We start from the raw sequence: 94,231 nt of genomic DNA on the forward strand, positions 1-94,231 counted from the left end.
GTGAATGACAATCAGATTTCTGTTCACTGGTCAGATCTACCGAAAGATGAGCTAACCCGTTTCTGGCAGGATGTCGATGCCGGCACTCAGGGTAATTTCCTCATTGCACCGGTAAAAAAACTGACCCGCCGCAAACGCGGTGAGCATTCTACAAAAGCCAAATGTGAGAACCCGGCCTGGTATCGCCCGGAGCATTATAAAAAGCTCTCCGGACAGCTCGGTCATGCATACAATCGCCTGGTGAAAAAAGACAAAGAAACCGGGCAGGTCAGCCTGCGCATGCATGTTTCTCGTCACCCTCTCTATGTCGCCGGCCGCCGTAAGGCAGGACGTAAATATGGCTTCCGTCCGGAACGTCAGCGCCTGCTAGATGCGCTCTGGCCAGTGCTCATCAGCTTCTGTGATGCCGGCAAGCATACCGTCGGCATGTGTATCTCCCGTCTTGCAAAAGAGCTGAGTGCAAAGGACGCCAAAGGCAATGTCATTCCGGAAACGGAGGTGACGGTGTCACGCCTTTCACGGCTTATTGAGGAACAGGTACGGTTTGGCGTTCTTGGCCTTGTGGAAGAACGCACCTGGGATCGTGAATCCCGCTCCTGGCTGCCAACGTATGTCTATATCACCCCCGTGGGATTTCAGATGCTGGGCGTCGATATGGGCAAGCTGTTTAAAGAGCAGGAGAAGAAGCTCCGCCAGAGCGCCGAGCGTGAGCAGCTGATCCGGGAAGGGGTAATGAGCGAACATGATGATGTTCAACCCCATTGCGCGCGGAAATGCTGGTCCGGCCGTAAGCGCCGGGAGGCACTCGTTTACCGCCGCAAAAAAGGCGCGGAGCGTAAACGTGCCAACAATCTGATTAAGCTGCCGGCAGATGAACGACTCCATGCAATATCTGAATGGATTTACCGCACCCTGCCGCCTGACGAAGCGTACTGGTGCACATCTGAGCGCCTGAAGGCTCTGGCCATCCAGCATCTTTACCAGCTGGATCTGGCGCTTTCTCCACCTGACTAGTCACAGACGAAACAACAGTTTTCTGTTTACAGGCCCCTCTCCGGGGCTTTTCGTGCTGGTTTTTTTCGGCCATTCTGCTCATTTTTCATCCTTTACTCCTTTCTCCTTCCGGTCACTATGACGTTCTGCCGGTCGTTATGGTTCGCAATGGCCATCGTCTCTTTTTTTTACACAGAAATCCGCAAACAAATAAGTGAAGTAACGCGGAAATGAATAAAAGAGATTCCGCAAAACAATCTTACTTCAGCTTTTTTATCTCTCTGTTCATTACATTCCAGAGTAGATCTTTGTCTTCGGCAACTCTGTGGATAACGTAAAATGCCTTCGCATGCAGCGGCCTCACGGCCGCGCGCTCAGAAGGAAATCAAAAGTACCTCCCGTCGCAAGCGCCGGGCACCGTTCTCGCCAGAACCAGGCACCGCATACATACCTGACCCCTGCTAAACCGACGCCGCCCCGGCCCGAAGGGCCGGAACACCCTCGCTTTAAGAGAGATGTTGTAACTAGAAGTAAGAGCTGCTGCAGTTAGCGTCGCGGCAAGCCCGCTATACACGCTCGTAAGCGCCTCACGGCGCTAACGCGGAGATACAGCCCGTCAGCGGCCTCTGGCCTCGACGGGCTCACTCCGACCGCGCACGTCACCATCAGGCGTGGCGGTTACAGGATATGGCTTTGCAGGGTAAGGGATGGGATAGGCAGAATCTTTCAAACCGCAGCGGCTTACGCCGGTCACGGCGCCCATCGGCATTCTCTCCCTGTCTAGCCTCAGCTGGCGCCTCCATGCCGCGATGCGGCATCAGTGAGTTCTGCAGGACAGCGTGCCCATTTTTTGTTGTCAAAATCGTTTCGGGAATATGCTTTCAGAAACAGATAAGCGAGACGATAAAATGGACACGTTGCTTTTACCCGGCCAGAATCCCCGTGCCTGGGCGGAAACCATGATCAACCTGGAGGCCAGGAAACTGGTTAACACGGCAAACACGGTGGCGGCTATGCATCTCCAGGATGGTTTTATCCGGATTCAGTTTGTGGATGAGATCAGGGCATTCATCATGGCCCAGTTTGAGGCCGCACGCCGGGCAAAAACGGATGATGACTGTATGGCCTGTCTGCGTGCCTTACGGGCTGAAAATACCAGCCTGCTGGAGCAGTCCCGATCGCTCAGAACCGGCTATGCAAAACTTTATGCTGAGGTGAAGGTTGTCCGGGACGATAACAAAATTGTGGGCTACATCATTTCAGCGGTCGACGTCGTGGTGGCCGGTGCGGCCATCTTTGGTGGGACGTCATGATGTCCTCAATGACGCCGGTGGGCGTGGTGGCCGGCGCGGTGATTGTCGTAAATGGCTTTAACACGATTTCACGGGAAGCCGCGCACAACCTCCTCGGTGATAAGCAGACGGAGGGAATATTCGCTGACGGCTCGATGGAGATCGCTGAATTTCTTGGCTTCAGCCGGCAGCAGGGGCTGGGGACGTATAAGGCTGTCACACTATTCAGCGAAGTCTACGGCGCGTATGGCCTGAGACTGAAACCCGAAGCACAACGGCTGTGGTACTGGACCAGGCCCGATTTCTTCAGGAAAGTATCCGGAACGCCACGTCCCGCAATGGCGCTTAAAATTGCGGGATGGGGAGTTAAAGCCAAAGTGGCGCTTGATTTACTGACTATTGAACCTTCCGGGAAATAGTCTTCTGCAGGCGGAATGCTTTCCAGCCCAGTACAGGTGGGAAGGTCACCCAGGCAATGATCAGGACAACAAGGGAACTCATGCTCCCGGAAAGAATGTGTGTCCTGCTGCCGGGAATGAGGGTGACCAGCATAACCAGAACCAGCGCGACAGTGATCCATACCGACACCCGGAAGCGCCGTGAGAGCGCATCGATGAGATGCTGCATGGTGCCTCCGCCTGCTGCAAGCCGGCCCTGTAAATTGTCCACTTCGCTTTTGCTGAAACCTGCCTCAAGCAGCTCTTTCTCACTGATAGCCATCACGTCCTCCCTAATCAGGCGAAAGTATACTGTACCATACCAATAATCCCTAGGTGACCGGCGTAAGCATAATAAAAGAAATTACGCGGCATGAAACGTCTGCGGCCCTCCGGACAGATTTGCCTGCAGAATGAAACCCCTGCCAGGGGGAATGCCAGAGTAGGCAGCGTGGCCAGTAATAATGTTTCTGCGGGCATATCCAGGAGATGTGATAACCCGTTTAAACAAATCAGTGACAGCACGGCAGTGATGGCTGCCAGCCGCTGCACTCCGGGTGTATCGCTGCCAGAAACCGTTGCCATACTGATGGCCAGCGTTATTCCTGCCAGCCCGTAACTTGCCGGCTGCAGGGGCCAAATCATAAGGGCCAGGAGCAGATACCCGGCAAGCATTCCTTTCCGGCCGTGCCGGTACTGCAGGGCAAGCAGCTGCGTGACGCCTGCAAACACGAACAGAATGTTCAGGGCCCACCAGGGCTGTTGATTTTGGAAGGCCAGGCTGAACACCGGCTGCGTTATGACTGCCCAGATCCACAGACGATAGGCTCTCTTCTGCAGTCGTTCCGGGGTACGCTGTACGTTCATAGCCCATATAAGCGTGAACAGGGGGAAGGCCATCCGGCCAAGCGCATACATCACCGGCAAGGCTGACGACAGAAACACCGTATTGGTGTGGTCGATAATCATGGCCAGAAGTGCGAGAAGTTTGACCATATCGAGTGCAGCGGGACTGAGCTGGCTGGCGTTCCGGATAGCGGGAAGAACGTCGGGTAATGAATGATTCATGCTGTATATTCCCCTGGCGACACGCGGTTAACAGCCAGCCCTGAACATAATGCCAGAATGCCCTGCCGGTTTGCGTTGTGACCCTGACCCTGAGTTTCTCCAGAATCTTGCGCACCGCAAATTCTGATTTATCACGCAGCACGCGCATTGCACCTGCCACATCCTTATTCTGAATACAGATATTTAAAATATGAAAATCGTTCATGACACTCCCTTCCTTACTATATATATCGGCAAAGATATTGATATATTTAAATTAAGGAGTGTAATTGTTTATTATTTTACCATAGTTTGTAGGAGCAGCTTTTTATAATTATAAAACATGCTGCTGCAAAATAACTTCATATACATCTCAACCTAAACCTAAACCTAAACCTAAACCTAAACCGATTATTCCTGGCTGATATCCGAAGAGGGAGCAGGATGAAGCTTTGCATAATCTTCTCGAAGCGATTTTGCCGCGGGTTTCCAGGCTTTAGCCCACTCATCATCCATTCTTCCTACACCAACAAACTTCAGTGCGACAGCATAGGGAGTGCGCCCTTGCTGTTTTGAAAGCCACAGGATGTGATCATCAATTCTGTCATCAGGTATATCGTCGATAATGGAATGGATAACATCGAGGTCCTCTGCCAGCCACGGCTTTCCAGTTCGGGGAAACACCAGGTCCGGTTCGCGCGGTTTCTTTACCTTCTCGTTTTTGGCGATCTGTCTGGCTTCTTTCTCCGCAGAAATGAGTCGTAGTCGCTCCTTAAGCCCACCCAGTGTGGCAACCGTTTTAGTTAAATTTTCTCGCTGTTCGCGAGTAATACTTTGCTCATCACAGATCAGGTCGTTCAGGGTATCGATGAGTGCATCCACCCGATTTTCTGTTAATTTCATTTCCAGTTCTCGCTTAAGGCTACAACTCAGCATTCTATTAGATATCTATCTGATTTCGCATCCGTGTTGATCTCATAAATGCAGCCCATAGTCTCGATCACTGAGCATGGAAGCCTGATGCTAAAATGATATACTGATGTAAGAACAAATCTTACATAATGAAACGGAGGGGTTATGGCCCGTACAATGACGGTGGACGTGGGTGATGAGCTGCGTGAATTTATCGATTCCCTGGTTAAGGCCGGTGATTACCGTACCCAGAGCGAGGTCATGCGTGACGCGCTGCGTCTGCTGCGCGAGAAGCAGGCCGAATCGCGCCTTCAGGAACTGCGCGATCTGCTGGCCGAAGGGATCAGCAGCGGCGAGCCGAAACCATGGAACAAGGATGCCTTCCTGAATAATGTCAGGGCCAGGGTGGCAAATGAAAGAGATTGAGCTGACACCGAAAGCTGAAGAAGATCTGGAAGCAATCTGGGACTACAGCTTCCGACAGTTCGGGATTGTTCAGGCGGATGCGTATATCGGGCGTATAGCCGCAGTGTTAGATGTGCTGGCCATGCATGATATCGGCACGCATCGCGCAGAGCTGGGAGAGGATATCTGCTCGCTGCCGGTGGAACAGCACATGATCTATTTTGTGTCATCACATTCGATGGTTACGATCATACGTATTCTCAGCCAGTCTCAGGATACGGCGCGGCATGAACCCTGGAGATAACTGAATAGATAGAATGGCAATTAAATCAAATACTTAGTTCGTGTAATCTATCTTATGTTAAATATCAATAAGTTGAATCATTCATATATCATGAGATGATGTGTTTGTCGTTCAGTTAAATAAAATCAGCGACACCTGGGCGGACCTGTGGGTGTCACTGCACTGACTCCGGGCAGAAGCAAAAGTCATTAACCAGCTACGCCATGCAGACATTACCGGTGACCATATCATCATACACCAGGGTACCGGTGCAATAGAAAAGACAGGCATGATTTTCATCCCTCCGGCTGCCATGGAAATTTTCCGCAGGCGCTAGACGTTATATCCCGGCGACATATATATTCCAGAGCCATTCCAACAGAGTGAAGTCCCGGATAAAACCAATGACCCTCATAGCGTTTAACAGGGCGCTGAAACTAGCCTCGGAGGGCATTACCCGGGTCAACGTCACCCGTAAGAGTGCGAGAAAAGTCCATTTAGCGATGCATCCGGATCCCACTATCCATGACTGGAGAGTGTTCACGGGTTACCCCTAGCCATCAGTGGATCACGCATATGCACGACCGTGCGCATCTGCGTTTAATTTAACGGGCACTCCCTTCCTTATAACAATATCCCCGACAGTGTTTTTAAACAGTCACTAAACCAGAAGCAATTATTTAAGTCACTCCCGAAACAGATAGCTGGTTATTTATTTTTCAGAAAGTGCGCTGAGATTTAACAACAAACGAGAAAGCCATCTTAACATATTGTTTATGATTGATTTTATACGTATCCACCTCATTATAAGGAAGGTGATATTTCACGACCACTGACATTGCCCTGATGCTCAATCAATAGAATAACGCTGTTATCGTAAGATAATCTATCCCTTGTCATAACTTTTTCTCTTAGGGGTAATTTAGTGACAGAGATGACTAAATCTTCATTTGCTCACCCTCAGGCTGACATTAAATATGTTAAACAAATCACACCGTTCAGAATATATTTTCTGGCAACATTGACGAGTGAGAATCCAGCTATACCCCCCCTATTTGAAGATACAATTTATTAAATATATAACCAGTACAATTCTTTTTACATTAAACATAAATCAGGCATCAAACATCATAGTTAACGCCCCTCCAGACACTCACTAAAGAGTTTAATTAGATATATTATTTTCGCTAGCAACTCAGTTGCCATGACAATTAACCTTAAAAATCACACTAATTAATGCACTACACACATCGAAAACTTAGATATACGAGCCGTAAAGACACATTACAAAAATAATGAAATAACATTATAATGCCTGCATGCATCTTCATTTATTCTAATGCAAACCACCAGTAAATCCACACATGCCAAAACATGAAACTATTAAGGCATGTTTATAAAGACGAAACCATTTGGCTTACAATGACAAAGTCTTTCTGAAAAATTCATACTCTCAACTTTCTTTCAGGGACTAACTTAGAAAACACAGCCGGTTAACACAAGCCTTAACAAACAGACTCCTGCTTAGAACACAATGGATAACTTCTTAATTCGCCACAGGGAATAAGCAAAATCTTTTCCAGGCACGATTGCACCCGCAATTCAAAAAACATAAAAAACCATAATAATACCCTGAAAAACCACCTTCTTCAACATACAAATAAAGGTTTGTAAAGAAAATGTAAATAAATGAATTACATTTGTAATGCATACAAAAAAAATCTATATACCACTTTATGATTACACAACTAAAAGATAAAAAATCCGGACTAAAAATTACTAACCTCCCGACATTACCGAACCATCAATCATGGCATACACGAGAAGTCCACACACTCAATACAGTGGCATGCTTTAACAATAGTCTGCTTTATCTAACGGAGATTCAATGAAGCGTCGTTACTTAACCCATCATGAAGTTTTATTGATTATGAAAGCTACTTCTTTTTGTCAGCACGAAATCAGAGACAGATGTATGGTTCTGATGTGCTATATACACGGACTACGCGTTAGTGAATTAACAGGTTTAAAAATCTCAGACATTGACTTAATTACAGGTGCCATTTACATGCGTCGTTTGAAAAAAGGTTTAAACACAATGCATCCTCTACAAGCCACTGAAATAACTCTGCTGAAAGAATGGTTAAGTATTCGCAATAAATACAGAAAAAACAGCAACCCTGACTGGTTATTCCTTTCTGCTTCCGGAACCCGGTTAACAAGACAATCCTTTTATAAAATGTTGCGAAAATATGCGATTCTGGCAGGCCTGCCGGTTCCCGCTAACCCTCACATGCTCCGCCATGCGTGCGGTTTCTCTTTAGCGGACCAGGGTATGGATACCAGGCTAATCCAGGATTATCTTGGTCATCGTAACATCCGTCATACTGTACATTATACTTCAACTAATGCAGCCAGATTTTCAAGAGCATGGGAAAAAACCCAACTCTATGAATGCTAAATGGTTGCCCACTGAAAAACATATTAAGACATTGACATATTAAGCTGACTTCAAGTTCACTGTAATAGACATTCCTGAAATAAATATCTTACGCCCGTTACCCCGGACAAGGCTGAGAGCCTGTCCGGGCTGGAGTGATTTAATTTACGATCAAACACGCATTCTTCATAGGTTCACAATATTTTTATTTACCAATATATGTCTGTTTCACTGATTTTTATGATAAATAAATGCAGCATGAGTTCCTCCACCTCCTGCTACTGCAATATGAATATTGAGATGCGCCATTGCCTCCAGGTATCTCGCTGTAAAGAGAGCGCCGGTATCGAGTGGCTCAAAGCCTATATCCGAGGCAAGAGTAATGACTTTTTGGCGGGCTTCAGTATCATCACCAGCCACAAAAGCGGTAATTTTTAAGCCTGAACGCAGCTGACGCTCCGGCACCATCACATCCGCAAAGACAGTATTGAAGGCTTTCACCAGCCTGGCGTCAGGGAGAAGCCCTGCCAGCACTTCACCAGCCGATCTATTTTCACCGGGTACCAGTGGAGACCAGTCCGGGTTCAGCGGGTTAGTACAGTCGATTACCAGCTTACCCGCGGTCAGTGGCGCAATACTTTTCATGATGTCGACAGCAACAGTATAAGGCAGGGCAATCAGTATCGCCTCCGCTCCTGAGGCACCTTCAGCGAAAGTATGTCTGTTTTCATCAGCAGTACGACGACCACACAGCATAGTTTCATATCCGGCGCCGGTCAGCAGATTGTTCATATGAATCCCGACATTGCCTGTACCAAAAATTGCAACTTTCATGCATACCTCAGCCTTATTTAGATAGTTTTCTTTTGACAGAGCGAACAAATTATTACGTTAAAGATCATCTTCGCTCCACAAGGAGCACTGTTTGTAGACATATCTGAAGATGTCATTGAACTTTTTGGCACGTTCATAAAGCTGACTGATATCATTTGGCTGCAGATATCCCTTGTCGTTGTTCTCCCGTACTGCAGCCGGATGCAGGAGAAAACGGGCAGCCGGGAAGGTCAGCCTTTCCCCGGCGGCACAGTACAGAAGCGTGGCAGCAGACCCCGTCATGTACAGATTGATGGTGGTGACCGCCGTGCGGGAACTGCGTATCGCTTCATACGCCATATATCCACTGTCCATATCGCCCCCGGCTGTTGTTATAAATCCAGATACGCTTCAGATCGGTCCATGTAGCGTTGATTTCTTCCAGAGAAGAAATCAGCTCCGTAATGCCCTTTTCCGTGACATCCCCGATGTAGTAAATCTTAACGGAACTGATATCTTTTTTTCTCCGGACCGTCGGTGCCTGTAACGGTTACCGAGGCCTGCAGACAGACCGGAAAAGCCAGTGTCAATATCATCAAAATTATGGTTTTCATTTCAGCATTCCGGTGTCGGCATGGTCTCAGGAGAGGCGTAACCTCCACAATTTTTCCGGATTGACTTAAATTAAGCTTGTCCGATATTTTTTTAAAATTACCCGTAAGGAGCCAACCCCGAGTGGCTTTGCTGACCGAGGTCAGTTCATACGGGCCCTCCGTCTCCTGCCGCACATTGACCGTTCATACACAGACGCTATAACCTGTGGGCAACACATCCGATAACACGTTTTTAAATCCCCACTCCTCACGACAGGCTCCTGTCAGCATGATCATGGTTTTATCCACCTTTCGACAGCGTTCCTGCGCATCCCTGATCCCGGCCCACATCATTAGCCCGGCCGGACTGAATCCCGAAGCACCGGGATGGTGTCCGCCATTAGCTACATCAAAATAGATGTTTCGGTCACTTTCACCGCACAACACCAGATCCAGTGTACAGGGTGCACCTGCGTGAAATAGCACATTGCCGGTGAGCATTTCCGGTACAGAACCTAGCAGTGCTGCGGTACGCCGCCGGTGAGTAAGACGGTCAGCCCATCCGCTATGCAAGCGGCTTAGCATCGCATACAGCTCGGCTATCTCTGAAGGAGAGATATCGGCCAGCCTGTAACAAACACCGCCCATAGCCAGAAGCTTTCGCCATTCATTACTCTGGACCGCATTAATTTCCGTGCTGAAACAAGCTTTTGCATGACACATACGTCGGTTCGCCGGGGATTTAAAAATTGCGTTCCTGATATTGTGTCGCAGGACCGGAGAGAGCCGGCCGCCCCTCTGCGGCAGCCAGACTTTCTGCCCGGGGGCAACCGGGAATATCACCTAATCCGACGACACCGGGTAAAGGTGACTGATATTGAGTCCCGTGCCGCCGCCATTAACCTGAAACAACGCAGCTGTCACACATCCCTGATGCCGGTACTGCCAGAACGTAAATTGCGCCCCGACTCCCGCATAAAAAAAAGAACGATTTCGGGGTGCATGTTGATGCTGCCGCCATACTTCCTGTAGGCCTGCGCATACGTATCAAAGCTGCACGCGGACCAGCCGGCGAGACGATGTCTCATTACTTTGTTTCTCACGGTTTAAGGGGGTATGTCGCGGCGCGACGGTTTTCTACAGACTCCACTTCAGGCCCGGAGCGTCTGCTCCGGGCCTGAACGTCACCGTACGGCGAATATAATCCACGTGGTACTGTGTCACCCCAAGTCGCCAGAGCTCTTCCAGAAACTCGCTGAACGATACCGTCCCCTCATACTGCCGGTTGACTGCCTGGCAAAGCAGGGTTTCACGAACTGGCAATCTGCCGGAGCTCCCGCTCAGGGGAACACCGTCAAGCGACATATGTCCTTTCCGCGTCAGGTACAGGCACTCACAGGATGGGAGACTCCAGGTCGCGCTGACGATCCCTGCGCCATACAGAATATCGGCAAAAAATGGGGCCCCCTGCTCCTTTACCCGAAACGTCAGCGCTTTACCGGATATTTTTTCCATTGTTCCTCCTGCTGATATATCCGGCATTTACTTCGTGGTGTAGCCGCCATTGACCAGCAGGGTCTGTCCGGTCATCCACCACCCTTCGCTGACCAGGAAGCGGATCCACGGTACGATATCGGCAATGTCGGTAAGCCCGGTCTGACTGAATGAAGAGAGGGCTGCTGCTGAACGGTGATAAGCCTGCGCTTCAGGGGTTTCCTGACCGTAAAAGAATGGCGTGTCCATCGGCCCCGGACCCAGAGCCGTTACAGAAATCCCCCGCTCTCCGGCCTCCTTCGCTGCCGCGCGCGTGAAATGCTCCACAGGCGCCTTAAGACCAGCATAGCTTGCGTAGTACGGCGTAAAGGCACCAAGCAGAGAAGTCACCAGGGTGCAGATTTTGCCATGATCATTGAGATGGCGCAGGGATGCCTGCAGGAAAAAGAATGCTGACTTTGCATTCACTGCACTCATGTCGTCGTATTCAGCTTCGGTTACCTCAACTATCGGTTTCTTTAGCACTTTCCCCACTGTGTTGATGGCAATGTCCGGTTTACCCACCGCAGAAATAGCCTCGCGAAACAGGTACTCAACGCCTGCAGCCGTGCGCAGGTCTGCCTGGATAGCGACAGCCTGAGCACCGGTAGCCCTGATAAAGGCAACCGTCACGTCCGCGTCCGCCATTGTGGCCGCACTGTTATAATGCACCACCACCGCCCGGGCCCCCTGACGGGCCATATCCCGGGCAATCAGCCCGCCGAGGTTTTTAGCTCCTCCTGCGATGAGGACGGTTTTTCCTTTAATACTGTGAAGATTATCTGAGACTGACATACTGACTTCCTGTTTGTAATTATCATGCTGTGCTGCGTACAGAAGAGCCTGTACGGCGATATCGATATCGACGCTTTCAGGCCGAAAACTGGCCTGCTGTCACATCCGGGTAATTCTCCTCCCAGATATCCCCGTTAAGACCGTAATAAGTCACCGTGCGGCTGACAAAATCCACCCTGTAGCTAACCACACCGGCCTGCCAGATGCGCATCAGAAACTCCCGGAAAGTCGTATTTCCGGCCTGATCTTCGCAGATAGCGGTCATAAGTTTTTTATCACTAAACGGAGGCACGTCCACCGGACTGTTCAGCAAAGGCTCCCCCGGGATAACCACGCAGCCCTCCTGCGTTTCATAAATCGACTGGCAGCCGGGTAATGTCCATGTATTGCTGAGAATACCTGTCCGGTGAAGCAGATTTGCCAGATGAGGAAAATGCCCCTCCCTGACCGGCAATTGTCTGGCCGCATCGAGCGCAGCCAGTATGCGCTTAACGTTGTTGCTCATTTGTTCTCCTTTCAAATATGATCCACCTGTACACCTATCCGTAATACCGTCCATTATTCCTGCACTCCACACGCAGGCTCATTTCCCGCTACTGCTGTCCTGAAAACCCGCCACACCACAACCCAGCAATCCCTGGAGAGAAGCTGCCCGGGCGTTACCGCAGACCACAGTGAGGCGGCCGCGCGCAGCCAGAAATGCAGTCTGAGCACGCAAAAGACTCACGCCTTCAGGCAGCAACTGCACCTCCTGTTGCAGAGCAGGAGAGAGCACCACGCCGCTAAACGGCGCAGCCAGGGCGGTCAGCAGTCCGGCATCTCCAGTGCCATACTGACCGAGCCAGACCGGGCAGACGCAGCTCAACTGGCTGACGGCAGGGTAACCGGCCTCACCCAGTGGCCCTGTGGTCTCCAGCGCAAGTACACCAGCCCCCTTCTGCAGGCAGGCCATCAGCTCTGAAGTGTGCAGACACAGCAGCATCGCCGGCAAACTAACCTGCACCCGTATACCCAGCGGTAGCGCACCGTATTTACTTCCACACTCCAGCGCGCCCGCAAATTGCCACTGCATCAGTCGAACGAGATCCGTTCGACTGGAGGTGGTGAGCAGCCCCGTCTGTGTCAGCTGAAAATGCCTACCATGACAGTCGGGCAATACCTGACAGGCGAATCCCTGCAACGTGCCATCCTCATCCAGAGTCCGCTGCCACACCACCGACAGCTGATGCCGAATACCATACAGCCGGACGTGTAACTGCTCAGGCCAGCGAAAGCTCATCTGTTCTCCTTTCCCGTCTGACGATCCGAAGGGCACGAAGCCTCTTCATTCAATGAGGACCACCGCACTCATCCCGCGCACGATGTAGCGCAGAACAGATATCAGCACGGGCATATGAACATCCAGCAGACACAACACCCAGCAGACACAACACCCTGCCATAACCAAGACGCTCAGCAACCAGAGCAGCATTCGTAGCATCCGTGCGACACCTTCTCACTCCTCGTCCTCTATGCCGGAGAAGCTCGCAGGTCCACCGAGTCGAAGCACAGCCTCTTCCAGTTCCCCGCCGATGACGGGTGGAGAAATATAAAACCCCTGAAAACTGCCCATCCCCATCTCTGCTAGGGCATTAAATTTTTCGCGGCTGTCCACTCCCTCAGCAATACACTGGCTACCCGTCAGCTGGCAGTAATAAATCAGTCCACGAATGAGGTTTTCGTCATGATGGTTATCCATAAAAGTGTCAATCAGCGACATATCCAGCTTGTATCCGCTGAACTGCACCTGCCTCACCGGAAACATCACACTTGCCTGTGAAAAGCAGTCATCAAGAAAAATCCGGTAACCCGCATCTCGCATTTCACGCACCGTATCAAGCGTTCCGGCATCCCGGTTAAGGTCGATAGTTTCAGCAAACTCCAGCACCAGGCGATCTGCCCACACCGGATCCCGCAGACGGCTGCGGGCCGTTTCTGCCATACGGAAAAGCGACCCGCTGTCGGCCACGCACGGGGGAACGTTAACGGCAAAATACAGTCGGCCGTCAAACTGATTAATTCGCTGAACCGCGGCATTAATGACAAAGGCAGTCAGCAGCATCCAGGTGTGCCGTGTACGTATCAGCGGCAGAAAATCTGCCGGCATCAGCACACGACCATCCCGTAGCCATCGTGTCAGCACCTCAAATCCCTGCACACGCATGGTTCTGTCCACTACCGGCTGATATACCGGAAAGACCTGTCCATCACGGATGGCCTGTCCGAAAATGAGCTCCTCTGCTGACGGAGCGAGAAGACTGGCTGCCTTCGCCCGTTGAACAGGCTGACGCAGCTTAATGGGGAGCCGCTCAGCCGCAGAAGGCAGTTGTGACATTAGTTTGGACAGACCCGAGCGACGCTGGGCATAAAGCGTCTTAAACGACATCACGGATGGATTTCTGATTTTGTTCCCGCTCATGTATTCCAGGGCAGCGTTCAGTTCACGGCCAGTCAGGGCCTCTGCCCGCCTGCCGGCTTGCTTTTCTTCGGCGACAGCCATCTGGCGCAGGGACTGGGCTGGATGCTTACCGCTGAGCAGATCTGCCAGCCTGCTGCATGGCATACTCGCTCTCCCGGCCATCAGGCTATGAGGCAGAACGGTACGTCCGGATAACCGCTGCAGCGTACGATACAGCCACGGTGCGCTAAAGTGACTCAGAATACTGATATGAGCGAAGGGAGCAGCCCGGCTGAGCAGATGTGCCAGCAGCTTCAGCATCAACAGCGCAGATACGGGCTCCCGGGGTATGAAGATCAGCACCTGACGATCTGCGGGGATTGTATCCAACAGAGCAATATCCTCTTCAGGTCGTTCTCCGCCCGGCACTATCACCTCAGCACGGCGACTGCGCCCCTGCGACTTCAGCAGAGCAGCCAGGCCGCGGGCAGCCATACGGCAGGGGGAAAGAATGCAGACTACGGAAGATACAGCCGGGCCGGCGGACTCTGCTTCACTGTGTGCTGTTACCATGCTATCAGTCATCACTGAACTCCATCTGAATCGTCACAGGCTGTTGTCCTGACCAGCCTTTTGATACCCGGCTATCAGGGGCTATCGACACCCTGAATGCGCAGGTTGTAAACCATTGTTGCGCCCGGAGGAATATCCGGCGGGTAACCCTTGTCGCCGTAGGCCAGCTCAGGGGGGACTACAAGGGTGATACTGCCATGATTTTTTAGCAGCCTTAGTGCCTTCTGAAACAGCCCAGGATAGGCATTCAGGGGCTGAGAGACATATGAACCTCGGGTATCCATATCATTAATCACCTGACCGCTTGTCAGGGACTCCTTCACTGAAACGGTGATAAAGTCGGTGTCCCTGAACGCCGTATCTCCGGCGTAGTCAACAAGGTACAGGAATCCGTCCGGATGTTTTTTCACGCCTTTACGACGGGCAAAATCCTGCCGGTAGGCCTCACCGACTTTCCGGGTATCCGCTACCAGCTTGCCCTGACGGGTTGCCACTGCCTTATCCTCTGCCAGTAACGTTTTCTTCAGTATGTCTTCAGGGAGTTGTAGTTGCCCTGTGAGGGTGTCCCGGATCCCGACCAGTGCCATCTCCCGATCAACATGAATACCTTCAGCTTCACGTGCTTTCAGCAGGGCGAGTATGTCGTCACCCAGTGAGGTACCAATCGCGTAGTCCCTGACGGCCGCAGGGCCTTCCGGCTTATGCCGCTTCGGGGCTTTGCGTGCCTCAGCCAGAGCCGTCTGTATCTTACTCAGCTCGTCCGTAAGAGAAGTCAGGGCCGCTGATTTCTCCTTAAGCTGCTCCGTCAGCGACTGCTGTTGTGCCATGCTTTCACGCTTATTATTGTCAAGACTACTGCGCAGCTGCGTGATTTCCTGCTCCTTTGCAGTAACCAAAGCCCCCTGTTTCTCAAGGGAAGCCTTTTCATCCTGAAGAGCTGTATTCTGGCTCTGTGCTTCCCGGAGCGTAGTGGTCAGGGACTGTACTTTATGACCGGCAACCTCTGCCACCGCCTTCTGTGCAGCCAGACTTTGTTCAAGCTCCTGCACTTTCCTGCGCAGCATCTCTGCCTGTCGAAGGTTCTCGTCCCGTTCATGGGTTAAAGCCGTCAGCGTTTCTGGCGCGACGGCGGCGGCCTGACGCGACAACTGCTCATTAAGCGTCACAATGGTCCGTCCGAGTTCGTCAATCCGCTTCCTCTGAACCTGGAGCTGACGCTGCAGACGCTGCAGATCGGGGCGGGCCGGGGATGAAGAGTTGGTGACCGGTATTTCGTCAGCCGGCACTTCTGCAGCCATCCCCAGCAAAGCCGGTATACCGTTATCCGCACCTGCCCGCGCTCCCGCCGGCATCAGGGAAGACAGCAGAAGGCAAACCATTACGGACACTCTTAACCGATTTTTTTTTGTTATTACCATGTGACTCACTGACCCCAGACCGCAGCATCCAGAGATACCACATAGGTATCTGCCGCTACGGACTGATTCCCCGCAGCGGTCAGAACGCTGATGTCAAGACGACCGGCACCGTTATCCGCCACAAACCAGCCCGGATAACCGGCAGAGAGGGTGGCTGGTGCCACAGAACTCACCTGCAGACGGTTATCAGAAAAACTCTTACCGGTCAGGGTACGTTGATTGCCACTCCCGTCCCGGGCCTCACTGCCTGACGGAGACCAGCGATAAGCTACAGGTCCTCCTGTCGCAATGGCTACAGCCGTGGCTATGACGCGCGAATTATGTATACCTGCCTGGAGGGCACTGACAGGTGTAACCGTGACAGCGGCTGTCCCCGTTTCCCGGAACACGACATCCGCAGTTCCGGTCACAATCGAAGAGATCGGGACGGCCTGCAGTGAAAATGCTGGCAGACACAGGGCTGCTGCAAGAACGGTTTTATTCATGATAATTATCCTTTTGTCCGGGAGCCGGCCAGGCTTTCTGCTCGCGTCATCAGCCCTTCAGCGACGTCCTGCGAGATGCGAAGGCACAACTGCTTTGTGCGGTACTGGTACAGCGGATCAAGCGTTTCACGGGTGGCCTGATCCACACTCCCGCGAACCCGTGCATAGACGGCTGCGTTACGCAGAAGTGCATCAAATTCACTTCGCCGCTTTGCATAAGCTGTACTGCTGATAAGGCTGAGTGCCGACAGCCCGGCTTTACAGGCCTCAAGCTCCGGGTCGGTTGCAGCATTTCCCGCCGGTATAATGGCTTTCTTATCCACGGCCCGTTTTTCATTCACACTATATTTTTGCGGGGCTGCCGCTGATACACCCGGTAACTCTCTGACAGGCTTCTGGTTTACATTACAGCCAGTCAATAGTCCTATAAATATTACCAAATGCACCGGAGCACAGCGAAAAATACAAACCATGGAGACAATCCTTTTTATTTGTAAAAATTGCCGAAACCCTGAACCCCGAACAATCAAATAAGCCCGAAGACTTACCCCAAATAGAATACCGGCATCTACAGCATCAATAATAGCCAACCCTTCAATATTTTAAACTTGCCCCCCTCATTCCTTCTCAAATTAAAAACAAAAAATAAAATAAAAAACCAGAGAAGATACTGATTGAGACAGCATCGATTTAAATCATTATTTCTGAACGACGTGCCTGTGCTTTTAAAATACCAGACAGACACGTCAAATAATTGCTTCAGAACTGCCAGACAGCAGCATCTACAGACAATGGATAAGTCCCCACCGCTATAGTTTGGTTGTTTATGGTATTTATCGTTCCCCTTAAGGTTGATTGTCCCTGAGGACAAACAGCCCAGCCCGAATCAACAGTTGTATTACTCCAGTTACATTTTTCACTTAAGTATAAGAAAATAGTCAAAGAGATAGTGTTGTTACTGTTAGTGGTACTTGTTGCTACACCTGTTCCAACATTACCATTTGTTTTCATAATCGTCGGGTTTAGTCGAAACGCGACAGTACCAGCAGTCGCCGAAGCATCCCAGTCAGCCACTTTAGTTCCAGACTGATAAGTTGAAGCCAAAAGAGTGGTGACGGGCGTGAGGCTCAGGGTGACCTGCCCTGTGGTATTCACCACAATATTTTCCTGAGCAGTGGCAACAGTACTGGCCTCAGCAGCGATAGCTGCCGAGAACGGAAGCATAATCACCGCCATGCCTGAGGCCAGATATTTCGTTAATTTGTTCATAATTCGTACCTCTTATGCGTCGGTATATGTCAGAATGTCCAGGCTACAGCATCAATCGCCACCGGATAGGTTCCCCCGATAAGGGTCTGTAATTTACCGGTTGCTGTAACTATTGTCCCGGACACAGCCTCACTACCTTCAGGGCAAACCCGCCACTGCCCCGACAGCGGAGCGGCGTTACTTGTGATTGTTCCCTGGTTGATACACGAAGATATAAGTAAAATTTCTATTCGTTGCGTAGCATTTGCATTGTTTTTTATGTATCCACCTGAATAGCTTGGTGTTGGAAACATCTGCACAATGGTCGGGTTGAGTCTGTACGCAATTGTGCCGCCAGTAGTTTTGGCGCTCCAGACAGCCATTTGCTGATTGCCAGTATAGTTACCGGCCAGAATGTTACCGGCCGGAGTAATGCTCACGGAGGCTTCTGCCGTCCCGGCTACAATCAGATTACGGGTCACCGTCTGCTGCGTGCCCGTCAATATTCCCGCTGCCGTAGCCGACAGAGAGGCCGTCAGCAGGGTCATTATCATTAGTGACTGCTGTAATTTATTCATAAAAACCTCATTATCTTCTCAAAATGCCCAGACAACACTGTCCACCGCCATCCGGTATGCACCACTTTGTATCACCTGTGAGCGGGTCAGCCCAACGGTACCACTGATACTGCTCACGCCCTGCGGACAGACCAGCCAGTTATCCGTGAGTGTGTATGCGGTACAGTCTGCCGCGCTCAGGGTAACCTCCACCTGCCGGGTGGCGTTACGGGTATTCTTTAGGAAGCCCGAATGCAGCACTGGCGTCGGATACTGCCCGACCAGATCCGGGTTAAGCCGCCAAGCCACTGTGCCCGCCGTCACCGACGCGCTCCAGCTACCTATCACATACCCCATGCCGTAGCGGCCTGCCGGGAGCTCACTTACCGGCACCACGGACAGACTGGCCGTCCCGCTCGCATTTACGTTCAGATTACGGGTTGCCGTGACGCTGCTGCCCGTAAGGACTGCAGCCGTGCACGGTGCCGTCAGTACCGGCATCAGCAATGCCAGCAGAATTAATCCGGTTTTCATTACTTCACTCCCGACAGACTACCATTCAGGGGGTCCATGCCACCGCATCCATTGCAATCGGATAGGTGCCACCCCGAAGATTCTGTGTCAGACCGCTTTTGGTCCTTATATACCCGCTCACGCTACTTTTGCCTGCAGGGCAAACCCTCCATGTCCCAGTCAGGGTCGTGCTGCCACAGTCATGATCCACGTAGATCTCTATCTGGGCTATCGGGGAAGGAGACATCTGGATATAACCGTCAAGATACGTGGGCGTTGTATACTGCTTCACGACTGTAGGGTTCAGGCGAAACGCAATGCTCCCCACAGTGGCATTCGCCTGCCATGAGGCAAGAATCAGCCCGCCGGTTGCCAGACCTTCCAGAATGTTTGTCCGGGGCGTCAGGGTAATGGTCGCCTTACCTGTCGCCGCCAGCAGAATGACCCCGTTGTCACTCGCTGGTGCACTCTCTGTTGCTGCCTGCACGCCGGAAACCGTACACAGCCACAGCGAAACCATCATGAGGACCCTGTTTATCGCTGTCCCGCAGTTTCGTATTTTCACTGGCCAGTCCTCCTCTGCAGAAAAGTCACATTCCCCTCCCTTACGGGAGGGGACAGGACATTATTCAGCCCAGACCGCTGCATCCAGCGATACCACATAGGTATCCGCCGCCACTGCCTGCTGCACAGGAGTGGTACGGATGGTGATATCCAGGGTGCTTGCGTTGCTGTTCGCTGCGTACCATTCCGGATAGGAAGGAGACACTGTCGCAGCCGCAGTGGAAACCACATTCAGCTTATTGGCAGCACTTGCTTTACCTGAAATGGTGCGCTGGGTATTGTCAGTACCGATAACCACGCTGGCAGCAGGCGTCCAGCGGTATGCAATCTGACCACCGGTAGCGGTTGCTGTTGCACGAGCCACCAGGGTGCTGTTGTGCAGACCGGCCGTCAGGTTGGCTTCCGGGGTCACAATGATGGTGGCTGTACCGGTTTCACGGAACACCACATCACCGGTACCGGTCACAACGGATGATACCGGTGCTGCATGCGCCACACCCGCCGTACCTGCAACCAGCAGAGCAATGACAGACACGCGTTTAATGTTTTTAATAATTTCCATTTTTATAACTCCAGTTAATTTTGTTGATATTACGTTGGTGGTTTGCCGTCCTGCTGGAATAATCCCGGCGTCATCAGGACCAACAAATTACTGCCCCTCCCGAAAACTAACGGGAGAAATATAACCGGCATATTGTTATGACAACTGCCTGCTACCGGCCCCCTTAATGACGAAGGGGAAATTCTTATTACTGCTGCCGGCATAACCCGGTCATATTTATAAAACTGTTTTCCCTGGTGCTCAGTTCCTTAGCGGAAAATGCACACCTGCAAATACACACCTGAAGCTCAGAGGGTTTTACTTACACAATCCAAAATATTGACAGTTATATTCTGTCTTTCATTGCAAACTATTATTTAGGTTAGTGACAAGATAGTCGTTAGCATTAATCGCACCTGCCCTTCCCCTCCACTGAGGTGAAAAAGAGTGTCGTCAGACCTGGCGTCCGGCTGACGACAAGAGCCTTGCTATTCACGTCCCACTGTATTTTGTCTTCCCTGTGCTACTTGCCTTCCTCACAACACTGTATATCCCTTCAGGGCAGCAGAACCACCGCACGTAGCTGCAGCGGCCAGCCGTCCACCGGCAAGTCCTGCGCCCCATCCAGCTCCACGCTAAAGGTGGCACTCTGTCGGTCAGTATGAAGCACAATTCCGCGCCCCTTCTCCACGTCCGGCTGCCAGTCCTTCCCGGTAAGCCTGACGTTCATTTTGTGCGTGCTGTCCCGACGCCCCGTCAGCGTCACCTGCTGAGGTGCGCCATTCACACCACCTTCACTCCAGACACGAAAACCTGTATGTGGACCGTTGTAGACAACAGCCCCGGTGGCCAGCAGGCGCCCGTCAGGCAAACGTCCTGCTGTTTGTCCTTCCCGCATCTGCACCATCAGTTGCGGTTCATCCGCAAGACAGATTCGGCTCACCAGCAGGAGGACCAGTATCACCGCCAGGCCAGGCCAGCGTTTGCTGACAAAGGATTGCCCGTTACCCGGACCTGCGACCTCATCGACATTCGTTACGCATTTCATATATTCCGGCCTCTCCTTTCTTCGCTGGCAGCGTATAGTTCACCCGACACTGATTACCTGACCAGCGCACCGTCATTTGCCCCTGTTCAGGCAGCCCTGTCAGATACACCTGACCATCTTCCCCCACCACGCCGGCACCAACACCCTGCCCTTCAAGGGTTGCCAACGCACCATAAGGAACGACGGAGCCATCAGCACGGGTCAGACTCATCATTGCCCTGCCGCCGATACGGGTAGCAAACTTCGCCGGAATAACAGCCCCCTGTGTGGGCACCACTTTGGTGTCCGTTTGCGTAATTTCCGCATCCGGCGGTAATTCTGCCGGGTTAAGGCTGATGCTGTTTTCCTGGTAAGGACTCAGGTAAGACAGCGTGGTGTATCCCCGCCAGTCCGTTCTGACTCCCGGCCACCCACCAACAGCCACTCCGGATGCTCCGGGCGCTTCAATCAGGGCTACTGTGTCACCCAGCGGCTGACCAAAGGTCACCCCATGTTCGTGCACAACTATACCGCCTGCCGCATCCACACCCATCTGCTTCGCATTGCGGCTTTGGCTATAGTTTGCCCCTGCCTGACCGTAAGCACCGTTCCACGCCAGGCGCAGTGTGCTGTTCGTGGTATCGTTATTTGCCGCCTCCGGGCGATAACGCTGACGAACATCCCAGTACATCCGGCGATCGAAGGCTCGCCCGCTTAACCCCACCTCGTGAGTATCTCCTCCCTCGGATGGCGTGGTGTAGCGATAAGATGCAGTGGTACCACTACCCAGCAGACTGTCCAGCGGCACGCTGAACCAGAGGCTCGCCACGCGGTCCTTGCGCTGATTTCCGTCACTGTCGACGTTTTTGTTCTCCGTCCAGTTAAGGGATACTGTCGTATCCTTTATGTTGAACGAGTATCCTGCGTTCAGGGAGTCGTTATGCCCCGGACGGTTCCAGTACGTCTCCCGGGACCCGGTCAGGGTCAGGTAACCCCAGTCATTCAGTGCCTGGCTCACCGTCAGCGCAGTACGCGTCCGGCGACGGTCATTACTGCCCGTCCATGGCCTTTCAGGATTATCACGCCAAGTTTCCAGCACATCTGAAAGAGTGCTGTACCCAGTGGATGCATACTGGTAACTTGCCAGGGTAAACGTCGTGTTTGTGGACACTACCTGCTTACTGTAGCGTGCACGCCAGGTGCGGCCATTTTCCGTCTCTTCTTCGCGACGCTGTCCACGTGTCTCGGTTGCATCCACCGAGAACGCCCCCCAGTCCCCAAACGCTATCCCAAGCCCCAGCGTGCCGGCCTGATAATGCTCAGATACCTGAGCCCCCGTATAGGCCGTAAGGTTCCACGGCAAGCCGTACATGGCAGTCGCCTGGTACACCATCGGGTTATTGACCGACTTGTCTGACGGTCTGTACAGCCCGACCATCACGCTGTACTGCAGATAACCTTCACGCAGTGCAATAGCCGGCGTCTGGTAGGGCACGGTAAAGACCTGGTTACGGCCATCTGTTTCACGCACGATGACCTCAAGGTCACCGCCGGAGCCGGTCGGCGTCAGGTCACTCAGGGCAAACGGCCCTGGTGCTACCATACCGCTGTACAACAGGTAGCCGGCCTGACGCACCTCAATTCGTGCCTGAGTGCGGGCCACGCCCCGCACCACCGGGCCGTAAGAATACTGCCCCGCCGGCAGCATGCCTTCATCAGAGTTAAGCATCACCCCGCGAAACGGTACGCTGTCAAAAATCTCTGCCGGCGTGCTGCGCTCACCAAGAGTAATGCGGCTTTTAATACCGTTCAGTCCGCGCTCAGCATAGGTATATGCAGACTGCCAGCTTCCTTTACCATCCGACTTTTGCCAGGTACTGGCGTTTCTCAGTCGCCACGCGCCGGCGTTAATACCAGGCTGTAACTGCACAAAAGTTGTGTCTGTTTTTTCGTTCTGCCCGTCACCGGACAACTCCGAGCGGCTAGTGTTTGCCTGCCAGTTCAGCAGCAGGGCCGGCACCCCGTCATTCCACAGCGATTCAGCAGCAATCCCCTGAAGGCGGGGGCGTAGGGAAACCTGTGGAATCAGCAGATTCAGCTCCTGACTATTAAAGTCATAGTCCGTGCGGGCTTGCGGAATAACAGAGATATCCGCGCAGGCTACCGCCTTCCCCTCACCTGACAGGGAGGGGAATGATTCCGTTTTTACGCCATAGCGCGACAATTGCTCAGGAGTCAGGCAGGGCACCAGTACGGGCTTGCCTGACGCATCTTTCCCCTGGGTGAATACCACATCCCGCGTATCCACTCGTTCACCGTTCAGCTTAATGTCCACCGGGTAGGTGCCCGGCAACTGCCCGCCTTTCTCAAAAAGCGAAACATCAGCATTTGCTGCCGCAGCCCCCTCCAGCAGCGAAGCATCAAAACTGTACTCACGCGCGACGGACTGCCCCGCCAGACACGCAAGACTTACAGCCAGCGCCGGACGTGAAATCTTCATTCCCTGCTCCTCAGGTTTACCTTCCGTTCACTGGCTGCTGACTACTGCAGCGTCGCCTGAAAATCGCGGCTGTCACCGCCGTAATCAGTGATAACCTTCCACTGCACCAGACCGGATGCTCCGGCAGGTAGCGAGAAATTTTTCTCCCCGCGCGGCGCGATGTAATCGAGATTCTCAACCTTGCGCCCACCTACCTTCACATCCTTCAGGTTCATGTAGTAAGGTGTCGGGTTAATAACCTTCAAGTGTCCCCCATCCCGCTTCCATGTCAGCTTGTCTGCCGAATCTGATACATCCCCCTTAATGGAAGACGGACGCAGGAACAGTTTGATGCAGCTGTTAATACGAAGCTGAACCTCAAGTGTCGCTTCTTTAGGTGCCTGAGTTTTACCGTCCTTATCCTGCCCCCACACGTCTTCCGGTTTAGGAGGCACGCCGGTAATGCATACCCAGGAAAGGCTTTCGCGATCCTGCGGGAAGCCCCCTCCGGTCCGCACAACGCGAACGCGGCTCTGCTGATTTCCGTCCAGTCGGAATAGTGGTGGCGTAACCATGTACGGCGCCTTGCTTTGCTTGTCTTCACCGTAAACCTGCGTCTGCACCAGGATTGGGTAATCCTGAGGGTTGATGACGGGCAGCGTGGCACCAGACGAATCTGGGTTGTAAACGATACGTGTGGCGCCGAGCTTTACGGAAAATGACTTCGTATTCGTATTAATTTTTTGCTCTTCAGCCAGAGAAGTACCGGAGAGCAGCATAAGCGTCACGGTCAGTCCGGTAAGGGTTGCGCGCCTGGAAGATTTCACATTCACCTCTCGTCTCTTAACATCGCTGAGTGTCATTACTGGTTACCAAACTTTACATTTAGGACCATTTTGACAACCTTGGTAAAATGCTGGAATAATAAAAATAAAAAACAATATTTAGTAATTAACTCTAAATATTTGCATTTATTTAGTGGAATGTTCCAGTTGGTGAGGATTGAAGGATTCTGTAGCAAAGAGGAGATGTGATTTCGGAAGGTAATAATAACGAACTGTAAGAGTATTCCTATGAGGTGCAAATAATAAAATTTAGAATTATCAATAATATAAAGCGTTGTGTTTTATGTTTGTTGAAGTTTTATTGAGCAAAGATGACATGTTCACTATGATAGTTGTCAGTTTGGTCCTAAATGTAACCCTTACTGTTTGTTTTTTTTGCCCAAACATATCTGAATCGTGCAGGATTACTGGCCGTATAACGTACTGTGTGGCGGATGTTTTTGTGCCCAAGGTAATCCTGAATCAGCCTAGTATCAATTCCTCTGTCTGCTAGGGCAAACCCGCAGGCATGCCTGAGCATATGCGGATGCGACGGTACTTCCACCCGAGCTCTCTCGCCCAGCATCCTAATTATCTGATAGATCCGCTGGCGGGTGAGGGGTTTTCCCTGTCGGGACAGGAACAGCCAGTCGCTGTCAGCACCTCGCATGGAGCGACGGACATCCAGCCAGAGCCGGATAGCCTCTTTTTCCTCCTCCAGAAGGGGATGAATGGTGCAGAATCCTTGTTTCAGACGGTTGATCCGCAAGCTTCCCTCTTTCAGGCTCAGGTCTGAAAGCTGCAGATTTCGCAACTCTGTGACTCGAAAACCGTGAATAAAACTCATGTAAAGGAGACAGTAATTACGTTCAGGGCTGCTGTTGTTTTTTGCCGCAGCAAGCATGTCTTCGACTTCGGCAGCAGTGAGATATTTTCGTTTAGGTGGCATGAATCGTTCTCCTGTTAAATAGTGATGTCCCTTATCATAAGGACTTCGCAAACGGAGTATTATGCAGGGAGGTGGAAAGGGATCAACCTGAAAGGCAAATCAATGATGAAATCATGATTTCAGAATGAATAAATATTCATAGATAATTCCTATCTGACTGACTAAGAATTCGGGATGTCAGCCACTATAAAAACGTGGCTTTGTTGAATAAATCAGATTTCGGGTAAATATCTCCGTAGCGGGTTGTGTTTTCAGACAATACGCACGCTTTCAGGCATACCTGCTTTCGTTATTTTGTTCAACGCTCGCACCATGGCCATAGCCTCCGCAACCTGACCATCGTAGTCACGCAGTGTCAGTGAACCGCCGAACAACTGTTTTACCCGGTACATCGCCGTTTCCGCTATCGAGCGACGGTTATAATCTGTTGTCCATTTCCACCGCGCATTACTCCCGGTCAGTCGTTGATTAGCCACTGCACGGTTACGGTCTGCGTATTCACCAGGCCAGTAACCCGCGCCTTTTCGGGGCGGGATAAGCGCGCTGATTTTCTTACGCCTCAGTTCATCGTGACAGAGCCGGGTGTCGTAGGCCCCATCTGCCGCTGCTGCCCTGATTTTCCTGTGAGTCTGTCGGATAAGACCCGGGAAGGCTTCTGAGTCCGTGACGTTGTTCAGCGACAGGTCTGCGCAGATGATTTCATGTGTGTTGCTATCAACAGCCAGATGCAGCTTTCGCCAGATACGACGGCGCTCTTTGCCGTGTTTTTTGACTTTCCATTCACCTTCACCAAAAACTTTCACCCCGGTGGAATCAATCACCAGATGCGCGATTTCACCCCGGGTGGGAGTTTTGAAACTGACATTGACCGATTTCGCCCGCTTGCTGACACTGCTGTAATCCGGGCAGCGCAGCTGAACATTCATCAGGGCAAAAACGGAATCTATAAAACCCTGCGCGGCTCGCAGGGTGAGCCGGAATACGCGTTTAATCACCAGAACGGTGGTGATGGCCAGGTCAGAATAACGCTGAGGTCTTCCCCGGGATGAAGGCGTTGCCGACTCATACCAGGAATGAATCGCTTCATTGTCCAGCCAGAAAGTGAGGGAGCCACGGTTGATAAGGGCTTTGTTGTAGATGGACCAGTTGGTGATTTTGAACTTTTGCTTCGCTACGGAACGGTCTGCGTTGTCGGGAGGATGTGTGATCTGATCCTTCAACTCAGCAAAAGTTCGAATTATTCAACAAAGCCCCTCTGCCCTGCTCCGTTATCTGGCGCGAAGGGGCAAATATTGCCGCGTTGCTTATTCCCTCACCGTGGTATACTTCCGGAAAGTTGTTATACGCCAGAAATTCGGCTCACAACCAAACGGGCATCCGGTAATTTAACGGCGTGGCTATATTCTGGGTTATTATCACATGAGAAATGATTACAGCAGGGTAATGCAACGACAATCATCATCAGGGATGTCACAAAAATAATAATCATAAGTGACTGTTGCACATGAACACATCTTCCCATGAAAGCGAGCGCGTTCCGGTTTCACTTGAAACCGTCTGGCGGGCACTGACCGCCCTCGGTCATCAGCGGCTCTGGCTCCGCCCTCCGGATGAGCGAAGTGTGAACACCTGGCTGGTTGTCACCTGGGGCGGCCTGACGGTGGCAGAACGTATCCGGGCCTCCGGCTCCTGGTGGCTGACCGGGGATGCGAATGCCATCTACACCAATCCGGAACGGATCGTCCCGGACGGGCTGGAAGAGCTCACCTGGCTGTCGGTGCAGCGGCGAATGAAGGACGGATTCTGAAGCCTATCGGGGACAAGCGGCAGGGAGGGATTTCTCAGCTAAGGAATAATCATGGGTAATGTCATAACGGATACAGAACAGATGAAAACAGTTGTGCTGGGTGTTTCGGCCTGAATGCCAGTGATCTCAACCCTTTCCGGAGGTGTGCTGGCTGGCGGTGTTGCATTACTGGTGAGCTGGGTAAATCACCGTTACGCACGTGAACGTGAAGCCACTGCAGCAGCGGAACGTCTGCGACATGAGCAGAAACTCACTGAGGACAAACGCCAGGAGGAGCTTCTCTACATCACCACTGAGCTGGTTTTTACCCTTGAAATATTTGCTGAAGAATGTGCCAGAGTGGCAGATGACATCTGGTGAGCCAGATGAAAGGGGGGGGGGAATATCGACCCACAACAAAGACACCAGAACTGGAGATTTCAGATATCAAGGGTGACTGGCGAACGCTTCCTGCACTGATAATGTATCGGATCCGCGAGCTGCCGGTCCTGATGAATGAAGCGCTCCGGAATATTTCAGCAGCAGCGGAAAATGACTGGGCCCCTGATTATACGGAGAGTTTTCAGGAGAGGCAGTACCAGTATGCACGTCTGGGGCTGAAAGCCCTGACCCTCGCCCGACGCCTGCGTCAGCTGGCTTGTTTGCCGGGGACCCGCCTTGATGCCACTGAGTGGTCTGCACAGCCTGTACTCTGGCGGAGATGGCGCCTGGAGCGTAATCGTCGTTACCAGCAGCGTATTCTGCGTGAGCGCGAACTGGCCACTTTTCAAATCGCAAATAACCAACATAACCAGAATCACGGACAGCATGATAAACCTGCAGGTCCGGATCACGGTGACACCCCATGATGCCGTTTGTTCCCGCCCAGAGCGTTTCGTTTTCCGCAGCTCAGCTGCCGGTGGCCATCGATTATCCGGCCGCGCTGGCACTGCGCCAGATGGCGCTCGTTCAGGACGAACTGCCGAAATACCTGCTGTCGCCGGAAGTGAGCGCCCTGCTCCACTACGTGCCCGATCTTCACCGTAAGATGCTGCTGGCCACCCTGTGGAACACCGGCGCCCGTATTAACGAAGCACTGGCACCGCCCTACCCGTTCTTGCAGCTGGCCACGCTCAAACAGCGCGCAGAAAAAGCAGCCAGAACGGCCGGACCTGCTCCAGCCGGTAGACAGCCTCATCGTATCGTTCCGCTTTCCGACCCGCAGTATGTCAGCCAGCAGGAAATGATGGTGGCCACCTTGAAAATTCCGCTGGAGCGACGTAAAAAACGCACCGGCAGAACCGAGAAGGCACGGATCTGGGAAATCACAGAAAGGACGGTCAGGACCTAGATAAATGAAGCAGTTGATGCGGCTGCCGCCGACGGGGTGACCTTCTCAGTGCCGGTGACGCCACACACGTTCCGCCACTCCTACGCCATGCACATGCTGTATGCTCGCATTCCACTCAAGGTGCTGCAGAGCTTAATGGGACACAAATCGAGCAGCTCGACGGAAGTTTATACGAGGGTATTTGCACTCAATGTTGCTGCCAGACACAGGGTACAGTTTTCAATGGCAGAGGCTGATGCTGTTGCAATGATGAAAACCAGATAACTTAAATTTTCAGTATTTACAGATAGTTGTAACGAAACCAACTTATTCTATAATAAATTAATCTTGCGTTACGTGAAAACCGACAGGGTTCCAGGGGATCACAGGCCGGAATTCACGTAGAGCACTTTACCTCTTCTTCGTTTCTTACCTTTTTGTTCCGATCCTGTTCATACGGGCATTACCCCATTTCACCAGAACGCATTTCACTGTTGCCGATAGCCCATGGGGTCGACTTTGCAACCGCGGTCGCACTCATAAGGATGGCCACCTTAACCGGCCCCCCCCTGGCTTACCTCCTCGCCTCTGAAGTGAAAGCCCTGCTCTTCCATATGCCGGATCTGCGCCATTACATGCTGTTCTCCACTGTCTGGAAAACCGTTGTGCAGCTCGGTGAATCCGGTATGCTGACCCCGGAATCCTTTGATCTCGACGGGTTAAGACCCTTTGTGAAAATACCGGGCTCAGGACATCCGGTCTGATGCACAATATTGACTGAGTGATGAAGGGACACATATCGCAGTGAAGATGTTCAGCAGACTGCCCGCTCTTCCACGCATCGCAGTCAATATCAATACCCCAGTAGCCATATTCGCATATTGCAGTCAAGGCAAGCAAAACCTAAAAGGGATGATGAATCTGTATAAATTGACTGTGGTATGCAGATCGCATACCACAGTCAACAAATCCTAAAACAGCATACCTCAGTCATTTTCCGGTTTCACGCTGCCGAGCGCTTTTGCCAGTTTCTGAGGATCAATACCTGCAGCCTTCAGGGCTTTAATCACTTCGTCATAGTTCTGCTCAGGTACTTCCTCTTCCGGCTCACGGGGAACAACGACCTTGCTACTGATGAGTTTCGGATTACGGTAATGTACGCTGAAGTAGGTGGCCCGGCCGCGTTTGAATTCGGTGTAATCCAGATAGCCGATATCCTTCAGCTGCGCCATAGCTTTGCGCACCGTGTGGTTCTGCGTGTAGATGTTAGACGTCAGGTTGAGTCTGTCTCGCATACGCTTCATGGAGATTGGGGCCGGATTCTGCGGCAGGCTTTCGATGTAGGTATAGAGTGCCTGTGCGGACTCCTTGCGCTGCAGGGCATCGATAGCCTTCAAACGCAATAGGACCCGCCTGTCCATCTGATAAAGCTCAAAGAGCTTGGGCTCCGCCCTGATCTCCACGACATCGGCAGTGATGTCGTAATAGGCAGACTGAACTAGGTGCGTAGTCCACCCTTTCGTTTCACTCTGAAACTTGAGGGTTACGGATGCCAGCTTGAACAGGGAGTTGCTTATCCTGTCGCGCATTTTCTTGTTAGAGCGCCGGGAGTCAAAGCCACACATTTTAACGAACTCAACAAAAGACAGCTTGAGAGTGTCATCCTTGACGCCAAAATCATACATTGAACGGATGATTCCAAGCCAGACTTTGAAGTCCGTATCCATATCGAGGCGCGATCCGGTGATCATGACATCGGTATACCCTTCACTGCGAGCAATGGACAACTGTACGAGCTCCTCAGTCGCATCCGTGACGTTTTTGCGGTTCGTCTTACTCCTGGAGGTCGATTTCAGTGTAGGAACGAACAGACCAAGCCTCATGAGTGCAACAGGCTGAACAGTACTGGCGCTGTTGACATCCAGCTTAACAACTTCGCCCGTTGTCTTGTTGACCTCCTGAAGATTCAGGGGTAACTCATTATTTTCCATAGCCATTTTATTAACCCGCGGTTATCCACAAAGGAAAGTATATACGCATATCACAGTCAACGGAAATACATACCCCAGTTAATACAATTGCATACCGCAATAGGTGATCCCGCACACAACAGTCAACATACTACACACCACAGTTAATGAAGATAGTCTCCGAGCCCAGGCGCAACGGTGCGCTGCACGATCCGGGGATCTCTTTTTGATCTCACTATGATCTCCTTGAGGATCAATTATTGGATCGAAATATGGAATAACTACCAGCATCCCGTACATATGGACTACTGACATGACACAATACGAATCCTGGTACAACCACCCGGTAATACAATACCCGGAAAGGCAATAATCTTGACTGTGATATGCAGAAAAATGTATTCCATTGCCCTTCCCTGTTCCTGTTCCTGTTCCTGTTCTGCTTCATGCCGCAGTCAATAATCTACATACTGTAGTCAATTTCTCACCATTCAGAACCATCCGCTGGATCTTCGCTAGCTTCAGAGCGTCAGCCACACCTTGTAAGTACGCAGTAATTCCTCTTCCTCGACGCATGCGCCTGCGTGCACATGTTTTCTGCGGCGAGCGGATAATATTGACTGAAGTATGCGGCAGACTTTCAGGTGGATGCTGAACTGAGCACGGCTACATTTTGATCAGCTTTGCAATTTTTAAGCTGGTTTGCAATTTTAATGTTGCTTTGCGTTTTTCATCAAGATTTAATATATTAATGCAAAGTTGATGACAAGGAACAGAGAATGGGACTGATGGAAACGCTTGACCAGTGTATTAAGGTCGGTCATGAAATGACGAAAGCTATCGCGATTGCACAGTTTAACGATGATAGTCCGGAAGCTAGGAAAATTACCCGTCGCTGGCGGGTGGGTGAGGCCGCCGATCTGATTGGCGTTTCTTCTCAGGCAATCCGTGATGCAGAAAAAGCAGGACGCCTTCCACATCCTGATATGGAAATGCGTGGACGGGTGGAGCAGCGGGTGGGCTACACCATTGAACAAATCAACCATATGCGGGATGTATTTGGCACCCGTCTGCGCCGTCCTGATGACAGCGTTCCGCCTGTTATTGCGGTGGCAGCACATAAAGGGGGTGTCTATAAGACATCGGTATCTGTCCACCTGGCACAGGATCTGGCGCTGAAAGGGCTGAGGGTACTGCTTGTCGAAGGGAATGATCCTCAAGGCACAGCATCCATGTACCACGGCTGGGTCCCTGATTTGCATATCCATGCCGAAGACACACTGTTGCCTTTTTATCTCGGTGAGCGCGATGATGCAGCCTATGCCGTCAAACCCACCTGCTGGCCAGGTCTCGACATCATTCCGTCATGCCTGGCTTTACACCGCATTGAAACAGAGCTCATGGGAAGGTTTGACGACGGAAAACTCCCGACAGAACCCCACATGATGCTTCGTCTGGCCATCGAAACGGTGGCTCATGACTATGATGTCATTGTTATCGACAGTGCACCGAACCTCGGTATTGGTACCATCAATGTTGTCTGTGCTGCGGATGTACTCATCGTGCCAACGCCAGCAGAGCTATTCGATTACACCTCTGCCCTTCAGTTTTTTGACATGCTGCGCGATCTGTTAAAAAACGTGGATCTGCAGGGTTTTGAACCTGACGTCAGAATTCTTCTAACCAAGTACAGTAATAACAATGGCTCACAGTCACCTTGGATGGAAGAACAAATCCGCGATGCGTGGGGAAGCATGGTACTAAAAAACGTTGTACGCGAGACCGATGAAGTCGGTAAAGGTCAGATCCGTATGAGAACTGTGTTTGAGCAGGCTATCGATCAACGCTCGTCTACAGGAGCATGGCGAAATGCGCTGGCTATCTGGGAGCCTGTCTGTAATGAAATTTTTGATCGCCTGATTAAACCTCGCTGGGAGATCAGATAATGAAACGTGCTCCAGTTATTCCAAAACATACAGTAAAAGATATTCACACCGAAACTGAGCCGTCAGCGGCACCCGCAGCTCCGATGGTTGATTCATTAATTGCGCGGGTGGGAGCCATGGCCCGCGGGAATGCCATTCTGCTTCCAGTTTGCGGCCGGGAAGTGAAATTTATTCTGGAAGCCATCCCAGGCGAGAGTGTTGAAACGGCATCGAGAGTCTGGTCAGGTAATGAACGTGACCAGGAACTACTGACCGAAGACGCGCTTGATGATCTGATCCCCTCTTTCATACTGAGTGGTCAGCAGACACCTGCGTTCGGACGACGGGTAGAAGGTGTCATTGAGATTGCAGATGGTAGTCGCCGTCGTAAAGCCGCCATACTGACATCATCGGATTATCGTGTTCTCGTCGGGGATCTCGATGATGAACAGATGATGGCTTTATCACGGCTGGGTAATGATTACCGCCCTGTCAGCGCTTATGAACGGGGCAACCGCTATGCACAGCGGTTGGAAAATGATTTTAATGGCAATATCTCTGCTCTGGCTGAAGCTGAGAATATTTCCCGTAAAATCATCACGCGTTGCATCAACACGGCCCATTTGCCAAAATCAGTGGTTGCCCTGTTTACTCATCCTGGTGAACTTTCCGCCCGCTCTGGGGAGGCTCTGTACAAAGCATTTTCGGGAAAAGAAGCTTTATTGTTGCAACGGACACAACAGCTTCATGAGCAAAAGAAAGCGGGTGTTATATTTGAATCCGAGGAAGTTATTGGTTTACTGACGGATGTTCTGAAAGAGCCATCAGGTAGAAAAGTTAACCTTAATACCCGTCATCAATTTGTACCTGGTGCGACAGCTCTATACAAAGGCGATAAGGTAATTTTTAATCTCGATAAATCTCGTTTACCTGCCGAGTGTATCGAGAAGATAGAAAGTATACTGCGCGACTTACAAAAAGTTTAGCCTGTTTAATGATACAAGCGAGCGTTATCATTAATTTCCAATATCTTTAATGCGTTACATGCTGCTTCGGAATATATACATCCGGAGCAGCTATTCTCTGCACTATAGCCCTGTGTTGTTAAAAAGGTCTGATTTCTTCTCCCAACCTGATTGTTACCACAATCTAAGATCTAGTACCTGCTACTTTTTCTTAACCAGTTCCACGGTTTTGCATATCAGAACTCAGACGGTAACCCATCCCGGAATACTGATTCCACACATCGGATTTAACTGGGACCACGGTCCCATCTCCTACTTGCGTGGCAGAACTCACCCGTCAACCCCGCCCTAAATGCCAATTCCACACATCGGATTTAACTGGGACCACGGTCCCACTCTGTTCAGCTGTTTCTATCACAATACCGACTTTGAGATGTTACAGTGATTCCTGTATTCGGTGCGTAAGAAGATTGTGTTCGTTTTGTTCCATGGTGCTTCCTCGCTCACTCGCGTGCTTCGCCCTGTCGTTCGGCTGCGGCGAGCACTACTGGCTCTCTCTGAAAGGCAAAATTTAACTGATCCTCGCAATGGGGATATCTTTCCAGCGGGTGGTGTACGCAGGGGAGAGCATATCGCGTTTCATCTGCCAAGAAGGTGCAATCCCTCGTCCGGCAAACCAGAGTTGTCCCAGACCGGAATGATTAATGCCATCGAGAACCTTCATCAGCTCAGCGCTGTGAGGACGTGGCGGACGTTCGTCGAACAGCTGCAACTGCGAAATGCCGGAGCCGGTGAAGTCATTCAGCATCACACCGGCTTTGGCATACCGGTGCCCGTCCTTCCAGATCCGCTCCAGAGCCGTAGTGGCGGCCGCAATGATGTCCCGGGTGTCCTGAGTGGGGGTAAGCAGTTTCTCCGTGGCCACGTTGCCGTAGTAAGGCTCTTTAACGGCGAACGGAGACGTTTTGATGAATACGGAAATATGCCGGCAGTACTGGTGCTCTTTCCGCAGCTTTTCAGAGGCCCGCTCTGCGTACTGACAGACAGCCTGGCGGAGCGAATCGTATTCAGTGATCTTCTCGCCAAAACTGCGGCTGCAGACAATCTGTTGTTTAGTAGGCGGTGCTTCTTCAAGCGACATGCAGCTTTCCCCGTTCAGTTCGCGCACTGTTCGCTCGAGAACGACGGAGAAATTTTTCCGGATGAAGGCCGGGTTCGTCAGGGCCAGATCAAGCGCGGTCCTGATGCCAAGAACATTGAGCTTGCGCGCAATACTGTTTCCCACGCCCCAGATCTCTTCGACCGGCTGCAGTGAAAGCAGTTTCCGCGTTCGCTGAGGATTCCCCCGGGTCAGGGCGAGCACGCCACGAAACTGTTTCCACTCCTTTGAGGCCCACTGGGCTGATTTTGCCAGGGTTTTCGTCGGCCCGGCACCCACGCCGATGGTCAGACGGGTACAGTCATACACGTGCTGGCGCAGCTGCCGGCCGAAGTCCTCCAGGTCCATGCAGTGCTCAACGCTGGTCAGGTCGAGGAACATCTCGTCAATCGAATACTGTTCCACCCTGGGGGCCAGCTCCTCCAGGCAGTTCATGACGCGCGCTGACATCGAGGCACTTATGTGGAATAGAAAATCAATATAAATAATGCATGCTTTAAAAGATTACTATGAACTAAAAGCATACGTCCGAAATTGTTACCATATCTCAAGATTCACAACTAATAATTTCGTATATTAATCCTCCAGGGCAGGTAGTCAGCTATCTGTTTGGCTTCCCTGATGCGATGGTAAAATGAAAAGACCACCGTTATGGGTTTAATAAAAAGATGCAGTCTTCTCCAGCTCAGCATGTTAGAAGGATTTTTCAATGGATGTTGAAATCAACTACTGCAATAACATAGATAACGCTTGCATTACACTCTCTGAAAATAAACTTAACATTAAGTTCGCTCCAAATGGCACGGGTAAAAGCACCATATCACGTGCCGTTTTGCACAGTGTTTCTCGTGATGTCGCTGGTCTTAACAGTCTGCTACCTTTTAAGTTTCGAGCAGCGAATCCCGACGAATTTCAGCCCAGTGTAACGGGAACAGAGCAAATTCAGGATGTAATGTGCTTTGATGAAAAGTACGTATCTCAGTTCACATTTCAGCCTGATGAACTGATTAGTAACAGCTTTGACATCTTTATCAAAACAGAAGCCTACAACCAAACGGAGCGAGAGATCGACTCGATGGTAATGGCAATCCGGCAGGAATTCAGTGGTAATGATGAGCTTGAGCTATTTATTACACATCTTCAGGAGCTTAGTGGTGCGTTCAAGCTGACAAGCAAGGGCTTATCTAAAGCCTCTACGGGGATGAAGGGGTTGGCAGGGGGTAACAAGCTTCAGCATATTCCCTCCGGGCTAGAGCCTTATCAGCCATTTATTCAGAGTCCTCGTAATGTAGAGTGGATCGAGTGGCAGACCAAAGGGTATGAAAATTTCTGCTCACTCTCTGAGGGATGCTGTCCTTTCTGCACAGGTGATTCTCACGAAAAAGCAGAACAAATTAGCAAAGTAAGCGCTGAATATGACAAAGCAGTGATCAAAAATCTGGTTGGTATCATCACAGTACTTGATAAATTAGGCGAGTATTTTTCCGAAGCCGCACGCTCCCGTCTGAGGGAAATAACGACGTTACAGGGAGGATTGGAGAAGAAGCATGAAGACTATCTTGTTACCGTAAAGCAGCAGACAGAAAATCTTCTGGCCATGCTCTTAACATTAAAAACCCTGAACAGTTTTACTTTTAACGACGCCGGAAATATTCGTGCCTCTTTAGCCTCTTTTCGTTTGGATGTGAAGTATTTTTCCGAGCTGCAATCTGATAAAACTCTTGCAACAATTGGGCGACTGAACGCCTCGTTAGATAGCCTCATTTCCCAGGCTGGTTTGCTGCAGGGGCAAATCAACAAGCAGCGCGCTGGCATGCAGCGGCTCATTCAGAAACACAAGAAGGATATCAACACTTTTCTGGCATATGCGGGTTACCGCTATCAGGTAGATATATCTGGCGATGGAGAACAGTGCCGTCTTAAGCTTCGCCATGTCGACTATACCGACTATCTCAGTGGAGGTAGCCAACATTTGAGCTACGGCGAGCGTAATGCCTTTTCGATCGTTCTTTTTATGTACGAATGCCTGGCTCGTAAGCCCAACCTGATTATTCTCGATGATCCTATCTCTTCGTTTGATAAAAACAAAAAATTTGCCATCCTAGAAATGTTGTTCCGCCGTGACTCATCTGAGTGTTTGAAAAACCAGACGGTACTGATGCTTACACATGACGTTGAGCCAATCATCGATACTCTGAAGTCGGTGAAGAAGTTGTTTAGTAACCAGGTTACTGCATCCTATTTACGTTATAGCACTGGCACGATAACTGAATTACCTATCCGCGAAAGCGATATTCTGACGTTTGCCCAAATCTGCAAAGTGGTTCTCGAATCCGACTGTGATGACCTGATCAAGCTCATTTATCTTCGCAGGCATTATGAAATCATGGACAATCGAGGTGATGTTTATCAGGTACTTTCTAACTTGTTTCACCGCCGAGAGGAACCAATCGACACACGCCTACCTCTGATTGAAGGAACAGGGTACCCGATGATGGACCCGGAGAGCTTCCTTAATGGATGCTGTTTAATCACTAAAAATATTTTTGGTTTTGATTACCCCCATACGCTGAGCTTGCTGAATGATCCTGACAAAATTCTGTCGTTATATCGAAGCTGCACGAATGGCTATGAAAAACTTCAGGTGTTCCGACTACTGGAACCTGAGGCCGATAACCGTGTCATTCGCAAGTTTGTGAATGAAACCTATCATATTGAAAACGAGTTTATCTGCCAACTAGACCCCACACGATTCGATCTTATCCCGGAATACGTTATTGTTGAATGTGACAGGCTGCTCCTTAATATCGGGGCGTCGAACGATGATGCTGAACTGGAAACGGCCTGAACGTATGGTCTAGATGTAACTCTTCTTAGCAGTGAAGGTGAGTAGTAATACTCACCTACCTGGATCTCCAATTCAATTGAGCCTGCTGATAAGCAGGCCTTTTTGGCGAGACACAGAAGCCTATAAAGTTGGGACATGCGAGACATGGCGCTTTTTATGCCGCCAGATAGTATCTTTCTGGTCCTGTAATGACAAAAAGCTGATTTCCGTTAACAATAACCCTGTTTAAATATCCAGATAAAAACATTTCCTCTGGGTCAAATGAGTGATACAGTTTCACCCATAAGACCCAATGGAGGCAATATGTCTGAATTTGAATTACTGGCGCAGGATCTGCTTGAGAAAGCAGAGGCGGAAGAACAACTGCGACAGGAAAATGATAAAAAGCTGCTCGGGCAGGTGCTGGAAATCTATGACCAGAAGTACGTGGCTGAACTGCTTAGAAAAGTTGGTAAAAATGAGTGGAGTCGCGAGACTCTTAATCGCTGGATTAATGGTAAGTGCTCACCTAAGTCGCTGACGTTAGCCGAAGAGGAACTTCTACGAAAAATGCTTCCGGAAGCGCCTGCACATCACCCTGACTATGCCTTCCGGTTTATTGACCTGTTTGCTGGCATTGGAGGTATACGGAAGGGCTTCGAAACCATCGGTGGCCAGTGCGTTTTTACCAGTGAATGGAATAAAGAGGCTGTGCGCACATATAAAGCTAACTGGTTTAACGATGCTCAGGAACACACTTTCAATCTCGATATTCGGGAAGTCACGCTCAGTGATAAACCTGAAGTACCTGAAAACGATGCCTATGCTTACATTAATGAGCATGTGCCGGATCATGATGTACTTCTGGCAGGTTTCCCCTGTCAACCGTTCAGCCTTGCGGGTGTAAGCAAGAAAAACTCGCTCGGGCGCGCGCATGGTTTCGAATGTGAGGCTCAGGGAACGCTTTTCTTCGATGTGGCGCGTATTATCCGCGCAAAAAAACCTGCCATCTTTGTTCTTGAAAACGTTAAAAACCTGAAGAGCCATGACAAGGGTAAAACCTTTAAAGTCATCATGGATACCCTCGACGAACTGGGCTATGAAGTTGCGGATGCAGCTGAGATGGGCAAAAACGATCCTAAAGTTATCGACGGAAAGCACTTTTTACCTCAACACCGAGAACGTATCGTTTTGGTCGGTTTCCGTCGTGATCTGAATATTCACCAGGGCTTTACCCTGCGCGATATTAGTCGTTTTTATCCGGAACAGCGTCCGTCATTTGGCGAACTGCTGGAACCCGTGGTTGACAGCAAATATATACTGACGCCGAAACTCTGGGAGTATCTCTATAACTACGCCAAAAAGCACGCAGCTAAGGGTAACGGATTCGGTTTTGGCCTCGTTAATCCTGAAAATAAAGAAAGCATTGCCCGTACGCTTTCTGCTCGCTATCACAAAGACGGGTCTGAAATTCTGATAGACCGTGGCTGGGATATGGCCACAGGTGAAACAGACTTCGCGAACGAAGAAAATCAGGCGCATCGGCCCCGCAGGCTGACTCCACGAGAGTGCGCGCGCCTTATGGGTTTTGAAAAAGTAGATGGCAGGCCTTTTCGCATTCCTGTGTCAGACACTCAGTCGTACAGGCAGTTCGGTAACTCCGTAGTGGTGCCCGTGTTTGAAGCCGTAGCCAAACTGCTTGAACCTTATATCCTGAAAGCGGTTTATGCCGATTCGTGCAAGGTTGAACGAATCTGATCGCTCCTCCCGGTATTTATGCCGGGAGATTATCTATGGAATATCTGCGTAAAGCCCTGTCAGCTCAGCAATAAACGCACCTAGCGTCATTAGCTCAGCTCTCACCGCCTCCGGGTATTTTTTGTGCAGAGATGATGGCACGACCAGTCTGACACCCGACTCCCGCATCTCCCGATATTGAGCCAGAGAAACTCCCTCCTGGAGTGTAAACAGATGCACCTGATGAATTTTATCGGCCTCATTCAGTATCTGACGCCAGCGATCCTTACAGGTAGTCTTGACTGCCAGCATGCGCAGATTTTCTACGGGAAACTCAGTATCGTGGTAAGCCCCTGCGGAAGGGAAAAGGAAATCGGGTTTTTTATTACCTTCTGTGACGGCCTGCGTCGCAAAGTGTCGCAGGCCGTGCTCAATGAATAGATGCTCCAGGTGCAGTTCCAGCGACTTCCCGGCTCTGGATTTACGGCGATTGCTGACAGAATTGGCCAGCGCAATAAATTCATCCACAGAGCCAAATCCTTTCCGGATGATATCCAGAACATGCAGTTCCTCAACCAACAGAAATATGTCGTACTCCACGCGCCGGCGGTCAAGAAGTTGCTCATCCGGATCAAGGGAATTTTTCACATAATGGCTGGCTGCATACTGAATAATTTCACTTCCCGACGGAAAGCGCAGGTGCCAGTCTTCAGGTAGAATATATTTATGATTTACTGGCGCTTGCTGTAGAGATAGTCCGCCAAGAATCTGTCCTGCGGGGCCGGATATAAGCGCTCCGGGTATAACTTCACCAATAGCGGTCTCAATGACGTCCTCTTCATCAGTGCTGGCGCATACCCAAATATTTACTTCCTTACAGTCCCCCCCTTGCTCATCAAGCTTGAAAGCCAGGAGCGTCAGAGCCCCTGTATTTTCAGGATCCTGAAGTGGGCTGCCTCTACCCCAGCGGGTAATCCTTTTTTCATTCCGGGTTTTACCAAAATGACGGCTGTTATAATAAATTGCCCGGGCTTCGCTGTCAGGGCAATCATGCGATGACACATGTGCGGTGAGAAAAACCGAAGGGTTCAGTTCACGGGTATGGTTGATAGACGGAAACAGTTTTTCAACGATACCTGAAGGGATATAAAGCCCTACCTGGTGACCACCTGTTGCGCCGGTATCGTTGGCGGAAAGGCGTTTGATGTAGACGAAGTAATTCTCACATGCGATCTCAAGTAGCCAGTTGTGGAAAACCGACATAAGCATCCCCTGTTACCCTGAAACTCTACTCACCATTTTTTCATAATTATATACAAACAGCCAGAAAGGCTGTTACAGGCGATTTGATCTGCAACCTATTGGTTAATATGCTCTGATGTGCGCAATCTTCGCTTTTTGCTCATATTGGTTCATTTTATCCTCCGGACTTACCGGTTAATTTTGCAAGAGCCTGTTCTACTTTTTTAATATCCTGCTCTACAATGGCTTTCTCATCAGGCGTGAGCGGGACCTCTTCGAGATAACGCCTGATAGATGTTTTACTCTCCAGCATCAGTCCGCGCGCACTGTCTTTCAGCAGATTAAAATCGCAACCAATGCAGGCCATTCTGTGCGGGCAACTGCTCCAGAATGGATTCATGCAGAAGGACTCACCAAGGTCATAATAGGTTGCCGGACCAGTGGGCGAGACCGCTTCCGGATCGTGATCGACCAGTACGCTTATCATATGGGCTATCCGATCGGCCTTCACAAATGACGCTGCCAGCTGTGTAGGGCGGATGCGAATGTAATGCAGGGTTGACTGTGGTGATGAATGACCTGACCACTGCATCAGTTCATACAGCGACATGCCCTGTGGTACGCTGGCAAGCGCAGTCAGGGCTGAAGCCCGTCCACGGTGGCTGGTTATGGCGCCTCCGCTGTCTTCAACCGGCAGCCCCGCTCTAGCGCAGAGGACTGGGATGACCGTCCGGTTAATCACATCGCTGCCTGCCGGCTTGCCGCGATACTGGAAGAGATAACGGACTTTTTCTCCGGTGCGATCATCATTCAGTTTTGCCTGATCCACGGGACGGACGTTCAACCATATGTCTACATATTTTTTTACAATGACAGAGACGGGTTTAACAAATGCTTTCGATGTCTTTCCTGCCGGGACGTTTAGATAACATAGTGTTCCGGCAGGAACGACACTACCATTCTCCCTGGTAATGTCTTCTGACTGAGGCGTGACGCATTCCGTAGTCAGGCGCAGGAGTTCATTCTGTCGTAAACCTGCATGGGTCCAGATAACAGCCATTGCCTGAAGCATGGAAAGGGGATAGTGAATTTCACTGAGCAGGTCTTCGTGGCGCAGGTTCAGACTGGCCCAGATGAGTTTGAGCCAGACGGGATCATCTATCACTCTCGGATTTACACCACGGCGAAAAAGTGGGGTATCCGGCGTGAAAAGGTGACGGGCGGGGCTGAAATTAAGGCGTCCCCAGCCCCAAAGTTCGAAATCGCTCATAAATCGTCGCAGCGAATAGATAAAATGCGCACGTGAATGTGGCATCATGGGCTCTCCGGAGCGTTTGGACTTCCGCAGTCCATGTTCAGTCCCCAGAGACAGCTCATCCACTTTCATTCGCCCCACAGCAGCGATAAAACTGGCACATGTCTCAATAGACCAGTCTGTCGGGACCTTCACCTCGGGATGCTCCTTTGCCAGCCAGAGGCCGCAGCGAAGAATAAAGCTGTACTGGTTTTCACGGGTTCTGGGACGAAGCACAGATGTCTCACGCCAGCGTCTGCACCATGCGACCCATTCAGGGCTGATATTTTCGACCGGCTTCTCATGCCATTCGGTGTAGTTACGCATTCGTACCGGCTTTGCAATAATGCCAAGTGCGGCAAGCCCATGAGAAATTTTCCCTACGTGTCTTGATACGCGCTTATCGTGGTACTGCTGAGCTTGCCAGAGAAGCTCTGTGGTCATCTCTTCAAGCCTAGGATTATCATTGAGTAGCATCAGCAGACCTAGGGGGGAGGAAACGGCATGCCTCAGGTGCTGAGGGGAATCGCCCAGTGATATCAGTGCTTCCGACAGCCGGTTCAGCTGGTCCCGGAAAATCGCGTTGCCGTAGATGGCACTGGCGTAAAGCGACAGAGTGTTTTCATGAGGGATCTGAAGCGGCGACGTGAATGGACCGAGATGATATGCAAATGCCATCATAAGTGGTTTACCGCGACGATATTTATCAAACAGGGAGATCCACTGGTCTTTCCGCCAGTTCCAGCAGGGTTACCCTACATTTTGCATTTCAGTCAGCATCGCCATAATTACAGTGCGGGTAAGTCTACAGCCGGTGCCACTGTTGTTGGCGATATCCAGCAGGGGGGTGATCAGGGAAGAGAGGGAACCGGACCTGCCATAGTTACGGGAGCGTTTATGGCTTGTACTTAGCGCTTCTTTCTGCTCAGAACTAAAGCCAGCGTGCAGGTCATAATCTGCACGGCAAAAATGCGCGTATATGAAACCTTTATCACGCTTGCCTGTCATTCTCTCTCTCCGGGCCAAACATGATAGCTGCGATTTTCCGGTCAGTCTCCGCAACAGTCATCGCCATTCTGGCCGCAAGATCAGTGCCTGAAAGATGGATATATATCTGCGTGGTGCGTAGATCACGATGACCAGCATAGGTTGCTATCTCATGCAGCTTCCATCCCGCCCGGGCAAGATGTGTCAGTCGCAGGTGACGAAAGGTGTGCGTGGTCAGAAATGGCATGCTGGTCCTGTCTGACCACTCGCGAACCGTTTTACTCCAGCTCCAGTATGAAAGCGGTGAGCCATAATTTCTGTCAGAAAACGAACGGAACAGTGTTCCACCAGTAATACCCGTTTGCTTCAGGTTCCTGAGATGTGCTGCCAGTACCGGCGTAATCGCCGAGCCGTAGCAGACCACCCGTTCGCGTTTGCCTTTAGTGTTTTCGGCGCGAATCCGTATAAGCCTGTGGGCAGGATCGATATCCTCTATAGTTATTGTCGTCACCTCAGAGCGTCTTAGCGCACCATGATACGCCAGCGCTAGCATCAGGCGATCGCGCAATGAACAGTCTGATATATAACCCAAGAGATGATACCACTGGCCGTCATCCGGAATTTGTGGCAGTCGTGTTATTCGCTGGACCATACCGCGTCCTGCTGAAGGCATGTGGGGCGTGCCTGCTCGCGGTAAAGGGTTCCGGCTAATTACCCCCATGTAAATCAGATAGTCAAACCACAGACGTATAGCAGAAAGGCGAAGCTGAAGCGTTGCACTGGCTGCAGGCTGAGGCATGCCGGGTAACTGGGGGCGAATGTACGCAGCGATATCTTCAAAGCTTGCCTGCTCGGGGGGCAATTCCCGCTGGCAGCAGAAGTGAAAGAAGTGAGTAAGTGAGCCGCGGTAGGCATGAATTGTCGCCGGTGACCTGCCGAGATCGGATAATAACCCCAACCATCGTTCTGCCTGTGAACTGGCAGGAGTACAGAATAAAGTGGTGAGCATTGTGTTCTCCTTTGTAATCAGGAACCCTGTTCAAAGTTTACACAGAAAATGTTGCATTCCACTTAACTTACTAAAGTTCATAGTTGCTTGAGAACGCGTATATTTTTTCCGGGTACGTTTCGTTTTTCATCTGAAACCACGGCGTGCCCATTTTGATCCAGGGCTTTGCCTCGGCACTTCTTGCGATGACGCAGCCATCGTTATTACTGAGCACCACAACCGGCTTTCCTTTCAAATCAGGGCGGAAAACACGTTCGCAGCTGGCATAAAAGCTGTTCACATCGGCCAGGGCAAACATCAGTACATCTCCCTCGGGCGGTGGATGATGTGCGTGACGACGCCAAAGATATCCAGATCGTCCGGGTCGGGATAAATCGGCGACCAGGCGGCGTTCATTGGCTGCAGCGTCAGTCGTGGCGTCAGCAGAAGCCGTTTAACCGTAAACTCCCCCTACACACTGGCCACAACAATATCGCCGTGCCGGGGCTTCTCTGCACTGTCCACAACCAGCAGATCGCCATTGTAAAGGCTGCCGTCGGACATGCTGTCACCGCTGGCACGGAGATAGTAAGTCGCGCTCGGGTGCCGTATGCAGTAATCATGGAGATCCAGGTCGGACTCGACATAGTCAGCGGCAGGGCTGGGAAAACCGCAGCTGGCCAGGTCTGCAAACAACGGATGGGCCTGTGGCGGGAGTGCTTTCCCGGTGCTGAAAAGCTGCAGTTTCATCTTTCCTCCTGACGTCTAAATATACTGTTTATGCATGCAGTATATTTAACAGCGTGAGGATAATCCAGATCGCCTGCGCCATGAACAGGGTGAGTAATCTAAGTTACTCAAAATGCTAGTTAATATCATTTTGAATCATTTGTACTGCTCACAATGAGAAATGAGGCTTTTGTTTTTCCATTTTGCTCTTATAATGTGTATCAAATTGAGTTTAATTAACGGAGCATAATGATGAATATTTACTGCGATGATGGTTCAACTAATGTTAAGCTGGCATGGTTTGAAGGAAACGAGCTGAAGACCCGGGTTTCTGCTAACTCCTTCCGGCATGGCTGGAAAGTGGCGGAATTCAGTGCCGCAACGTTCAACTATCAGGTGGGCAAGCTGAAATACACCTGGGACAGCGTCAGCAGGGATGCCATCCCGACAACAAACGTGGAATATCAGTACGGTGATCTCAACCTGCTGGCCGTGCATCATGCCCTGCTGAACAGCGGACTTGAGCCGCAGCCGGTGAGCCTGACCGTGACGCTGCCCCTGAGCGAGTATTATGACGGAGACTGCCAGCGGAACGAGGAGAACATCCGACGCAAACGGGAAAACCTGATGCGTGGGCTGGTTCTGAATAAGGGCAGGGCATTTACCGTAACGGACGTGAAGGTGATGCCGGAATCACTGCCGGCGGCGTTCTCCCGACTTGCAGAGCTGAAGCCCGGACCCGCTGAGACCACCCTGATTATCGATCTCGGCGGAACCACGCTTGATGCCGGCGTGATTGTCGGACAGTTTGATGATATCAGTGCGGTACACGGCAATCCGTCTGTCGGCGTGTCACAGGTCACCCGCGCCGCTGCAGGCGCGCTGCGGGCTGCAGACAGCGAAACCAGCGCGCTTATTGCTGACACGGTCATTCGCAACCGCAATGATCGTCAGTATCTGCAGCGAGTGATCAACGATGCCGGAAAAATTGACGATGTTCTGAACAAAATTACAGAGGCAATCACTTCCCTGGGCGCGCGTGTCACCAGTGAGCTGACGGCCTTCAGGAACGTTAACCGGGTATTCCTGGTCGGGGGAGGCGCATCCCTCATTGAAGAGGCTATCCGTCAGGCCTGGCCTCTGGCTCCTGACCGTATCGAGGTTATCGGCGATCCGCAGCTGGCGCTGGCCAGAGAGATTGCCCTTTACAATAAAGAGGACTAAACGTGCCGGACGGCCAGTATTCTTTCTATCTGCACAGCGACGATCGCACCGACATCGCGGCGATGGCGACCATCAGCACCATCTCACAGCCCCTGCGCGGTGACTTCATCCGGACCGCTGCCACCGCCGGGGCGGTGATGTACCAGACGGATGCCCGTTTACCGGCGCTGATCCCGGTGTTCTTTGACGGGCATCTGAGCGCCATCCGGCTTTGTGCCGTGATGGCGCTGGTATCCGGCACCTGGTCTTCACTCTCAGGACTTCCTGATGAGCCTGATGGTGGCGTGGCTGCTCTGGCCATGTCACCGGAGACGGAATACCAGCGCCGGCGTTACACCCTGACGCTTCAGGATGACCGGAGCAGTGAACGGGGTGAGCGTGTGCTGACGGGCGTGTCATCCCGCCTGCGCGGAGAGCTGCTGAGAAACCTGATTATCACCGGTCTGGCCCTGCATACGACCGCACCGGAGCTGCCGCGTCTGCTGGCCAGCATGCCGGTACCGCCCGGCACGGTCAGCGAGCTGCAGGTTCTTGTTCAGCAGATGGCCGGTACGGCTGGCGTGAGTCAGGCTGCAGTACCGGAGAAACCAGCAGAGCCTGCCGCACCGGTATCCGGTGAAGCGACCAGGATAAAGAAAAATATGCAACGGGCGTTCGGAGACTAAAACATGTCAGTGATTAAACAGAAGGCAGAGCAGTGCATTCATAACTTTCTGCGTGCCCGGAACGTGCCTGAATCTCAGTGGCCGGATCTGGTCAAAAAGACCGGCAGGGGAATGATACTGGCAGGCGTGGCCGTTGTGGTTCCCGGCGTTCTGGTTGATAACATCTCCCTGCCGGTGACAATTGCGATGCAGGTCTGCTACGCCTCGCTGATCGGCCTCGGGGTTCTCCTGGCGTTTGACGATAAAAAGCCGAAGAACCGATCCTGAGCAGGAACATCATTCAGAATGGTAACCAGACAGCCCGGGAGGGACTGATGCAAAAGGTTAAGAGAGCGGGGCTGACGCTGGCGGAGGCCAGCGAGCTGTTGAACTGTCAGGAAATAAAGGAGATGAACAACAATGAGGAGGACAAATGAAGTGTAATACTGCAATTTTGTTTGTGGCGCTCACACTGGCAATACCCGGCGCGGTGAATGCCGCAGCCACAGTGGCGGTTCTTGACCAGATTGCCACGAAAAAGCAAAAGGAACGTGAAGACCAGCTCGAAGCCGTGGAACGTGATGCTTTAGCACAGCCAGATGCATGGAAAGCATATCTACAGGTGTCTGACGCAGTGCCTGCTGATGCCCCCATCATGCTGCAAAACCGCTACCGCAGCCTCGCCATTTCACTGGCACTGAAGGCTGCAATGGCCTGTTCGTCAGACGCTCTCAAGCTTCTCGAGCGTAACGACGTAATTGAGTTTCGCGTACTCCGATCATCGTTAGTCTCAGCCTGCAAAACAGCTAAATAAGTTTCGTGCCAGCTGCCCACTTCCAGATTCCAATCTTCGGCTGGCATTCTCTCAATCCTGTAACCCTCTGTCCTGCATTGTCCTGAAGAGGAGAATGCAGGCCAAAAAAAACGGCAGGGTGACATCTCATCCCTGCCGTCAAAACTAAACGCTTAATTTTTCGGCGATTATAATGTATTGTTTTGTGATGTAAATCACATTTTAATTTAATGTGAAATTTTCCCTCCGTTTTATATCTCCCGTAAAAAATTACCCGCCGTGCCTTCACGCTAACCAGGCCGCTGCGGTCGCAAGGGTTCACGTTGTCTCCGTCCTCACCCGTTCGCGCCCTGCACGGTGCATTCAGCCCGTGAAGGGCTTGCGCTGCGGCTTCGGCGTCGCCCTGGCGTCCTCCGCTTTACGCCGTGTTTTTGTGGCGGCACGGCGCAAGAGGGTGCCGGATGCTGAGGACACAACCATGTTCAGACTGACCTGTATTGAACTCGATAACGGCGAGTTTGCCGTCTATATCAATTACCATTACCTGCGGAGTGAAGATGCCAGCGGAAAACGGCTTTCTCTGGGGGAGGTTCTGGAGCAGCTCTCACTGCTGCCGGGCGTGGAATTACAGACCCTGCTGGAACCCGTACCGGAGTGCGATGACTGGTGCTGGAACGACATCGCCGATCGCGTCCTGCCGTCGCGTCCTGCATGTCGTTATGATGTGACGGTGGCAGGGCTCATCGCCAGGCTGAAGCAGTACCCACCGGATGCACTGTGTATGGGGACGTTCTGGCTGGAAGATGATTTTCTGTCGCTTGATGACAGTCTGTCGGAGGAAGAAATTGCAGAAGCCATGCGTATCTGCGACCACAGCCACGATGCAGGCATCGGTTTTAACTGGGACACGCTGCAGTTCGCTATCGACCACGTGAAGGGGCGCTGAAAAAAAGGACACCGTCCGGGGAGGGGTGTCCTGAAATGTGTCATATTCGTTGTAAGTGAAAACTGTTCAGATGTTTTCGAAACAGATGATTGCACAATTACTTCATACTTTCACCTGCCATATATGCGACTCAAAAAAAAAGGACGTCTCCTGCAGGAGTCGTCCAAAGCATACCAGGCTTTCGATACACGCACTGCGCTGCAGATGCGAACTCATTTTGAGTTTTTCATAGCCTTATGGAGTCATCAGCTACCAGAACTGGTAGTAAAGGATGTCGGTTCCCTCCGCCTTATTGCCGCCAGCCGGCGGCGTGTTCAACGCCGTGCCTTCACGCTAACCCGGCCGCTGCGGTCGCAAGGGTTCACGTTGTCTCCGTCCTCACCCGTTCGCACATTTCACGGTGCATTCAGCCCGTGAAGGGCTTGCGCTGCGGCTTGCGGCGTCGCCCCTGCGCCCTCCGCTTTCCGCCGGGTTTTGTGGCGGCACGGCGCAAGAGGGTGCCGCATATCAGAGAGGAGTGTGTCTATGTCCCGTTTTATTCTGGGTGACTGCGTGCAGGTGATGTCCCGTTTTCCGGCGCGTGCCGTCGATTTTATTCTTACCGATCCGCCGTATCTGGTTGGCTATAAGGACCGTACCGGCCGCACCCTGGCCGGGGACAACTCAGCTGAATGGCTCCAGCCCGCCTGCCATGAAATGTACCGCGTGCTGAAAAATGACAGCCTGATGGTGAGTTTCTATGCCTGGAACCGCGCGGATCTGTTTCTGAATGCGTGGAAAACAGCAGGTTTCCGGGTGGTTGGCCATATCGTCTTTGCCAAGAGCTACGCCTCAAAATCGACGTTCGTGGGTTACACCCATGAGAGCGCCTACCTGCTGGCGAAGGGAAGGCCGCAAACCCCGGACCGTCCCGTCCCGGACGTGATCCCCTGGAAATACACGGGCAACCGACATCACCCGACGGAGAAGCCGGTGCAGAGCCTGCGGCCGCTGATTGAATCGCTCACGCGTCCGGGGGCCATTGTCCTTGACCCGTTCGCCGGCAGCGGCTCCACCTGCGTGGCCGCCGCCGAAACCAGCCGCCGCTATATCGGGATCGAGATGCTTGAGCAGTACCACGCCGCCGGCGTCCGACGTCTGGCACAGGTTGAACGGGCGAGAAGGATGCCGGCGGCCAATGACGGCGCGTTTTACCCCGACTGGCCGGAGGCGGCATGAACTACCCGGGCCTTGAACACCTGCGCGCGGACGTGGCCGCGCTCAGCAATGCCATGTGTGACGTGCGGATGCTGCTGAACCGCCTCGAATCGCAGCACCGGCACGACGCGGCAACGCTTACCGAACGTATGGCTGGGCAGACTCTGCGCCGGATCAACACCCTGCTTCTTGAAGCTTACCGCGAAGCCCTGGTGCTGGACGAAACCTTTCAGGACTGACTGACCCTGCCGGGCTGATGCCCGGCCTGTAACCCCTTACAAGAGAGAACAAACGATGTACGGAACCCGCGAAGAACTTTGTGTACAGCTTGAAAACATGTTCACCTTTGACGAACCCCTGGTCCTGCTGGTCTGGACGGAAGAGGGGATTAGCGTGGCCTGCCGTGAAGCCCAGCCAGAACCGGACGGGACTGAAATCCGGAATCTGATGAAGGCGATCGGCGAAATGAAAATGACGCAATACCGTCAGGAGGGGGTAAATAATCGGACTGTCAGCGATCTCCTGGCCCGTCAGCGCGAAGCGGCAAACCGTCAGGTGAGTGTTCCGGCGGTACTCCTGTCCCGCGTCCTGCGTAACTATGAATGCGAGCTGGAAAACCGGATCGGTATGGCCTGGGAAGCCGGGCGGCAGGAGCCTGAATCCGTCAGGAATGAGCTGAAGGACGTTCACGCCTTACAGGAGACGCTGGCCGCGTAAGGGAAAGAGCCGGGGTAACGCCCCGGCAACCGGTGGACATCCACAGCGAAAAGGATGTCAGTGCCTTCCGCTTCTATCCGCCGCTGTCCTCCGGGCCACGTCGGGACAATGAAACTCCCCTGAAGCTCCGTGCGGTGACGGCATGCGCCGTGACTTCACTGTAGCCCGGCCGCATCGGCCACAAGGGTTCGCTCACGCCTCCGTCCTCACCCGTTCGCACCCTTCACGGTGCATTCAGCCCGTGAAGGCTTTGCGCTGCGGCTTGCGGCGTCGCCCCTGTGTCCTCCGCTTTTCGCCGGTCTGTCGTGTCGTCACGGCGATGCCGGAACCGAGAATATGTTAACCGTGGAGGATCTATGAACCAGACCGTGACCTGTGATGCTGTTCGTCTTGAGGGTGCGCAGCGCCTGACTTTCCTGCCTGATTTGTTTGGCGGCGATTTTATGACGTCCGAGGCATCCGTGTACGCCTATGCCCAGCGTTACTGCCCTGAGTATCAGGGGGGATTCTGGCAGTTTTACCGGCTGCCGGAAGGTGGCGGATATATGGCGCCTGACGTGGAGAGCCTGACCCTGTGCAATCCGGACAACTGGTTTGAGCAGACTGTCAGCGGGGAAGTGGCGGGGATCATCCTCACGGCACTGGTACTGAATCACCGGAGCTGGCACCACAGCAACAATGACCATGAGGAGCTGTGCCGCCACTTCTGCCGCCGTTATGAGCAGCTTATGGCATTTGCTGATAACCATCCTGAAAGCGCCACCATCTGGCGTGCCCTTGACTGACTGACCACGGGCGGCGATGCCGTCCGATAAAAGGAGAAAAACATGATTGGTACAGCAAGAGAAATTGCCCTTGAAATGCTGCGTTGTTCCGACCTCGATGGCGAGAAGTACGTTTTCGCCAGCTGGAACCGAAATGATATCCGTTGCGTCTGCCTTGACTGGGATTTAACCGATGAGGAACTGGATGAAGTCCTGCGTCGGCTAAGTTCCTGCCTTGAAAGTGGCGCGGATATCGGCCAGATACGGGCGATAGTCGAAACCATGCTCGATGAGCGACGCGAGAAGCGAACCGTGACTATTCCCGCGAAATCGCTGGCCTTAGTCATGCAGCTTGCAGGACGGGAGATGCAACGTATCGCAGTATGCGCGGAGGATGGCGGCGGATCAGCTGAAGAAACCCTGAAAGAAGAAAACGACGTCATGATGCGCCTGCGCGAGGCGCTCGAGGCCTGACAGAAAAGCCGGAGGCATTGCCTCCGGAAACAGAACAAAAGGAGAACACCATGCAACTGTCACCGGAAACCCGCAGCATCCTGCGCCAGTATAAAACGCTCATCAACGAGCGACGTCGCGAATCAGGACTCAGCCCCGTAACCACAGCGAAAGTGCTGGATGAGATCTGCGAATCGGCTACCCGCCAGTGCGCCGTCTATCTTTGCGGCCACTTCATTCTCCAGGGCGGTCAGGGCGACGGACAATAAATAATCCGGGCGGGGCATAGGCACCGCCTGTTCGCGCGCGAAAACCCTGTCATCCCTTCGGGCTGACGGGGCGGCAAGGCCAGCGCCTGCGGCGCTGCCTCCTCCCGCCCTGATGTAAGTCAGGGGAAATGGAGAGGAATGGCATTGTGAGGGCAAATTGTCACTGATACGGTCCTGCGTGGCGTGGCGTGGCGTGGCGTGGCGTGGCGTGGCGTGGCGTGGCGTGGCGTGGCGTGGCGTGGCGTGGCGTGGCGTGGCGTGGCGTGGCGTGGCGTGGCGTGGCGTGGCGTGGCGTGGCGTGGCGGCTCTGAAACCCGATCAGCAAATCCTCAGAAAACACCTGAATCCCACTTCTGGCCCCCTTCGGCTCCCGGCCCGCGTGGCGGTCCGGTCGTCGAGCCCCCTCCGCCAGGGCGGCCGCTGCGCACCCGCCAGGCTCCGCCGAACCCCTCCGGGTTTCGGGCCATACGGCTAGGGTCTGATGGCTAAGGTCAAGGGCTGCGGCTTCTCCGGCCGTGCCGTCCGGAACGCCTTCACCGCGCCGGCTGATGCCGTCGCTTTAATGGCGCCACGCCGTTCCGACGTGTCGGGTGTGTGCATCCTGTTCCCCCGGTGAAGCCATCCCCCGTGTGTCCTCACGCGGAGGGCTGCTTGTAGCACCGTCGGGTCGTCATCCAAGGGGTGAAATGCACTCCGCCAAAACTTTTTGCGTGCCGCAAAAACTTTAGTCTCCGCCCCTTTCCTTCCGCCCTTCGCCGTTGCTCCTTTGCCCTTTGCCGCGAGAGAACTCACCAGGGAGATGGACTGCCATCACCACAGGAGAAAACCAGGATGCACACACGAAACGTCAACGTCAAAACCGCCGCTCAAGAATCTTCCAGGAAGATAGGGGAAGAACAAAACCCTGTTTCTGTCGCACGGGAGTGGGTGGCTCAGGCCACTTCGCTGAAAGCGGGTGTCACCGTCACCCTGTCCGATGTGTCCCGATACGGCGACGTGCAGGTGGAGATCCGCACCAACGGAACGCTTAACTGGCGCGCCTGGTCGTTTGAGCCGGATTTTCTTTTTGAACTGAAACGCAACCTGCAATACGTGCAGTTTTAACCGGAAGCCGGATGTCCGGCCTTAACCCAGAGAAGGAGGAAACATGCAGAACCTTAACACCCGTCCGGCGACCCGTAAGGTCGGGCAGAGCACCGAAATCGTGAAGCTGCTGCGCATTCAGGCCAGCGACACCCACGTAGTCGAGTTTGACAACGTGGACACCCGATTTAATGACTGCAACAACTGGCAGGTTATGGCAGGAGGCAAACGCGTCCTGTTCAGCAACCGCATGTATGAGCGTTTTTCAGATGTGAAATCGGGGATCGTGGCAACGATCAACGTGTGTGAAAACAGCGGCAGCGTAACGGATAAAGCGATGCTGGAAGGGGCAAAAGTCATGATGCAGGTTCTTGATGGCTATCCGTCCTTTGCAGCACTGGCAGCACACCCGAAACGCATTACCGGTTAACCGGGTGCCGTGACCGGAGGGCAATCCGGCCACGGCTAACCACAACTATCACTGAGAGGTAAAAATCATGGTCGCCACCAATACTACGGCAAAAAAACCAGCTAAGACCACCCGTCAGACAAAATCTGCGGAAAAAATCGCGCAGTCTACCGAGCAGAAGCTCGTCCAGCTGCTCGCTGATACGCCTGTGCAAATCTTCCCGTACTCCCGCCTGTCACACACGGGCTTAAACACGCGCATCATTCCGCATACCGATCAGGAAGTGGAAGAGATGGCAGACAGCATTCAGGCAATGGGCATCCTCCAGAACCTGATCGGTGCAGAACTGCCGGACGGTACGATCGGCATTGTCGGCGGGGAAGGTCGTCGCAGAGGCACAGGCATTCTGGTGATGCGCGGTGTGCTCGATGCAGACACGCCGTTTGTTCCGGTGAAAGTCCTGCCCGTTGAGATGGCTGTGGCGGCCTCGATGATCGAGAACGGTCGACGTAAAAACATGCATCCCGCCGAGCAGATTATCGGTTTTCGTACTCTTCAGCAGGAAGGTAAAACGGCCTCTCAGATCGGCGCACTGATGGGCTATCACCCGCGCCACGTTCAGCGCTGCCTGAAACTGGCGAATCTTGCCCCCTCCCTGCTGGATGCGCTGGCGCGGGATGAAATCTCCCTTGAACAGTGTGAAGTCCTGACACTTGCTGATACCCATGAGCGTCAGGAGCAGGTCTGGAAAGAGGCTGTTGAACAGTGGCGCGATCCAGCCGTACAGACCCTGCGCAAAATGGTGACTGACGACAAGATGGCCATCAGTCACCCGATGTTTGAGTATGTGGGCGAGGAAGCCTATACCGCCGCTGGCGGTACGCTGACCGCCGACCTGTTCAGCGACAGGGACAGCACCTTTGCCGATGCTGCGCTGGTGAAATCTCTGTTGGCTGGCAAGCTCACCGTGCTCGCCGCCCGTGTTAAGCAGGAGCAGGGCTGGGGCTGGGCTGAGTTCCGTATGACGGAACTCAGCTTCAGCGGTGAGGACAGTGAACTGTACCGTTTTGCCATGCCGAAAGCTGTCCTGACGGAAGAAGAACAGAAGCGCGTCAGCGAGCTGGAAGAACAAAGGGACGCCACTGAAACCTGCGATGACGAATACGAGCTTCAGCAGCAGATCGATGACATTTACTGCGAGGCAGAGTATCGCGAAGCCACGCCGGAATTTCGCGCCGCCCACGGTATCTGGGTGTCATGGGATGGTAACAATTTTCGGGTTCAGCCCGGTATCCGTAAGCTGACCGACGAAGACCGGGCAGAAGAAGAACAGGCGCGTCAGGAACGTGAAAAGAACGTGATCAGATACACCACGCCAGACATTCCCGCTGACGGCTATCCGGCAACGCTGGTTAAGGCCATGTCAGCCGAACGTACTCTGGCCGTTCAGGCGGAACTGGCGGGTCGTCCTGACGTGTCGGTGGCGCTGCTGACGTGGACGCTGTGTCTTGCGCTATTTGATCGCACACACGGCAAGCGCAGCCAACCGCTGAAAGCCTCCGTGTCCTCGAACCAGTATCACCTTGCATCACTGGCTCCATCCGGTGAAGAAGGGAAGGCGCTGACGGCGCTCAATGCACAGAAAAAAGCGCTTCAGGCAACGCTGCCCGAAAACTGGCATCTCGATTTCACCTGGCTGCTGTCATGGTCAGCAGAGCAGGTGAACACCCTGCTGGGATTCTGTGCTGCGCACGGTATCAACGGTATTCAGGAGCGTATGTATAACCATACGCAGAAAAGCGAACTGGACGGGCTGGAAGCAGCGCTGGACTTTGACCTGCGCAAATGGTGGCAGCCGGATGCCGAGAGCTACTTCGGTAAGCTCACGATTTCCCAGATTGGCAAAGCCTATGAAGAAGCCGGACTCAGCGCCCGTGCGGGTGAAGTTGTGAAGCTCAGGCGCCGCGATGCGGCGAAGGCCGCCGAGCAGGATCTGAATGCTCAGGGCTGGCTGCCTGACTGGATGGTGCGCACAGCGCCAGCCGCTGAGGCTGAAGAAGCCACCGAAACCGACGCTGATACCACTGACCACGCTGCTTAATTCCGGAGGCCGCCGCCTTCGGGCGGCGGGAACAGACATGACCATGCAATATGACCTGAACCGAATCAACACCCTGACCGCATCCGACCTGGAGTTTATCCGTCAGCAGGGCGAGGACGCGCGCCGCGCCCTCAGCGATGCCGTGACCGGCCTTCTGTCGACACCTGAAGGATGGTGCGTCTGCGCCGAGTTCCGCACCGAGTTCGGCGGCTTCTTCCCTGTCCAGTGCCGCTTCAGCGCGGACGGCAGCGATGACTGGCATCTGTGCGTGTGCAGCCCCGGCGAAGTCTCGCCTTACTGGATTCTGGTGCTGCTCTCCTCCGGTGGTGAAGTGGTGCGTACCCTTTACCAGAGCGACACGCTCCAGCCTGACCGGATAAACCAGCTGATCGCGCAGCTGGCAGGTATGCGCCGCTTTAACTGCACAGCCAGCACCGTGGTGAACCTGATGAGCGTGGAGGTGACAGCATGATCCCGTCCTCACACGCGCTCGTTTCCCTGAAGCCCGCCCGTCAGGCTGCAATACAGGCTATCAGCCATGTTGAGTCTGCCCGCGAACGCGGCGCACGACTTCCCGCCATGCCGTATGTGCGTACTTTTCTGCGCCTTCTCACGGGCAGCGGGCGTCTCAACGCCACGGTGGCCAATAAAATACCTGGTCTGCACTGGGTGCCAAATAACCGTCATTCGAACCTGAAACAGGTCGAGGAGGCGCTTAACACGATGATCGCCACCAGTGGCGAAGCCTGCCCGCTGCCGCTCACAATTGACGTACAGGCCGAACTGTTTCCTGAGGTCATGCACACCCGCACGGGTCGACGACTGCACAGGTCCGGCATTAAGACCACGCGTCAGATGCGCCGCCAGTCTCGTGAGTACGAACAGCGCTGGAAAATGCGCCAGAACCTGCTGGAGCAGGCGAAAATCGACCTGAATTTTCAGTCACCGGAAACCGTCTGCACCTGGTACACCCGGTGGAGCGACGAGTTTGACGCGGCAGAGCTTGCCGGACCGTTCTGGCGCTGGCAGTCGCGGTTCGCGTCGCTGAAGGAACTTGACTGGCTTCGCATCAGCGGTGAACCGCTGTATGCAGTCATGTACGAAATTCCGTTTATTGTCCGGGAAACAGCTAAGCATGTTCGTGTCGCTGAACGCTGGCAGGTGCCAAATAAGCTGGCTGACCGGAGCGGTGTATGAAGTGGCGCTATTCCCTTCGCTGGAAGTTGCCGCACAAGCCCTGCCCTGGTCCACTGGAACTGGTTTCAGTTGTCGTGGAGGCAGGGCAGGCGGCACCTGAAGAGGTGATGGCACGCTGGGTTGCTGGCTCAGGTTACGCTGTGTGCGTGGATTTTCTCGGTCAGAAACAGATCAAGCGGTGGAGCGATGAACGGAAAGCAGCGGTGAGAAGGCGCAACTTGCAGGCACGAATTAATCGCGTTGCCCCTTTGTTTGCCGATGAGTTAATCGAGCGGGAGCTGGCAGCGCGTCCGGCGTATTTTGATGGCAAGTCCGTCCGGTGAGTCAGATATAATGCTGTCTGACTGCTCAGACAAAACATATAAGGAAAGCAGAATTATGAGGTACTGGTTGCTCGTTATCTTACTGAACGTGCTGTTCTATTTAATCGTTAAGCATGCTGCGCCAGAATGGCATGGTACGCCTGGTTATTATGCAGGCCAGATCATCTGCACACTAATAGCTCTGGTCATCACATGGCGTGATCCGCCTGGCTGGTTAGATGAAATCCTGCTCGGCGTAATGAAATACGGCGTTCTGAGTGCCGGGATTATCTTCTTTGTCTGGGGTGTCGGGTACAAGCTGGCATTCTGGGGGCAGGGTAATTCTGATGCCGTATTTGCAAGTGCCGGGGACGTGATTTTGCCCAATCTTGCGCTGGTCACGGGCGTAGTGATCGCGGGATGGGGATACGTGAGATATTTCAGGCGCTAAGCAGCATAAAGCGTGGATATACCTGGTAAGAAATAGCACCTGCCCGGTATAATCGACGTGGCGCTTGAGGCTTTTTGCCTCATGACGTGAAGGTGGTTTGTTGCCGTGTTGTGTGGCAGAAAGCAGAAAGCCCCGTAGTTAATTTTCATTAACCCATGAACTGCACCCATTTAGTTGGACTCTCAAATTGGAGAGTCCCATGTCCAGACGTAAGTATACCTTTGAAGAGCGCCTTGAAGTCGTTATGCACTATTTTGCTAGCGATGAGGGCTATCGTTTAACCTCCGCTCGATTCAATGTACCCAGAACCCAGGTTAGAATCTGGGTTGCCGCCTATGATACACATGGAGAAGAGGGACTAAGGCCCAGGGATAAAGGCGTATCAATTGATCCGGACATACGAGTTGAAGCAGTGAAAGCAGTGCTTTCAGGTCAGATTTCCCAGAATCAGGTGGCCACAAAATTCAATCTTGCAGGTGCTGCGTCTGTAGGCAAGTGGATGAAAGTATTCAAGGAGCATGGGGAAGAGGGGCTTCGCTCACTCAAGATAGGTAAAAAAAGGGCTCCTCATATGACTGAAAACCCTGAAGCTGCAGAAGCCACACTGGAACGCTCGCGAGCACAAAGGATTCACGAGCTGGAAAAGAGAATAAAGTTTCTTGAGTTACGGATACTTTACCTGCAAAAGTTGAAAGCCTTAGTTCAGTAAGAGACAAGGTCAGAGTTGTAAATGAACTGAGGCAGTTTTACCCACTAGAACAATTGCTCAGTATGGCCAGGATACCTAGGAGCACGTTTTACTACCATCTTAAAGCACTTAAGTCGGCAGGAAAATACGATGAAATAAACCTCAGAATTAAAGAGATATATGATGAAAATCAGGGACGCTATGGCTACCGTCGTATAACTCTGGCTCTCAGAAGAGAAGTGGGCGTGATCAACCACAAAGTCGTTCAGCGCTTAATGAACGGGCTTGATCTCAAAGCAGCTATCAGGGTTAAACGCTACAGTTCATGGCGTGGCGAGCGAGGTTGTACGGCTGACAACATCTTACAGCGAAATTTTAAAGCCAGCAGACCTAACGAAAAATGGGTCACCGATGTCACTGAATTTGCCGTCAATGGTCGAAAACTCTATCTTTCACCCATCATCGACCTCTTCAATAACGAAGTAATTTCCTTCAGTATTTCAGAGCGCCCAACAATGCCAATGATTGATGATATGCTCATTAAGGCATTTGCCAGGCTGGATGCGGACAGCGCTCCTGTTCTTCACTCAGATCAGGGCTGGCAATACCGTCATAGATGGTATCAGTATCAGTTGCGAGAGTTCGGTGTCTTACAGAGCATGTCCAGAAAAGGAAACTGTCTGGATAATGCCTGTGCTGAATGTTTTTTCGGAACGTTAAAGTCAGAATGCTTCTATACCAATAAATTCAATGATCTTCATGAACTTAAGAAAGCCATTGAAGATTACATTCGGTATTACAACACCAGACGAATCAGCCTCAAGTTAAATGGTCTTAGTCCCGTTGAATACAGACTTAAATCTTACCCATTGAGGATTTAGCCACGCTAACGACACTGCATTTTGTTGAGTTTGTCACTCAGCAGTATCACTTGAGCAGAGGTTTCAATAGCGCAAATGTCAGTGCGCTATTGCGGGATTTAGTGGTGTTTTTTCAGATTAAAGTTGGGCTAATCAGCACTGAAAGTTAGCAAAACGTGCTTCCCGTAAAAATTTTACAAAACTTTTTACGCTGAAAACATGCCTCAAATTCGCAACAGGAAGCCCGCTGCGCGATTTTTCGTTACATGTAACGCCGATTGCAGTTCAACAGTAAAAAACGGTTGTTGGGGGTTTTGGTTGCGAACTGCAGGCTGTTAAAACGCATTCCTGCACAGAAGAATTGTCATGAATAGCTATGAATAGCAGTGACCTTGCAGGTAAAGGTCAGGTTCATTACTATTCACTCATCGATACTGACCGGAACCATTCAACACGAATATGTTGATGGGGTATTGATGTCGGAGAACAATCTCCCCCAGCCTAAGAGCGGGATACCCAAAGACAGAGACCGGACCCCAACAAGAGTGGATAACATCGATGGTCTACTCTGGTGAAAAGGCGCTGATATCAGCGCCTTTTTGCTTTTCTGGATGTGTAAACCGTCTGTCCGTTCAGTCGAAGATGTGCAACATACGAAAACTTCATTGGCTTACTCTTTGGAATGGAGTGTCGCCCCCATTGATGGACTTCGTATGCAGAGACGACATACAGCTTCAACCCGTTAGGGTGACTGTTGTCCTTGCGAAGGTCAAAGAAGATCGCATAATCATTAACCTCCATATAGTGATACATCTCGTTGTTGCCCTTATTGATATGAGGAACAACATAGGAGGACAGCAGATTTGTTGAAAGCATCTTCGGTAAGTTAAGGCTGGCCGCATATCTGTCTGCACAGAAAAATCGATCAGGTGGGATTTCCGGCCCGTTCCCTTTTTGATCAGAAAACACATGATTACTGTAGTTAATGGTGATCTGAACAGGGTCAGGAATATTGGCAATATCAGCCATAAACGTAAAAGGCGCCAGATGCTTCATGCAGTAACTTTTTCCATCAAAGGAAAGATTTTTATGTGCGCCTTTCACTTGTATCCCTTACAAATCCAATGGAGCTGGAATAATACCATATCCCCACCAACCGGGGGTGCGCCGGAGTTGTAAAAGATATGTATACTGTTTGCGCTTAGCCTGGCTCTCTTCCTGGCACCTGACCCAGCGCAAAAATGGCTGACTTTTTACCTCGTCAGAGCTTTTCCTGATTTACTCGCTCTGAGAGGGCCTGGTGACTCTCTTTTCGTTCAGAGTAACGGTCGGCGAGATAACCGGTATGTCCTTTAAGCAGTAACGTAATCTTAAACAACTCTTCGGCGACATCGACGATACGATCGTACCAGGAAGAAGGTTTCATTCTTCCGCTTTCATCGAATTCCTGCCATGCCTTTGCCACTGAGGACTGGTTAGGGATAGTGAACATCCGCATCCACCTTCCCAGAATGCGCATCTGGTTCACTGCATTGAAAGACTGAGAACCGCCGCAAACCTGCATCAATGCGAGGGTTTTTCCCTGGGATGGACGAACTGCACCTTCGCTCAGTGGTATCCAGTCGATTTGCGCCTTCATTATCGCGCTCATTGCTCCATGCCGCTCCGGAGAACTCCACACCATCCCGTCACACCATCTGACAAGCTCGCGCAGTTCGGTGACCTTAGGATGCGTATCAGGGGCGTCATCCGGCAATGGCAAACCTGAGGGATTAAACAGTTTGACCTCTGCCCCCATCGCCGTCAGCAGACGCCCTGCTTCCTCTGCTGCGTAGCGGCTGTAGGAGCGCTCTCTTACCGATCCATACAGAATTAAAATTCGTGGTGACTGCTGCATATGCAGACGCTCATGAATATGTTTATCAAAATATTCGGGGGTCAGAGCGGGAAATTGTTCCATTTTTCTACTCCATGGATAATGGATGATTTTAAAACCAACATATATGATTTATCATATGCGTATGATACATGGAATGGAGTGAAAAATGCTACAGCCTGTCCAGCTTTTCAAAATCCTTTCGGATGAAACAAGACTCGCTATTGTCATGCTACTCAGGGAGTCTGGAGAGCTTTGCGTTTGCGATATTTGTGCAGTCACTTCTGAGTCTCAGCCTAAAATATCGCGTCACATGGCCATCTTACGTGAAGCCGAGCTGGTTATTGATCGTCGAGAAGGCAAATGGGTCCACTATCGTCTGTCTCCCCACATTCCCGCATGGGCATCAGAGATAATCACAACATCCTGGCAGTCCCTGCGGGAGGACGTACGCGAATGGCTGGCAAATTCCGCCTGCACTTCATGTTGAGGTAATCAAACATATACACATAATCATATATTAACGGAGTCTAAAATGCTTTTGGCAGGGAGTATTTTTTTATTGACGCTAGTCTTGGTCATCTGGCAGCCCAGAGGACTTAGTATTGGCTGGAGCGCAAGTATCGGTGCTGTATTGGCACTAGGAACAGGCGTCATCCACATCGATGATATCCCCATTGTCTGGAATATCGTCTGGAATGCGACAGCTGCATTTATAGCGGTAATCATCATCAGTCTGCTGCTCGATGAATCCGGTTTCTTCGAATGGGCTGCGCTGCATGTCGCACGCTGGGGCCACGGACGTGGTCGCTTACTGTTTACCTGGATTGTCCTGCTTGGTGCTGCTGTTGCTGCGTTGTTTGCTAACGACGGCGCAGCTCTGATCCTGACGCCGATTGTGATTGCGATGCTGCTCGCTCTGGGATTCAGCCGGGGCACAACACTGGCCTTTGTCATGGCCGCAGGGTTTATCGCTGATACCGCCAGTTTACCGCTGATTGTCTCTAACTTGGTGAATATTGTCTCGGCGGATTTCTTCGGTCTGGGCTTTACGCCATACGCCTCCGTTATGGTACCAGTGAATTTGGCTGCAATTGCTGGCACGCTGATTATGCTTCATCTCTTTTTCCGCCGGGATATCCCCACGGCATATGACGTTTCACTACTGAAGGTGCCTGCTAGTGCGATCAAGGACCCGGCAACTTTCAGGGCGGGCTGGATTGTTCTGTTGTTTCTGCTGGTCGGGTTCTTTGCGCTGGAGCCGCTGGGGATCCCCGTCAGCGCGATAGCAGCAACAGGCGCAGTTGCTTTGTTCGTGGTAGCGAAAAGAGGCCATGCCATTAACACCGGTAAAGTGCTACGCGGAGCACCATGGCAGATCGTGATTTTCTCGTTGGGTATGTACATGGTTGTTTATGGCCTCCGCAATGCCGGACTCACAGAGTACCTGTCTGAAGTGCTTAACCTACTGGCGGATAAAGGGTTATGGGCTTCCACGTTCGGCACAGGCTTCCTGACGGCATTTCTGTCTTCGGCGATGAACAACATGCCGACTGTGCTGATTGGAGCACTGTCAATCGACGGGAGTACAGCGACCGGCATCGTCAAAGAGGCGATGATTTATGCCAATGTTATTGGCTGTGATTTAGGTCCGAAAATCACCCCGATCGGCAGCCTGGCCACCCTGCTGTGGCTGCATGTATTGGCACAGAAAAACATGACCATCACATGGGGATATTACTTCCGTACCGGCATTATCATGACGCTGCCTGTACTGTGTATCACTCTGGCCGCGCTAGCGTGGCGGCTCTCTGTCACTTTGTAATGAGATACCGATATGAGCAACATCACCATCTATCACAACCCGGCCTGCGGTACTTCACGCAACACGCTGGAGATGATCCGTAACAGCGGTAATGAGCCTACAATTATTTATTATCTTGATACTCCCCCGTCAAAGGATGAGCTTATTAAGTTGATTGCCGATATGGGCATTTCGGTACGGTCATTGCTGAGAAAGAATGTTGAGCCTTATGAGCAACTAAGTCTCGCTGAAGACAAGTATACCGATGAGCAGTTGATAGGTTTTATGGTTAAGTATCCTATACTTATCAATCGCCCAATCGTCGTGACACCGATTGGTACCAGATTATGCCGTCCTTCTGAGGTGGTTTTGGATATTATTCCTGAACCTCAGAAAGGCTCTTTCACGAAAGAAGATGGTGAAAAGGTCATTGATGAAAAAGGGAGGCGGATTAAGTAGGGAAAAGCAGTGGGATGGATAATTCAGCTACTCTTTGCATTATTTAACGTTTTCTTGAAACAAAAAAGAGTCCATATATTTATGGACTCTTTCTGTGAAGCCTCGGTAATTCTGTCCAACTTTTTGGGGTCAGTACAACCCGAGGCTTAATCTGTATGCCTAGACAACATCAGATTAGCCGCTTACCTGCCGAAAGGCAAGGAGAAGTCAGCTATGAAACTGCCACGAAGTACCCTGCTCTTGTGTGTGTTGATAGTGTGTCTCACACTGCTGATATTCACTTACCTGACACGGAAATCGCTCTGCGAAATCCGTTACAGGGACACGAACAGGGAGGTGGCGGCTTTTATGGCCTACGAATCCGGTAAGTAAGCTACCTGAAGGCGGGGGAAACCCCGCCTTTTCAGGAGCTGAGTTGGTCTGACATGCCTGAAGCGCCTTTATGAAGGGGTTGCCGGTTTACCGGTAGCCCCTTTTTCCATCCCGAAGGGTGCAGTCGCATGCATGAACAACCCGGAAGGTCTGTTCCCCTGCGGGGAACGGGGGAAGGGGGACGCGCCTTCGGCGCTGCCCCTCTGCTCCCTCCGCCTTGTCCACACTCCAGCCTTTCCCGCCTGATTTTGCTGAAGTCAGCGCGCCATGAGTTACCTGCCTGTGCCTGGCATCAGCCTGGTTTTCCCTGTGTTCTTCATTCCGGGCATCATATACGGCGTCCTGCTGGTTAACTTTCTCAGCTGCAGCTCCGTGGCTATAACCCGAAAACAGGGCAGGGCGATGGCCCCCTTCGGCTCCCGGCCAGCGCTGCTGTCCGGTCGTCGAGCCCCACTCCGCCAGGGCGGCTGCTGCGCACCCGCCAGGCTCCGCCGAACCCCTCCGGGTTTCGGGCCATACGGCTAGGGTCTGATGGCGAAGGTCAGGGGCTGCGGCTTCTCCGGCCGTGCCGTCCGGAACGCCTTCACCGCGCCGGCTGATGCCGTCGCTTTAATGGCGCCACGCCGTTCCGACGTGTCGGGTGTGTGCATCCTGTTCCCCCGGTGAAGCCATCCCCCGTGTGTCCTCACGCGGAGGGCTGCTTGTAGCACCGTCGGGTCGTCATCCAAGGGGTGAAATGCACTCCGCCAAAACTTTTTGCGTGCCGCAAAAACTTTAGTCTCCGCCCCTTTCCTTCCTCCCTTCGCCGTTGCTCCTTTGCCCTTTGCCGCGAGAGAACTCACCAGGGAGATGGACAACCATCACCACAGGAGAAAACCAGGATGCACACACGAAACGTCAACGTCAAAACCGCCGCTCAAGAATCTACCGGAAGATGTGATTCAAACCTCACAACGTCCCAGTTCACGGATCTGTTTTGCTGGGTCCTGGCAGCAACGGAAGGGGAGCCACAACCGGCAATTTTTACGCCGCCAGAGAATGCCACTGAGTTGACGTTAATAAATGACGAATGCCCGGATTATATCTCTGTCTGGGTTGTAGATGGTCGCCCGGTGGCAGCTGCAATGCCGCTGGATAATTTTCACCGCGTTATTTCTTCATCTCTAACTAAATAATCAGGAGTAAATAAAAATGGTCAGTTTCGCAAGCCGTTATCGTATGCCTACCTCGATCCGTAAAGACCGTCCGCTGACGAATGATGAATTACAGCGCATCGTTCCCAGCGCTTTCTCATCGGATAAACACGATTCACGCTCTGAACGTTATACGTATATACCGACCATTAACATTCTTGATCGCTTACGTGATGAAGGTTTTCAGCCATATTATGCAACTCAGTCACGTACACGTGACCAGGATAAACGCGACTTTACAAAGCATATGCTTCGCCTGCGCCGTCATGACCAGATTAACGGAAAAGAAGTACCGGAAATTATTCTGCTGAATAGCCATGATGGTTCAAGCAGCTATAAAATGATCCCCGGTATGTTCCGTCAGGTTTGCAGTAATGGTCTGGTTGCATGGAAGGATTTTGGTGAAATCCGCGTACCCCACAAAGGGGATATTGTCGGGCAGGTAATTGAAGGCGCTTACACGGTGCTGAAAACATTTGACGCGGTTGATGAAAATATTGACCTCATGAAAAGCATTCAGCTCACTTTGCCTGAGCAGCGCCTTTTTGGTGCGACCGCCCTGGAACTTAAATACGATGGAAAACCAGCGCCGATTACACCGGAGCAAATTATTAACCCTCGCCGTGTGCTCGACAGAGGCCAGGATTTATGGACCACGTTTAACGTGGTGCAGGAAAATGTGATCCGTGGGGGAATTCGTGGCAGAACGGAAAAAGGGAAGATGACCAGAACGCGGGAAGTCACCGGAATAGATGGTGACATCAAATTAAATCAGGTGCTCTGGAAAATGGCTGAGGAGTTTGCAAAGCTGAAGGCCTGAAAATGAAGCCGCTCAACAGAGCGGCTTTTTACTGCCCGCTGTTAAGCGATGCTGTTTCTGTAGTTTTTATCTCATGCTCCTTTCCCGCAGCTGGCGCGAGACGTTCAGAAAGTAATTTTTTTCTGGCCAGTAATACGCGATATATATTTTTGATATCCTGTGCATAGGCCTTGCGCTGCGCAATGAGCTTTTTGCTCGGCCCCGTATTATACATCCCCACGCTGTCCCAGTTTTTTCCGTATGACCTGAAGTTGTGCGCCAGTACCCATGCACCCGTATAAACGCAGATACATGGATCATTCAGCAGGCGCTCACGGGTAATATTGAAGTTTTTAAGTTTACCGTAATGTGAGCTGTTCACCTGCATCCCACAGACATCTTCTGTCCCATTCCTGTTTGACCCATTTATCGCATCTGGTACCAGATGGCTCTCTTTAATCGAAATTGACATAAGCAGAAGCGGATCAATTTGGTAATCTTTCCCGGCCTGATCAAAGCACATTTGCGGAGCTGCGCCAGCAGATAGTGAAAGAGTCAGCAAAGCAGCAGGCAGTAACGATATTTTCATAGCTTGGCCTTTTAGCGAAATAAACGGGCTCTGGAGAGGCGCTTTAAAAAATACCCCGGCGGATCGTCGTAATCAAGTAAATTCACTACAAACGCGCGTGAGCGCTTTCCTGCGGGGATTTAACACCTGTCCGAAATAAACATGTCAGAGCAGTAGGCGGTATTAACATGCCGCTCTTTACTAACCCTTTAAAACATCACACCCCACGCAAGACTTCGTCTTGCAGATTTTTCCTTTAGTTTCATGATGATGTCTGCAAGAATTTTGCGCATTGTTGGATTAAGACCGTTAAATGTCGCACATACCGACACTACACTATCGTATAATCCTGATACCTGTTAGTGTCGGTATGTCACACATGTATCGTACAATTGTAGATATGCTTTAATTCCATTGAATTATATATCGCACAGTGTCACACTGTCGCACATCCTGGTGCTGGATTGTACTACTGTATAGAGCGTAAATTCACAGCAGTATCAATCCATTGCACCTTTGCACAGCAAACTGATAATCCACCAACAGGCTATATGTAGTGTCGGTTCCGACACTAACTTAAAACAGGTAAGAAATATGGGAAGAGTCGGCATCTACCTTAAAGATAAAATTGAACGTGAAGTTCGTGATATTGTTCAACAAGACCTGCAAAACGGCGCCAATGCTGGAGAAGCAAACATATCAGCCACCTGCAACGAATTAATCAGGCTTGGACTTCTTGTTTATAAGCGCGATGGTGAGGATGGTAACCAGTTTGATATTGAAGGATATCGCAGAGACCTCATAAGAAAAGCAGCCGGCTCACGTGAAGGCACAGTTCTCATTGCAACACTACTCGCTGAAATGTATTTAAAAATGACAGGAAAAGACGGCGAGGGCAGCCTGGAAGATACGCTCGATATGATTATTAGCGGCATAAATACAGCCGAGAACGAAGCGGAAGCAAGGCACTTCATCAACGAAAAAGAATAAATCTGCGAGCCGGACACTCCGGCTCGCATCGATCACTGAGACGATTTTTCATCCCAGGGGAGGTCACTTTTTTCTACCTCTCTTATTTTTTCCTTCAGGAAAACCTCAAACTCCATACAGAGAACTTTAAGTGCCTGAGCATCCTCGTTTTGGTCAAGCAACCTTTCCGTAAAATAACCCAGCGTATTCATCAGGCGGGTGAGCATTTCGTCATTCAGACTACGGTTATGCACCTTCGCCATTGCCCTGATTTCATCAGCAAGATTCTCGGGAATACGCATGCTATATCCGGTTGTTTTCCCCGGAAGCAAAATCCGCTCACCCTCACGCCACATCCACAATTGTTCCTGCTTGAGTGGGGTTTTAACTTCAGCCACAACCTCAGCGGATTCACTATCAAGTAATTTTCCAAGCCACTCCTCGAATCTTACCGCTAGCGCTATGAGCCGCTCACCCTCCGCAGTTTTAATGACTGGCTTACCCGGCTGATAATTTAGCGACAATAAAAGCCTGGCAATAATTTCCTCATTCACACTCCTGTTGCCAGCTCTGGCACATATTCTCAGCTCCATAAGCAAATTATCCGGAGCACGCAATCGCCACTCCACCGCTTCACCTGACTGGAACTTACGCGGACGGCCGCGACCATCCCACATTTTCTCTTTAACTTTCATAGCTATAGATCCCGGAGGCCATTTCCGAACTTTCTGGTCAACAAAGCCTACTCACTTACATATTCGGATAAATCTGAATGATTCCAAAAAGTGTGACATGCGTCACAGTTTTTTTTTTTTAGGGTCATGGAACAATTGCGCCCGCGTAAACAAGCACTTACGCGATTCACTTTTGTTTACTTCGGAGAAAACAAACATGTTAACCAAAGGCAGCGCCCTTAACGTCGGTAAGGGATGGGCGGTAGCGTCTTTATTCCGCAAAGCACGCGAAAATCGCAAAGCTAAATTTTACTTAAAGTCAGCAGGCGCTTTTTTAATTGCACTTATGGTCACTCACCCGGCATTCGCATCTGGTACTGACCTTCTTTCCTCACAAAACACCACGGTTAATTCAACCTTCGGTTCTGGTTCTTCACTGGTTAAATGGTTCTACATCGCCGAAATCATCATGGGCCTGTTTATTTACATTAAGGCCCGCTCACCACTGGTGTTCGTCGGTATCGTTATGGCAATCATCTTTACCCGTGTCGCCTTCGGCATCGCGAGCTAAATGATGAATGGGGAAGGAGATAAATATAACTTCCCGGAAACAATGAACCAGCAGGACCGTTATTTAGGCTTACCGATTGACGAGTTAATTGTTACCGCACCCCTATTAATTTTGGGGGTGCTTAACAACTTGTCACTTGAACTTGGTGTAATCGCGGGAATCCTCTGGTTTATCGTCAGATATCTGAAAAAAGGGCAGGGGTCATACTGGTTGCTTAATTTCTGTTACTGGCACCTGCCATCACTTTTATTCAAAGTAACCTTTCGCCAGATACCTGATTCAAGTTTCCGGCACTGGAGGGCATAGTTTTTCATGAAACTGAATATTAAAGGAGAGCGCGATAAACAACTCCGCTATGCGTTTATTGGTCTTTCAGCTTTAACTTTACTCATGGGCGCAGGGAATGTACTGACAGGGTCACTGGCATGGTATTTCGCCACAACCCAGAAAACCATCACCACGCCGTTAACGTTTAACCGCCCATTTGCATCAGATTCTAAAAGTGTCGATGCGACCGGTCTGACACAGTTCGCCGCTTCCTTTATTTACTGGCGACTCAACGTTACCCCGGAAAACATCGAACATAACCAGAAAATGATTCTTGGATTTGTCCCATCCGCCGAACGGGACGTACTCAAGAAAGCCCTGGACATAGAAACTGAGCGCATCCAGAAAGCGGGCATCACCACCCAGTTCGACACGAAAGAAATTCGCGTCATGGATGATGGCTCCGTGCAGTACAGCGGGGTACTGAAATCCTCCACCACAAACGGCGCAATCATCACGCCACTGAAAGACCAGGAAAAAACCTACCGACTGAAACTGAGTTATGACAACGGTGTGATTAACCTCCACAGCTTTGAAGAACTCAAGCCGGTATCTTCCACTAACTGACAGGACTGCCCATGAAATTTCGCATTTCACCGGCAGCTGCTGCTGTGTTTCTGGCAGCGGGATTATTTACCAGCGGCCTCCGGGCCGCTTCCGCACCCGCAGCCATTCCGTTTGAGAACGACGCCGCCTTTAACGTCACCCTCAGCAACACCAACCCGAGCAAGGTTGTTGTAGACGGAGAACTCATTACCAGCATCAGCGGACCAACCGGTGCGTATGACCAGAGCCAGACCGAGGACGGAGCGCTTATCCTGTCTCCGCTTGTCGGCCAGAACTTCACCCTGTTTATCCAGACTGACCACGGTTCATCGCTGAGCCTGAACGTCAGGCCGCAGCCGGGTAACGGCAAAACACTGCGCTTCACCCCGATGTCACCACCACTTCGCAAGAACGATGATGCGAAGGCATGGGAAGAAGGGCAGACCTATGAAAAAACGCTGGTTGCGCTATCCCGCGCCGTAGTCAATGGTCAGGTGCCGGACGACTACCGGGAATACCCGGTCAGCCGCATGCCGGCTTACACACCCGCCAGTGATGTACGCCTGACGCCTGAACGCCAGTTTGTGGGCAACCACCTGCGGGTTGTTCGCTTCCGGATGAGCAACCCGGGCAGCATCACCCGCAGCCTCCGCGAGCGCGATTTCTGGCGCAAGGGCGTCCGGGCCGTAATGCTGTCGCAGAATCAGCTCTACGCTGGCGGCGAAGGCTATGCCTGGATTGTGTTTTCAGATGACGGAGACGCCCGCCCATGACCATAAGCCTGAATGAAAACCTGAAAACCCGCCGCAAGCAGCTGGCCATCCTGGCCGCCGTCATCATTGGCGGCGCAGCTGCAGCAGGCGGCGTAATGTGGTACGGGCAATACCAGCAAAAACAAAAGCAACCCGCACCGGTTGCAACACCAAACCTGACCGGCGTTGTGACCGCGACGTTTAACGAGCAGGTCAACGATGCCGCGCTGACACAGCAGCAGGCAAAGACCTCCGCTCTTGAGCAAAACCTTGCCACGCTTGCCCAGCAGTTTGCGCAGAACAAGCTCACAACCGACCAGAAGCTCGCCGAGAAGGACGCTGAAATTCAGCGCCTGAATGACCAGCTTACGAAAGCCCCCGGCAGCAACCAGACCACTGGCCAGCAGACACCACCTGCAGGTACGAACGGAACACCACTCCCAGGTCCCGTTGCTGCCGGCCAGGCCCGACCACCCGAATACTATGTGACCCCCGCAGGTGCACCGGCCGCCACTGGTGTGAATATGGGGCAGGGCGCAGCGTTCTATCCGGGCGGCTCTGGCCAGCGCATGACAGGCGGTCTCTCGACAACAAAGTTCAGCTACGACAGCCTGAAGAAAAGGCCAACCAAACTCCCCTGGATTCCATCCGGCTCATTCTCTGATGCTGTTCTGATTGAAGGTGCCGACGCGAACGCCAGCGTCACCGGCCAGCAGAATACCAGCCCTGTTACCATTCGCCTGCAGGGCAACATTCAGATGCCCAACAACAAGGAGTTCAACGCTGACGGCTGCTTTATTGTGGGTGAGATGTGGGGCGATACCAGGAGCTGCAGGACCCTGGCAGCGCTTATCTCTGGCAGCTTCGCTGCATCGGTAACTGCCGTATCTGGCAGGATGAAAGCCACTCTCCGGTGACCCAACTCCTGAACCCCCGCCAGATTCAGTGGATTCAGAAACAGGCACGGGATAAGACCGTCATAACCGTTAACGGGCTGGCAGCCCTTAAGGAGCTGCAATGAACATAATGTCCAGACGCCTTATGGCAGCAGGCCTGACCGCAGGGCTACTGCTCAGCACCTTAACTGCGCATGCCGGTAAAAGCCCGGGTTCTGGCTCAAGGTCTTTCAGCTCGTCCTCAACCAAAGGCTCTGCTGTACGAAGTTCCCCGCGACCGTCGACGTCAGGACCGGTCACGTATAAAAGCGCTGTACCCGTGACGCCGGTCAACCGCTTCAACTCGCGGACACCTGAAAAAACCGGCAGCTACCGTTCTGTTTTGTCTCAATCGCAAACCCTTCCTTCAGAAAAGCTGCAGACAGTTATTCGGGAGAAAGAACGAAGCGGACCGGGCTGGATGGGAACCGCGGTGCTGGTCTGGTTATTGAGTCAGCACGACCTTTCCTCCTCTGATAAGGAGTGGGTAAATCAACAAATTGCGCAGGCGAAAAAAGAGAACCAGCAGATTCCGCCACCGCCTCCAGAACTGTCAGATGTGGCATTCAACTGGAGCTATCCATCTGCGTTTAAACCAGGGGAAAAAGCGCTGATCGCCGTTAGTGCAACACAGGGCATTGCCGGTAAATCAGTCCCTGTTACCTGTGTAATGAAAGGCTCTTACGGCGTTAAGGACGGTGAAATCACCCGGATGGAATGGACGCCCGATAAGGCCATGACAGCCGTGATGCGCTGTGAGGCCGGCGGGTTGAGTGACTTACGTATCTTTAGCGCAGGAGATATGAAATGACAGCGACTGCCAGAAAATTTTCACTGTGATTCAGAGCAACTGCAAATAATCGAAACTGAGTATTACCCCTCCCTTAATACCCCTTAAATTAAAACCGGAGTTACCCCATGAAAAATCTACTGGGTGCTGCACTGCTGTGCAGCGCACTGACCGGCTGCGCCGGTCTCAATTCTGATTTCGACTGCAACAAGACCGCGACCGACCAGTGCCTGACTACCGGTGAGGCCAACAAGCTGGCCGCTCAGGGTAAAAGTCTGGATGACCTGACGGCAGAGAAAACCGCAAAAAAGCCTGCGGGTGAAACCCTGCCGGCACTGCGCAATTCAGCACCGGTCGTGAATCCCTTCCGTCCTGTCTCCGCCGCAGCAACCGGAACCAGCGCCGCTAAGCCTGCTGCATCGCGCCCTCTGACCACTGCGCCGGCGAAATCGTCTGGCTCGCTGGTCATGCCGCTGGCCACATCCAGTCATGCGACCCCTGTGCCGGTTAACACTGCAGGCCGCGTTCCGGTTCAGCGTATTCCTGACGCCACGCAGCGCCTGTGGATTGCACCCTGGGTGGACACGGACGACAACTTTCATCAGCCGGCTGTGGTCGAGTTCGTGAAAAACAAATCCCACTGGGATGAGAGCTACCGCATCATCGGGGAGGGCGGGGAATGAGCAGCCACCACGTTTCCGGCAAGAACGGCGTCGATCATCTGGTGAAATCATTCATCCATACACGTAAAGGAACGGCGCAAATCACCGCCACACAGTCAATCGATACCGACGATGAAACGCTGGCCGTTCTGAGCGTGAGCTGTGACTGGCAGATTAAGACCGCCGGTGATACACCGCACACCGGCCAGATGAACGAAGAGAAGCTGCGTCGCCTGGAGTTGATCCGGGCCGCTGCGGAGGGCTGAAAATGAGTTTTGTCGACAGCCTGATGGATATGCTGAAAAACGGGAAAGAGGAAGACGGGGCAGCAATGGCCCGCAACAACCTTTCCCAGACCTGGGACTACCCGTCCCTGGTCGCTGCGCTGCCGTACCGGTATTACGACGACAAGAATGAAATTTTCGTCAACGCCGGCTCTGCGGGCTTCATTATGGAGGCCGCCCCGCTTCCTGGTGCGAACGAGCAGGTGATGGCCGCGCTCGATGACATGCTGCGTAAGAAGCTTCCCCGCCAGACCCCTGTGACCGTCATTATGCTGGCCAGCAAGTGTGTCGGGGAACGTATCGATCGCGGCGTGAGTAACGACATGTGGAAAGGGGGGATGTCCGGCTGGCCATCTCGCAGCTCAGCGACAGTAAAACGCGCTTCACCTTTGGCGAGCTGATGATGACCACCGCTGAGCTGAGTGAACGGCTGCCGGAGATTAAGGATATTCGTGTGGCCATCGATGCGGCGCTGAAGGACGGCATGATTGTGCCGCTGGACAGTGAGAAAGGGGTTTTCACCTCCCGTATTCACCTGCTGGATGAACTCTCGATCCAGGCGCTGAGTCAGGAGCATCTCAAATCCACAAAAGTCGTCAGTTTCACTCGCCCGGAGCAGTACGCGCCGGCGGCGCTTGAAGTTGTGGAGAAGGACGCCCTGGTTCTGATGAATGCCCCGTCAGGCGTGGCGGGCATCCGTGACCTGACCACGCAGCTGGCCGGTATTGCCGGCGCGAACGGTCGTGACGTGCAGGTGCTGGCCAGCTCTGCCGAGCGCGCCATTTCGCTGGCGAAATCCGACGATTTGCGGGAACGGATTATCAGCCGGCAGCATGTTCTGAGCGGTGATTTCCACCTGAAACCCCAGAGCACGCTGATTATCGAAGGGGCAGAGCGTCTGGGATTAAAGGAGACGCTGGTTCTGCTGGGCGAAGCGCGCGCGCAGGACGCACAGCTGGTCTTTCTCGACAGTGCCGGACGGCAGGCGAACGGTAACGCCATGTCCGTTCTGGAGTCCGCGGGGGTTGCTCGCACCCGCCGCACGGAGCCTGCGCCCGGGCTTGAGGCCGAAGTGGTCAGTATTCCGAACAAACGCGACCGTTACGAGGCGCTGGCCAACCGGTTTGCAGAGCTGAGCGGAGGAACTGATAACGTCACCGCCGTCGTGGTCGGCAAACGTGAACAGGCGCAGCTGACGGGCCTGGTACGTGAGGCGCTGCAGAACGCAGGGCAGCTGGGGCGTGACGGCGTGGAGATAGAGGCCCGGCAGCCGGTGTGGCTCGACAGCAAAACGCGCCGCATGCCAGGTTCGTACCGTCCCGGCATGGTGCTTGAAGATCGCACGGACGCAAAAGAGCGTAAGTCCTATGTAATTGACCGGGTGCATGAGGACACGCGAGTCCTCTCGCTCATCGACGGGGATGGCGTGCTGACCCGGATGAACATCGGTGATATCAGCGCTGACTGGCGTCTCTTCAGCCGTGAAACCCTCAGCGTGGCCACCGGCGAAAAACTGCTGTCCGTGGCGGGCGACCGCGAGCACAGCCTGAAGGCCAAAGATCGTCTTGAGGTGACCGGGATAAGTGAAAAGGGGATTGAGGTTAAACGGGGGGAAGACACACTGACGCTGCCAAAAGACCAGCCGCTCTATCTGTCACATGCTTACGTGACAGCGCCGGGCGGACGGGATAACGACGCCGGCGTGGTGCTGGCCGCGCTCAACAGCCGCGACATATCGACCCAGACCATGAACTCGCTGGCACAGAGTGGCCACCGGGCGGAAGTGTTCACCGCCGAAGTGCAGGACCGGGCTGAAGCCCGGCTGCAGCGCATGAAGACCAATGCCTCTCCCGTGCAGCTGGTCAGAAACCTGAGCGGTCACCAGGACGTCAGTCAGGCGGTTGATTCACTGCATCACAGCGTCCGGACGGATGCGGGTCTGGCCGTGTGGCGTGCCATTAACGACCAGCGCACCGTGGTGATCAGCGAGCTTAAGCTGGCGACGGAAGCGCAGAAATATCATCCCGACCTCGAAGCCATCGGGAATGAAATTGGCGCGATGATTAAAAATGGCGAGCTGTTGTCCGTATCCGCAGGGGGAGAGCCGGTACTGGTGTCCCGGTCCACCTGGGAGATGGAGAAAGCCATTCTGCGCGTGGTGGAGGAAGGGAAAGGTACGCAGCAGCCGTTGCTGGAACAGGTACCGGAGGCCGTGCTGAACGGACTCACCGATGGCCAGAAAAAGTCGACCACCCTGGTGCTGGGTACCACGGATCAGTTTATCGGGATTCAGGGCTATGCCGGCGTGGGGAAAACCACGCAGCTGAAGGCGGTGATATCTGCACTGGAGACCCTACCGGCGGACGTTCGTCCGGTGATGACGGGGCTTGCTCCTACGCACCAGGCGGTGAAAGAAATGAGCGACGTCGGTGTACGGGCGCAGACCATCAAATCCTTTGTCGTTGAGCATGACCAGGCGACGGCCGCAGGCGGGAAACCTGACTATAAAGGACAGGTGTTTCTTATCGATGAATCATCAATGGCAGGCAACCAGGATACGGCGGCATTGTTCCAGGCCATTGCCAGCGGCGGCGGACGTGCAGTCTCGATGGGGGATATCGACCAGTTTGAAGCGGTCGACGTGGGCGCGCCGTTTAAGCTGATGCAGGAGCGAAGCCCGATGGATGTGGCCATCATGAAGGAAATCGTCCGTCAGAAAGACATGCAGTTGCGCGGCGCCGTTCACGACATCATCGATAACCGGATCGATGCGGCCCTGCAGCGCATTGAAACCCAGCCGGCTGACCGTGTGGCGCGTAGCGCTTCAGCCGCGCTCCCGGAAAGTGCGATTCAGGAAACGGAGACGCCTGTTAACGACATCGTGGCGGACTGGAAGGACCGGACGCCGGAGGCGCGGTCCCGTACGCTCATCATTGCGCAGCTGAACGCCGACCGTAAAGCGATAAATGCCGGCATTCATGCCGCGCTTGCAGCGCGGGGAGAACTGGGGGAGAAGGCCATTAAGGTGCCTGTGCTCGATAAAATCACCCATACGCGCCATGAGTTCAACAAAACAGAGGCCTGGGAAGTAGGGATGGTGGTTAAACGCGGTGACCGCTACCAGGATGTGGTGGCTGTTGACCGTAACGGCAGAACGGTGACGGTACGTGATGAGGAAGGGAAGATTGCTCTGATTTCACCGAAGGAGCTGATCACCGGTGACGTGCAGCTGTTTCGCCGCAGCGAGATGGAAGTCCGTTCCGGCGATCTGCTTAAGTTCACGGCGACCGATCGCGAACAGGGGCAGATGGCCAACCAGCGCTATACGGTGGAGTCGGTCAGCGAGGAGGGGAATATCCGTCTGAAAGGGGAGAACGGTCGCGTCACCATCAATCCGGAGAAGGTCCGGGCGCAGCAGCATATCGACTACGGCTGGGCCGTCACCGGCTACGGCGCACAGGGGGCCAGCAGTGATTATGTCATTGCGCTTGCCGGAGCGTGAAGAACAGACCCTCACTCGAACCATTCAGAAAGAACGTTAATCCCCCTTTTAATCATGAGAATCAGGCTATGAAAGCAAACAAATTAGCAGCATTAATAGTTACAACATACATTGGCTTTATTTCAATGGCACACGCTTCGGCCCCTCAGCCCTTATTCAGCCCGGAGCAGGAGGCACGTATCGGCGAAATCGCTGCTGACTACCTGGTGTCGCACCCGGAGATACTGGTGACGGTCAGTCGTAAGCTGCAGGAACAGCAGGAGACACGTAAGCAGAAGATGTTTGCACTCAGCGTGATGGAGAATCAGGCGAACCTTCTGCATGATCCGGACACCCCGGCTTACGGGCCTGATAATGCAAAGGTCGCGGTGATTGAATTCTTTGATTACCAGTGCGTGTTCTGCAGCCGCTTCGCGCCGGAGCTGGAGAAGGTCATGAAAGCGCAGCCTGACGTCCGCTACCTCTTTAAGGAGTGGCCAATATTTGGTGGACGCTGGGAAGCTTCACTTCAGGCTGCGCAGCAGGGGCTGACGGTCTGGCAAAAGAAAGGGCCGCAGGCCTATGTCACCTATCACAATGCCATCTACGCCACCGGCCATAATGAAGGCAAACTGACGGCGGAGGATATTCACGGAGCAGCGTCAAAGGCGGGACTGACCACCCCAGCTCCTGGCGACCATACCGCATCCCTTGAGAAAAACAGTAACCTGGCTGAGGCGCTGGGACTCACCGGAACGCCGGGGATCATCGTCATGCCCGTTAGCGGAGCGACTCCTGACACCATCACGGTTTTCCCGGAAGCTGTAACCGCTGTAAGACTCCAGGCTGCAATCCAGAAAGCCACGGCCAGATAGAGGATTTCAATTTCCTGTTTGCTGTGCCAGCAACATATGCAACCAACTTTTTTTCGCATATAGTTAAGTTCAGTAGTAAAATGCAGCGCCTCGTCGAGAGATGATGATTATGGAGCCCGTCGTGAAATTTAAAATCCAGCACTTGCAGGCCGCAGTGGCACTGGTTCTTGCCAGTTTCCAGCCGCAACCCAAAGCGGTTGCGTGTCAGCCTACGATTGTTGAACGGGTTTACGAAATGGGCTCCAGAGTCAACAAAACCGATATCAGCGAGCTCACTGTTGCTCTCAATGACGTAGCTGAAGAATTACGCTCAAGTCGCATCGAGCTGGCCCGGTATGCAGACAGCGATTTCTCCGGCGCTATCAAAGTCGCCAGCGACATCAGAAATCATACTATCCATGTCGCAGGTATCGCAGAGTCCTTTGTTCTGATGCTGCCGGAAAAAAACATCGTTCAGTCGTATGACAGGAATTCTGTTGAGTTTGCATTCTTTAAGGCCATTAAAATGGTCAGTCTTGCGACCAAAAACTACCTTAGTCTGATTGATCAAATCACACGAACGACAGAAGTGCGTGACTCTGGAATCAACCTCTCGGCCATGAATCACCTGCTGGATTCAGGCAACAGAGCTGCGGCTAAATGGCGTTAACGGCTGAGTATAGTCATCTCACGTGGGATACTTTTTTCCAGCCCACGTTTGCCGTTTACCCTGAGCTGGAGAGCCAGTTACAAGCAGAGTTCATTACGTATAAATCAACTGGCGCACCATCAAATCTTCTTGGAAGGGACGCCCCTTTTGATTTCCCGCCATTCGCTGTCAATGCTAACGTCCTGCATATTCACGTTAATCTGCATTTCCAGCTCACTTGGAGTGCCAGACAAGAGAATTACAACCGTACCTCAGATCACTATCTCATTTACACAGAACACATGTGGGATAGCGGCCGCTTTCTGCTGATGGGGCTGATAACACCGGCTCATGAACGTATGCCGGCGAGAGATACCCGGTTACTCAGCTACTTTTCTGAAGTTGCAGAAGATTTTCACGCTTCATAACCTTCAAAATCACATATGGTACCCGGCGAAAGAACGAAAAGGACCGGCCATCCCGCATATCCAAACCACCCCGGTTCAGAAGGGGAAGCAGGATAGCCAGCAGACCTACTTTAACGGAAGTTCCACTGTGACACCATTTCAGAAAATTGCGCAGTATGCGAGCATCCACGCTAACTATCTTGTTAACTTGGTATCTTAATATGTTGTTAAGTTCATATCAGATCCAGACGGTCGCGCGCCGTACGCAGGCGCGCCTCTCCACGGCGATCGTACTGCTGGGTGGTGGTGACGCTGGCATGCCCCATCGCATCCTTAACCGTGATTAAATCCTCGCCGTTATCCAGCATGGCCGTAGCAAAGGTTCGACGCAGGTCGTGCGGCGCACATTTCCCTATCCCGGCCTGACGCTGGCGCACCTGCAGGACATGGTATACCGCCTGGTCGGTCAGTCGGTCGCTCGTCAGGGTGTCAAACCGGCGAATGCGGGTGAACAGCGGCCCGTCTTTTTCCCCCCGAACCTCATCGATCCACATTCTGAGCCGCTGCCAGGTGCCGGCCGGCATGTAGGCGAGGCGCTCCTTGTTGCCCTTGCCCAGTACCCGGAGTGCCCGCTCATCTGTGACAATGTCACTTAAATCAAGCCCTACGGCCTCCGAGCGTCGCAGGCCGCAGCCAAGAATAACACCCAGCATCGCAGCATCACGCACCCCGATGCTGGAGTCATCGGCCTCGCAGACACCGAACAGCGACAGGATCTCCTCCGGCGGTAGGGCCCGGCCGCGCGGGAGACGGCTGCCGCGCAGATTACGCACCGCCCGGATGTGCTGGAAGCTTTCGACGTCCATCAGCTTCAGCATCCAGGCTTCCTTCGCCACGCCCTTGAGCGCCGATAGGTAGGTGTTAACGGTGGCCGTGGCCCGGCCGGTGTCGCGCAGCAGCTCGGTCACGGCCATCACGTGATGGCGCCGCAGGCAGCCCCAGCTGCAAGCATCCATGGTGGCGGCGCCGAGCATGCCGGCGACAATCCTGAGGAAAGAGGCCATGGTCTGCCGGCTGCGGGGGGAGTTCAGGGAAAGCAGGTAGGCCCGGGCGGGACTGACCGGAGCATCACCGCCTGACAGCGCAGGCAGGAAATCCACATCTGAGGGAATAGCCACCGGCGACGGGATCAGCTCTGGTTCATCGTCAGGCATCAGTGTCATCAGGGCTCCGTCCAGGCCGGAAAGCCTCCGGCGCGCTGCGTGAAAAATCAGGGGAAATGATTCTGTAACAGCGTACCGCAGAGAGTCTACTTTTTCAAACGTACATTTTAATAAGTAAATAATCAGCAAAAGACAACGTACTTTTTACTCATCGAACCAACGAGAGGTAAAAGGTGTAACAACAAAGCGAACATTACAAAATAGCTATAAACGCGCCACGTGATGTGACTGTCCAGAGTAACTACATATCGATTGAGCAGTTTAGATTGAATCTAGCATCTTTATTCATAAAAAGAACACCCTTGTATAAACTTATGAAAAAACATCAACTCGATATGGGAAGTATTATAGACATAACTGTGAAAGCTGAACTACTATTATCAGTGATATAATATTTTTAACAATTATGAAAAGGTAAACAGCATGAAGATGATAGATAAAACAATAAGTCAGTTTATTGATTATTATAGCGCAATAAATATGCGCCCTCCTCATATACTCAATGAGATATATCACCCTGACGTAATTTTAACTGATCCTTTCGGGTGCTATTACGGTTTGAATAAATTAAAAAAAGCGTTGTCTCCGCTGGTGTTAAACATTAATGTACATTATCTGCTAACAGATGAACCACTGAAAAATGATCGTTCTTTCGCCATAACATGGACATTATACTGGTCACATCCAGTGTTAACGTTCAATGCAATTGAAGAACTAAATGGCTGCACATACGCATGCATATATAAAGGGAAAATAATCTCACAAGAAAATTATTATGACCTAGGTGAATTTCTTTATGAAAAAATACCAATTTTAAAGTGTGCTATCAAAAAAAATCAAGATAAATCATATGGATGAAGATCCTGATGCTGCGTCCAATAGCGATCATGGTTAGTTAAATGCTTTGGAGTCAGAGCGTATAAACAGTCATATATTTGAAACAATGTTAATTTTACTTCCTATAACTTCGAATAAGGAAATATTCCACATGAGAATTAATACGTCATTCATAGACAGAAGATCAATAAATTTCTCAGGGTAATAAGGAGATTTATTAAGGCTAAGATATGTGTAATCTCTGTTTAAGTAATAAACTGATCTACTTGGTTTTATGATCTATAAAAAATGCCCCGTACTTGATTATGATCATTAGCGTGGAACACAAGTGAATGCATATTTACATTATCATATAAAAGCACCTACATCGCAACTAAAGAAAAGGGGAAATTGTACGTTCTAAACCTATAGTTGATGAAAGATCGATATACAAGTGATCCAACTGCACAATCACATGAGCCACTATGGTTGAATTGGAAGCCTTAAACTATAGGGCAGGGTCGTCTACCAGGGGGGGGTGGGCAGTCCATAAATGATTCTGAGGCGCCTAACCTGTGGTGATTCATCAAACCTATAAACCCTCTGTGAGCACCAGTACTCAAGGGTCTTACGAATCAAATAACAACACTAAATAATAGTTTTAAGTTACAAAAAAACAATTGAAGTTTTTTTTAGTGATTTACACGGGTGGGAAATAGAATTATGATTTAGATATTGAATTGTTAATATAGTGAAGTTTAATTATTAAAAATTACAGAGATAATCATAAAGGATTTTATAACTTATGTGTATTCCTGCTTACGTAAAATAATTCTGTTTATCATAAAAATATTGGTGGCGCATTAATGGGTTAAACACATTTACGTGCCAACAAATAGGAAGAAATCAACCTAGTTACAACTTACATTTTAAGCTTATTTAGTTGGCAGTTTCAAATATGAATGAAGGTTTTAATTAAAACCGGGGAATTATTAAACACAAACCTATATGGTAATTTATTAATGATGAACAACAAATTATATAAATTATTTTTGATGCTTATATTTGCCATTAGTCAAGTTTTTTTCGTATCGGCTTTTGCTGAATCTGAAATTTACCCATCAAAAATGATAAGGTTGATAGTTCCTTTTCCTCCAGGTGGTGGTGCTGATATTTCTGGTCGTATAATGGCACAGCATTTATCTCGTGAGTTGAAGGTTAAAGTTATTGTTGAAAATAAACCTGGTGCAGGCGGGAATATAGGGGCGTTTTATGTATCAAAAGCTCGTTCAGATGGTTACACACTTTTGGTAAGCACATTAGGCCCCAGTGTTACTAACAAAATAATTTATCCAAAAGCAGGATTTGATCCTGAGCTCGACCTTATCCCTGTTGCTCTTTATTCCAGAACACCGATGGCTTTAGTTGTAAATAAGTCCTCTCCATTTAACAGTGTACAAGACTTAGTGAACACTTCCAAAAATAGTGATGCAGGACTTGTTTATGGTAGTGGAGGTCGGGGCTCTACTTCACATTTGGGTATTGAGTTGTTAAAAGAGATGACTGGTATGAAACTTACCCATATCCCGTATAAGGGAAGCGCACCCGCATTGATCGATCTCATAGGCGGTCGTTTAGATTTTACGCTAGATAGTCTTCCTTCTGTAACTCCACATATTCACTCAGGCAATATAAAAATTCTTGCAGTTGCCGAAAAATGGCGCCTCAAGGATCTACCAGATGTGCCAGTTCTTTCTGAGATTCCTGATTTATATAACTATGAAGCGTCAGGATGGGTTGGTTTATTTGCTCCAAAAAACACTCCCCCTGAAGTAATATCGGTTATCGCGCGTGCTTTGACTCAGCCAGTCGATAAGATATGGATCAAGGGTAGATTAGAAAATATAGGAGCTATTTATGTTGGTGCTGACACACAGGAATTTAAAGTTTTTTTAAATAATGAAGTTAAAAAGTGGACGCCGCTTGCTGAAAAAAACAGCTCAAAATAATTTCATGTAACTCGAATGGATGGTTTGTAATATGAGTTTAAAAGTGTGTTTACCCTGGAAAAAACCTGGAAAAATAGAAAAAATTACTCGGAATGCTAAAGAGACTGCACATCTTATCGGGCATTTAGCACTATTTAATTCGCTTGAAAAGGTTTGCCGTGAATATGGCGAAGGGAAAATATCTTGCCCTCCACGCACCTATATATCCTTGCCTGAACACGGACATCTTTTTTCGATGGTTGCTAGTGCCCATGATATAACTGTACACAAACTAATCCTCGTTAATCCCAACAACCGCAAGCGAGATTTACCGCTAGTACATAGTGAGGTAAGGGTTTACGATTCAAAAAGTGGCGAATCAATATTATTACTGGATGGGCCTACAGTAACAGAAAGGCGTACAGCGGTATTAAGTGCAGTTGGTATGCGGCATCTCTGTTCTGCTCCGCCTTCTGAGGGAATGTTAATCGGTACGGGAAAACTGGCAATAAGTCACTTACAGGCATTTAATATATTGTTTCCTAATATGAGTTTTTGGATTAAAGCAACAAGTGAGGCTAAAGCTAAAGAGTTTTGCCGTAAACATTCTTCGATTGGTGTGGAATTACGCCCATGCACTAGTAACGTTGTCCCTGAGTCTGTAGATGTAGTTATAACTATGACTAGCAGTACTAATCCTGTTTATTCTGAACCAGCAATCGCTGGACGATTGCTTATTGGTGTAGGAACATGTAATCCAAATGCTTCTGAGATTTTTGCTGATACAGTACGTTCCAGTCAGGTGGTTATAGATGAAAAAACAGGCGGCATAAATGAGGCGGGTGATTTGCTTCAAGCGAAAATTGATTGGTCGGAGGTTCATTCGCTTTCCGATATTTTGACATCTCAACCTGATTTTTCACGCCCCATTTTTTTTAAGACTGTCGGTTGTGCCGCCTGGGATTTAGCAGCAGCTAGAGTTGCTATTGATACAGCTAGATAATTTTTAGCCATAAAATTATGGATAACCCTGATGTATGTATTTTTAATTATTTATAGAATTCTATAAAAGGCGATTGCCAAACAGTCCCTTAACTAAATAAAAAAGAAGAGGACGCCAGAAATGACAAGTCAATAGTATAACACAAAATCTTAACCAATTCTTTTAGATATGTTTTGAAATATAACTTTAACAATAGAGATGGACAGAAAAATTGAAAAGTAAAAAAAGAGAGTGGGCTTCATCAGTGGTTATATTTTCAATCGCTATCATTACTCTGTATGGCGGACTTAGCTACCCGAGAGGAACATTAGAAAATATGGGGCCGGGTTTTTTTCCTTTAATTATAGGTGGGAGCATGGTTGTCATAAGTATAATCATGGTTGCAGTACCTATAAGTCAAGATAAGATCGAAAAAGTCTCCACGCAAGAATTACGAGCTTTCTTCTTCCTTGTTGGTGGTTTTTTAGCTTTCGTGATATTGGGCATTTATTGTGGTCTAGTACCTGCAACTTTCTCGATAGTGTTCATATCAGCACTAGGGGATAAAAATAATTCTCCGTTATCTGCGTTGATACTGTCCTTGGCAAGTGTTATTGCAATGTTACTCTTTGCATTTGCTCTTCAAATTCAGCTTCCATTTTTCCGCGAGATGTAAGTTTTTATGAATAATATTATTAGCCTTTTTGACGGCTTTCTTGTAGCATTAGAGCCAATTAATTTACTATACTCCTTTATAGGGGTTTTTCTTGGAAATGTCGTAGGGGTCTTGCCTGGGATTGGTCCGCTTGCTGCTATTTCTATTCTATTGCCGATTACTTATAATCTAGATCCTACTGCTGCTCTGATGATGTTAGCTGGTCTATATTATGGGGCTCAATATGGCGGGGCAATAACATCTATTTTATTGAATATTCCTGGTGTTACATCGCATGCAGTTACTTGTTTTGATGGATATCCTATGGCCAAAAAAGGTCTTGCTGCACAAGCATTGTTGATTTCAATGTTTGCATCTTTTATCGGCGCATCTGTAGGTATTATTCTCATAATATTATTCACTCCTTTTTTAACAGGTATTGCATTCAAATTTGGAGCGGTAGAATATACTTCTATTTTAATGCTTGGTCTCTTGCTGGCATCGACTGTTTCTGTGAGCTCGCCATTAAAAGGTATTGCGATGATGCTTTTAGGTTTGGTTGCTGGACTCATCGGTACAGATATTAATTCTGGAATTGTTAGGTTTTCGTTTGGGTTTGCAGAACTCAATGATGGGATTGCAGTTGTTGCGATCGCTATGGGACTTTTTGGAATTTCCGATGTCCTGCGTAATGCTAACCGCGATAATAATCGGGAAACCGTCGACTCCAATATATCTATAAAGTCAATGCGACTAAATCGAAATGGGAGAAAAAAGTCAATAATGCCGATTCTCAGAGGCTCAGTAATAGGTTCATTATTTGGTATATTGCCTGGAACGGGCTCAACTATAGCATCATTTATGTCCTATGCAATTGAAAAAAAAATATCATTATCGCCAAGGCGTTTTGGCCATGGAGCAATTGAAGGTGTTGCAGGTCCAGAAGCGGCGAACAGTGCTGCTGCACAAACTGCGTTTATTCCGACTATGAGTATCGGTGTTCCAGGAGATGCTGTAATGGCGCTTATGCTTGGTGCGCTAATGATCCAAAATATTCAGCCAGGTCCTCAATTAATAAACGAGTATCCGTTAATTTTTTGGGGGCTTATAGCCAGTTTCTGGGTTGGGAATTTATTACTTTTAATTCTTAATGTACCTCTAATTGGATGCTGGACTAAGATGCTATCTATTCCTTATAGACTAATATTTCCTATTGTACTCTTCTTAATATGTATCGGTGTATATAGCACGAATGCAAATATTTTTGATGTTTTGATTGCGCTGGCTATTGGCGTTTTTAGTTATTCTTTATCTCGCCTAGGATTTCAACCTGCTCCTTTACTTCTGGGCTTTGTTCTTGGTCCAATATTCGAAGAGAATTTACGGCGAGCTATGCTGCTATCACGAGGAGATGTCGCTGTATTTTTAACTAATCCTATTAGTGTGATGTGTTTATTTATTGTTGTGATTGTATTGATTTATAATGTTCGGAGGAAATTAATCCTCAGCTATGACGTTAAATAACTAATTAAGCTAGTTAGTTTATTTACATCAAAATGGAAAAGACGTTCTGGATCAAAGGAAGAACCAGTTTAATCGGTTGTATTTAGAACGTTGGTCGGAGGTGCTATATTCAGGACCAATATCTGCAGATTCCTAAAAAGAGTTCTAGAGCTTAATTTTTCTTCTAATGACTGACCTGATAAAAGGACATATATATTAATGGAAATTTCAACAGAAAAAATTTCTAACGGCATCGTTCTGACGCTTCGTTCTCCCTCCGACAGTACAAAAAGCCCGGTGATCATTTTGTGCCATGGCTTCTGTGGTATCAGAGAATTTTTGCTACCTGATTTTGCTGAAGCATTTACCCGCGCCGGATTCTCCACCATCACGTTTGATTATCGTGGTTTTGGGGACAGTGACGGCGAACGCGGACGCCTGGTCCCTGCTATGCAAATTGACGATATTATCTCCGTTGTTAACTGGGCAAGAGAACAGCCATCCCTTGATGCCCAGCGTATTGGCCTGTGGGGAACATCATTTGGAGGATGCCACGTATTTGGTGCGGCGGTCAGAAGCCAGGGAGTTAAATGTATTGTCAGTCAGTTGGCTTTTGCAGACGGTGAAGGAATAGTTACCGGGAATATGAATAAGGAAGAGAAAGAAGCTTTTGTTTCAACCCTTGACAAGATGGCTGAAAAGCAGAAGAGCACCGGTAAAGAAATGTTCGTGGGGGTCAATCGGGTACTGAGCGATACAGAATCGAAGTCATTTTTTGAAGAAAATATAACGCAACATCCAAAGATGGACATTAAAATACCATTCCTTACGGTGCGCGAAACTTTTCTGTATAAACCCGCATTTAATGCCTCACTGGTGACGTGCCCAACCCTGATCGTTATTGCTGGTCAGGATACGGTTAATCCACCGGAGCAGGGACGAGCCTTATTTGACGCTGTGGGTGCCAAAGAAAAAAGGCTATATGAGGTAAGCAGTGCACGTCATTACGATTTTTATGCAGGAGAGCATCTTAAGCAGGTTATCAGCATTCAGACAGAATGGTTTAAAACGCACTTGTAATTTTAGATGTCCATTAACGGCGGGTTCAACAGAGCCCACCGTTATGACAAACGTCAAATGCCGCATCCGCATTTTGTAGCTTCAGCTTTCGCTGAGTCTTATTTCACGGTGTTTTTGCCACCGGCCCTCTTTTTTGACATGTACACATGCCAGTAATCACATCCGGCGGTCAGTATCAGGCTGCGCCACTGCGATTTGATGGTGATGGGCGGCTGCGAGACGACGTCTGACCAGACGCCCAAGAGAAATGAATGTGAAGATGCCATTTCATTCGACTTCCGTTGGAAAGGATAGCACAGAAAACGCCGATATACAGCCCGCACTTGCGGGCGGCGTACCGCATGTTATCTAGAGCCAAGTGCCAGAGCGCACGGTTGTTCTTCCAGACCGTCGGTATAATGCTTTCCTATCTCACTTTCTGTCCGTGGCAGATCGCTCTGGCAACCGCATAGCTGCTTTCTCCGATGTTAAGTTAAGTCAGTATAAGCCTGCGGAACGCTTCATCATCAATCAAATGTTTTGTTAATTCCGCCCACTTCAATTATTGCCTGAATCAGTCTGGAGGGGCTTTCACTTTTCAGTAATGAACATACCTGCACCGAGGACCGGGCTTTTCTCTGCTTCAGGAAACTAAAGCTGGTAGGTTCAACGTTCAATTCTCGCTGAAGATGAGTGGGAACACTCATCTGCCGGAAACCGTATGCTGTAGTTCTGTGAGTCGGGTTATGAGGAGTACACGTCCGCATAAACGGCGTGCCAGCAAGCCTCAACTCCCATCACCACAAAATACTTTTTGCGCTGCAGTACCGCTTTGAAGCAAAAAATCGCCCTATTCACGTATTTTTTCAATATCTTAGATAACATATCCCACGGAGTAAACTTTATCCGCCAGTACAGCATGACCACGTCGCTTCTCTGGTGCTGAACACCAATGCAGTCCTGCTGGCTTTCTACGGACTGGCTTTCGTTGCTTTGTCCGAGGCTGAGCACGATATTTAACGGCAGTTCGCTTCCGTCTATCGTCAGATTGGTTTTGTGCCAAAACCACCGCGAGTGCGACCCCGCTCAATATCTCTGGATATGTCAGTATGTTCTTTTTAGCCCTGGCAGCACATCTGATGAGTGCACGGATATTGCTGCTATCCAGCGCTGTCGCTGACCAGTCAACGAAACCATAAGCTTCAGGAGATAAAAGCAACTTATTGAAAGTAATGTTCATCACCGCTGACTTTGAACGCGGGCTGTAAACGGCCTTACCTGGACCATATCGCTCAGGAAATCGGGTCATGGTGCGACCGAACACAGAATACAGAACATATAATGAATATACGGTTTTCTGCCCAAGAGAGTGCTGCCCCGGTGTTGCTGGTTCAGTAGTCTGGATGAGAGCCCATGCTTCACAGGAAAGAACGTAACGAGCAATAGTTCAATATGTTGTGAAAAAAGGCTGTGACAATTAAGAGGCTCAGCCTGGATTATCCGTGGCAATTCACTCAGCCACTTCCTGTGATTCTCGATGCAACTGCCGTACAGCCAGAGCCGCTCGCAGAAGATACGTAAAACGATGTGCCCGGATTACCGCACCCATCAGTAACGCTTATGGTGCTCTGCCGCACTCATGGACAGCCTTGTATCCTGGGTTCGGTGTCTGGTCCGCACTCCACGTTCAGCGGCGATGTTCTGTGCATGAGCCTAAAGAGCGCAAAGAACTGACCGCACCGGGTGAAGTAAATCACAGCCAGCCTTTTATCTTCCTTGATGCAACGCATGACTCTGGCGGGTCGGTAAGGATGGAAACCTCAACCACAGGCTCATCTTTAATAATTTTTTGGGAGATGTCGAAGCTCAATCAGTTTTCCTCTTTCCATGGTAATGTACTGCCCAGCCTGCAGGCTCCTGATAACCTTGTACAGAGTGCTGCGGGAGACGGTTGAACGCTCGCTGATATACCGGTGAAACGATTCCTGCTTCAGGAGGCCCCCGTCACCGTTGCTCAGGGCAAGAAGATGGTGGCGAACGATGTGGTAATTGCTGCCGAACGCACTGATGGCGAGATTATCCCGCACATGCCGCGCATTGTCCGCAAGAATGCTGAAGACATCATGCCACATCCCCGACAGCTCAATTTCCGCAGCAAGGTCAGAAGACAGCACCTGAATAAGACGAGCTGAATCCTGGACGGCCAAGGTTGTATCAGGTTCATGACCACAGAGCAGCTCAAGACCAAGCACCGCGGGCGCCGTGAAGTCGGCGATAATGTAGCCATTACTTTTAAGGCGAAGGGAGGCTCGCCCCTCCTCGAGAAAGAAGACAGTGGGATGGGCGCGCAGTGTCATGGCTATATCTTCCCGCCCGGAGACCATAATGCTCCTTTGTTCCCGGAGGGAGCGAATGATGTTCTCAAGTTTCTGCTGCGGAGTGATTTCAGTATTCATCATAATAAAGTTTATTCGCTTGGTTTAGGGAGTGGAGTACCTGGGCTTTCAGGTACTCCGGTGTTGCCTTTAGTTCGTGGCACTCGCCGTAATGTTGTACGGGCCGGTGCTGATGCCTCCGTCGGCCAGCATGAAGCCGCCCGTCATTAAGGCGCCCTCCTCCGTCGCGGTCGTCGCGATGAAGATGGTGGTCCAGACGCCGTCGTCGACCTGCGTCCAGGTTGAGCCCTCGGCCTGCACGGCGCCCTCGAGGTTCACCAGAATCCCCAGAACTGTAGGATCTATGTTCGTCGGGTTGTTAAACGCGTCGATCGCGGTGAAGGTGACGGTCATCTCGTCTCCAATCCTGAACGTGTTGCCGCTGACGACAAAGGTGGAGGTGGCCGCAGAAGGCGCGCCCGCCGTGATGGTGTACGCGGCGGAGGTGACGGTTCCGTCGCCCAGCGTGACGCTGGCCGTCAGGCCGGTGTCCGCCGTCGTCGCGGTGAAGGTGCGGGTCCAGACGCCGTCGGCCTGCGTCCAGGCTGAGCCCTCGGCCGGCGCGGCGCCCGCCACGGTGATGGTGTCCGCAGTCTCAGCCGTGATGGTCGCCGGGTTATCCTGCGCGTCGCGCGGGGTGAAGGTGACGGTCATCTCGTCTCCGGCAGTGAACGTGCCGTTAGCGCCGCCGCTGACGGCAAGGGTGGAGTTGGCCGCAGAAGCCGCGCCCGCCGTGATGGTGTACGCGGCGGAGGTGACGGTTCTGTCGCCCAGCGTGACGCTGGCCGTCAGGCCGGTGCCCGCCCTCGTCGCGGTGAAGGTGCGGGTCCAGACGCCGCCGGCCTGCGTCCAGGCTGAGCCCTCGGCCGGCGCGGCGCCCGCCACGGTGATGGTGTCCGCAGTCTCAGCCGTGATGGTCGCCGGGTTATCCTGCGCGTCGCGCGGGGTGAAGGTGACGGTCATCTCGTCTCCGGCAGTGAACGTGCCGTTAGCGCCGCCGCTGACGGCAAGGGTGGAGTTGGCCGCAGAAGCCGCGCCCGCCGTGATGGTGTACGCGGCGGAGGTGACGGTTCTGTCGCCCAGCGTGACGCTGGCCGTCAGGCCGGTGCCCGCCCTCGTCGCGGTGAAGGTGCGGGTCCAGACGCCGCCGGCCTGCGTCCAGGCTGAGCCCTCGGCCGGCGCGGCGCCCGCCACGGTGATGGTGTCCGCAGTCTCAGCCGTGATGGTCGCCGGGTTATCCTGCGCGTCGCGCGGGGTGAAGGTGACGGTCATCTCGTCTCCGGCAGTGAACGTGCCGTTAGCGCCGCCGCTGACGGCAAGGGTGGAGTTGGCCGCAGAAGCCGCGCCCGCCGTGATGGTGTACGCGGCGGAGGTGATGCTTCCGTCGCCCAGCGTGATGCCGGCCGTCAGGCCGGTGTCCGCCGTCGTCGCGGTGAAGGTGCGGGTCCAGACGCCGTCGGCCTGCGTCCAGGCTGAGCCCTCGGCCGGCGCGGCGCCCGCCACGGTGATGGTGTCCGCAGTCTCAGCCGTGATGGTCGCCGGGTTATCCTGCGCGTCGCGCGGGGTGAAGGTGACGGTCATCTCGTCTCCGGCAGTGAACGTGCCGTTAGCGCCGCCGCTGACGGCAAGGGTGGAGTTGGCCGCAGAAGCCGCGCCCGCCGTGATGGTGTACGCGGCGGAGGTGATGCTTCCGTCGCCCAGCGTGATGCCGGCCGTCAGGCCGGTGTCCGCCGTCGTCGCGGTGAAGGTGCGGGTCCAGACGCCGTCGGCCTGCGTCCAGGCTGAGCCCTCGGCCGGCGCGGCGCCCGCCACGGTGATGGTGTCCGCAGTCTCAGCCGTGATGGTCGCCGGGTTATCCTGCGCGTCGCGCGGGGTGAAGGTGACGGTCATCTCGTCTCCGGCAGTGAACGTGCCGTTAGCGCCGCCGCTGACGGCAAGGGTGGAGTTGGCCGCAGAAGCCGCGCCCGCCGTGATGGTGTACGCGGCGGAGGTGATGCTTCCGTCGCCCAGCGTGATGCCGGCCGTCAGGCCGGTGTCCGCCGTCGTCGCGGTGAAGGTGCGGGTCCAGACGCCGTCGGCCTGCGTCCAGGCTGAGCCCTCGGCCGGCGCGGCGCCCGCCACGGTGATGGTGTCCGCAGTCTCAGCCGTGATGGTCGCCGGGTTATCCTGCGCGTCGCGCGGGGTGAAGGTGACGGTCATCTCGTCTCCGGCAGTGAACGTGCCGTTAGCGCCGCCGCTGACGGCAAGGGTGGAGTTGGCCGCAGAAGCCGCGCCCGCCGTGATGGTGTACGCGGCGGAGGTGACGGTTCTGTCGCCCAGCGTGACGCTGGCCGTCAGGCCGGTGCCCGCCCTCGTCGCGGTGAAGGTGCGGGTCCAGACGCCGCCGGCCTGCGTCCAGGCTGAGCCCTCGGCCGGCGCGGCGCCCGCCACGGTGATGGTGTCCGCAGTCTCAGCCGTGATGGTCGCCGGGTTATCCTGCGCGTCGCGCGGGGTGAAGGTGACGGTCATCTCGTCTCCGGCAGTGAACGTGCCGTTAGCGCCGCCGCTGACGGCAAGGGTGGAGTTGGCCGCAGAAGCCGCGCCCGCCGTGATGGTGTACGCGGCGGAGGTGATGCTTCCGTCGCCCAGCGTGATGCCGGCCGTCAGGCCGGTGTCCGCCGTCGTCGCGGTGAAGGTGCGGGTCCAGACGCCGTCGGCCTGCGTCCAGGCTGAGCCCTCGGCCGGCGCGGCGCCCGCCACGGTGATGGTGTCCGCAGTCTCAGCCGTGATGGTCGCCGGGTTATCCTGCGCGTCGCGCGGGGTGAAGGTGACGGTCATCTCGTCTCCGGCAGTGAACGTGCCGTTAGCGCCGCCGCTGACGGCAAGGGTGGAGTTGGCCGCAGAAGCCGCGCCCGCCGTGATGGTGTACGCGGCGGAGGTGACGGTTCTGTCGCCCAGCGTGACGCTGGCCGTCAGGCCGGTGCCCGCCCTCGTCGCGGTGAAGGTGCGGGTCCAGACGCCGCCGGCCTGCGTCCAGGCTGAGCCCTCCTTCTCCTGTAGCCCCGGACCAGTAAATGTGGCAGAGGCAAGATCCACCTCCGTCACACTGTTGCCGGATGCATCCTTCAGAGTCAGTGTCAGTACCACGTCCTCATGACTGGCATAACCTGTACGGTCTGTTTTCAGGGTTGAAGTGGTCTGCGAGACAGAGCCCGCTTTCACGGTGACGGTGGCCTGCGGCTGCGCCAGCTGGATGCCGTTCACAATAGCGCTCACCGTCACTACGCCCGTCCGCGTGGCGCGCATAGTGGCAGTGTAAACCCCGCCAGCAGACTCCTGCACGTCAGAGAAGGTGACGCCGTCCTGACCGCTGCTGAATCTCACCTTCTGGCCGTTAATCGGAATGCTCGCCTCATCACGCAGCGTAAGCATTACAGGCACCTGCGTATCTGTGTCGGTAACAGGCTGCCCGACCACCAGTGAGGAGTTAGCATCACTCAGAGTCTGGCTGATGTTGACAGTGATGGTGCCGGCGCTGTAGCCGCGCACATACGGAGTCAGCGTGAAGTGCTCCTCCTTCGTTCCCGGAGTAACCGTCAGGTCATAGCTGCCGGCAGAGATACGTACGAAATGCCCCACCCGGGCGAGACCGCGTGCAGCCCGCGCTGCGTTTTTGTTGGTATTATCGCTGCGTTCCGTAACAATCTCACTTTCGTCCACGTCAACCGGATTGCCGGCTGCATCGCGCAGGGTGAGGGTGACTTTCTGCGCACTGGTGCCGTCCGGGACCAGATTAAGCGACGAAAGGCTCAGGCCCGACAGTGCGGGACTGATGGCTGCCTGTGAAACGACAACGCGGGTGCTGGACGCGGCAGAGCGGTTGCCCCGGCTGTCCACGGCAACGCCGCGTACCGTATAGGTATTGCCGTGGACAGCTCTTCCCGGCTGCCAGGCCGGTAGTATAACAGCGTGAGAATACGGGCCGGAAGACATGATAATCCCTCCGGCCGCCTCCAGCTCTGGCGACTGCCACTCAATGCGCTCAGCAGGATGCCGGCTCTTTATCTCCACGCTCAGGGGCTTCTGCTCGCCAGCGTAGCCAGTGACCTGCTCCTGGGTCTTCAGGAATATGACCTCTTTCTTTTTGTACTCGAGGACAATGTTGCTGTTGCGCTCGACAAGGTCATGGCGAGCACCGCTCAGACTACGCAGTGCGGCGACGGAGTCAGGACTGGTCTGATGCGTCCAGGATACACCCGGGGTGTAGCGCAGCTCAAGACCCAGGCGGGAGTCGCTGGCCGAGCCCTTGCCCTGACGCTGCCCGGCGTTCAGGGTGAGCAGCGGGAACGGCGTCCAGTTCAGGCCTGCAGTGGCGGCATAAGGGTCCTTCTGGCGGTTGCTGTGTCCGAACAGGCCCACCTCTTTACCGTAGTAGCGCTCAAAGCCCAGCGAGGCGCCGAGCTGCGGCAGGGAAGGAAGCCAGCCGCGGGCGGTAATGTCCCAGCCGTTTGCAGGACGCTCAAGGTAGTCGGTGACGTCCGGGGAGTCCTTCCAGCCCGATAGGCGCATGTAGCTGTTGGCGCCAAGGCGGAGGTTGTCGCGCCAGTATTCAATACCGAGCCCCGCCCGGGTGTGGCTGCGGGAGAGGTCGTGGTCGATAAAGGCGCTGGCGCCGAGCATGCTGTCGGGCCCGAAGCTGCGCACGCCGAGGCCGAGGGAGGACTGCGTGCGGTCGTCCGCCCGGCGGATACCGCCCTGGGCAAAGGTGAGCAGGTCAGGCGAGTCGTGCAGTGGCACCAGCAGGTCGAGAGAGGAGCCCTTCAGTGAGAAGTCCTTATCAACGTCAATGGTGGTGCGCGCCGTGCCGAACTGGCTGAGCCACTGCTGGACTTCGGCACTGGCGTACCCGCTGGCGCTTGCACTGGCGAGTGATGCAGCGGCATCGGTATCCGGGGCGTTGCTCAAAAAGGTCCCTGCCCGGGATGCGGCCCGGGCAAGGCGTGCGGCTGCCTGATTGTCGTTCACGTCGGCGGTCGCGGTGGTGTCGCGGTTTGACTGAGCGGCAGAGGCAATAGCCGGGGTAAAGGCAACAGATAATGGAGATAAAAACTGCACCAAAAGTGTGGCGAGTGCGGTTTTCCGAATAAGATTTTTTTTCACAGTTTAATATTCTTCCTGAGAGGATGAATGAGTGCGGTACTTTATAATTGAGGCGTTTTTTATTGGAATGTAATTTTGTTAATTATGCTTATATTAGTTTTATGTGTGTCAAAGGTTTATTTTTTTGGATATAAAAACCAGTGGAATGAGTGCAGGTTGTGGACGGGGCATGGTGACAGGCGGAGTTTATGGTGTATGGAAAAAAAAAACGCCCGGGGAGGGCGGAAAAACCACATCCAGAAAAACAGGGGATGCACTGCAATACAATGTTCAGAAGTATCATGACAGGCTATGCTGGCAATTGACAGGCTATGATGGGATGGCTGGCGTGCAAAATAACACGTATCACTCTGTACATGACGGAGGGGGCGAAAAAAGAGACTGTAATTAAAATTGGACTGACCCCGCCCCGGTAGACGATCCTGCCCTATAGTTTGAGCATAGCAACTGTCTTTCGAGTGCGACTACGAAGCATGCTGGTGATACATCGGTTCCCATGCTGTCTACGGGCGTGGGGTCAGTCCAAAAACGGAACTCAGGACATGCAAACTATCGAGACTGCTCAGCGGTGACGTTCGCCCTGAATGGGCGCTATCGTTCCTCAAAATCCCGGGGTCCATCAACATGAAAAATCTGCGTGTCTATCAGAACAACACACCCTCATCCAACTTGGTGGAAGAGAAGATTGGTGAGCGGGTTGAATCGCTCAGACACGAAGTGAAAGTGGTCGGCAAACACGGCTTGTAGTAGATTAAGGCCATTCCAGATGAAGTTGTGGATGAATATTCCTCCCGTGTCCGAAAATAAGAGGGGCTGTTGTGCGAGCCTGGCCCTGGTTTAGCATCTAAACTATCGACGGTTAGCTGGCCTAACATCTGGTAAAATTACTGACGAGAAGGTAGTATTCGGATCGTCAGCGATCGTCTTGTGGTGGGACAGATTGTTGATTCAGAATACTTTTGTGACCTAACTCAAACTGACGGTTTGACTGCTTTGTGGTGAGGCAGATGGGTGGCAGAAGATGGTTTTACGGAAGAAATGCGGACTTCCGGAAACAAACAGGGACAGGACGTGCCCAGTAAAACGTTCAGGAGCAGGTTACGGGATTTCCCGGAACCTGAATGCACAAACCCCCCGATAACTGTCATCAACTTGGCGGAAGAGTCAGATATCAGGGGGTCCAAAAGCAGGCGCGTTGCCTGTGAAGGATTATAACGCATGCACCATAGAAAACAACACCCGGCCGCCATAAGAACAGGCCGCC

General features: G+C 52.0%; 89 protein-coding genes and 13 pseudogenes. 62 read left to right on the top strand and 40 right to left on the bottom strand.

The annotated features are described in order from the left end of the window. Positions 1-1,014, top strand: coding sequence for a plasmid replication initiator RepA (gene repA / locus KGP24_RS23350; RefSeq protein WP_181368425.1), 1,014 nt, complete (start codon positions 1-3; stop codon positions 1,012-1,014). An 887-nt stretch (positions 1,015-1,901) separates the two neighbouring features. After that, positions 1,902-2,704, top strand: a pseudogene (locus KGP24_RS23355) (DUF4225 domain-containing protein). Here the strand turns inward: KGP24_RS23355 and KGP24_RS23360 are convergent. The 3 genes from KGP24_RS23360 to KGP24_RS23370 all read right to left on the bottom strand — a co-directional run bounded on the left by KGP24_RS23360 (position 2,682) and on the right by KGP24_RS23370 (position 4,705). Continuing rightward, entirely contained in the window at positions 2,682-3,005 is a 324-nt protein-coding gene (locus KGP24_RS23360) for a hypothetical protein (protein WP_223538127.1), read from the bottom strand. The pseudogene KGP24_RS23355 and the gene KGP24_RS23360 sit on opposite strands and share 23 nt — an antisense overlap. A gap of 14 nt (positions 3,006-3,019) precedes the next feature. Beyond that, entirely contained in the window at positions 3,020-3,790 is a 771-nt protein-coding gene (locus KGP24_RS23365) for a TraX family protein (RefSeq protein WP_223563583.1), read from the bottom strand. A gap of 390 nt (positions 3,791-4,180) precedes the next feature. Further along, a complete protein-coding gene (locus KGP24_RS23370; protein WP_316045621.1) occupies positions 4,181-4,705 on the bottom strand; it encodes a hypothetical protein in 525 nt (174 codons plus the stop codon). Positions 4,706-4,846: 141 nt separating this feature from the next. On the opposite strand from KGP24_RS23370, the gene KGP24_RS23375 reads away from it, so the two are divergent. The 3 genes from KGP24_RS23375 (at position 4,847) to KGP24_RS23385 (ending at position 7,830) form a co-directional block, all read left to right on the top strand. Then, positions 4,847-5,107, top strand: a complete 261-nt coding sequence (locus tag KGP24_RS23375) for a type II toxin-antitoxin system ParD family antitoxin (RefSeq protein ID WP_223563584.1) — start codon at positions 4,847-4,849, stop codon at positions 5,105-5,107. Then, complete coding sequence (locus KGP24_RS23380; RefSeq protein ID WP_223538134.1) at positions 5,094-5,390, top strand: type II toxin-antitoxin system RelE/ParE family toxin; 297 nt, start codon at positions 5,094-5,096, stop codon at positions 5,388-5,390. Before KGP24_RS23375 ends, KGP24_RS23380 begins: the two co-directional genes overlap by 14 nt. A 1,867-nt stretch (positions 5,391-7,257) precedes the next feature. Further along, positions 7,258-7,830 carry a tyrosine-type DNA invertase gene (locus KGP24_RS23385; RefSeq protein WP_223563585.1) on the top strand — a complete coding sequence of 191 codons (573 nt, stop codon included), beginning with the start codon at positions 7,258-7,260 and terminating at the stop codon, positions 7,828-7,830. 207 nt (positions 7,831-8,037) lie between these two features. Here the strand turns inward: KGP24_RS23385 and KGP24_RS23390 are convergent, their stop codons facing one another. The 21 genes from KGP24_RS23390 to KGP24_RS23490 form a co-directional block, all read right to left on the bottom strand. After that, a complete protein-coding gene (locus KGP24_RS23390; RefSeq protein ID WP_223563586.1) occupies positions 8,038-8,643 on the bottom strand; it encodes an NAD(P)-binding domain-containing protein in 606 nt (201 codons plus the stop codon). Positions 8,644-8,700: 57 nt separating this feature from the next. Further along, on the bottom strand, positions 8,701-8,997 hold the full coding sequence (locus KGP24_RS23395) for an ATP-dependent Clp protease proteolytic subunit (protein WP_245403377.1): 297 nt from the start codon (positions 8,995-8,997) through the stop codon (positions 8,701-8,703). A gap of 422 nt (positions 8,998-9,419) precedes the next feature. Further along, positions 9,420-10,058: a GNAT family N-acetyltransferase gene (locus tag KGP24_RS23400; protein ID WP_223563587.1), complete on the bottom strand. Its 639-nt coding sequence runs from the start codon at positions 10,056-10,058 to the stop codon at positions 9,420-9,422. Positions 10,059-10,352: 294 nt separating this feature from the next. Next, complete coding sequence (locus KGP24_RS23405) at positions 10,353-10,730, bottom strand: hypothetical protein (RefSeq protein ID WP_223563588.1); 378 nt, start codon at positions 10,728-10,730, stop codon at positions 10,353-10,355. Between the two features lie 27 nt (positions 10,731-10,757). Beyond that, positions 10,758-11,543: an SDR family oxidoreductase gene (locus KGP24_RS23410; RefSeq protein WP_223563589.1), complete on the bottom strand. Its 786-nt coding sequence runs from the start codon at positions 11,541-11,543 to the stop codon at positions 10,758-10,760. 76 nt (positions 11,544-11,619) lie between these two features. After that, positions 11,620-12,048, bottom strand: a complete 429-nt coding sequence (locus tag KGP24_RS23415) for a DUF1398 family protein (protein ID WP_223563590.1) — start codon at positions 12,046-12,048, stop codon at positions 11,620-11,622. 78 nt (positions 12,049-12,126) lie between these two features. Continuing rightward, positions 12,127-12,822 carry a hypothetical protein gene (locus KGP24_RS23420; RefSeq protein ID WP_223563591.1) on the bottom strand — a complete coding sequence of 232 codons (696 nt, stop codon included), beginning with the start codon at positions 12,820-12,822 and terminating at the stop codon, positions 12,127-12,129. Between the two features lie 216 nt (positions 12,823-13,038). After that, positions 13,039-14,565 (bottom strand): EAL domain-containing protein, encoded by a 1,527-nt coding sequence (locus KGP24_RS23425; protein ID WP_223563592.1) that lies wholly within the window; start codon positions 14,563-14,565, stop codon positions 13,039-13,041. A gap of 62 nt (positions 14,566-14,627) precedes the next feature. Beyond that, positions 14,628-15,932, bottom strand: a complete 1,305-nt coding sequence (locus KGP24_RS23430; RefSeq protein ID WP_223563593.1) for an FKBP-type peptidyl-prolyl cis-trans isomerase N-terminal domain-containing protein — start codon at positions 15,930-15,932, stop codon at positions 14,628-14,630. 44 nt (positions 15,933-15,976) lie between these two features. Further along, entirely contained in the window at positions 15,977-16,456 is a 480-nt protein-coding gene (locus tag KGP24_RS23435) for a hypothetical protein (RefSeq protein WP_223563594.1), read from the bottom strand. Positions 16,457-16,461: 5 nt separating this feature from the next. Next, on the bottom strand, positions 16,462-17,046 hold the full coding sequence (locus tag KGP24_RS23440; protein ID WP_223563595.1) for a hypothetical protein: 585 nt from the start codon (positions 17,044-17,046) through the stop codon (positions 16,462-16,464). Positions 17,047-17,215: 169 nt separating this feature from the next. Further along, positions 17,216-17,725: a hypothetical protein gene (locus tag KGP24_RS23445; protein WP_223563596.1), complete on the bottom strand. Its 510-nt coding sequence runs from the start codon at positions 17,723-17,725 to the stop codon at positions 17,216-17,218. 29 nt (positions 17,726-17,754) lie between these two features. After that, a complete protein-coding gene (locus KGP24_RS23450) occupies positions 17,755-18,282 on the bottom strand; it encodes a hypothetical protein (RefSeq protein ID WP_223563597.1) in 528 nt (175 codons plus the stop codon). A gap of 18 nt (positions 18,283-18,300) precedes the next feature. Then, complete coding sequence (locus KGP24_RS23455) at positions 18,301-18,795, bottom strand: hypothetical protein (RefSeq protein WP_223563598.1); 495 nt, start codon at positions 18,793-18,795, stop codon at positions 18,301-18,303. Positions 18,796-18,820: 25 nt separating this feature from the next. After that, complete coding sequence (locus KGP24_RS23460) at positions 18,821-19,297, bottom strand: hypothetical protein (RefSeq protein ID WP_223563599.1); 477 nt, start codon at positions 19,295-19,297, stop codon at positions 18,821-18,823. A gap of 102 nt (positions 19,298-19,399) precedes the next feature. Next, positions 19,400-19,900, bottom strand: a complete 501-nt coding sequence (locus tag KGP24_RS23465) for a hypothetical protein (RefSeq protein WP_223563600.1) — start codon at positions 19,898-19,900, stop codon at positions 19,400-19,402. A 535-nt stretch (positions 19,901-20,435) separates the two neighbouring features. Then, positions 20,436-20,927, bottom strand: coding sequence for an AfaD family invasin (afaD, locus tag KGP24_RS23470; protein ID WP_223563601.1), 492 nt, complete (start codon positions 20,925-20,927; stop codon positions 20,436-20,438). Beyond that, the gene (locus KGP24_RS23475; protein ID WP_223563602.1) at positions 20,902-23,406 is read right to left on the bottom strand and encodes a fimbria/pilus outer membrane usher protein; all 2,505 of its coding nucleotides are present in this window, start codon (positions 23,404-23,406) and stop codon (positions 20,902-20,904) included. Before KGP24_RS23475 ends, afaD begins: the two co-directional genes overlap by 26 nt. A gap of 41 nt (positions 23,407-23,447) precedes the next feature. Continuing rightward, positions 23,448-24,212, bottom strand: a complete 765-nt coding sequence (locus tag KGP24_RS23480; RefSeq protein ID WP_348984485.1) for a fimbria/pilus periplasmic chaperone — start codon at positions 24,210-24,212, stop codon at positions 23,448-23,450. Positions 24,213-24,576: 364 nt separating this feature from the next. Continuing rightward, on the bottom strand, positions 24,577-25,158 hold the full coding sequence (locus KGP24_RS23485; protein WP_223563603.1) for a tyrosine-type DNA invertase: 582 nt from the start codon (positions 25,156-25,158) through the stop codon (positions 24,577-24,579). 251 nt (positions 25,159-25,409) lie between these two features. Next, entirely contained in the window at positions 25,410-26,378 is a 969-nt protein-coding gene (locus KGP24_RS23490; protein ID WP_223563604.1) for an IS5 family transposase, read from the bottom strand. A gap of 76 nt (positions 26,379-26,454) precedes the next feature. Between KGP24_RS23490 and KGP24_RS23495 the strand changes: the two are divergent. The 6 genes and pseudogenes from KGP24_RS23495 to KGP24_RS23520 all read left to right on the top strand — a co-directional run. Further along, positions 26,455-26,547, top strand: a pseudogene (locus KGP24_RS23495) (hypothetical protein); the annotation flags it as partial. A gap of 115 nt (positions 26,548-26,662) precedes the next feature. Beyond that, positions 26,663-26,965: a hypothetical protein gene (locus KGP24_RS23500; protein ID WP_223563605.1), complete on the top strand. Its 303-nt coding sequence runs from the start codon at positions 26,663-26,665 to the stop codon at positions 26,963-26,965. Between the two features lie 114 nt (positions 26,966-27,079). Further along, the gene (locus tag KGP24_RS23505) at positions 27,080-27,325 is read left to right on the top strand and encodes a hypothetical protein (protein WP_223563606.1); all 246 of its coding nucleotides are present in this window, start codon (positions 27,080-27,082) and stop codon (positions 27,323-27,325) included. After that, a complete protein-coding gene (locus KGP24_RS23510; RefSeq protein ID WP_223563607.1) occupies positions 27,322-27,813 on the top strand; it encodes a hypothetical protein in 492 nt (163 codons plus the stop codon). The genes KGP24_RS23505 and KGP24_RS23510 overlap by 4 nt, the downstream gene beginning before the upstream one ends. Then, positions 27,810-28,559: pseudogene (locus tag KGP24_RS23515) on the top strand (tyrosine-type recombinase/integrase). Before KGP24_RS23510 ends, KGP24_RS23515 begins: the two are co-directional and overlap by 4 nt. A gap of 152 nt (positions 28,560-28,711) precedes the next feature. Beyond that, positions 28,712-29,014 (top strand): annotated as a pseudogene (locus tag KGP24_RS23520) (hypothetical protein); the annotation flags it as partial. 246 nt (positions 29,015-29,260) lie between these two features. Here KGP24_RS23520 and KGP24_RS23525 read toward each other — a convergent pair. Next, positions 29,261-30,271 carry a RepB family plasmid replication initiator protein gene (locus KGP24_RS23525; RefSeq protein WP_223563608.1) on the bottom strand — a complete coding sequence of 337 codons (1,011 nt, stop codon included), beginning with the start codon at positions 30,269-30,271 and terminating at the stop codon, positions 29,261-29,263. A 752-nt stretch (positions 30,272-31,023) separates the two neighbouring features. On the opposite strand from KGP24_RS23525, the gene sopA reads away from it, so the two are divergent. Then, on the top strand, positions 31,024-32,190 hold the full coding sequence (sopA, locus tag KGP24_RS23530) for a plasmid-partitioning protein SopA (protein ID WP_126349183.1): 1,167 nt from the start codon (positions 31,024-31,026) through the stop codon (positions 32,188-32,190). Further along, positions 32,190-33,155: a ParB/RepB/Spo0J family plasmid partition protein gene (locus tag KGP24_RS23535; RefSeq protein WP_223563609.1), complete on the top strand. Its 966-nt coding sequence runs from the start codon at positions 32,190-32,192 to the stop codon at positions 33,153-33,155. Before sopA ends, KGP24_RS23535 begins: the two co-directional genes overlap by 1 nt. Before the next feature lie 550 nt (positions 33,156-33,705). On the opposite strand, the pseudogene umuC reads toward KGP24_RS23535, so the two are convergent. Next, positions 33,706-34,749, bottom strand: a pseudogene (umuC, locus tag KGP24_RS23540) (translesion error-prone DNA polymerase V subunit UmuC); the annotation flags it as partial. Positions 34,750-35,002: 253 nt separating this feature from the next. Between umuC and KGP24_RS23545 the strand changes: the two are divergent. Together KGP24_RS23545 and KGP24_RS23550 are read left to right on the top strand one after the other, a co-directional pair. Beyond that, complete coding sequence (locus KGP24_RS23545) at positions 35,003-37,141, top strand: AAA family ATPase (RefSeq protein WP_223563610.1); 2,139 nt, start codon at positions 35,003-35,005, stop codon at positions 37,139-37,141. A gap of 303 nt (positions 37,142-37,444) precedes the next feature. Beyond that, positions 37,445-38,878, top strand: a complete 1,434-nt coding sequence (locus KGP24_RS23550; protein ID WP_039025476.1) for a DNA cytosine methyltransferase — start codon at positions 37,445-37,447, stop codon at positions 38,876-38,878. A 33-nt stretch (positions 38,879-38,911) separates the two neighbouring features. Here the strand turns inward: KGP24_RS23550 and KGP24_RS23555 are convergent, their stop codons facing one another. From KGP24_RS23555 to umuD, 5 genes and pseudogenes are all read right to left on the bottom strand, one after another. After that, positions 38,912-40,126, bottom strand: a complete 1,215-nt coding sequence (locus tag KGP24_RS23555) for a type II site-specific deoxyribonuclease (protein WP_022652238.1) — start codon at positions 40,124-40,126, stop codon at positions 38,912-38,914. Between the two features lie 148 nt (positions 40,127-40,274). Then, positions 40,275-42,401 (bottom strand): annotated as a pseudogene (locus tag KGP24_RS23560) (tyrosine-type recombinase/integrase). Then, the gene (locus KGP24_RS23565) at positions 42,385-43,389 is read right to left on the bottom strand and encodes a tyrosine-type recombinase/integrase (protein ID WP_223563611.1); all 1,005 of its coding nucleotides are present in this window, start codon (positions 43,387-43,389) and stop codon (positions 42,385-42,387) included. Before KGP24_RS23565 ends, KGP24_RS23560 begins: the two are co-directional and overlap by 17 nt. Before the next feature lie 73 nt (positions 43,390-43,462). Next, positions 43,463-43,687, bottom strand: a pseudogene (locus KGP24_RS23570) (DNA polymerase V subunit UmuC); the annotation flags it as partial. Then, positions 43,687-44,118 (bottom strand): annotated as a pseudogene (gene umuD, locus KGP24_RS23575) (translesion error-prone DNA polymerase V autoproteolytic subunit). The pseudogenes KGP24_RS23570 and umuD, both read right to left, overlap by 1 nt. A gap of 231 nt (positions 44,119-44,349) precedes the next feature. Here umuD and parM point away from each other — a divergent pair. The 20 genes from parM (at position 44,350) to KGP24_RS23670 (ending at position 58,216) form a co-directional block, all read left to right on the top strand. After that, complete coding sequence (gene parM / locus KGP24_RS23580) at positions 44,350-45,321, top strand: plasmid segregation protein ParM domain-containing protein (protein WP_223563616.1); 972 nt, start codon at positions 44,350-44,352, stop codon at positions 45,319-45,321. Positions 45,322-45,323: 2 nt separating this feature from the next. After that, positions 45,324-45,986 (top strand): plasmid partitioning/stability family protein, encoded by a 663-nt coding sequence (locus tag KGP24_RS23585; RefSeq protein WP_223563612.1) that lies wholly within the window; start codon positions 45,324-45,326, stop codon positions 45,984-45,986. Positions 45,987-45,989: 3 nt separating this feature from the next. Beyond that, positions 45,990-46,253: a hypothetical protein gene (locus tag KGP24_RS23590; protein ID WP_058691307.1), complete on the top strand. Its 264-nt coding sequence runs from the start codon at positions 45,990-45,992 to the stop codon at positions 46,251-46,253. A 145-nt stretch (positions 46,254-46,398) separates the two neighbouring features. Then, entirely contained in the window at positions 46,399-46,779 is a 381-nt protein-coding gene (locus KGP24_RS23595) for a hypothetical protein (protein WP_223563613.1), read from the top strand. 457 nt (positions 46,780-47,236) lie between these two features. After that, positions 47,237-47,704, top strand: a complete 468-nt coding sequence (locus KGP24_RS23600) for a hypothetical protein (protein WP_223563566.1) — start codon at positions 47,237-47,239, stop codon at positions 47,702-47,704. Between the two features lie 525 nt (positions 47,705-48,229). Next, entirely contained in the window at positions 48,230-48,922 is a 693-nt protein-coding gene (locus tag KGP24_RS23605; RefSeq protein WP_223563567.1) for a DNA methylase, read from the top strand. Beyond that, positions 48,919-49,140 carry a hypothetical protein gene (locus tag KGP24_RS23610; protein WP_223563568.1) on the top strand — a complete coding sequence of 74 codons (222 nt, stop codon included), beginning with the start codon at positions 48,919-48,921 and terminating at the stop codon, positions 49,138-49,140. The genes KGP24_RS23605 and KGP24_RS23610 overlap by 4 nt, the downstream gene beginning before the upstream one ends. 55 nt (positions 49,141-49,195) lie before the next feature. Further along, the gene (locus KGP24_RS23615; protein ID WP_223563569.1) at positions 49,196-49,618 is read left to right on the top strand and encodes a DUF1380 family protein; all 423 of its coding nucleotides are present in this window, start codon (positions 49,196-49,198) and stop codon (positions 49,616-49,618) included. A gap of 356 nt (positions 49,619-49,974) precedes the next feature. Continuing rightward, positions 49,975-50,403, top strand: coding sequence for an antirestriction protein (locus KGP24_RS23620; RefSeq protein ID WP_223563570.1), 429 nt, complete (start codon positions 49,975-49,977; stop codon positions 50,401-50,403). 42 nt (positions 50,404-50,445) lie between these two features. Continuing rightward, complete coding sequence (locus KGP24_RS23625; RefSeq protein WP_045354995.1) at positions 50,446-50,856, top strand: DUF1380 family protein; 411 nt, start codon at positions 50,446-50,448, stop codon at positions 50,854-50,856. 50 nt (positions 50,857-50,906) lie between these two features. Continuing rightward, positions 50,907-51,104 carry a hypothetical protein gene (locus KGP24_RS23630; protein WP_023337955.1) on the top strand — a complete coding sequence of 66 codons (198 nt, stop codon included), beginning with the start codon at positions 50,907-50,909 and terminating at the stop codon, positions 51,102-51,104. 188 nt (positions 51,105-51,292) lie between these two features. Beyond that, positions 51,293-51,415: a hypothetical protein gene (locus KGP24_RS24770; protein ID WP_282454310.1), complete on the top strand. Its 123-nt coding sequence runs from the start codon at positions 51,293-51,295 to the stop codon at positions 51,413-51,415. 520 nt (positions 51,416-51,935) lie between these two features. After that, on the top strand, positions 51,936-52,208 hold the full coding sequence (locus tag KGP24_RS23635) for a hypothetical protein (RefSeq protein WP_223563571.1): 273 nt from the start codon (positions 51,936-51,938) through the stop codon (positions 52,206-52,208). A gap of 43 nt (positions 52,209-52,251) precedes the next feature. Next, positions 52,252-52,617 (top strand): hypothetical protein, encoded by a 366-nt coding sequence (locus tag KGP24_RS23640; protein ID WP_032641231.1) that lies wholly within the window; start codon positions 52,252-52,254, stop codon positions 52,615-52,617. 67 nt (positions 52,618-52,684) lie between these two features. Then, a complete protein-coding gene (locus KGP24_RS23645) occupies positions 52,685-54,697 on the top strand; it encodes a ParB/RepB/Spo0J family partition protein (RefSeq protein WP_223563572.1) in 2,013 nt (670 codons plus the stop codon). A 37-nt stretch (positions 54,698-54,734) separates the two neighbouring features. Beyond that, complete coding sequence (gene psiB, locus KGP24_RS23650) at positions 54,735-55,169, top strand: conjugation system SOS inhibitor PsiB (protein ID WP_223563573.1); 435 nt, start codon at positions 54,735-54,737, stop codon at positions 55,167-55,169. Beyond that, positions 55,166-55,894, top strand: a complete 729-nt coding sequence (locus tag KGP24_RS23655; RefSeq protein WP_223563574.1) for a plasmid SOS inhibition protein A — start codon at positions 55,166-55,168, stop codon at positions 55,892-55,894. Before psiB ends, KGP24_RS23655 begins: the two co-directional genes overlap by 4 nt. Continuing rightward, positions 55,891-56,217, top strand: a complete 327-nt coding sequence (locus tag KGP24_RS23660) for a theronine dehydrogenase (RefSeq protein WP_176261170.1) — start codon at positions 55,891-55,893, stop codon at positions 56,215-56,217. The genes KGP24_RS23655 and KGP24_RS23660 overlap by 4 nt, the downstream gene beginning before the upstream one ends. A 55-nt stretch (positions 56,218-56,272) precedes the next feature. After that, the gene (locus KGP24_RS23665) at positions 56,273-56,647 is read left to right on the top strand and encodes a hypothetical protein (protein ID WP_176261169.1); all 375 of its coding nucleotides are present in this window, start codon (positions 56,273-56,275) and stop codon (positions 56,645-56,647) included. Positions 56,648-56,846: 199 nt separating this feature from the next. Next, a protein-coding gene (locus KGP24_RS23670) for an IS3 family transposase (protein WP_223562196.1) occupies positions 56,847-58,216 on the top strand; the annotation gives its coding sequence in 2 pieces (ribosomal slippage) (positions 56,847-57,336 and positions 57,336-58,216; 1,371 coding nt in all). A 567-nt stretch (positions 58,217-58,783) separates the two neighbouring features. Here KGP24_RS23670 and KGP24_RS23675 read toward each other — a convergent pair. Further along, complete coding sequence (locus KGP24_RS23675) at positions 58,784-59,299, bottom strand: hypothetical protein (protein ID WP_133059446.1); 516 nt, start codon at positions 59,297-59,299, stop codon at positions 58,784-58,786. Positions 59,300-59,456: 157 nt separating this feature from the next. Further along, the gene (arsH, locus tag KGP24_RS23680; RefSeq protein WP_086527855.1) at positions 59,457-60,155 is read right to left on the bottom strand and encodes an arsenical resistance protein ArsH; all 699 of its coding nucleotides are present in this window, start codon (positions 60,153-60,155) and stop codon (positions 59,457-59,459) included. Between the two features lie 85 nt (positions 60,156-60,240). Here arsH and KGP24_RS23685 point away from each other — a divergent pair, with 85 nt between their 5' ends. The 7 genes and pseudogenes from KGP24_RS23685 (at position 60,241) to KGP24_RS23715 (ending at position 64,719) form a co-directional block, all read left to right on the top strand. Continuing rightward, positions 60,241-60,561 carry a transcriptional regulator gene (locus tag KGP24_RS23685; protein ID WP_086527856.1) on the top strand — a complete coding sequence of 107 codons (321 nt, stop codon included), beginning with the start codon at positions 60,241-60,243 and terminating at the stop codon, positions 60,559-60,561. 45 nt (positions 60,562-60,606) lie between these two features. Further along, positions 60,607-61,896, top strand: a complete 1,290-nt coding sequence (locus tag KGP24_RS23690; RefSeq protein WP_223562195.1) for an arsenic transporter — start codon at positions 60,607-60,609, stop codon at positions 61,894-61,896. 12 nt (positions 61,897-61,908) lie between these two features. After that, positions 61,909-62,334, top strand: coding sequence for a glutaredoxin-dependent arsenate reductase (arsC, locus tag KGP24_RS23695; RefSeq protein ID WP_223562194.1), 426 nt, complete (start codon positions 61,909-61,911; stop codon positions 62,332-62,334). 155 nt (positions 62,335-62,489) lie between these two features. Continuing rightward, positions 62,490-62,639 (top strand): annotated as a pseudogene (locus KGP24_RS23700) (DUF5431 family protein); the annotation flags it as partial. Next, entirely contained in the window at positions 62,581-62,706 is a 126-nt protein-coding gene (locus tag KGP24_RS23705) for a type I toxin-antitoxin system Hok family toxin (protein WP_223540704.1), read from the top strand. The pseudogene KGP24_RS23700 and the gene KGP24_RS23705, both read left to right, overlap by 59 nt. Positions 62,707-63,587: 881 nt before the next feature. Further along, a complete protein-coding gene (locus KGP24_RS23710; RefSeq protein WP_072163962.1) occupies positions 63,588-63,881 on the top strand; it encodes a hypothetical protein in 294 nt (97 codons plus the stop codon). 16 nt (positions 63,882-63,897) lie between these two features. Beyond that, a complete protein-coding gene (locus KGP24_RS23715; protein WP_015572081.1) occupies positions 63,898-64,719 on the top strand; it encodes a DUF932 domain-containing protein in 822 nt (273 codons plus the stop codon). Positions 64,720-64,747: 28 nt separating this feature from the next. Here the strand turns inward: KGP24_RS23715 and KGP24_RS23720 are convergent, their stop codons facing one another. Beyond that, positions 64,748-65,287, bottom strand: a complete 540-nt coding sequence (locus tag KGP24_RS23720) for a lytic transglycosylase domain-containing protein (RefSeq protein WP_063154523.1) — start codon at positions 65,285-65,287, stop codon at positions 64,748-64,750. Between the two features lie 573 nt (positions 65,288-65,860). Here KGP24_RS23720 and KGP24_RS23725 point away from each other — a divergent pair. Beyond that, a complete protein-coding gene (locus KGP24_RS23725; protein WP_029403780.1) occupies positions 65,861-66,256 on the top strand; it encodes a conjugal transfer protein in 396 nt (131 codons plus the stop codon). A gap of 32 nt (positions 66,257-66,288) precedes the next feature. On the opposite strand, the gene KGP24_RS23730 is transcribed toward KGP24_RS23725, so the two are convergent. Continuing rightward, on the bottom strand, positions 66,289-66,930 hold the full coding sequence (locus KGP24_RS23730; protein WP_223563575.1) for an Arc family DNA-binding protein: 642 nt from the start codon (positions 66,928-66,930) through the stop codon (positions 66,289-66,291). A gap of 196 nt (positions 66,931-67,126) precedes the next feature. On the opposite strand from KGP24_RS23730, the gene KGP24_RS23735 reads away from it, so the two are divergent. The 13 genes and pseudogenes from KGP24_RS23735 (at position 67,127) to KGP24_RS23795 (ending at position 77,188) form a co-directional block, all read left to right on the top strand. Then, positions 67,127-67,480: a type IV conjugative transfer system pilin TraA gene (locus KGP24_RS23735; RefSeq protein ID WP_032645467.1), complete on the top strand. Its 354-nt coding sequence runs from the start codon at positions 67,127-67,129 to the stop codon at positions 67,478-67,480. A gap of 3 nt (positions 67,481-67,483) precedes the next feature. Further along, entirely contained in the window at positions 67,484-67,786 is a 303-nt protein-coding gene (traL, locus tag KGP24_RS23740) for a type IV conjugative transfer system protein TraL (protein ID WP_032641335.1), read from the top strand. Positions 67,787-67,792: 6 nt separating this feature from the next. After that, positions 67,793-68,374: a TraE/TraK family type IV conjugative transfer system protein gene (locus KGP24_RS23745; protein WP_032641264.1), complete on the top strand. Its 582-nt coding sequence runs from the start codon at positions 67,793-67,795 to the stop codon at positions 68,372-68,374. Between the two features lie 11 nt (positions 68,375-68,385). After that, the gene (gene traK, locus KGP24_RS23750) at positions 68,386-69,126 is read left to right on the top strand and encodes a type-F conjugative transfer system secretin TraK (RefSeq protein WP_023338038.1); all 741 of its coding nucleotides are present in this window, start codon (positions 68,386-68,388) and stop codon (positions 69,124-69,126) included. Further along, positions 69,123-70,022 (top strand): hypothetical protein, encoded by a 900-nt coding sequence (locus tag KGP24_RS23755; RefSeq protein WP_223563576.1) that lies wholly within the window; start codon positions 69,123-69,125, stop codon positions 70,020-70,022. Before traK ends, KGP24_RS23755 begins: the two co-directional genes overlap by 4 nt. Positions 70,023-70,320: 298 nt before the next feature. Next, positions 70,321-70,851 (top strand): hypothetical protein, encoded by a 531-nt coding sequence (locus KGP24_RS23760; RefSeq protein ID WP_223563577.1) that lies wholly within the window; start codon positions 70,321-70,323, stop codon positions 70,849-70,851. A 107-nt stretch (positions 70,852-70,958) separates the two neighbouring features. Beyond that, positions 70,959-71,513 carry a type IV conjugative transfer system lipoprotein TraV gene (traV, locus tag KGP24_RS23765; RefSeq protein WP_223563578.1) on the top strand — a complete coding sequence of 185 codons (555 nt, stop codon included), beginning with the start codon at positions 70,959-70,961 and terminating at the stop codon, positions 71,511-71,513. Further along, positions 71,510-71,758: a hypothetical protein gene (locus KGP24_RS23770; RefSeq protein ID WP_223563579.1), complete on the top strand. Its 249-nt coding sequence runs from the start codon at positions 71,510-71,512 to the stop codon at positions 71,756-71,758. The genes traV and KGP24_RS23770 overlap by 4 nt, the downstream gene beginning before the upstream one ends. 2 nt (positions 71,759-71,760) lie before the next feature. After that, positions 71,761-72,120: pseudogene (locus KGP24_RS23775) on the top strand (TraC family protein); the annotation flags it as partial. Then, a pseudogene (locus tag KGP24_RS23780) lies at positions 72,117-75,278 on the top strand (AAA family ATPase); the annotation flags it as partial. The pseudogenes KGP24_RS23775 and KGP24_RS23780, both read left to right, overlap by 4 nt. Positions 75,279-75,346: 68 nt before the next feature. Further along, positions 75,347-76,132, top strand: coding sequence for a DsbA family protein (locus tag KGP24_RS23785; RefSeq protein ID WP_143347829.1), 786 nt, complete (start codon positions 75,347-75,349; stop codon positions 76,130-76,132). Between the two features lie 121 nt (positions 76,133-76,253). Beyond that, positions 76,254-76,781: a hypothetical protein gene (locus KGP24_RS23790; protein WP_223563580.1), complete on the top strand. Its 528-nt coding sequence runs from the start codon at positions 76,254-76,256 to the stop codon at positions 76,779-76,781. Next, positions 76,772-77,188 carry a type II toxin-antitoxin system YafO family toxin gene (locus tag KGP24_RS23795; protein ID WP_143347830.1) on the top strand — a complete coding sequence of 139 codons (417 nt, stop codon included), beginning with the start codon at positions 76,772-76,774 and terminating at the stop codon, positions 77,186-77,188. The genes KGP24_RS23790 and KGP24_RS23795 overlap by 10 nt, the downstream gene beginning before the upstream one ends. A gap of 212 nt (positions 77,189-77,400) precedes the next feature. On the opposite strand, the gene KGP24_RS23800 is transcribed toward KGP24_RS23795, so the two are convergent. Then, positions 77,401-78,390, bottom strand: a complete 990-nt coding sequence (locus KGP24_RS23800) for a tyrosine-type recombinase/integrase (RefSeq protein WP_223563581.1) — start codon at positions 78,388-78,390, stop codon at positions 77,401-77,403. A gap of 423 nt (positions 78,391-78,813) precedes the next feature. Here KGP24_RS23800 and KGP24_RS23805 point away from each other — a divergent pair, with 423 nt between their 5' ends. The 6 genes from KGP24_RS23805 (at position 78,814) to KGP24_RS23830 (ending at position 85,414) form a co-directional block, all read left to right on the top strand. Then, positions 78,814-79,248, top strand: coding sequence for a nuclear transport factor 2 family protein (locus KGP24_RS23805; RefSeq protein WP_223538166.1), 435 nt, complete (start codon positions 78,814-78,816; stop codon positions 79,246-79,248). Positions 79,249-80,228: 980 nt separating this feature from the next. Continuing rightward, positions 80,229-81,215, top strand: a complete 987-nt coding sequence (locus KGP24_RS23810) for a tripartite tricarboxylate transporter substrate binding protein (protein ID WP_223538169.1) — start codon at positions 80,229-80,231, stop codon at positions 81,213-81,215. 31 nt (positions 81,216-81,246) lie between these two features. Then, positions 81,247-82,197 (top strand): delta(1)-pyrroline-2-carboxylate reductase family protein, encoded by a 951-nt coding sequence (locus KGP24_RS23815; protein WP_223538172.1) that lies wholly within the window; start codon positions 81,247-81,249, stop codon positions 82,195-82,197. A gap of 211 nt (positions 82,198-82,408) precedes the next feature. Next, positions 82,409-82,852: a tripartite tricarboxylate transporter TctB family protein gene (locus tag KGP24_RS23820; protein WP_127728944.1), complete on the top strand. Its 444-nt coding sequence runs from the start codon at positions 82,409-82,411 to the stop codon at positions 82,850-82,852. 6 nt (positions 82,853-82,858) lie between these two features. After that, a complete protein-coding gene (locus tag KGP24_RS23825; RefSeq protein ID WP_143347836.1) occupies positions 82,859-84,355 on the top strand; it encodes a tripartite tricarboxylate transporter permease in 1,497 nt (498 codons plus the stop codon). Positions 84,356-84,553: 198 nt separating this feature from the next. Next, the gene (locus KGP24_RS23830; protein WP_223538175.1) at positions 84,554-85,414 is read left to right on the top strand and encodes an alpha/beta hydrolase; all 861 of its coding nucleotides are present in this window, start codon (positions 84,554-84,556) and stop codon (positions 85,412-85,414) included. Positions 85,415-85,770: 356 nt separating this feature from the next. Here the strand turns inward: KGP24_RS23830 and KGP24_RS23835 are convergent. The 4 genes and pseudogenes from KGP24_RS23835 to KGP24_RS23850 form a co-directional block, all read right to left on the bottom strand. Next, a pseudogene (locus tag KGP24_RS23835) lies at positions 85,771-86,040 on the bottom strand (Tn3 family transposase); the annotation flags it as partial. A gap of 337 nt (positions 86,041-86,377) precedes the next feature. Next, positions 86,378-86,475 (bottom strand): annotated as a pseudogene (locus tag KGP24_RS23840) (IS5/IS1182 family transposase); the annotation flags it as partial. A 756-nt stretch (positions 86,476-87,231) separates the two neighbouring features. Beyond that, positions 87,232-87,852, bottom strand: coding sequence for a helix-turn-helix domain-containing protein (locus KGP24_RS23845; RefSeq protein ID WP_172689137.1), 621 nt, complete (start codon positions 87,850-87,852; stop codon positions 87,232-87,234). Positions 87,853-87,918: 66 nt separating this feature from the next. After that, positions 87,919-92,967, bottom strand: coding sequence for an inverse autotransporter beta domain-containing protein (locus tag KGP24_RS23850; protein WP_223563582.1), 5,049 nt, complete (start codon positions 92,965-92,967; stop codon positions 87,919-87,921). Positions 92,968-94,231: the final 1,264 nt, after the last annotated feature.

The sequence above is a fragment of the Enterobacter sp. JBIWA008 genome (assembly GCF_019968765.1).
Classification (GTDB): Bacteria; Pseudomonadota; Gammaproteobacteria; order Enterobacterales; family Enterobacteriaceae; genus Enterobacter.

Bases quoted from the DNA above. Each gene is read 5' to 3' on its own strand.
- KGP24_RS23390 (WP_223563586.1), bottom strand. From the start codon at position 8,643: ATGAAAGTTGCAATTTTTGGTACAGGCAATGTCGGGATTCATATGAAC.
- KGP24_RS23735 (WP_032645467.1), top strand. From the start codon at position 67,127: ATGTTAACCAAAGGCAGCGCCCTTAACGTCGGTAAGGGATGGGCGGTA.
- KGP24_RS23455 (WP_223563598.1), bottom strand. From the start codon at position 18,795: ATGAAAACCGGATTAATTCTGCTGGCATTGCTGATGCCGGTACTGACG.
- KGP24_RS23690 (WP_223562195.1), top strand. From the start codon at position 60,607: ATGCTTTTGGCAGGGAGTATTTTTTTATTGACGCTAGTCTTGGTCATC.
- KGP24_RS23755 (WP_223563576.1), top strand. From the start codon at position 69,123: ATGACCATAAGCCTGAATGAAAACCTGAAAACCCGCCGCAAGCAGCTG.
- KGP24_RS23565 (WP_223563611.1), bottom strand. From the start codon at position 43,389: ATGCTCACCACTTTATTCTGTACTCCTGCCAGTTCACAGGCAGAACGA.
- afaD (WP_223563601.1), bottom strand. From the start codon at position 20,927: ATGAAATGCGTAACGAATGTCGATGAGGTCGCAGGTCCGGGTAACGGG.
- KGP24_RS23825 (WP_143347836.1), top strand. From the start codon at position 82,859: ATGAATAATATTATTAGCCTTTTTGACGGCTTTCTTGTAGCATTAGAG.
- KGP24_RS23610 (WP_223563568.1), top strand. From the start codon at position 48,919: ATGAACTACCCGGGCCTTGAACACCTGCGCGCGGACGTGGCCGCGCTC.
- KGP24_RS23370 (WP_316045621.1), bottom strand. From the start codon at position 4,705: ATGCTGAGTTGTAGCCTTAAGCGAGAACTGGAAATGAAATTAACAGAA.
- KGP24_RS23405 (WP_223563588.1), bottom strand. From the start codon at position 10,730: ATGGAAAAAATATCCGGTAAAGCGCTGACGTTTCGGGTAAAGGAGCAG.
- KGP24_RS23385 (WP_223563585.1), top strand. From the start codon at position 7,258: ATGAAGCGTCGTTACTTAACCCATCATGAAGTTTTATTGATTATGAAA.
- KGP24_RS23830 (WP_223538175.1), top strand. From the start codon at position 84,554: ATGGAAATTTCAACAGAAAAAATTTCTAACGGCATCGTTCTGACGCTT.
- KGP24_RS23845 (WP_172689137.1), bottom strand. From the start codon at position 87,852: ATGATGAATACTGAAATCACTCCGCAGCAGAAACTTGAGAACATCATT.
- KGP24_RS23730 (WP_223563575.1), bottom strand. From the start codon at position 66,930: ATGAAAGTTAAAGAGAAAATGTGGGATGGTCGCGGCCGTCCGCGTAAG.
- KGP24_RS23420 (WP_223563591.1), bottom strand. From the start codon at position 12,822: ATGAGCTTTCGCTGGCCTGAGCAGTTACACGTCCGGCTGTATGGTATT.
- KGP24_RS23425 (WP_223563592.1), bottom strand. From the start codon at position 14,565: ATGACTGATAGCATGGTAACAGCACACAGTGAAGCAGAGTCCGCCGGC.
- KGP24_RS23375 (WP_223563584.1), top strand. From the start codon at position 4,847: ATGGCCCGTACAATGACGGTGGACGTGGGTGATGAGCTGCGTGAATTT.
- KGP24_RS23645 (WP_223563572.1), top strand. From the start codon at position 52,685: ATGGTCGCCACCAATACTACGGCAAAAAAACCAGCTAAGACCACCCGT.
- KGP24_RS23535 (WP_223563609.1), top strand. From the start codon at position 32,190: ATGAAACGTGCTCCAGTTATTCCAAAACATACAGTAAAAGATATTCAC.
- KGP24_RS23500 (WP_223563605.1), top strand. From the start codon at position 26,663: ATGAACACATCTTCCCATGAAAGCGAGCGCGTTCCGGTTTCACTTGAA.
- sopA (WP_126349183.1), top strand. From the start codon at position 31,024: ATGGGACTGATGGAAACGCTTGACCAGTGTATTAAGGTCGGTCATGAA.
- KGP24_RS23635 (WP_223563571.1), top strand. From the start codon at position 51,936: ATGCACACACGAAACGTCAACGTCAAAACCGCCGCTCAAGAATCTTCC.
- KGP24_RS23460 (WP_223563599.1), bottom strand. From the start codon at position 19,297: ATGATGGTTTCGCTGTGGCTGTGTACGGTTTCCGGCGTGCAGGCAGCA.
- KGP24_RS23505 (WP_223563606.1), top strand. From the start codon at position 27,080: ATGCCAGTGATCTCAACCCTTTCCGGAGGTGTGCTGGCTGGCGGTGTT.
- KGP24_RS23805 (WP_223538166.1), top strand. From the start codon at position 78,814: ATGAAGATGATAGATAAAACAATAAGTCAGTTTATTGATTATTATAGC.
- KGP24_RS23640 (WP_032641231.1), top strand. From the start codon at position 52,252: ATGCAGAACCTTAACACCCGTCCGGCGACCCGTAAGGTCGGGCAGAGC.
- KGP24_RS23465 (WP_223563600.1), bottom strand. From the start codon at position 19,900: ATGGAAATTATTAAAAACATTAAACGCGTGTCTGTCATTGCTCTGCTG.
- KGP24_RS23625 (WP_045354995.1), top strand. From the start codon at position 50,446: ATGATTGGTACAGCAAGAGAAATTGCCCTTGAAATGCTGCGTTGTTCC.
- KGP24_RS23710 (WP_072163962.1), top strand. From the start codon at position 63,588: ATGCACACACGAAACGTCAACGTCAAAACCGCCGCTCAAGAATCTACC.
- KGP24_RS23590 (WP_058691307.1), top strand. From the start codon at position 45,990: ATGTCAGTGATTAAACAGAAGGCAGAGCAGTGCATTCATAACTTTCTG.
- psiB (WP_223563573.1), top strand. From the start codon at position 54,735: ATGACCATGCAATATGACCTGAACCGAATCAACACCCTGACCGCATCC.
- KGP24_RS23660 (WP_176261170.1), top strand. From the start codon at position 55,891: ATGAAGTGGCGCTATTCCCTTCGCTGGAAGTTGCCGCACAAGCCCTGC.
- KGP24_RS23720 (WP_063154523.1), bottom strand. From the start codon at position 65,287: ATGAAAATATCGTTACTGCCTGCTGCTTTGCTGACTCTTTCACTATCT.
- KGP24_RS23810 (WP_223538169.1), top strand. From the start codon at position 80,229: ATGATGAACAACAAATTATATAAATTATTTTTGATGCTTATATTTGCC.
- KGP24_RS23360 (WP_223538127.1), bottom strand. From the start codon at position 3,005: ATGGCTATCAGTGAGAAAGAGCTGCTTGAGGCAGGTTTCAGCAAAAGC.
- KGP24_RS23475 (WP_223563602.1), bottom strand. From the start codon at position 23,406: ATGAAGATTTCACGTCCGGCGCTGGCTGTAAGTCTTGCGTGTCTGGCG.
- KGP24_RS23365 (WP_223563583.1), bottom strand. From the start codon at position 3,790: ATGAATCATTCATTACCCGACGTTCTTCCCGCTATCCGGAACGCCAGC.
- arsH (WP_086527855.1), bottom strand. From the start codon at position 60,155: ATGGAACAATTTCCCGCTCTGACCCCCGAATATTTTGATAAACATATT.
- KGP24_RS23525 (WP_223563608.1), bottom strand. From the start codon at position 30,271: ATGGCTATGGAAAATAATGAGTTACCCCTGAATCTTCAGGAGGTCAAC.
- KGP24_RS23600 (WP_223563566.1), top strand. From the start codon at position 47,237: ATGTTCAGACTGACCTGTATTGAACTCGATAACGGCGAGTTTGCCGTC.
- KGP24_RS23745 (WP_032641264.1), top strand. From the start codon at position 67,793: ATGAAACTGAATATTAAAGGAGAGCGCGATAAACAACTCCGCTATGCG.
- KGP24_RS23800 (WP_223563581.1), bottom strand. From the start codon at position 78,390: ATGACACTGATGCCTGACGATGAACCAGAGCTGATCCCGTCGCCGGTG.
- arsC (WP_223562194.1), top strand. From the start codon at position 61,909: ATGAGCAACATCACCATCTATCACAACCCGGCCTGCGGTACTTCACGC.
- KGP24_RS23445 (WP_223563596.1), bottom strand. From the start codon at position 17,725: ATGAACAAATTAACGAAATATCTGGCCTCAGGCATGGCGGTGATTATG.
- KGP24_RS23665 (WP_176261169.1), top strand. From the start codon at position 56,273: ATGAGGTACTGGTTGCTCGTTATCTTACTGAACGTGCTGTTCTATTTA.
- traL (WP_032641335.1), top strand. From the start codon at position 67,484: ATGAATGGGGAAGGAGATAAATATAACTTCCCGGAAACAATGAACCAG.
- KGP24_RS23615 (WP_223563569.1), top strand. From the start codon at position 49,196: ATGTACGGAACCCGCGAAGAACTTTGTGTACAGCTTGAAAACATGTTC.
- traK (WP_023338038.1), top strand. From the start codon at position 68,386: ATGAAATTTCGCATTTCACCGGCAGCTGCTGCTGTGTTTCTGGCAGCG.
- KGP24_RS23685 (WP_086527856.1), top strand. From the start codon at position 60,241: ATGCTACAGCCTGTCCAGCTTTTCAAAATCCTTTCGGATGAAACAAGA.
- KGP24_RS23725 (WP_029403780.1), top strand. From the start codon at position 65,861: ATGGGAAGAGTCGGCATCTACCTTAAAGATAAAATTGAACGTGAAGTT.
- KGP24_RS23785 (WP_143347829.1), top strand. From the start codon at position 75,347: ATGAAAGCAAACAAATTAGCAGCATTAATAGTTACAACATACATTGGC.
- KGP24_RS23555 (WP_022652238.1), bottom strand. From the start codon at position 40,126: ATGCTTATGTCGGTTTTCCACAACTGGCTACTTGAGATCGCATGTGAG.
- KGP24_RS23550 (WP_039025476.1), top strand. From the start codon at position 37,445: ATGTCTGAATTTGAATTACTGGCGCAGGATCTGCTTGAGAAAGCAGAG.
- KGP24_RS23380 (WP_223538134.1), top strand. From the start codon at position 5,094: ATGAAAGAGATTGAGCTGACACCGAAAGCTGAAGAAGATCTGGAAGCA.
- KGP24_RS23815 (WP_223538172.1), top strand. From the start codon at position 81,247: ATGAGTTTAAAAGTGTGTTTACCCTGGAAAAAACCTGGAAAAATAGAA.
- KGP24_RS23430 (WP_223563593.1), bottom strand. From the start codon at position 15,932: ATGGTTTGCCTTCTGCTGTCTTCCCTGATGCCGGCGGGAGCGCGGGCA.
- KGP24_RS23630 (WP_023337955.1), top strand. From the start codon at position 50,907: ATGCAACTGTCACCGGAAACCCGCAGCATCCTGCGCCAGTATAAAACG.
- KGP24_RS23450 (WP_223563597.1), bottom strand. From the start codon at position 18,282: ATGAATAAATTACAGCAGTCACTAATGATAATGACCCTGCTGACGGCC.
- parM (WP_223563616.1), top strand. From the start codon at position 44,350: ATGAATATTTACTGCGATGATGGTTCAACTAATGTTAAGCTGGCATGG.
- KGP24_RS23620 (WP_223563570.1), top strand. From the start codon at position 49,975: ATGAACCAGACCGTGACCTGTGATGCTGTTCGTCTTGAGGGTGCGCAG.
- KGP24_RS23545 (WP_223563610.1), top strand. From the start codon at position 35,003: ATGGATGTTGAAATCAACTACTGCAATAACATAGATAACGCTTGCATT.
- KGP24_RS23485 (WP_223563603.1), bottom strand. From the start codon at position 25,158: ATGCCACCTAAACGAAAATATCTCACTGCTGCCGAAGTCGAAGACATG.
- KGP24_RS23715 (WP_015572081.1), top strand. From the start codon at position 63,898: ATGGTCAGTTTCGCAAGCCGTTATCGTATGCCTACCTCGATCCGTAAA.
- KGP24_RS23435 (WP_223563594.1), bottom strand. From the start codon at position 16,456: ATGAATAAAACCGTTCTTGCAGCAGCCCTGTGTCTGCCAGCATTTTCA.
- KGP24_RS23770 (WP_223563579.1), top strand. From the start codon at position 71,510: ATGAGCAGCCACCACGTTTCCGGCAAGAACGGCGTCGATCATCTGGTG.
- KGP24_RS23605 (WP_223563567.1), top strand. From the start codon at position 48,230: ATGTCCCGTTTTATTCTGGGTGACTGCGTGCAGGTGATGTCCCGTTTT.
- KGP24_RS23395 (WP_245403377.1), bottom strand. From the start codon at position 8,997: ATGGACAGTGGATATATGGCGTATGAAGCGATACGCAGTTCCCGCACG.
- KGP24_RS23655 (WP_223563574.1), top strand. From the start codon at position 55,166: ATGATCCCGTCCTCACACGCGCTCGTTTCCCTGAAGCCCGCCCGTCAG.
- traV (WP_223563578.1), top strand. From the start codon at position 70,959: ATGAAAAATCTACTGGGTGCTGCACTGCTGTGCAGCGCACTGACCGGC.
- KGP24_RS23795 (WP_143347830.1), top strand. From the start codon at position 76,772: ATGGCGTTAACGGCTGAGTATAGTCATCTCACGTGGGATACTTTTTTC.
- KGP24_RS23410 (WP_223563589.1), bottom strand. From the start codon at position 11,543: ATGTCAGTCTCAGATAATCTTCACAGTATTAAAGGAAAAACCGTCCTC.
- KGP24_RS23595 (WP_223563613.1), top strand. From the start codon at position 46,399: ATGAAGTGTAATACTGCAATTTTGTTTGTGGCGCTCACACTGGCAATA.
- KGP24_RS23415 (WP_223563590.1), bottom strand. From the start codon at position 12,048: ATGAGCAACAACGTTAAGCGCATACTGGCTGCGCTCGATGCGGCCAGA.